Annotated in this window: 111 protein-coding genes and 1 riboswitch (2 of these 112 only partly in view); of the genes, 60 read left to right on the forward strand and 51 right to left on the reverse strand. The window is 44.7% G+C overall.

The genetic code is table 11. From position 1 onward, the window contains the following. The 8 genes from glmM to FSC11_RS14050 all read right to left on the reverse strand — a co-directional run. Positions 1 to 856, reverse strand: partial view of a phosphoglucosamine mutase gene (gene glmM / locus FSC11_RS14015; RefSeq protein WP_163167533.1) — the 5' portion only. The gene continues 476 nt to the left of window position 1, outside the view; the window shows 856 of its 1,332 coding nt (coding positions 1-856); it begins with the start codon at positions 854 to 856; its stop codon lies off the left edge, out of view. 123 nt (positions 857 to 979) lie between these two features. Continuing rightward, entirely contained in the window at positions 980 to 2,446 is a 1,467-nt protein-coding gene (guaB, locus tag FSC11_RS14020; RefSeq protein WP_004813737.1) for an IMP dehydrogenase, read from the reverse strand. 350 nt (positions 2,447 to 2,796) lie between these two features. Further along, entirely contained in the window at positions 2,797 to 3,162 is a 366-nt protein-coding gene (locus FSC11_RS14025; RefSeq protein WP_163167535.1) for a YkgJ family cysteine cluster protein, read from the reverse strand. A 94-nt stretch (positions 3,163 to 3,256) separates the two neighbouring features. Further along, positions 3,257 to 4,054: an oxygen-binding di-iron domain-containing protein gene (locus FSC11_RS14030; protein WP_004813740.1), complete on the reverse strand. Its 798-nt coding sequence runs from the start codon at positions 4,052 to 4,054 to the stop codon at positions 3,257 to 3,259. A 183-nt stretch (positions 4,055 to 4,237) separates the two neighbouring features. After that, positions 4,238 to 4,813 carry a TMEM165/GDT1 family protein gene (locus FSC11_RS14035; protein WP_163167537.1) on the reverse strand — a complete coding sequence of 192 codons (576 nt, stop codon included), beginning with the start codon at positions 4,811 to 4,813 and terminating at the stop codon, positions 4,238 to 4,240. Between the two features lie 71 nt (positions 4,814 to 4,884). Next, positions 4,885 to 5,028, reverse strand: a riboswitch (yybP-ykoY riboswitch). 88 nt (positions 5,029 to 5,116) lie between these two features. Then, the gene (locus FSC11_RS14040) at positions 5,117 to 7,147 is read right to left on the reverse strand and encodes a 2-oxo acid dehydrogenase subunit E2 (RefSeq protein ID WP_163167539.1); all 2,031 of its coding nucleotides are present in this window, start codon (positions 7,145 to 7,147) and stop codon (positions 5,117 to 5,119) included. A 2-nt stretch (positions 7,148 to 7,149) separates the two neighbouring features. After that, the gene (gene aceE, locus FSC11_RS14045; RefSeq protein WP_004813745.1) at positions 7,150 to 9,852 is read right to left on the reverse strand and encodes a pyruvate dehydrogenase (acetyl-transferring), homodimeric type; all 2,703 of its coding nucleotides are present in this window, start codon (positions 9,850 to 9,852) and stop codon (positions 7,150 to 7,152) included. A 331-nt stretch (positions 9,853 to 10,183) separates the two neighbouring features. Continuing rightward, positions 10,184 to 10,882 carry a M23 family metallopeptidase gene (locus tag FSC11_RS14050; RefSeq protein WP_004813747.1) on the reverse strand — a complete coding sequence of 233 codons (699 nt, stop codon included), beginning with the start codon at positions 10,880 to 10,882 and terminating at the stop codon, positions 10,184 to 10,186. A 108-nt stretch (positions 10,883 to 10,990) separates the two neighbouring features. Between FSC11_RS14050 and FSC11_RS14055 the strand changes: the two genes are divergently transcribed. Continuing rightward, the gene (locus tag FSC11_RS14055) at positions 10,991 to 11,431 is read left to right on the forward strand and encodes a DciA family protein (RefSeq protein WP_004890764.1); all 441 of its coding nucleotides are present in this window, start codon (positions 10,991 to 10,993) and stop codon (positions 11,429 to 11,431) included. 98 nt (positions 11,432 to 11,529) lie between these two features. Here the strand turns inward: FSC11_RS14055 and lpxC are convergent, their stop codons facing one another. The 7 genes from lpxC to murG all read right to left on the reverse strand — a co-directional run bounded on the left by lpxC (position 11,530) and on the right by murG (position 19,638). Further along, positions 11,530 to 12,432 carry a UDP-3-O-acyl-N-acetylglucosamine deacetylase gene (lpxC, locus tag FSC11_RS14060; RefSeq protein ID WP_004813751.1) on the reverse strand — a complete coding sequence of 301 codons (903 nt, stop codon included), beginning with the start codon at positions 12,430 to 12,432 and terminating at the stop codon, positions 11,530 to 11,532. Between the two features lie 126 nt (positions 12,433 to 12,558). Then, positions 12,559 to 13,746, reverse strand: coding sequence for a cell division protein FtsZ (ftsZ, locus tag FSC11_RS14065; RefSeq protein ID WP_004813752.1), 1,188 nt, complete (start codon positions 13,744 to 13,746; stop codon positions 12,559 to 12,561). A 160-nt stretch (positions 13,747 to 13,906) separates the two neighbouring features. Next, the gene (gene ftsA, locus FSC11_RS14070) at positions 13,907 to 15,169 is read right to left on the reverse strand and encodes a cell division protein FtsA (RefSeq protein WP_004813755.1); all 1,263 of its coding nucleotides are present in this window, start codon (positions 15,167 to 15,169) and stop codon (positions 13,907 to 13,909) included. 66 nt (positions 15,170 to 15,235) lie between these two features. Next, on the reverse strand, positions 15,236 to 16,090 hold the full coding sequence (locus tag FSC11_RS14075) for a cell division protein FtsQ/DivIB (protein ID WP_004813757.1): 855 nt from the start codon (positions 16,088 to 16,090) through the stop codon (positions 15,236 to 15,238). A 3-nt stretch (positions 16,091 to 16,093) separates the two neighbouring features. After that, complete coding sequence (locus FSC11_RS14080; RefSeq protein ID WP_004813759.1) at positions 16,094 to 17,023, reverse strand: D-alanine--D-alanine ligase; 930 nt, start codon at positions 17,021 to 17,023, stop codon at positions 16,094 to 16,096. Positions 17,024 to 17,079: 56 nt separating this feature from the next. Continuing rightward, positions 17,080 to 18,528, reverse strand: a complete 1,449-nt coding sequence (gene murC, locus FSC11_RS14085) for a UDP-N-acetylmuramate--L-alanine ligase (protein WP_163167541.1) — start codon at positions 18,526 to 18,528, stop codon at positions 17,080 to 17,082. 12 nt (positions 18,529 to 18,540) lie between these two features. Continuing rightward, entirely contained in the window at positions 18,541 to 19,638 is a 1,098-nt protein-coding gene (gene murG / locus FSC11_RS14090; protein WP_163167543.1) for an undecaprenyldiphospho-muramoylpentapeptide beta-N-acetylglucosaminyltransferase, read from the reverse strand. A 412-nt stretch (positions 19,639 to 20,050) separates the two neighbouring features. Here murG and FSC11_RS14095 point away from each other — a divergent pair, with 412 nt between their 5' ends. After that, a complete protein-coding gene (locus tag FSC11_RS14095) occupies positions 20,051 to 21,250 on the forward strand; it encodes an MFS transporter (RefSeq protein WP_163167545.1) in 1,200 nt (399 codons plus the stop codon). Positions 21,251 to 21,294: 44 nt separating this feature from the next. Here the strand turns inward: FSC11_RS14095 and gshB are convergent, their stop codons facing one another. Next, on the reverse strand, positions 21,295 to 22,242 hold the full coding sequence (gene gshB, locus FSC11_RS14100) for a glutathione synthase (RefSeq protein WP_163167547.1): 948 nt from the start codon (positions 22,240 to 22,242) through the stop codon (positions 21,295 to 21,297). A 118-nt stretch (positions 22,243 to 22,360) separates the two neighbouring features. Here gshB and FSC11_RS14105 point away from each other — a divergent pair, with 118 nt between their 5' ends. The 4 genes from FSC11_RS14105 to FSC11_RS14120 all read left to right on the forward strand — a co-directional run bounded on the left by FSC11_RS14105 (position 22,361) and on the right by FSC11_RS14120 (position 25,808). Continuing rightward, positions 22,361 to 22,570 (forward strand): DUF3565 domain-containing protein, encoded by a 210-nt coding sequence (locus FSC11_RS14105; RefSeq protein ID WP_004813770.1) that lies wholly within the window; start codon positions 22,361 to 22,363, stop codon positions 22,568 to 22,570. 171 nt (positions 22,571 to 22,741) lie between these two features. Continuing rightward, positions 22,742 to 23,158: a hypothetical protein gene (locus tag FSC11_RS14110; protein WP_163167549.1), complete on the forward strand. Its 417-nt coding sequence runs from the start codon at positions 22,742 to 22,744 to the stop codon at positions 23,156 to 23,158. Positions 23,159 to 23,200: 42 nt separating this feature from the next. Beyond that, complete coding sequence (locus tag FSC11_RS14115; RefSeq protein ID WP_163167551.1) at positions 23,201 to 24,943, forward strand: copper resistance system multicopper oxidase; 1,743 nt, start codon at positions 23,201 to 23,203, stop codon at positions 24,941 to 24,943. Further along, positions 24,930 to 25,808 (forward strand): copper resistance protein B, encoded by an 879-nt coding sequence (locus FSC11_RS14120; protein ID WP_163167553.1) that lies wholly within the window; start codon positions 24,930 to 24,932, stop codon positions 25,806 to 25,808. The genes FSC11_RS14115 and FSC11_RS14120 overlap by 14 nt, the downstream gene beginning before the upstream one ends. A 226-nt stretch (positions 25,809 to 26,034) precedes the next feature. Here FSC11_RS14120 and FSC11_RS14125 read toward each other — a convergent pair whose 3' ends face one another. From FSC11_RS14125 to pyrE, 3 genes are all read right to left on the reverse strand, one after another. Further along, on the reverse strand, positions 26,035 to 26,808 hold the full coding sequence (locus FSC11_RS14125) for a glucose 1-dehydrogenase (RefSeq protein ID WP_163167804.1): 774 nt from the start codon (positions 26,806 to 26,808) through the stop codon (positions 26,035 to 26,037). A gap of 97 nt (positions 26,809 to 26,905) precedes the next feature. Further along, entirely contained in the window at positions 26,906 to 28,120 is a 1,215-nt protein-coding gene (locus FSC11_RS14130; protein WP_171521720.1) for an alpha/beta hydrolase family protein, read from the reverse strand. A 370-nt stretch (positions 28,121 to 28,490) separates the two neighbouring features. Beyond that, positions 28,491 to 29,141 (reverse strand): orotate phosphoribosyltransferase, encoded by a 651-nt coding sequence (gene pyrE, locus FSC11_RS14135; protein ID WP_004813787.1) that lies wholly within the window; start codon positions 29,139 to 29,141, stop codon positions 28,491 to 28,493. Positions 29,142 to 29,181: 40 nt separating this feature from the next. Between pyrE and FSC11_RS14140 the strand changes: the two genes are divergently transcribed. Together FSC11_RS14140 and FSC11_RS14145 are read left to right on the forward strand one after the other, a co-directional pair. Beyond that, entirely contained in the window at positions 29,182 to 30,000 is an 819-nt protein-coding gene (locus FSC11_RS14140; RefSeq protein WP_163167558.1) for an exodeoxyribonuclease III, read from the forward strand. Between the two features lie 485 nt (positions 30,001 to 30,485). After that, a complete protein-coding gene (locus FSC11_RS14145; protein WP_163167560.1) occupies positions 30,486 to 30,836 on the forward strand; it encodes a Spx/MgsR family RNA polymerase-binding regulatory protein in 351 nt (116 codons plus the stop codon). A 92-nt stretch (positions 30,837 to 30,928) separates the two neighbouring features. Here the strand turns inward: FSC11_RS14145 and FSC11_RS14150 are convergent, their stop codons facing one another. Continuing rightward, complete coding sequence (locus tag FSC11_RS14150; protein ID WP_004813793.1) at positions 30,929 to 31,366, reverse strand: DUF2147 domain-containing protein; 438 nt, start codon at positions 31,364 to 31,366, stop codon at positions 30,929 to 30,931. Between the two features lie 158 nt (positions 31,367 to 31,524). Between FSC11_RS14150 and FSC11_RS14155 the strand changes: the two genes are divergently transcribed. Then, positions 31,525 to 32,436, forward strand: a complete 912-nt coding sequence (locus FSC11_RS14155; protein ID WP_163167562.1) for an alpha/beta hydrolase — start codon at positions 31,525 to 31,527, stop codon at positions 32,434 to 32,436. A 282-nt stretch (positions 32,437 to 32,718) separates the two neighbouring features. Then, a complete protein-coding gene (locus FSC11_RS14160; RefSeq protein WP_163167564.1) occupies positions 32,719 to 33,921 on the forward strand; it encodes a GGDEF domain-containing protein in 1,203 nt (400 codons plus the stop codon). A gap of 42 nt (positions 33,922 to 33,963) precedes the next feature. Here the strand turns inward: FSC11_RS14160 and dsbD are convergent, their stop codons facing one another. The 4 genes from dsbD to FSC11_RS14180 form a co-directional block, all read right to left on the reverse strand. Next, complete coding sequence (gene dsbD / locus FSC11_RS14165) at positions 33,964 to 35,787, reverse strand: protein-disulfide reductase DsbD (protein WP_163167567.1); 1,824 nt, start codon at positions 35,785 to 35,787, stop codon at positions 33,964 to 33,966. Between the two features lie 18 nt (positions 35,788 to 35,805). After that, complete coding sequence (locus FSC11_RS14170; RefSeq protein WP_163167569.1) at positions 35,806 to 36,561, reverse strand: transporter; 756 nt, start codon at positions 36,559 to 36,561, stop codon at positions 35,806 to 35,808. A 26-nt stretch (positions 36,562 to 36,587) separates the two neighbouring features. Beyond that, entirely contained in the window at positions 36,588 to 37,130 is a 543-nt protein-coding gene (locus tag FSC11_RS14175; protein ID WP_004890821.1) for an ankyrin repeat domain-containing protein, read from the reverse strand. A 128-nt stretch (positions 37,131 to 37,258) separates the two neighbouring features. Continuing rightward, positions 37,259 to 37,624: an HPF/RaiA family ribosome-associated protein gene (locus tag FSC11_RS14180; protein ID WP_004813805.1), complete on the reverse strand. Its 366-nt coding sequence runs from the start codon at positions 37,622 to 37,624 to the stop codon at positions 37,259 to 37,261. A gap of 239 nt (positions 37,625 to 37,863) precedes the next feature. On the opposite strand from FSC11_RS14180, the gene puuE reads away from it, so the two are divergent. The 6 genes from puuE (at position 37,864) to FSC11_RS14210 (ending at position 42,659) form a co-directional block, all read left to right on the forward strand. Next, positions 37,864 to 38,838 (forward strand): allantoinase PuuE, encoded by a 975-nt coding sequence (gene puuE / locus FSC11_RS14185; protein ID WP_163167571.1) that lies wholly within the window; start codon positions 37,864 to 37,866, stop codon positions 38,836 to 38,838. A 145-nt stretch (positions 38,839 to 38,983) separates the two neighbouring features. Further along, entirely contained in the window at positions 38,984 to 39,487 is a 504-nt protein-coding gene (gene uraD / locus FSC11_RS14190) for a 2-oxo-4-hydroxy-4-carboxy-5-ureidoimidazoline decarboxylase (RefSeq protein WP_163167573.1), read from the forward strand. Continuing rightward, positions 39,484 to 39,810: a hydroxyisourate hydrolase gene (gene uraH / locus FSC11_RS14195; protein WP_005220531.1), complete on the forward strand. Its 327-nt coding sequence runs from the start codon at positions 39,484 to 39,486 to the stop codon at positions 39,808 to 39,810. The genes uraD and uraH overlap by 4 nt, the downstream gene beginning before the upstream one ends. Positions 39,811 to 39,849: 39 nt before the next feature. Further along, positions 39,850 to 41,208, forward strand: a complete 1,359-nt coding sequence (locus tag FSC11_RS14200) for a nucleobase:cation symporter-2 family protein (RefSeq protein ID WP_163167575.1) — start codon at positions 39,850 to 39,852, stop codon at positions 41,206 to 41,208. Positions 41,209 to 41,328: 120 nt separating this feature from the next. Next, positions 41,329 to 42,063 carry an outer membrane protein OmpK gene (locus FSC11_RS14205; protein ID WP_163167577.1) on the forward strand — a complete coding sequence of 245 codons (735 nt, stop codon included), beginning with the start codon at positions 41,329 to 41,331 and terminating at the stop codon, positions 42,061 to 42,063. 77 nt (positions 42,064 to 42,140) lie between these two features. Further along, a complete protein-coding gene (locus FSC11_RS14210) occupies positions 42,141 to 42,659 on the forward strand; it encodes a GNAT family N-acetyltransferase (RefSeq protein WP_163167579.1) in 519 nt (172 codons plus the stop codon). A gap of 127 nt (positions 42,660 to 42,786) precedes the next feature. On the opposite strand, the gene hpxO is transcribed toward FSC11_RS14210, so the two are convergent. Continuing rightward, positions 42,787 to 43,944: an FAD-dependent urate hydroxylase HpxO gene (gene hpxO / locus FSC11_RS14215; protein WP_163167581.1), complete on the reverse strand. Its 1,158-nt coding sequence runs from the start codon at positions 43,942 to 43,944 to the stop codon at positions 42,787 to 42,789. A 216-nt stretch (positions 43,945 to 44,160) separates the two neighbouring features. On the opposite strand from hpxO, the gene alc reads away from it, so the two are divergent. From alc to FSC11_RS14235, 4 genes are all read left to right on the forward strand, one after another. Then, positions 44,161 to 45,168, forward strand: coding sequence for an allantoicase (alc, locus tag FSC11_RS14220; RefSeq protein ID WP_163167583.1), 1,008 nt, complete (start codon positions 44,161 to 44,163; stop codon positions 45,166 to 45,168). Between the two features lie 254 nt (positions 45,169 to 45,422). After that, positions 45,423 to 45,932: an ureidoglycolate lyase gene (locus tag FSC11_RS14225; RefSeq protein WP_004813822.1), complete on the forward strand. Its 510-nt coding sequence runs from the start codon at positions 45,423 to 45,425 to the stop codon at positions 45,930 to 45,932. Between the two features lie 72 nt (positions 45,933 to 46,004). After that, positions 46,005 to 46,727, forward strand: a complete 723-nt coding sequence (locus tag FSC11_RS14230) for a hypothetical protein (protein WP_163167585.1) — start codon at positions 46,005 to 46,007, stop codon at positions 46,725 to 46,727. A gap of 135 nt (positions 46,728 to 46,862) precedes the next feature. After that, on the forward strand, positions 46,863 to 47,420 hold the full coding sequence (locus tag FSC11_RS14235; RefSeq protein ID WP_163167587.1) for a hypothetical protein: 558 nt from the start codon (positions 46,863 to 46,865) through the stop codon (positions 47,418 to 47,420). Between the two features lie 77 nt (positions 47,421 to 47,497). Here the strand turns inward: FSC11_RS14235 and FSC11_RS14240 are convergent, their stop codons facing one another. Both FSC11_RS14240 and FSC11_RS14245 read right to left on the reverse strand, forming a co-directional pair. Next, entirely contained in the window at positions 47,498 to 48,418 is a 921-nt protein-coding gene (locus FSC11_RS14240) for a response regulator (protein ID WP_163167589.1), read from the reverse strand. A gap of 13 nt (positions 48,419 to 48,431) precedes the next feature. Continuing rightward, positions 48,432 to 51,887 carry a hybrid sensor histidine kinase/response regulator gene (locus FSC11_RS14245; RefSeq protein WP_163167591.1) on the reverse strand — a complete coding sequence of 1,152 codons (3,456 nt, stop codon included), beginning with the start codon at positions 51,885 to 51,887 and terminating at the stop codon, positions 48,432 to 48,434. Positions 51,888 to 52,091: 204 nt separating this feature from the next. Here FSC11_RS14245 and urtA point away from each other — a divergent pair, with 204 nt between their 5' ends. The 9 genes from urtA to FSC11_RS14290 all read left to right on the forward strand — a co-directional run bounded on the left by urtA (position 52,092) and on the right by FSC11_RS14290 (position 61,032). Continuing rightward, on the forward strand, positions 52,092 to 53,330 hold the full coding sequence (gene urtA / locus FSC11_RS14250; protein ID WP_004813834.1) for an urea ABC transporter substrate-binding protein: 1,239 nt from the start codon (positions 52,092 to 52,094) through the stop codon (positions 53,328 to 53,330). A gap of 82 nt (positions 53,331 to 53,412) precedes the next feature. Further along, a complete protein-coding gene (gene urtB, locus FSC11_RS14255; RefSeq protein ID WP_000365952.1) occupies positions 53,413 to 54,333 on the forward strand; it encodes an urea ABC transporter permease subunit UrtB in 921 nt (306 codons plus the stop codon). 18 nt (positions 54,334 to 54,351) lie between these two features. Next, positions 54,352 to 55,515 (forward strand): urea ABC transporter permease subunit UrtC, encoded by a 1,164-nt coding sequence (gene urtC / locus FSC11_RS14260; RefSeq protein WP_163167593.1) that lies wholly within the window; start codon positions 54,352 to 54,354, stop codon positions 55,513 to 55,515. Further along, positions 55,512 to 56,270 carry an urea ABC transporter ATP-binding protein UrtD gene (urtD, locus tag FSC11_RS14265; protein WP_163167595.1) on the forward strand — a complete coding sequence of 253 codons (759 nt, stop codon included), beginning with the start codon at positions 55,512 to 55,514 and terminating at the stop codon, positions 56,268 to 56,270. Before urtC ends, urtD begins: the two co-directional genes overlap by 4 nt. Positions 56,271 to 56,280: 10 nt before the next feature. Next, entirely contained in the window at positions 56,281 to 56,979 is a 699-nt protein-coding gene (urtE, locus tag FSC11_RS14270) for an urea ABC transporter ATP-binding subunit UrtE (RefSeq protein ID WP_004890856.1), read from the forward strand. A gap of 242 nt (positions 56,980 to 57,221) precedes the next feature. After that, the gene (locus FSC11_RS14275; protein ID WP_163167597.1) at positions 57,222 to 58,265 is read left to right on the forward strand and encodes an aliphatic amidase; all 1,044 of its coding nucleotides are present in this window, start codon (positions 57,222 to 57,224) and stop codon (positions 58,263 to 58,265) included. A gap of 26 nt (positions 58,266 to 58,291) precedes the next feature. Next, positions 58,292 to 59,416, forward strand: a complete 1,125-nt coding sequence (locus FSC11_RS14280) for an AAA family ATPase (RefSeq protein ID WP_163167600.1) — start codon at positions 58,292 to 58,294, stop codon at positions 59,414 to 59,416. 31 nt (positions 59,417 to 59,447) lie between these two features. Then, a complete protein-coding gene (gene fmdA / locus FSC11_RS14285) occupies positions 59,448 to 60,626 on the forward strand; it encodes a formamidase (RefSeq protein ID WP_001163819.1) in 1,179 nt (392 codons plus the stop codon). A gap of 109 nt (positions 60,627 to 60,735) precedes the next feature. Continuing rightward, entirely contained in the window at positions 60,736 to 61,032 is a 297-nt protein-coding gene (locus tag FSC11_RS14290; RefSeq protein WP_163167602.1) for an FmdB family zinc ribbon protein, read from the forward strand. Positions 61,033 to 61,091: 59 nt separating this feature from the next. Here FSC11_RS14290 and parE read toward each other — a convergent pair whose 3' ends face one another. Next, complete coding sequence (gene parE, locus FSC11_RS14295) at positions 61,092 to 62,972, reverse strand: DNA topoisomerase IV subunit B (protein ID WP_004813846.1); 1,881 nt, start codon at positions 62,970 to 62,972, stop codon at positions 61,092 to 61,094. A gap of 1 nt (position 62,973) precedes the next feature. Further along, positions 62,974 to 63,567: a YqiA/YcfP family alpha/beta fold hydrolase gene (locus FSC11_RS14300; RefSeq protein WP_163167604.1), complete on the reverse strand. Its 594-nt coding sequence runs from the start codon at positions 63,565 to 63,567 to the stop codon at positions 62,974 to 62,976. Between the two features lie 247 nt (positions 63,568 to 63,814). On the opposite strand from FSC11_RS14300, the gene FSC11_RS14305 reads away from it, so the two are divergent. Then, the gene (locus tag FSC11_RS14305) at positions 63,815 to 65,146 is read left to right on the forward strand and encodes a PGAP1-like alpha/beta domain-containing protein (RefSeq protein WP_163167606.1); all 1,332 of its coding nucleotides are present in this window, start codon (positions 63,815 to 63,817) and stop codon (positions 65,144 to 65,146) included. 43 nt (positions 65,147 to 65,189) lie between these two features. Here the strand turns inward: FSC11_RS14305 and FSC11_RS14310 are convergent, their stop codons facing one another. Both FSC11_RS14310 and gshA read right to left on the reverse strand, forming a co-directional pair. After that, positions 65,190 to 65,717, reverse strand: a complete 528-nt coding sequence (locus tag FSC11_RS14310) for a disulfide bond formation protein B (protein WP_071320130.1) — start codon at positions 65,715 to 65,717, stop codon at positions 65,190 to 65,192. Between the two features lie 18 nt (positions 65,718 to 65,735). Continuing rightward, complete coding sequence (gene gshA / locus FSC11_RS14315) at positions 65,736 to 67,313, reverse strand: glutamate--cysteine ligase (protein ID WP_004890871.1); 1,578 nt, start codon at positions 67,311 to 67,313, stop codon at positions 65,736 to 65,738. Positions 67,314 to 67,523: 210 nt separating this feature from the next. Here gshA and FSC11_RS14320 point away from each other — a divergent pair, with 210 nt between their 5' ends. Genes FSC11_RS14320 through FSC11_RS14330 form a run of 3 tightly spaced genes read left to right on the forward strand, consistent with a single transcriptional unit; the run spans position 67,524 to position 69,977 of the window. Further along, positions 67,524 to 68,063, forward strand: a complete 540-nt coding sequence (locus tag FSC11_RS14320; protein WP_004890874.1) for a DUF924 family protein — start codon at positions 67,524 to 67,526, stop codon at positions 68,061 to 68,063. Between the two features lie 49 nt (positions 68,064 to 68,112). Beyond that, entirely contained in the window at positions 68,113 to 68,667 is a 555-nt protein-coding gene (locus tag FSC11_RS14325) for a CC0125/CC1285 family lipoprotein (RefSeq protein WP_108619325.1), read from the forward strand. A gap of 8 nt (positions 68,668 to 68,675) precedes the next feature. Beyond that, positions 68,676 to 69,977 carry a DUF445 domain-containing protein gene (locus FSC11_RS14330; protein ID WP_163167608.1) on the forward strand — a complete coding sequence of 434 codons (1,302 nt, stop codon included), beginning with the start codon at positions 68,676 to 68,678 and terminating at the stop codon, positions 69,975 to 69,977. A 296-nt stretch (positions 69,978 to 70,273) separates the two neighbouring features. Here the strand turns inward: FSC11_RS14330 and FSC11_RS14335 are convergent, their stop codons facing one another. Further along, positions 70,274 to 70,561, reverse strand: coding sequence for a DUF2798 domain-containing protein (locus FSC11_RS14335; protein ID WP_004890882.1), 288 nt, complete (start codon positions 70,559 to 70,561; stop codon positions 70,274 to 70,276). 255 nt (positions 70,562 to 70,816) lie between these two features. On the opposite strand from FSC11_RS14335, the gene argS reads away from it, so the two are divergent. Beyond that, positions 70,817 to 72,607: an arginine--tRNA ligase gene (gene argS, locus FSC11_RS14340; protein ID WP_163167610.1), complete on the forward strand. Its 1,791-nt coding sequence runs from the start codon at positions 70,817 to 70,819 to the stop codon at positions 72,605 to 72,607. A 334-nt stretch (positions 72,608 to 72,941) separates the two neighbouring features. Continuing rightward, the gene (locus tag FSC11_RS14345) at positions 72,942 to 73,556 is read left to right on the forward strand and encodes an SPOR domain-containing protein (protein ID WP_163167612.1); all 615 of its coding nucleotides are present in this window, start codon (positions 72,942 to 72,944) and stop codon (positions 73,554 to 73,556) included. A 92-nt stretch (positions 73,557 to 73,648) separates the two neighbouring features. On the opposite strand, the gene asd is transcribed toward FSC11_RS14345, so the two are convergent. The 5 genes from asd to FSC11_RS14370 form a co-directional block, all read right to left on the reverse strand. Continuing rightward, positions 73,649 to 74,500: an archaetidylserine decarboxylase gene (asd, locus tag FSC11_RS14350; RefSeq protein ID WP_004813864.1), complete on the reverse strand. Its 852-nt coding sequence runs from the start codon at positions 74,498 to 74,500 to the stop codon at positions 73,649 to 73,651. Beyond that, a complete protein-coding gene (locus tag FSC11_RS14355; protein ID WP_163167614.1) occupies positions 74,497 to 75,345 on the reverse strand; it encodes a sulfurtransferase in 849 nt (282 codons plus the stop codon). Before FSC11_RS14355 ends, asd begins: the two co-directional genes overlap by 4 nt. Before the next feature lie 164 nt (positions 75,346 to 75,509). Then, positions 75,510 to 76,721, reverse strand: coding sequence for a nicotinate phosphoribosyltransferase (pncB, locus tag FSC11_RS14360; protein WP_163167616.1), 1,212 nt, complete (start codon positions 76,719 to 76,721; stop codon positions 75,510 to 75,512). 118 nt (positions 76,722 to 76,839) lie between these two features. After that, positions 76,840 to 77,370 (reverse strand): ankyrin repeat domain-containing protein, encoded by a 531-nt coding sequence (locus tag FSC11_RS14365; protein ID WP_111810238.1) that lies wholly within the window; start codon positions 77,368 to 77,370, stop codon positions 76,840 to 76,842. 185 nt (positions 77,371 to 77,555) lie between these two features. Then, positions 77,556 to 79,070 carry a catalase gene (locus tag FSC11_RS14370; RefSeq protein ID WP_163167618.1) on the reverse strand — a complete coding sequence of 505 codons (1,515 nt, stop codon included), beginning with the start codon at positions 79,068 to 79,070 and terminating at the stop codon, positions 77,556 to 77,558. A gap of 222 nt (positions 79,071 to 79,292) precedes the next feature. Between FSC11_RS14370 and dtd the strand changes: the two genes are divergently transcribed. Next, positions 79,293 to 79,733 (forward strand): D-aminoacyl-tRNA deacylase, encoded by a 441-nt coding sequence (gene dtd / locus FSC11_RS14375; RefSeq protein ID WP_163167620.1) that lies wholly within the window; start codon positions 79,293 to 79,295, stop codon positions 79,731 to 79,733. Between the two features lie 320 nt (positions 79,734 to 80,053). Here dtd and FSC11_RS14380 read toward each other — a convergent pair whose 3' ends face one another. The 3 genes from FSC11_RS14380 to serB all read right to left on the reverse strand — a co-directional run bounded on the left by FSC11_RS14380 (position 80,054) and on the right by serB (position 82,650). Beyond that, positions 80,054 to 80,533, reverse strand: a complete 480-nt coding sequence (locus FSC11_RS14380) for a hypothetical protein (RefSeq protein ID WP_004813874.1) — start codon at positions 80,531 to 80,533, stop codon at positions 80,054 to 80,056. Between the two features lie 143 nt (positions 80,534 to 80,676). Continuing rightward, positions 80,677 to 81,012: a ciprofloxacin tolerance protein AciT gene (aciT, locus tag FSC11_RS14385; protein ID WP_004890907.1), complete on the reverse strand. Its 336-nt coding sequence runs from the start codon at positions 81,010 to 81,012 to the stop codon at positions 80,677 to 80,679. 411 nt (positions 81,013 to 81,423) lie between these two features. After that, positions 81,424 to 82,650: a phosphoserine phosphatase SerB gene (gene serB / locus FSC11_RS14390; RefSeq protein ID WP_163167622.1), complete on the reverse strand. Its 1,227-nt coding sequence runs from the start codon at positions 82,648 to 82,650 to the stop codon at positions 81,424 to 81,426. A gap of 77 nt (positions 82,651 to 82,727) precedes the next feature. On the opposite strand from serB, the gene FSC11_RS14395 reads away from it, so the two are divergent. Continuing rightward, the gene (locus tag FSC11_RS14395) at positions 82,728 to 83,981 is read left to right on the forward strand and encodes a hypothetical protein (RefSeq protein WP_004890913.1); all 1,254 of its coding nucleotides are present in this window, start codon (positions 82,728 to 82,730) and stop codon (positions 83,979 to 83,981) included. 67 nt (positions 83,982 to 84,048) lie between these two features. Here FSC11_RS14395 and FSC11_RS14400 read toward each other — a convergent pair whose 3' ends face one another. From FSC11_RS14400 to mhpT, 3 genes are all read right to left on the reverse strand, one after another. Beyond that, positions 84,049 to 85,002, reverse strand: a complete 954-nt coding sequence (locus FSC11_RS14400) for a bile acid:sodium symporter family protein (protein ID WP_163167624.1) — start codon at positions 85,000 to 85,002, stop codon at positions 84,049 to 84,051. Between the two features lie 114 nt (positions 85,003 to 85,116). Further along, entirely contained in the window at positions 85,117 to 85,746 is a 630-nt protein-coding gene (gene pncA / locus FSC11_RS14405; RefSeq protein ID WP_004813881.1) for a bifunctional nicotinamidase/pyrazinamidase, read from the reverse strand. Positions 85,747 to 86,354: 608 nt separating this feature from the next. Next, entirely contained in the window at positions 86,355 to 87,569 is a 1,215-nt protein-coding gene (gene mhpT / locus FSC11_RS14410) for a 3-(3-hydroxy-phenyl)propionate transporter MhpT (RefSeq protein ID WP_163167626.1), read from the reverse strand. Between the two features lie 718 nt (positions 87,570 to 88,287). Here mhpT and dapA point away from each other — a divergent pair. The 5 genes from dapA to FSC11_RS14435 all read left to right on the forward strand — a co-directional run bounded on the left by dapA (position 88,288) and on the right by FSC11_RS14435 (position 92,213). Then, positions 88,288 to 89,187, forward strand: coding sequence for a 4-hydroxy-tetrahydrodipicolinate synthase (dapA, locus tag FSC11_RS14415; RefSeq protein WP_163167627.1), 900 nt, complete (start codon positions 88,288 to 88,290; stop codon positions 89,185 to 89,187). Positions 89,188 to 89,199: 12 nt separating this feature from the next. Continuing rightward, complete coding sequence (locus FSC11_RS14420; RefSeq protein ID WP_004813887.1) at positions 89,200 to 89,805, forward strand: hypothetical protein; 606 nt, start codon at positions 89,200 to 89,202, stop codon at positions 89,803 to 89,805. Between the two features lie 38 nt (positions 89,806 to 89,843). Continuing rightward, entirely contained in the window at positions 89,844 to 90,563 is a 720-nt protein-coding gene (purC, locus tag FSC11_RS14425; RefSeq protein ID WP_004813888.1) for a phosphoribosylaminoimidazolesuccinocarboxamide synthase, read from the forward strand. 193 nt (positions 90,564 to 90,756) lie between these two features. Next, a complete protein-coding gene (locus FSC11_RS14430; protein WP_163167629.1) occupies positions 90,757 to 91,389 on the forward strand; it encodes a YrbL family protein in 633 nt (210 codons plus the stop codon). 158 nt (positions 91,390 to 91,547) lie between these two features. Further along, positions 91,548 to 92,213, forward strand: coding sequence for a YrbL family protein (locus tag FSC11_RS14435; protein ID WP_163167631.1), 666 nt, complete (start codon positions 91,548 to 91,550; stop codon positions 92,211 to 92,213). A gap of 372 nt (positions 92,214 to 92,585) precedes the next feature. On the opposite strand, the gene FSC11_RS14440 is transcribed toward FSC11_RS14435, so the two are convergent. Beyond that, positions 92,586 to 93,860: a replication-associated recombination protein A gene (locus FSC11_RS14440; protein ID WP_163167633.1), complete on the reverse strand. Its 1,275-nt coding sequence runs from the start codon at positions 93,858 to 93,860 to the stop codon at positions 92,586 to 92,588. Between the two features lie 264 nt (positions 93,861 to 94,124). On the opposite strand from FSC11_RS14440, the gene FSC11_RS14445 reads away from it, so the two are divergent. Further along, positions 94,125 to 96,260 (forward strand): putative bifunctional diguanylate cyclase/phosphodiesterase, encoded by a 2,136-nt coding sequence (locus tag FSC11_RS14445; RefSeq protein WP_163167635.1) that lies wholly within the window; start codon positions 94,125 to 94,127, stop codon positions 96,258 to 96,260. A gap of 10 nt (positions 96,261 to 96,270) precedes the next feature. Here the strand turns inward: FSC11_RS14445 and FSC11_RS14450 are convergent, their stop codons facing one another. After that, positions 96,271 to 96,723 carry a YcgN family cysteine cluster protein gene (locus tag FSC11_RS14450; RefSeq protein WP_004813897.1) on the reverse strand — a complete coding sequence of 151 codons (453 nt, stop codon included), beginning with the start codon at positions 96,721 to 96,723 and terminating at the stop codon, positions 96,271 to 96,273. A 193-nt stretch (positions 96,724 to 96,916) separates the two neighbouring features. On the opposite strand from FSC11_RS14450, the gene FSC11_RS14455 reads away from it, so the two are divergent. Next, on the forward strand, positions 96,917 to 97,075 hold the full coding sequence (locus tag FSC11_RS14455) for a DUF1328 domain-containing protein (RefSeq protein WP_004647174.1): 159 nt from the start codon (positions 96,917 to 96,919) through the stop codon (positions 97,073 to 97,075). Positions 97,076 to 97,168: 93 nt separating this feature from the next. On the opposite strand, the gene murJ is transcribed toward FSC11_RS14455, so the two are convergent. Next, positions 97,169 to 98,719, reverse strand: a complete 1,551-nt coding sequence (gene murJ / locus FSC11_RS14460; RefSeq protein WP_171521721.1) for a murein biosynthesis integral membrane protein MurJ — start codon at positions 98,717 to 98,719, stop codon at positions 97,169 to 97,171. A gap of 65 nt (positions 98,720 to 98,784) precedes the next feature. Then, complete coding sequence (ampD, locus tag FSC11_RS14465) at positions 98,785 to 99,369, reverse strand: 1,6-anhydro-N-acetylmuramyl-L-alanine amidase AmpD (RefSeq protein ID WP_163167639.1); 585 nt, start codon at positions 99,367 to 99,369, stop codon at positions 98,785 to 98,787. A 180-nt stretch (positions 99,370 to 99,549) separates the two neighbouring features. Between ampD and nadC the strand changes: the two genes are divergently transcribed. Next, positions 99,550 to 100,395: a carboxylating nicotinate-nucleotide diphosphorylase gene (gene nadC, locus FSC11_RS14470; protein ID WP_163167641.1), complete on the forward strand. Its 846-nt coding sequence runs from the start codon at positions 99,550 to 99,552 to the stop codon at positions 100,393 to 100,395. A 135-nt stretch (positions 100,396 to 100,530) separates the two neighbouring features. On the opposite strand, the gene FSC11_RS16430 is transcribed toward nadC, so the two are convergent. Next, positions 100,531 to 100,653 carry a hypothetical protein gene (locus tag FSC11_RS16430; protein ID WP_004813902.1) on the reverse strand — a complete coding sequence of 41 codons (123 nt, stop codon included), beginning with the start codon at positions 100,651 to 100,653 and terminating at the stop codon, positions 100,531 to 100,533. 156 nt (positions 100,654 to 100,809) lie between these two features. Next, the gene (rph, locus tag FSC11_RS14475) at positions 100,810 to 101,526 is read right to left on the reverse strand and encodes a ribonuclease PH (RefSeq protein WP_163167643.1); all 717 of its coding nucleotides are present in this window, start codon (positions 101,524 to 101,526) and stop codon (positions 100,810 to 100,812) included. A gap of 198 nt (positions 101,527 to 101,724) precedes the next feature. Between rph and FSC11_RS14480 the strand changes: the two genes are divergently transcribed. Beyond that, the gene (locus FSC11_RS14480; protein ID WP_163167645.1) at positions 101,725 to 102,354 is read left to right on the forward strand and encodes a TetR family transcriptional regulator; all 630 of its coding nucleotides are present in this window, start codon (positions 101,725 to 101,727) and stop codon (positions 102,352 to 102,354) included. Between the two features lie 83 nt (positions 102,355 to 102,437). Here FSC11_RS14480 and FSC11_RS14485 read toward each other — a convergent pair whose 3' ends face one another. Beyond that, the gene (locus FSC11_RS14485) at positions 102,438 to 103,052 is read right to left on the reverse strand and encodes a thiol:disulfide interchange protein DsbA/DsbL (protein WP_004813905.1); all 615 of its coding nucleotides are present in this window, start codon (positions 103,050 to 103,052) and stop codon (positions 102,438 to 102,440) included. 181 nt (positions 103,053 to 103,233) lie between these two features. Between FSC11_RS14485 and ubiG the strand changes: the two genes are divergently transcribed. From ubiG to FSC11_RS14550, 14 genes are all read left to right on the forward strand, one after another. Then, positions 103,234 to 103,962 carry a bifunctional 2-polyprenyl-6-hydroxyphenol methylase/3-demethylubiquinol 3-O-methyltransferase UbiG gene (ubiG, locus tag FSC11_RS14490; RefSeq protein ID WP_163167648.1) on the forward strand — a complete coding sequence of 243 codons (729 nt, stop codon included), beginning with the start codon at positions 103,234 to 103,236 and terminating at the stop codon, positions 103,960 to 103,962. Next, a complete protein-coding gene (locus FSC11_RS14495; RefSeq protein ID WP_004813910.1) occupies positions 103,959 to 104,642 on the forward strand; it encodes an HAD family hydrolase in 684 nt (227 codons plus the stop codon). Before ubiG ends, FSC11_RS14495 begins: the two co-directional genes overlap by 4 nt. Positions 104,643 to 104,705: 63 nt before the next feature. Continuing rightward, positions 104,706 to 105,452 (forward strand): YciK family oxidoreductase, encoded by a 747-nt coding sequence (locus FSC11_RS14500; RefSeq protein WP_163167650.1) that lies wholly within the window; start codon positions 104,706 to 104,708, stop codon positions 105,450 to 105,452. A 168-nt stretch (positions 105,453 to 105,620) separates the two neighbouring features. Further along, a complete protein-coding gene (locus FSC11_RS14505; protein WP_004813913.1) occupies positions 105,621 to 106,040 on the forward strand; it encodes a hypothetical protein in 420 nt (139 codons plus the stop codon). Between the two features lie 184 nt (positions 106,041 to 106,224). Then, a complete protein-coding gene (locus tag FSC11_RS16155) occupies positions 106,225 to 106,380 on the forward strand; it encodes a hypothetical protein (RefSeq protein WP_004813915.1) in 156 nt (51 codons plus the stop codon). A 283-nt stretch (positions 106,381 to 106,663) separates the two neighbouring features. Then, positions 106,664 to 107,047, forward strand: coding sequence for an RcnB family protein (locus tag FSC11_RS14510; protein ID WP_163167652.1), 384 nt, complete (start codon positions 106,664 to 106,666; stop codon positions 107,045 to 107,047). A gap of 219 nt (positions 107,048 to 107,266) precedes the next feature. After that, the gene (locus tag FSC11_RS14515) at positions 107,267 to 107,653 is read left to right on the forward strand and encodes an RcnB family protein (RefSeq protein WP_163167654.1); all 387 of its coding nucleotides are present in this window, start codon (positions 107,267 to 107,269) and stop codon (positions 107,651 to 107,653) included. A 134-nt stretch (positions 107,654 to 107,787) separates the two neighbouring features. After that, the gene (argA, locus tag FSC11_RS14520) at positions 107,788 to 109,137 is read left to right on the forward strand and encodes an amino-acid N-acetyltransferase (RefSeq protein ID WP_163167655.1); all 1,350 of its coding nucleotides are present in this window, start codon (positions 107,788 to 107,790) and stop codon (positions 109,135 to 109,137) included. A gap of 336 nt (positions 109,138 to 109,473) precedes the next feature. Then, entirely contained in the window at positions 109,474 to 110,433 is a 960-nt protein-coding gene (locus tag FSC11_RS14525) for a sulfonate ABC transporter substrate-binding protein (protein WP_076752833.1), read from the forward strand. A gap of 29 nt (positions 110,434 to 110,462) precedes the next feature. Further along, complete coding sequence (locus FSC11_RS14530; RefSeq protein WP_111810714.1) at positions 110,463 to 111,455, forward strand: sulfonate ABC transporter substrate-binding protein; 993 nt, start codon at positions 110,463 to 110,465, stop codon at positions 111,453 to 111,455. Positions 111,456 to 111,471: 16 nt separating this feature from the next. Further along, the gene (ssuD, locus tag FSC11_RS14535) at positions 111,472 to 112,647 is read left to right on the forward strand and encodes an FMNH2-dependent alkanesulfonate monooxygenase (RefSeq protein WP_163167657.1); all 1,176 of its coding nucleotides are present in this window, start codon (positions 111,472 to 111,474) and stop codon (positions 112,645 to 112,647) included. Next, positions 112,647 to 113,462, forward strand: coding sequence for an aliphatic sulfonate ABC transporter permease SsuC (ssuC, locus tag FSC11_RS14540; RefSeq protein ID WP_111810716.1), 816 nt, complete (start codon positions 112,647 to 112,649; stop codon positions 113,460 to 113,462). The genes ssuD and ssuC overlap by 1 nt, the downstream gene beginning before the upstream one ends. 24 nt (positions 113,463 to 113,486) lie before the next feature. Further along, positions 113,487 to 114,293 (forward strand): ABC transporter ATP-binding protein, encoded by an 807-nt coding sequence (locus FSC11_RS14545; RefSeq protein WP_111810717.1) that lies wholly within the window; start codon positions 113,487 to 113,489, stop codon positions 114,291 to 114,293. 333 nt (positions 114,294 to 114,626) lie between these two features. Continuing rightward, positions 114,627 to 115,262, forward strand: coding sequence for a TetR family transcriptional regulator C-terminal domain-containing protein (locus FSC11_RS14550; RefSeq protein WP_171058634.1), 636 nt, complete (start codon positions 114,627 to 114,629; stop codon positions 115,260 to 115,262). A gap of 60 nt (positions 115,263 to 115,322) precedes the next feature. On the opposite strand, the gene FSC11_RS14555 is transcribed toward FSC11_RS14550, so the two are convergent. Continuing rightward, a protein-coding gene (locus FSC11_RS14555) for a 5'-methylthioadenosine/S-adenosylhomocysteine nucleosidase family protein (RefSeq protein WP_004890952.1) crosses the window boundary here: on the reverse strand, positions 115,323 to 115,343 show its 3' end. 543 nt of this gene lie beyond the right edge of the window; the window shows 21 of its 564 coding nt (coding positions 544-564); the start codon falls outside the window, past its right edge; its stop codon occupies positions 115,323 to 115,325.

Below are 115,343 nucleotides of genomic sequence, written 5' to 3' on the forward strand. Positions count from 1 at the left end.
CCATATTACTCATGAGTGTGCCCACAATTCCTGCTGGCTTATTTTTGGCCTGAGTCGCAAGGATATACAGAATATGGTCACCAGTAATCTGCTCACCGTTTTTGTCGACCATAATGACACGGTCAGCATCTCCATCAAAGGCAATCCCAAGATCAGCCTGATATTCAACGACTGCTTTTTGCAGATTCTCAGGATGTGTTGAGCCACAGTCTTTATTGATATTAAGACCATCAGGATCATCAAACATTGCAATAACTTTTGCACCCAATTCACGGAACACTGCAGGACCTACGTTATAGGCTGCCCCATTGGCACAATCCACTACAATCGTTAAATCATTCAGATCTAAATGATAAGGGAATGTCGATTTACAGAATTCGATATAACGACCATTGGCATCTTTGACACGGAAACTTTTACCCAGGTTCGCCGTATCTTCAATACTTATTTCTTTTTCGAGCTCCTGATTAATTTCATCCTGCAAAGCATCTGGCAGTTTTTTGCCCTCACCCGAGAAGAATTTAATCCCATTATCAAAATACGGATTATGAGAAGCTGAAATAACAATACCCAGACTGGCATGCAGTGCACGGGTCAAATGGGCAATTGCAGGAGTCGGTAATGGACCCAGTAAATGTACATAAACACCTGCTGCGTTCAGGCCTGCCTGCAAGGCAGATTCTAAAATATAGCCTGATAAACGCGTATCTTTTCCCATCACCACCAGCGGTTTATTTTTCTTACTATATCGCTTGAGTACCTTTCCTGCAGCAAAGCCTAATTTAAGCGCAAACTCAGGCGTAATTGGCAATTCGCCAAACTTGCCACGGATACCATCGGTGCCAAAATAACTCATCGTTGTCTCACTTCTTATTGGGTGATTTCCATCATCCATTTTTACAATGTGTGACACTTTACACCAAAATAAAAAAGCCGTCATTGCTATGACGGCTTTTTTCGAACGAGTGCAGAAAGGAAATTAGCCAACGCGATAATTCGGCGCTTCCTTGGTAATCGTCACGTCATGTACGTGAGATTCAGACATACCTGCAGAAGTGATTTTCACAAACTTCGCATTTTGGCGAAGATCTTCAATCACTGCAGAACCAGTATAACCCATAGATGAACGCAGACCACCCATCATCTGATGCACGATGTTACCCATTGGGCCTTTATAAGGTACACGCCCTTCAATGCCTTCTGGAACCAGTTTCTCGGCACCCGCTTTAGAATCCTGGAAATAACGATCTGCAGAACCTGTTGCTCCAGCCATCGCACCTAATGAGCCCATACCACGGTAAGCTTTATAGTAGCGGCCCTGGAAGAACTCAACTTCACCTGGTGCTTCTTCGGTACCAGCCAACAGTGAACCCACCATGATGGTGCTTGCACCAGCGCCAATCGCTTTTGCCATATCGCCAGAGAAACGGATACCACCATCAGCAATCAATGGAATCTGTTCTTTCAATGCATTCGCAACTGAATCGATTGCAGAGATTTGCGGCATACCAATACCGGCAACAATACGCGTCGTACAGATTGAACCAGGACCGATACCCACTTTAACAGCATCTGCACCAGCATCCAGAAGTGCAAGTGCAGCATCACCCGTTGCAATGTTACCGCCAATCACCTGAACTTGTGGGAAGTTCTGTTTTACCCAACGTACACGTTCAATCACACCAGCAGAGTGACCATGTGCAGTATCGACGACAATCACGTCTACACCAGCTTCAACCAATGCTTCAACACGGCTTGGTGTTTCTGCACCCGTACCAACTGCAGCACCCACGCGTAGGCGACCTAAGTCATCTTTACAGCTGTTTGGATAGCTTTCAGCTTTGCGGAAATCTGTAACCGTGATCAAACCTTTCAGTTCTTGCTGTTCATTTACCACCAGAACTTTTTCGATACGGTGTTTTTGCAGTAAGGCCTGGATGTTTTCTTTCGACTCACCTTCACGAACTGTGACCAGACGATCCTGACCTGTCATGATGTTACTGACTGGCTGTTCAAGATTGGTTTCAAAGCGTGTATCACGACCTGTCACGATACCAACCACTTTGCCATCTTTAACAACAGGTACACCGCTAATATTGTTTGCCTGAGTTAAGGCAATCAACTCACGAACGGTAGTTTCTGGGGTAACAATGATTGGATCTTTCACCATACCCGCTTCGAATTTCTTCACACGACGTACTTCAGCAGCCTGTGCAGCAATATCCATGTTCTTGTGCAGAATACCGATACCACCATTTTGCGCCATTGCAATCGCCATACGGGATTCAGTCACCGTATCCATAGCTGCAGACACAAGAGGAATATTCAGGTTAATGCCGCGAGTCAGGCGTGTCTTTAGAGAGACATCTTTTGGGAGAACAGTAGAGTAGGCAGGGAGTAATAGGACATCATCGAAGGTTAACGCGTCTTGAACGATGGTCAACATAACAGTCTCACTGGTAATTTCCGTGCGCCATTATAAACAAATTTAGCTCTAAATTTCATTGCAATTGCAAAATTTATTTTGTCTAAATCTGGACTTAGATTTAATTTAACTGGCTAAATTTATAAATTCGACTATTCAATCAACAGTTTAAATATTCCAGCTTGGCAAGAAGAATTATTAAGCTTACAAAATCATTTATGCACTTCTTCTTTTCCACAGATAGTGAAATAAAAAACCAATCATTCAGCGATAATAATTTACCTGTAAATTTGAAGCTCAAGCATGCCAATATTTATCTCCAATAAAAAACAGAGCCGAAGCTCTGTTTTTTAAAATCTTAAATTCAAGATTTAACTGACGCGTTCAAAGTTATCGTCATTCTCGGCTTCATCCCGATCGATCTGGATGAATGGAATCATATTATGGGCAATGCGGGCTTTATTACACTGCGCACCTGCAACCTGTACTTCCTTACATGAAGTACTGCGTAGCTCATACATACCACAACTGACCTGCTCACCAATCGTACCTTGTAATGCAATACAGCGCGGATTTTTCTGATTGGTCCCTGCCATACACGAATACACCGATGTAACAGGTTCCGTATAGTGCTCCGGCATCGGAATGCCCTCTGCCCAGTAAAACGACACCCTGAAATGGGCGCAACATGCGCCACAACTTAAACATGCATCCTGTGTTGGAACTTGAGACAACATTTTTTATAAATTCTCGTCATCAAAAAGATTTTTTGGAATTTAAAAATATAAAAAATGTTGTTTTTTCACTCAAGTATTTTTTTAATTTTTCCTGTTATTCCGGACAGGTAAATACCGTTTCATCCATTAAGTCAGTGCCACATTCCAGGGTTTCAATCCAGTCCAGGAACTGATTGATCTGCTCTTTGCCCACAAACGGTGTACCGTGCTGTGGCACGATCATTTCTACATCCATGGTACGTACCATTTGCACCCAGAGACGGATCACCTTGTTATTACACATATAGCGCTGGTGAAAGCCTTTCATTTTCGGGATATGCGCCGCAAAGTTTTCCAGTGGACGCGAAGCGTCTTCGACCATAGACGCGCCCATATCGCCTGAAAACAGGATTTTTGCAATCGGGTCATAGAATTGGAAATTACCGACTGAATGCAGAAAATGAGCGGGAATTGCCACAATATTGGAATTTCCCAGTTTGATAATCTGGCCATGATCCGGCAGCTCCACCAGACGATCTAACCAGTTACCTTTCATGCGGTCACTCATAAAGGCCGAGTTCAGGTGCGGCAAGAAACGTGCCCAGAGCTTGGATGCAACCACTTTGGCATCGGTATAGACTAACCAGCGCGGCATCGAAGTGATAATGTCCGGATCTTGATGCGAGGCCATGACATAGTCCAGATTGGCCAAACGGGTATATTTGTTCAGTTCCATGGTGAGTGGCACATAAGTCAGGTCACCACCCGGATCCAGTACTGCCGCACGGTTATTATCAATAATTAAAAACTGGTTGGCCTGAACGCCTTCACCTTTTACCAGGCTGGTAAAACTAATGCACTTGTGGATGCCATCATCAAATAAAACCTGTGATGTAGTACGTTCAAAAGCCATAACTTTCCCCAATTTTATACATTTAAAAATGATTTTTGTGTTGTTGTTAACATATAAGTATTCGGAGAAACTTACAATAAATAAAAATGTCTATATAGCCTTATTTATCAGCATTTTGAGAGCTATTTCACAATAAAAAATCCCGAGTTTTTAGCTCAGGATTTAATATATTATTCTTATGAATTAGAAATAATAATGTTTGAGCAAGGTACCAATCCCAATCAACATGAAGATCAACGCGCCAATTTTATGAATCAAGGAGATTGGCAGGCGGTTTGCCAGCTTATCCCCAATAAAAACTGCTGGTGCATTGGCAATCATCATACCTATTGTGGTTCCCAGCATCACCCAAAGCACACTGTCAAAACGTGCTGCCAGGGCTACAGTTGCAACTTGGGTTTTGTCACCAATTTCTGCCAGGAAGAACAGGATAAAGGTCGCACCAAATACCCCCAATTTTTGCCATTTATTGATGCTAGAAGATTCATCACCAAGTTCATCCGGAATCAGCATCCAGATCGCCATTGCAATAAAACCAATTGAAACAACCCATAACAACACATCTGGACTCATTACCGTGGTAATCCACTGACCTAATACCGCAGACAAACCGTGGTTGATCAAGGTCGCTAGCAAGATCGCAACAAGAATAGGAACAGGCTTTCTGAATCGCGCGGCAAGCAGCAAGGCAAGCAATTGGGTCTTATCGCCCATTTCGGCCAGCGCTACAATGGCAGTTGAAAGAAGGAATTCGTACATGTGTCTTTCTCTGGCTGGCATGTGCTACCGATGACTTACCCTTCCCGCCAGCCAAAATCTGCAGAATGGTAAATCAAAGGTCTTGCCAACAAAAGAAAGCTTCGAGAAGCTCATTTGGTTCTTTGCTATGATGACCATGTCCGGTTCAGGACAAATATGTTGACCATCACCCTTTCGCTTTGCGCAAAAGGCGGCTACTCCCCAATGAAGTAAGCTCATTATAATCAAGAGCATCCATATTTACAAATCGTAATATAAAAAAACCCTGCCGGAGCAGGGTCTTTCTATTAAAGCATTAATGCATTAGATCAATAGGCTACGAATATCTTTTAACAATTTGCTTAACTTATTGGTAAAGCGTGCCGCATCTGCACCATTAATCACACGATGATCGTATGACAATGACAATGGAAGCATTAAACGTGGATCAAAGCCCTCACCATTCCAAACCGGTTGCATGGTCGCAGGTGAAATACCCAGAATTGCAACTTGTGGCCAGTTCACAAGTGGGGTAAACGCTGTACCACCAATTGCTCCAAGACTTGAAATCGTGAAATTCGCACCTTGCAGATCTTTCGGCGAAAGTTTCTTATCACGTGCTTTTTGACCCAGTTCACCCAATTCTTTCGAAATTTGCTTAATGGATTTTTGATCTGGATTACGCAGTACAGGAACCGTCAAACCATCTGGTGTTGCGACTGCAATCCCCATATGGATTTCGTTACGCAACAGGACTGACTTACCGTCATCTGACAAATGACCTGCAAATTCACGCTCTTCTTTCAGCAGGTGTGCTACTGCCTTGATAATGAATGACATAATAGTCAGGCTTAGGCCTTCTTTCTTAAAGTTGCCTTTAAGTTCATTACGCCATGCTTCAAGTTCAGTAATATCGGCCAAGTCGAACTGTGTCACTTGCGGGATGTAATTATTGAGAGACAACTGCGGAATAGAAACCTGCTGCAAACGCGTCAAGGCTTTCTCTTCCACGCCACCAAATGCATCGAAGCTTGGTAGTTTTGGCAAGCCTGCGGGTGCAGCCGCGGCTGGCGCAACTGCAGCAGGTGCCGGTGCAGTCAGACGTGTTTTCACATATGCAAACAGATCTTCTTTCATCAGGCGTGCATGAGGACCAGATGCTTTGACTTCAGCAAGTACCACACCCAGCTCACGTGCAAGTTTACGAACTGCGGGACCGGCATAGACTTTGGCATTGGCAGCGTTCTGCTCTTTGGTGAGCTTATCGGCATTTTGTGTTTCAGGTGCAGCAGCAGTCTCAGCTTTTGGCACTGCAGCTGGTACAGGTGCAGTTTTAGCTGCTGACACTTCTGCTTTTGGAGCCGGAGCTGTCGCAGGTGCTGACTGCCCTGCAGCTTCAATCGTAATCAGGGCAATGCCTTCAGAAACGTTCTGGCCGAGCTCGACATGAATTGACTTGATTACACCTGCAGTGGTGCTTGGCACTTCGACAGTCGCCTTATCCGATTCCACCACGATGATGCTTTGGTCTTTCTCAACCTTGTCACCGACCTGTACCAGAATTTCTGCTACAGCAGCTTTATCGACACCCAAGTCAGGTACTTTCACTTCTACATCACCCGCAGGCGCTGCGGGTGCCTGTGCAACTGTTTCAGCTTTGGCTTCAGGTGCTGCTGGTGCAGGAGCCTGTTCAGCCGACTCAGGAGCTGCTTGCTGAGCCGATACTGAAGCCGCAGTTTTCACGGTCAGGATAACCACACCTTCTTTAACGGTGTCACCTTCCTTAATTTGAATAGCTTCTACTGTGCCATCGACGGTGCTTGGAACTTCAACAGTCGCTTTATCAGACTCTACGACCACGATACTTTGATCAACCGTGATTTCATCACCGACCTGTACCAGAATTTCACCCACCAGTGCTTTTTCTACACCGATATCTGGCACTTTCACTTCAACAGTCGCAGATGCAGCGCTATTAGCAGCAGGTGCCTGGCTTTGTTTAGCCGCAATGCCCGGCTGATGTGAAGCCACTTCCTGGAGGATTTCATCATCAGGTAATGAAGTCGGGGTATTTTCCGAAGTTTTGTCTGATACATCAGCTTGCTGGGTTTCTACAGCATTGGCATCGTCTTCAGCCTCTAATTCAATGAGTACTGCACCTTCAGATACTTCATCACCCTGATTAACCAGAATGCTTTTTACCACGCCTGCTGAAGTGCTAGGCACTTCAACAGAGGCTTTGTCAGATTCCAGCAGCACAATGCTTTCATCGATGGCAATGGTATCACCCACTTTCACCAGAATTTCAGCAACTGTTGCCTTATCTACACCAATATCAGGAGTCGTAATTTGCATGATTAGTTCTCCTCCTTGTAGTCAGCAACAGCGTGTAGTTCAGGCGTTGCTTGTGGCGCCCATGCAACTGGACGATCAGTATCCAGCTCGAAGCTAGAAATCGCATCTTTCACTAGACGAGCATCTACTTCACCTTCGTCAGCCAGTTTCTTCAATGTAGCAACCACAATATGAGCAGCATCTACACCGAAGTAGCTACGAAGTTTGGCACGTGTATCGGAACGGCCATAACCATCAGTACCCAATGCAACGAATGGGCGGTTGTCTGGAAGGTAGGCACGGATTTGTTCGCTATACGCACGCATATGGTCTGTTGCAGAAACTACAATACCGTTTGTGCCACGTAGTTGCTGAGCAACCCAAGACTCTTTCACTTCTTCAGCTAATGGATGTAAACGGTTGTACTCTTCACACGCCATACCATCACGTGCCAGCTCGTTGAAACTGGTTACGCTGTATACGTTTGAATGGATTTGATATTCTTCACGCAGGATCTTCGCAGCTTTGATCACTTCACGCAGAATCACACCTGAACCAAGCAACTGGACAGTAGCTTTCTCGTCTTCTTCCAGCAGATACATACCACGTTTGATGCCTTCTTCAACACCTTGTGGCATTGCAGGATGCTCGTAGTTTTCGTTCATTACGGTTAAGTAGTAGAACACACGCTCTTGATTCACGTACATACGCTTCAAGCCATCGTGAACAATCACGGCAAGCTCATAACCAAAGCAAGGGTCATAAGAAATACAGTTTGGAATCGTATTCGCAAGAATATGCGAGTGACCATCCTGGTGCTGTAAACCTTCACCATTCAATGTAGTACGACCCGCTGTGGCACCGAGCAAGAAGCCTTGTGCTTGCGCATCACCTGCTGCCCATGCAATGTCACCAATACGCTGGAAACCAAACATAGAGTAGTACATGTACATTGGAATCATTGGCAGGTTATTGGTTGAATAACTGGTTGCCAATGCAGCCCAGGCACTCATCGCACCCGCTTCATTAATCCCTTCTTGAAGCATGTGACCGTCTTTTGCTTCACGGTAATGCATCAATTGTTCCTGGTCTTCAGGCGTGTATTTTTGACCATGTGCAGCATAAATGCCCAGCTGACGGAACATACCTTCCAGACCAAATGTACGTGCTTCATCTGGAACGATTGGAACCACGCGGTCTTTGATGGCTTTTTCTTTCAATAATGAAGAAATTAAACGAACCATCACCATGGTGGTTGATTGTTGCTTACCGTTAGAACCTGCAAGTACTGCGTCAAATACCGACAGTTCTGGAATCGCAAGCTGTTCGCTTTCCTTACGACGTGCAGGCAGGTAACCACCGAGCGCCTCACGACGTGCCTTCATGTATTTCAATTCAGGCGAGTTTTCGCTTGGACGGTAGAATGGAACTTCTTCTAACTGCTCATCAGTAAATGGCAAGTTGAAACGGTTACGTACGTATTTCAACGACTCAAGCTGCATTTTCTTGATTTGGTGAGTCTTATTCACCGCTTCAATTTCTTCAGACAGGCCATAGCCTTTCACTGTTTTCGCCAAGATGACGGTTGGCTGACCTGTGGATTTCATTGCCTCTGCATAGGCTGCATATACTTTGAACGGGTCGTGACCACCGCGGTTCAAGTTGTCGATGTCTTCATCGCTTAAACCTTTAACCAGCTCTTCAGCTTCTGGGTATTTACCAAAGAAGTGCGCACGTGTATAAGCACCACCTTTTACTTGATAACGTTGGTAATCGCCGTCTACCGCTTCTTCCATAATCGCTTTTAGAGCGCCAGTTTCATCTTTGGCAAGCAATGGATCCCAATGACGGCCCCAAACGACTTTAATGACGCGCCAGCCTGCACCACGGAATAGCGACTCAAGTTCCTGGATGATCTTGCCGTTACCACGTACCGGGCCATCAAGACGCTGCAGGTTACAGTTGACCACCCAAATCAAGTTATCTAACTTTTCACGGCCAGCCAGAGAGATTGCACCGGTACTTTCTGGTTCATCCATCTCACCATCGCCCAGGTAAGCCCAGACTTTACGATCTTCTTCCTTGATCAAGCCACGGTTCATCAAATACTTTTGAATGTGTGCCTGGTAGATCGACATAATCGGACCCAGACCCATCGATACAGTCGGGAATTGCCAGTAATCCGGCATCAAATATGGATGTGGATAAGAAGGTAAGCCAACGCCATCTACTTCACGACGAAAGTTATTTAAATGGTCTTCCGTTAAACGGCCTTCCAGAAATGAACGTGCATAGATACCCGGAGCACAGTGACCTTGATAATAGATCATGTCACCGCCGAAGTTGTCGCTATTGGCACGGAAGAAGTGGTTAAAGCCTACATCATATAATGTTGCGGATGATGCAAAACTGGCCAAGTGGCCACCTAGATCATCGCCAGTTTTGTTCGCGCGAAGAACCATCGCCAGTGCATTCCAGCGGATCAACGCACGAATACGGCGCTCCATGTCTTGGTCACCCGGCATAGGTGGTTGTTCTTCAACAGAAATCGTGTTTAAGTAAGGAGTATTTAAACGCTGAATGGGAACATGCTTAGCAATCGCGCGCTGATAAAGTTTCTCTAATAAGAAAGCTGCACGCTCAGTGCCCATGTGTTGCAAAACAGAGTCAAAAGCGTCTTGCCATTCTTGAGTTTCTTGCGCGTCTGTATCGCCATAAAACGCCATAATCTACTGTTCCTAAAGATCTACATTAATCGTTTATATGTATCATATTTAGGGCAGTGACAGGTATCGCCCACGCTGAATGCGCGAATGCCAGGGTATTTAGCAGCTAAATACCTATTGATCATTTATTACACAAAGATACAAATCTGAGTCAGTAAAGAATCAAAATTATACATTGCTCATATTTTTTAGTGATAAATTAAGACCTGAAAGCAATAAATCTCCAGTTTCTCTCATTTTAGAAAGAGACCAGAGATTTATTACTTTTAAATATGGATGTGCTTTTTCTGTAGGTGTTATGTACAGGGTAGCTTAAATGACCTGACAGGCCTTATGGCAGCATGGCAAGATAAGTTGAAGGATTCTTACGCTGACCGTCTTTTACTACTTCATAGTGTAAATGCGGGCCTGTACAGCGACCTGTACATCCTACGTTGGCAATGTGCTCACCTGCTTCTACGCGATCACCCACACGTGCAATCAGACGTGAAGCATGTGCATAACGAGTCAGGTAACCATTACCGTGATTAATTTCCACGTATTGGCCGTAACCTGTACCCCAACCTGACTTGGTCACAATACCAGGCCCCGTCGCATAGATCGGTGTACCGCTTGGTGCAGACATATCCAGACCAGAATGGTTTTCAGCGCGACCATTCATGGTACGACCACCAAAGTCAGAGCTGACACGTTTCAGGTTTGGCAGAGGATGTGCAACTAACCAGGAATATGGAGAAGATGAAAAACTTGAAGAAGATTTAGATGTAGACTTAGAAGCGCCGTATTTTTTCTCAATCGTTGCATTGTTGAGCTCAACTGGCTTCTCACGGAGCTGAACGCTTAATTTGGTTTCAGCAGGAATATAAACATCATCTGATTGTGTATATGCGCCCTGTGCTAAAGTCCGTGTAAGCTGCTCAAGACGATCGACGGAGCCACTTTCCTGATTTAGATCCACTAAATCTGCGAATGCTACAGAAGCAGCTGAACTCGCTAGGGAAAATGCCAACAAAATACGTCGCAAATGCATAAAAAACCTCTCTAAAACTGTTTTAATCGAGTTCCTTGGGTGATCTCTTCCTTGATATCTACCGAAAAGAGCGCATAAGATTAAGGCATAATCATGTAGGAATGATGTATGTCTGAACCTGTCAACGTTTTTCAACAAACAAGAAAACACATAAAAACAGGAAACTTCTCGTTTCTCTCATCACAAGTTGCTGCATGGCAGAAACTTACAAAACTCATTCAACCTTTGTTGCCCCAACCGGAACATTGGCAGGTTGTCTGCTATCAAAATGGTGTGTTAACGCTTACTGGTGAAAACCAGGCCATGATTTCTCAATTGGCCTACTTACAGAAGCAATACGTTTCACAACTCTCTCAAATTAGCGAATTAAAGGACTTAACCAAACTGCAAGTGTGTTTACGAAATCCATCCAAAACACCTTTGATTACAGAAAAATCCGAAAGAGCCTTAAGCCCAGAAACACAGGATATGCTCCGTAGTGCTGCTGACTTTATAAGCGACCCTAAGCTTAGCCAAGCTTTACTACGTTTGGCAAGCAATAAAAAATAACATACAAATCAAATTATGTTGATTTACAATGTAAATTGCGAGAACCAGTTCTCATTCTACATTGTTATAATATAACATACACACTAAAAGACAATGACTTATGTCACATTCACATAAGGAATTGGACAAGTTTCAATGTCATCAAATGTTACAATTTCATAGCTATCCGGATCACTGCTGACATTACGCAAAAGCTGGTTATTTAAGGCATGTCCAGACTTGTAACCGTCGAATTTAGCGATAATCTGGTGACCCATCAGATATAAGTCACCGACAGCATCCAAAATCTTGTGACGCACAAATTCATCTGAAAAACGTAACCCTTCTTCATTGACTACCCCAGTTTCATCCACGCCAATCGCGTTTTCCAGACTTGCACCAAGTGCCAGATTATTGGCTTTGAGATAGTCCAAATCTTTCATAAAGCCAAAGGTACGTGCTTCACTGACTTCATATACAAAGGTTTCAGTAGAGAAGTCGATGGTGGCAGACTGATATTCTTTCTTGAAAGCAGGATGATCAAAGTCGATGGTGAAGTTAAGCTGAAAGCCTTCATGCGGGCTAAAAGCCGCACGCTTATCATCAATAAGCGCTTCTACAGGTTTGATGATTTTAATAAATTTCTTTGGTGCCTGCAGTTCCTGAAGTCCACCCTGCATCAGCAGATAGATAAATGGCCCGGCACTACCGTCCATGATGGGCACTTCAGAAGCTGACACTTCAATAATCAGGTTATCGATGCCCAGGCCGGCAATGGCACTCATGACATGCTCAATGGTACCCACTTTGGCATTTTCCTGAACCAGATTCGAGCACATGAAGGCTTCCTGGATCAGCATGGCATTGGCAGGAATGTCAACTGGTGGATTCAGATCGATGCGTCGAAATACAATTCCCCCATCGGCATGGTGTGGCACGAAGTTAATCATGACTTTCTGCCCACTATGAAGACCGATACCGCTCGCTTTCACGACACGTTTCAGGGTACGCTGTTTCAACATGCTTTTATCATCTGTTCATCAACAAAACCGCTATACGTTAGCATATTTAGCCATTGATAAAAAACAAAAAGGTGGCCCTAAAGCCACCTTTTCTGTTGAATCATCGTAAACACATATTGTTACATATTACTTACGTTGTTGATTTTTAAGATAATCCTGAATACTCATTGGCGTTGGACGTGGGCTTGAAACAGAGGCTGCCGGCGTCGCTGCCGCACCTGCACCAGTTTGTTGACGCTGAATCGCTGGCACATCATCTTCATCTACTGCAGCCGGGGCTGTTGCAGGACGTGACTGCTGTACATTGGTACGTTTCGCAGGCTCAGCAGCATCTGCCGAGTTACGGGTTAGACCTGTTGCGATTACAGTTACGCTAATTTCATCACGCGCATCTGGATCGAATACGGTACCATAGAAGACTTGACCTTCGTCCAGATCCACGATCTGGTTCACAACATCGGTAATTTCTTCAATTTCACCGAAGGTTACATCATCACCACCAGTCACGTTAATCAGGATGCCTTTGGCATTCATGATAGTAACGTTATCCAGTAATGGGCTACGAATTGCCTGTTCAGCTGCCTGACGTGCACGGTTTTCACCACGACCAAGACCAACACCCATCATGGCATAACCACGTGTGCTCATCGCTGTTTTCAGATCGGCGAAGTCAAGGTTGATATGACCTGGACGTACCACAAGATCAAAGATACTGCGTACTGCATTTAACAGAACGTCATCTGCCTTCTTGTAAGCATCTTTCATCGAGATGTCACGGAATACTTTCAGCAGGCGCTGGTTTGGAATGATGATCAGGGAATCCACGTGCTGTTCCAGGGCTTGAATACCTTTCTCAGCGGACTGTAAACGGCGTTTACCTTCAAAGTTGAATGGCGTAGTAACGACACCAACTGTCAGGATACCCATTTCTTTAGCAATTTCTGCAACCACTGGTGCCGCACCGGTACCTGTACCGCCGCCCATACCAGCAGTCACGAATACCATATCTGTGCCTTCAAGATGCTGGCGGATCAGTTCACGGCTTTCTTCTGCTGCCGCTTGACCGACTTGTGGGTTTGCACCTGCACCTAGACCACGGGTACTTTGTTCGCCTAACTGAATTTTAAATTCAGCTTCCATGCGATCCAGTGCCTGTTTGTCAGTATTGGCACAGACAAATTTTACACCCTGGATGTCTGATTGCAGCATATGCTGTACAGCATTACCACCCGCACCCCCTACACCAAACACAGTGAAACGGGCTTGACCAATGCTATCGTCTTGATCGTCTTCAAAAAATTCAAATGAGGCCATGACCTATAAAATTCCTAATTTAGTACTGGCAGTCACTAAGCCCGTATACTGCCCTGATCTTAATAAAAAATTGTTTTTAAGAATGCTGCTCCACAACTCAGTTGTCAAGTGCAGGCATTTTTTACTACAACTTCTCAACAATATTCACAATAAATGTCGACTAAAAAATTGACTTCAATGTTTCATTAAAGCCTGACCAAGCACGTTTAACGCGCTGAGTCACCGACAGTCTTTCATTTTCTTCCGATTCTACGATGGTTTCCTGCGCGTCACTCTGGCTGAACATCAGCAGACCTGCAGCTGTAGCGTACTGCGAACGACGCAGCGCTGCCTGATGTGCTTCATCTGCATGTACTGGCGCTGGCGGATTACCCAAATGCGCCGATATACCTAAAGTGCGGCGTACATAGCTGACCATACCTTCAATATGGCTGGCATCACCTGTTAATACCACACCATGGTACAGCCCCTGCATTGCACCACTGTTTTCCAGTTCATCACGCACCAAGCCCAGAATTTCACTATAACGCGCAATAATAATCTCGGTCAGTTCAATCCGGCTAATAGTCTGCGGACCATCAATACCCTGGAACTGAATCATATGGTCCGGTTTTACCACTTTCAGATCGACACAACCATATAACAGCTTGATACGTTCAGCTTCTTCAGTGGTAGTCTGTAACACCGCTGCGATATCACGTGTTACATGCTCTCCACCACGCTGAATGGTATGGGTAAGTGCCAGACGACCATCCAGATAAACTGCAAGATTTGTGGTTCCGGCACCGATGTCGACCAGACATACCCCATACTCTTTTTCATCTTTCAGCAAGCTGGCTTCAGCAGTGGCCAGACATGATACCACCATGCGCTCTACACCAATATTGGCACCTTTCAGGGCACGGTCAATATTCTGCATGGTGCTAATTGGCAACATCATTAAATGATAATGCCCAGTCATGCTGTGCGCCGACATACGGATCGGATTCAATACCCATTCCGGTGCATCATCCAGCTCAAAACCTAGTGGAACTGCGCTAACCAGGTAATGATCTGAGATCTGATGACTGGCTTTGGCCAGTTCAAGCGCACGCACCACTTCACTGGTGGTAATTGTATGTTCTGTATTGTCAACTGAAGTACGGCCTGAAGCATAAAAGCTTTTCAGCTCCGCACTTGGAATTGAAATCCAGGCTGAATGTACACGGCATTCCGCCATGTCTTCCGCTTCTTGAACGGCATTTTTTATTGCGGTAATGACTTTATCGAGACTTACAATTTTCCCTTTATTCATGCCTCGGTTACGAGCAGTCGCCATCCCAATGACCTGGATATTGTCTGGCGCATGTACCTTACCAATCAAAACTGAAACTTTGTGCGTCCCAATGTCAATCGCAACAACTGAGGGAACAGCTTCATTCATTATTCGTTACTACCATTACCTGTGTTTAATTTATGGCTCTAAGCCTCTATTTTTCAAAGCCGAACATTATGGCTTTACTGTAACGCCGTTCTCAACGCCGGTGTCATTATTCGTTACAATAAAATGACCATTTTGTATCTTTGGTGGAACTGCATTCTTCCACTGAATCGCAAGCCCATTTCTATAGCGCAGATCAATTGAAGAAATTCTAGACCAAACTGGCTTCAAATCGCTATAGGAAAGATGGCTAAGACGTTGCAGCTTGCTCATGGTTTGATCCTGATCCACAATCACGCGTAATCCCGAATCAAACTGCATAAACCATGTCATGCGCTCTGTTAGATATAATTCTTTTAAACGAATGCCATGCGGTGCGAACAGCTGATTAATTTCGTTATAGCGACGCATCATGGTTTTGGCCTGGCTGGCAGGACCATGCAGTAACGGTAATTCAGGATAACTGCGAGGAAGTACTTCAGTAAAAATTTTCCCGCTATCACTGAGCAGACGTCCAGTGCCCCAACGTGCAATTGCATGGTGCGGCATTACTCGTACCCGAATTGCATTCGGCCAGGCACGTGATACCACAACACGATCTACCCAAGATAATTCTAGAGTTTTATCACGGACTGATCTTAAATCCGAGGTAAAATAATTTTCGGTAATAATTGGCGATACATGTTGCAGGATCTGACGTTCTTCTGCCGCCGAACGAGAACCAATCACCTCAAGCTCTGCTACCTGGGCATCGGTCATAACACGATAGAATCCCAGTATTCCTGCAGCAAGTACCACAAACGCCACACACAGCAGTAACCAACCACCTAGATTGGCCATTTTTTCTTTTCGTGTGGGCGGCTTGTCGTGAATTGATGTAATCGCAGCACGTTTGCGGCGCATGGATGCAGGAAGTTGAGCCATATCTTAGTGAGCCACACCGTTCAGAGTTTGTTCCAGAATCGCCACACATAGCGCTTCAAAACTATAGCCTACTGCTGCTGCCGCTTTTGGCACCAAAGAATGACTGGTCATGCCTGGCACCGTGTTTACTTCCAGTAGCCAGAACTTACCGTCCTGATCCTGCATGGCATCAATACGGCCCCAACCGCTAGCACCTACTGCCTGGAAAGCCCGTAAAGCCAATGCTTGCAGTTCTTTTTCTTCTGTTTCGCTTAGACCGCATGGAATGCCGTACTGTACATCATTACGGTTATATTTGGCTTCATAGTCGTAGAAAGCCACATCTTCTGGTGGTTGCAAACGAATTACCGGAAGTGCCTGACCATTTAACAAGACAATAGTGAATTCACGGCCGGTAATCCATTTCTCCGCCATCACAATGGCATCATGTTCAGTCGCTTTCGCAATGGCAGTGGCAAAGTCTTCAATTTTCTCAACCTTGCTCATACCAATGCTTGAGCCTTCATGCACTGGCTTGATAATCAGTGGCAAGCCCAGTGCTGCAACGATTTCTTCAGCATTCGAATCTTTGGTCACAATACGGTAAGGTGCTGTTGGCAGTTCTGAACCTTGCCAAACCTGCTTGGTTTTAACCTTGTCCATACCAATCGCTGAACCCTGTACGCCTGTACCGGTATAAGGAATATTCAGCCACTCCAGTGCACCTTGAATCTGCCCATCTTCACCACCACGACCATGCAGTACGATGAAAGCACGATCATAAGCTGTCAGTTCCGTGATGCTGCGCTCCTGAGGATCGAAGCCTTCTGCGTTCACCCCAGAACGCAGCAATGCCTCAAGCACTGCCGTACCACTGTCTAGCGAAACCTCACGCTCTGCAGATTTACCACCAAGCAATACGGCAACTTTTCCGAATTTTGAAGCATTTGACACGTTTATATCCTTAAACTTTTAAATCTGGTCAATTCTATCTGAGCCACACACGGCGACTATTTTACATATAGATGATTCTGAGCAAGTTCAATTGAAATTGCACCTACATTACCGGCACCCTGAGTCAGCAGCAGGTCATTTGCTTGTAGCACATTTTTCATGACATTGCTGAGGTTTCCTTCAACCGGATCAACCAGAATCGGCTCTACCTCACCACGCAGACGAATACTGCGCGCCAGAGCACGGCTATCTGCACCAACGATTGGCTTTTCCCCTGCTGGATAAACTTCCAGTAATAACAACTGATCTACCGTGGACAATACATCGACAAAGTCTTCAAAACAGTCACGGGTACGGCTAAAACGGTGCGGCTGGAACATCATTACCAGACGACGGTCTGGATGACTGGCACGTGCCGCCTTGATGGTTGCTTCAACTTCTTTAGGATGGTGACCATAGTCATCCACCAGCTTCACATCACCGCCTTCAAGCTCGAACTGACCTTGCACCTGGAAGCGACGACCAACACCGCTAAAGCTTTCCAGGGCACGGCAAATCGCAGCGTCAGAAACACCTTCATCAGTCGCAATACCAATTGCTGCCAGTGAATTCAGAATATTATGTGCACCCGGCATATTGATCGTAACACGCAGCGGCTCACGATCTTTACGCAATACCGTAAAGTGCGACTGCATGCCATCCTGTTCAATATCAACCGCACGAATGTCATTGTCTTCATTGAAACCATAGGTAAGGAGTGGGCGACCGATCCGCGGCATAATTTCGCGTATATTGGCATCATCACCACATACCACGGCTAGGCCGTAGAACGGAAGTTTTTGCAGGAACTGAACGAAAGTATCTTTCAGCACATCAAAGCTGCCGCCATAAGTATCCATATGATCAGCATCGATATTGGTGACAATGGTCGCCATTGGTTGCAGGTGCAGGAAAGAGGCATCTGATTCATCTGCTTCTGCCACGATATAACGACTGGCACCCAATGCAGCATTCACACCCGTACGATTCAGCAAGCCACCGATCACATAGGTGGGATCAAGATTTTCTTCGGCCAACATACAAGTCACCAGACTGGTGGTTGTCGTTTTACCATGAGTACCTGCTACCGCAATACCATGACGGTAGCGCATCAATTCACCTAGCATTTCAGCACGGCGAACCACTGGAATACGCTTTTCAATCGCAGTCTTAATTTCCGGATTTTCAGGATCAATTGCGGTTGAAACCACAATGACATTGGCACCCTGAATATTTTCAGCGGCATGACCGATGTAAACCTTAATTCCGTTTTCTTCCAGCTGAGCCGTGGTTTTGGACGCTTTAATATCTGAACCAGAGACTTTATAACCCTGGTTTTTCAATACTTCAGCAATGCCACACATGCCAGCACCGCCGATCCCCACAAAATGAATGTGTTTGATACGGCGCATTTCTGGCACTTTGATTAATTTTTTCGCTTGGTCAGCTGGAGTTGATGGAGACATAATTTACTCGGTTTACAATTCTTGAATTAAACGAACCACGTGTTGGGTTGCATCTGGTTGAGCCTGCTGGCGTGCTTTTACAGCCATTTCCATAAGAAGCTGGCGATTCAGCATCGGTTCCAGCAGCGCTTTTAAACTGTCTGGGGTCATTGTGGCTTGCGGGCAGATTTTCGCTGCGCCAAGATTCGCCAGGAATCGGGCATTGGCGGTCTGGTGATCATCTACCGCACTTGGTAATGGCACAAAGATTGCGGCCACGCCTGCTGTGGCAATTTCAGTTACGGTCAACGCACCGGCACGGCAGATAATTAAGTCCGCATCGCTATAGGCCTGTGCCATATCTTCAATAAATGGCTGTACTTCAATATTTAAAGTTGCAGGTGCATCAGCATAACGGGCACGCGTCGCATCTGCATGATTTTGACCACACTGATGATAAACATTCAATGGGACATTCAGCTGTTTTAAGGCTTCGGGCACACGTTCATTGAGTGCCTGAGCGCCCAGTGACCCCCCGACAATTAAAATACGCAGTGGCTGGCCAGCTTTTTCCCGTTCCTGATAACGCCAGGACGGATTGAAAATTTCAGTAATTTCTTTACGTACCGGATTGCCTGTAGTGACAATTTTATCTTGAGCCGGAAAAGTATTCGGAAATGCCTGACAGACTTTTTTGGCAATACGGGACAGCTGGGTATTGGTAAAACCGGCTACAGCATTTTGCTCATGAATAATCACGGGAATGCCCAGCATTCGCGCTGCTAGACCACCTGGACCGGCGACATAGCCACCAAAACCGGCGACAGCATCCACCTTCAGCTGCCTCATATACTTCATGGCGCTAAGAGTGGCTTTTAGAATTTTAAACGGTGCCGCCAATTTACGTACTACGCCATTGCCGCGCACGCCTTGAATATCAATCTGATAAATTGGAATATTATGGTTTTTTAAAAGTCGGTTTTCCATGCCTGCCGGAGTTGCCAACCAGGACACTTTGATCCCCTGCTGTTCTAAGTCTTTTGCAACGGCTAACGCTGGAAATACATGTCCACCGGTACCTGCGGCCATCATCATGACATGTTTAGGCTGTTTTTGCTGAGCATCGGTCACGGTCTAATTCTTCAATTCTAAAATATAAACAGGATGTGTAATTTAAGTCGTCAATTGTAATCACAATCGCTAAGCCATGAAAGTTTATTTACTTTATTTCAACGAGCGTTTCATTGTTTTTTTTCACACGATTTTAAAGTTTAAACTGTATTTATAATCAGGTCTGCATTTTTATTCAATTTTCAGAAAAAAAACGGATTTTATTAATTGATTTCAATGATTTCTTTTTTATAGATATAAAACAGATTTTATCGCAGGATGAAGCGAAAACATTATTGCACTGATCACTATTTTTCAGACCTAAACTTAGGTCTAAACAGCATGAAATTTATTCTTTTTCTATGTTATTTATATTCTTAATAAATACCATCAATTCTTTAATGAATTGATTTAACAGATAAAGCGATGACAGATGTCAAAAATTTCAGTGCATGACAGCTGGGTGATCCTGGCAGGTTATCTGGCCGCCATTCATGTCGGCAAACTCTCTGCGGTAATTCCAATTTTGCAGCAGGACTTAGGACTCAGTTTTACCCAAGCAGGTTTTTCCCTGTCTCTGGTTCAAGGCGCGGGCATACTGTTTGCACTCAGTATTGGTGCATTCTCTGAAAAATTTGGTCTAAAACGTTGCCTGATTCTGGCACTAACGATTCTAGGGTTCAGCAGTATTGCAGGACTCTGGATTCAACATGTCGCTGCATTATATTTTTTTCGTTTTACCGAAGGCATCGGCTTCCTGACCATCTCCCTGTGTGCACCAGCCATTCTGAAAAGGATCAGCCGACCAGAACATCTGAATTTCAAGATGGGATTGTGGAGTTCCTATATGGGTGTAGGGGTGAGTCTAGCCGTTCTGTGTATTCCGATATTGCTGGAATGGCTGCAATGGCAGACTATCTGGGTTTTACTCGGTGGATTGTGTCTGTTGATTGCCTTAATGGTACATCGTTATCTGCATCTTGAACCGCAAGTACCCACCTCTGAAACCGCATCATCATCGGCTACCAGTTCTTCTTTCTGGGAAATTGTTCGGGTCACCATTACTCATCCACCAATTTTATGTCTGGCGGTAATTTTTGCCTGTTATACCAGTCAGTGGCTGACTGTAATCGGCTTTTTACCGAGTATGTATGTCGCGAATCAGATTGATTTAAAAACTGCAGGTATGTTGGCTTCACTGGTCGTGGTTTCCAATCTGGGTGGTACCTTTGGTGCCGGTATGCTGTTGCAACGTGGCTGGCAGCCGAAAACCCTGCTCTGGACTGGTTTTATCAGCATGATGCTGACCAGCTTTCTGGCCTTTGCCGCGCGTTCCTGGTTGATGCTGGAATTACAGGTACTGAGTGCTGTATTGTTTTCACTGATTGGCGGAATTATTCCGACGACTGTTTTTGCCATTACCCTGAAATATGCACCTCAGGCCAATACCGCGGCAGCCAGTGTCGGCCTTGTTCTTCAAGTTTCGGCATTTGCACAGTTTTTTGTCCCGCCACTGAGTGCATCACTGGTTTCTACGACCGGACAATGGGCCAATATTGCACTGGTTACTGCCTGCCTTTCGATACTCGGTCTGATGATGAGCAGCTATCTGTTCCGACGGCATGGTAAATAAAAAGAGCCTCAATAGAGGCTCTTTTTTATTTATAACTGCAAATCTTAGGCCTGCTTGACCCCTGCTTCCAGCACATCAAACAGGTCATCCGCAATCGAAGTCCCAAACTGGGTATCAATTTCACGGATACAGGTTGGGCTGGTCACGTTAATTTCAGTAACATAGTTACCAATCACATCCAGACCCACGAAGACCAGACCTTTTTCACGTAAAAATGGGCCAACTTTTGCAGCAATGGCTTTATCATTTTCAGTTAAAGGACGCGCTTCCCCCAGACCACCTGCTGCCAGATTGCCACGCACTTCACCATTTTGGGGAATACGTGCCAGACAGTAAGGTACCGGTTCACCATTCACCATCAAAATACGTTTATCGCCTTCAACAATTTCTGGAATATAACGTTGTGCCATGATGGGCTGAGTCCCATTATTGGTCAGGATTTCGATAGTCGAACCGATATTTACTCCGTCCTGATACAGACGAAAAATCCCCATTCCCCCCATGCCATCTAAGGGTTTAACAATGACATCACCATGATCTTTAATGAATTCACGTATCAGGCTTTGTTGTGAAGTCACTAAAGTTGGTACTTGCAGTTCCGGGAACTGGGTGGCAAACAGCTTTTCATTACAGTCTCGCAGGCTTTGCGGCTTGTTAATGATCCAGGCACCTTCACGTTCAGCCTGTTCCAGGATATAAGTTGCATAGACAAAATTCATGTCAAAAGGTGGGTCTTTACGCATTAACACCACATCATATGCCGCGATGGATTCTTTATGTTTTTCACCTAATTCATAGTAATGATTATAGTCTTCAAACACCTGTAGCGATGAGATCAAACCAAATGCTTTACCCTGATCAATATACAAATCTTGCTGTAATGCATAACCCAGTTCATGACCACGGCGTGCGGCTGCCCAAAGCATCGCCATGGTTGAATCTTTTTTCAGGTTTACATTTTCGATGGGATCCATCACAACAAGTACGCGCATATTTCTGTGCTCTTTTTTCAAAATGAATTTGGCAATGAGTATAGCCGAGATTATTCTTTTGTTTATTCAGATTTTGCATGAGTATGTATGCATTCTTGTGTTAAGGATGAATCTAAAGATGTTGCAAGCTATCGTCGGTTTTCATTTAGATGAGGAAAATCATTGGGTCGCTGAACTGGCCTGTGGACATGGTCAACATGTACGGCATGATCCGCCCTGGCAAAACCGTCCCTGGGTCATGACTGAATCAGGTCGAAGGGAAAAACTGGGCATAGAACTGGACTGCAAAAAATGTGAGGAAACACAGCAGTCCGATAAAGATGATTGATTAGAATAACCCTGACTGCTTATCACAAGCTTTCTAATTTTTAAATAAATCTTTCAGCTTCTTTGGAATATTTAAGCTATCTGCATTGTTAAGTGCTCCTGTATTATTGCCAAATCCCTGCAGAACTTTTATGCTTAAAAATAATACGCATTCTGCGATTCAAGGTGCTTCGTGCTGCAACGCTTTTTTCAACAGGCTTGGTTTATTCTGCTGATGGTTTTTGCCATCGGCTGGGGCGCTATGTCCGTAGCATCCGCGAACTCCAGGCATCTGATTCAAATGCAACAACAGCCTTGTGCCAAACAAATGGTACATGGTGATCAGCACGCCTCACAGATGGCTACCATAGAACATGCAACGCATGCTCCCGCTTCTCAACACTGTGATAATCAAGCTTCGACTCAACAACATGAATGTCTCGATTGTAACTTTAGTGCCTGCCAAAGCATGATGAGCTGGTTAAATACCGAACCACAGCCGTTGACTATATTGCACCCCTACGAAGCCAATACCGAACTTTCTTTCCCTTATATTGCCCGTCACCTTAGCGGTTACTGGCAAGATATTCTCCGCCCTCCCAAAACCTGATCCGAATTTTTAAATATTTTTAATAAATTTCAGGATCAAGTTATGTCTATCAAATTTCGTCACAGCCTGCTTGTAGGCTTATGTATGATCTCGTCCTCTGCTTTTGCCGCAGTGAAAGAATACCATCTGATTATTGATGACGGTAAACTCAATCTGACCGGGAAACCTGTGCAGCGTATTACCGTCAATGGTCAGTTCCCGGCTCCGACACTTGAATTTACAGAGGGCGATGAAGCAATTATTCATGTACAGAATAATCTGGATCATCAGGATTCTTCCCTGCACTGGCACGGCCTGTTATTACCCGGCCTGATGGATGGTGTGCCTGGCTTTAACGGATTTCAGGGCATTAAGCCTGGACAGAAGTTTAGCTACCGTTTCAAGGTACGCCAGAATGGTACCTACTGGTATCACGCCCACTCCAAAGGTCAGGAACAGGATGGGCTGTACGGTGCGCTGCTGATTCACCCTAAAAATCGAAATACGATTCCTGCCCATGAAAAAACTGAGCGTGACTATGTGGTGATGCTTTCAGAATTTCATGAACAGAGCAGCCAGTCTATTCAGAATAACCTGAAAAAATCAGCAGATTATTACCAGAACCAGCGTGAAACAGTGGGTGATATTTGGCAGCAGATCAAACGTGATGGTCTTAAGGCAACCTGGTCAGACCGCAAGATGTGGAACCAGATGCGCATGCTCAAAACCGACCTGTCCGATGTCAGCGGCTATACTTTTCTGGTAAATGGCAAAACGCCTGAACAGAACTGGACCGGACCGTTCCAGTCGAATGAAAAAGTGCGTCTACGCTTTATCAATGCCGCAGCCATGTCCTTTTTTGATGTACGTATTCCAAATCTGAAAATGACTGTAGTCAGTGCTGATGGCCAGCCAGTCAAACCGGTCAGTATTGATGAATTCCGCATCGGTGCCGCAGAAACCTATGACGTGATTGTAGAACCCACTGCAGCACACTATCAGATACAGGCGGAATCAATTGACCGTTCCGGCTTTGCCTTGGGCAGCCTGCATGACCAGACACAGGCCATGCCACATCACATCAGCCAACCTGCAGTCCGTCCCCGTGCTTTATTAACCATGCAGGATATGGGACATGGTGAACAACACGAAATGCCACAGCATATGCCTGCTGGTCATAGCATGCATTCGGAAAAATCTTCAGATGATGAGCCTGCTCAACACGATCTGCATGCACAGCATTCCATGCCAAAACAAAAACAGCCTGCCAGACCTGTTGAAGGCTGGGCCAATGCGTCCACACCTGTGGGGCATAAAGCCCTGCAGTATCGTGATCTGAAATCCTTATTTCCTCAGCCGGATGTTCGTGAACCGGAATCGGAACTGGTGATCCGTCTCGGTGGCAATATGGAGCGTTACATCTGGACCATCAATGGCAAGAAATATAGCGAAGCCGAGCCTTTGCAGGTGAAGTATGGTCAGCGTATCCGGCTGAAATTCATCAATGACAGCATGATGGCACATCCAATGCATCTGCATGGCATGTTTATGCAACTGGAAAATGGTCAGCCTGCAGGTGATCTGCCAAATAAGCACACCATTGTGGTGCCACCCGGCAAAACAGTCACTGCGCTACTGACTGCCGATGAACTGGGTGAATGGGCAATTCACTGTCACCTGCTCTATCACATGAGCGCTGGTATGATGAACAAACTGATTGTGGCACATGTCAATGATAATCGCATCAATGGGACTGCTAAACCGCAATCAGCTCAATCACAAGGAGATGCTCATGCACACCATTAAAATAATAAAGCGCTCCCTGTCATTGGCAGTTAGTTTGCTGATGAGTTCTACCGTATTTGCCGAAACGATGCAGCATGATCACACCATGATGCAAGAATCTGCCTCTGTTCATATACATCAGCAACATCGTATAGATACCCAGCCCTCCCCATCTGTTGTTTCCACCGACAGGGTAAAGAAGACTGACCATGAGCATAAACACGAGCATGGTGGACAGATTTATACTGTGCTTGAACTGGATCAGCGCTGGCAAACTACAGGACATGGTCATGGCAAATTTCAGTCAGACAATGAACTGAAAATTGGTACGGATGAAAACAGGCTGGTGCTTAAACTGGAAGCTGAAAAGACTGAGTCCAGACCAGATGAATACGCTACCAAACTGCTATATAGCCGTATGGTTTCGGACTTCTGGGATATGCAGGCCGGTCTGGGTTATCAGGAACATTCGCTTGAAGTGAACCAGCAATACACCAAACAGGAACACTGGAATGCCGTGCTTGGTTTACATGGGCTGGCACCATATTTCTTTGAAACTTCGGCTTATCTGGAAGTGGGTCAGGATGACTATGTAGCATTGAATTTTGAGGCTGAACGCGATCTGCTTTTGACTCAAAAACTGATTCTACAACCTTATCTGCAAGTGGAAGCGATCTTAAATGATGGTTCCCCTTATGCAGAAAAGACCGGACTGCGTGAAGCTGCATTGGGTTTGAATACCCGTTATGAAATAACGAAGCAGGTCATGCCTTATATTGATATTGCCTACCGTTACGAGCAGGAAAGCCAGTGGGAAAATGATCAGCTCATGTCAAATTCTGAAAAAGATTGGATTTATGGGCTTGGGATGAAGTTTAGATTTTAGCTTCTACCCTTTCTGAAGATTATAAAAAAGGAATTGATCCTGACGATTTAGGGGTCAATTCCTTATATATCATTTTGGTATGAGCTAGATTTCATATAATGTCCATTATGCTAAATGGAAGCGGCTAGCTGGGATCTGTGTAGCTTTAAGTCTGTTGTCATGTATCCAAATACAGATTGCACCTCATATTCAATTTATAAGAATTTTAGACTTTAGACAGCACTCTTTAATCAAGTGTTTGTACACCCCCACCATTTACAAATAGGGTTTGTCCAGAAATCCATGATGAAATAGGTGAGGCAAAGAATAACACTGCTCTCGCAATATCTTCAGGTTCACCTAACCGTTGTAATGGTGTGTGAGAAAGCATTGTTTTTTCAATCTCAGGCTTCAGTACTTTTTCTAGTGCTGCGGTACGAATCGCTCCAGGACCTACAGCATTAATACGTATATTTGGACCAAAATCATGTGCCAAATTAGCGACCATATGGTTTAAAGCAGCTTTTGATGATGCATATCCACTCATAGCAGGGCTTTTGTTAATTGAACTCATAGAGCTGATATTTATGATTGAGCCGTCACCCGCTTTATTCATATGCGGTGCGACGAGTTGACACAATCGCCAAGCAGCAAACACATTAAGCTGAAAATCACGTTCTATAGTATCTACGGTAATTTGATCAGGAGATTCACGGCCACCGCCACCTCCTCCAGCATTGTTCACTAAGATGTGAATGTGACCAAAAGTTTCGATTGTTTTATTCACTGCATTGACCAATTGATCATCTTGCAGAATATCGCATGCAACATATTCTATGTTGCGTCCAGTTAGCTTCTTGATCTCTTCAGCTGTATGTTTAGCTGCTTCTAAATTTAAATCGGCAATCATAACGTCCGAGCCTGCTTGTGCAAGAATGAGAGCGCTGGCTTTCCCAATACCTGCTGCACCGCCTGTTACAAGTGCTATTTTATTCGTCAGTGATAATAAACTTGGTGGCATCATTTTGATTTATTTCCATTTGTATATTAAAACTCGAAATATTTAATTTTTATACTGCGTAGCTTTATTTTGAGTTCAAAATCCTAAATCTACCGTATCATTTTGAATTGCAGGTATTTACAGTTTTCCCTTGTTCAACTGAATTGATAAAGCTTCCAATCAGGAATTCACTTTGTCTAAAAGAGTCACGATGATCTCCATTCTTGACGGGGTGAAAGGAAATAGGTTTTTGCTTCTTACATACTTGCTGATAGTAAGCATAAGTACCACGATAATCTACAAGCTGGTCTTTATCACCTTGTACAATTAGAAGCGGCACAGTAGGTGTCATATTCTCAATAGACTGTTTTTTTAAATAATTTGTCAAAGGTGTCAAATTTATATTCGGTTTAAAAACTGTTTTAGGTGCTGCCTTTAGATCAGATTGTAATTCTGACAAACAGCGACTACGTGCATAGTTTAGAATTTCTCCCATTTCTGGGCTAACTAAATTTGCTGGAGCAAGGCTAGGATCTGCAGCTTCCGCACCGAGAAGAACGATTGGAAAAAATGCCGCAACACTTGTTTCAATTTGAGAATGGGTTTCTACGTATTCAGCGATTCCTTGGTATTGATAGCCACCTGGTGCGAGTGCAATGGCACCTCTTAAATTGAGTTCAGGTGCATTTTTTAGGCCATCAGCAGCAACCTTAAGGGAAGCTGCGCCTCCTTGACTATGACCCATAACATACCAATTTTTACTAAATTTATAAGGCTTTAAAAGGTGGGTCGCCCGTACGGCATCAACGACAGTGTGCAACTGGCTTTGTGCATTCATATAGGGATGACCACCTGGAGTTCCTAGACCCTGATAATCTGGTGCAACAACTGCATATCCTCGCGCAAGCCAGGCATTTAAAGCTTTAGCAGCTATTTGCTGATATACATGAACTGGTCCATCGACATAGTCTGCAGAGGGTGCACAAGTATCTGCTACACCGGTTGTACCATGTGCCCAGGCCAAAACTGGCCAGCCATCTTTAGGAGGATTGCCTTTAGGCAATAAGATAAACCCGGAAGTAACAATAGGTTCGGACTGTATTCCTCTACTACGATAAGTGATTAAGAACCGCTGTGAAGCATTCGTAAACAGATCGATATTCTCTTCTTGTATGGATAAGATTGTTCCTGGCGTTTTGCTAGAGATATTAGACGTTTGGATTTTACTATTATTGGGAAAGACAGGAGAGGCTATTACATATGTTGAATTTAAGCATAGACAGCTTAGGATCAATTTTAGAATGGGATGTTTAATTTTCATTACTGCCACCATCTTTTTTATAATCTAATTCTTAATGTAGCAGATTTATCTTATTTTCTAAATAAAGCATTAAAAAATTGGTATGAATTTAAGTTTTATAATGATGGTTGAATTTTTCTTTTATTATGTTATTTTCATAAAAATTATATAATTTTCTAGAATTAATATAACGCATACAGTACAAAACCAATTTAATTATTAAATATAAATCAAATACTTATTTAAATATGAAATTTTATGTTTTTCAAATAGATTTTTTAATGATTTTTTATGTTTCATATTTAATATTTCAATAAGTTTCACAACTTTATATACCTTTACTAAATAAACTATAAAAAAAGGAAGCCTCAGCTTCCCTTTCTTTTATACAAACACTGAAATTTTAGATCCCATATTTCAAACGATAGTCTTCCATTTTTGCTAACGCGTCTTTGTCGCCTTTAGTATCGAGGTAATCCATCAAGTCTTTCATGGTAATCAGTGCATGCACCGGAATTTCCAGTTCTTTTTGTACTTCCTGAATCGCAGAAAGCTCACCTTGACCTTTTTCCTGACGGTCTAATGCGACCAGCACACCCGCGATTTGCGCACCGGCATTTTTCAAGATGGTGACCACTTCACGAATTGCAGTACCTGCTGTAATCACATCATCAATGATCCAGACTTTTTTACCTTCTACAGCAGCACCAACAAGTACACCGCCTTCGCCATGATCTTTGGCTTCTTTGCGGTTAAAGCCCCAAGGCACACTCACGCCATGATTTTGCGATAATGCAACTGCGGTTGCCGCCACAAATGGAATACCTTTATATGCAGGACCAAAGATCACTTCAACATTGTCACATTCAGTCAGTTTTGCTGCATAGCCAGATGCCAGGCCAGTCAACGCTTCGCCATCATTCAGCAAACCTGCGTTGAAAAAATAAGGACTCACACGACCTGATTTTAAAGTAAACTCACCAAATTTAAGCACACCGCGTGATAATGCGAGTTCGATAAAAGCTTGCGGGTTAAACTGAGCTGGCGTTGACATGAGGTGCTCCTAAATCCATTAATTAAGGTAAGACTTGCGCATGATACCAAAGAGTAGCTATCCAGGTGATCAAAAAATTCTTCGTGTCGTTTCAATTAATGTCAACGGCTTACGTTCATCCGTGACCAAAGGTCTGCTGGAGTGGATGGAAAAATCTGACGCAGATGTGATTTGCATGCAAGAAAGCCGGATTACCCATGCGCAGTGGACCGATAAATTTAAACCTGAAGGTTGGTATACACACCTGTTCCCGGCTGAACGTCCAGGTTATGCCGGTACCGCAATTTATAGCCGCCTGCCTTTTGTTTCCCTGACCGATGGTCTGGGCTTTGAACTGGCAGATTCTCAAGGCCGCTTTATTGCTGCCGAATTTGACTTAGGTTTAGAGAAAACAGCACATATCTGTTCGCTGTATCTGCCATCCGGTTCATCGGGTGATGAAGCACAGGCGCGTAAAGATCACTTCTTGGATGAATATAAAAAGATCCTGAAACAATGGCGCGATGAAGATAAATCTATCATTGTATGTGGTGACTACAATATCGTGCATAAACGCATCGACATTAAAAACTGGTCAGGTAACCAGAAAGCCTCGGGTTGCTTGCCACATGAACGCGCCTGGCTAGATCACATCTATGATGATCTGGGCTACGTCGACACTTTCCGTGAAGTACGCAAAGAAGCTGAGCTATACTCATGGTGGTCGAATCGCGGCCAGGCCCGTGCCAAAAACGTAGGCTGGCGGATTGATTATCAAGCCTGTTCACCCGACTGGAAAGAGCGTACCGTAAATGCCTGGGTGTATAAAGATGAATGGTTTAGTGACCATGCTCCAGTAATTATTGACTACAAACTTTAATCCCACAGATAAACTCAGTGAACAATTGTTCACTGAGTTGGTGTTAATCACTTACATAACAAGACGTATTAACAGCTATTTTTAAAGCTAAATACACAGCATTATATTTACACGGCACAAGGACATGTCAGGATGACAGCAAAAGGACAGGAAGCCGTAGGAAGAAATAAAACAGACTACAAGATTTAGCTTGTTTTGCATGGATGTGACATCGGACGTTGAGATGAGACCCGCATAATCAGGATGATTAGATGCGGGTTTTCTCATTTTAGCGTCTCTATAACATTAGCCGCTTCTCATTTCTTTTTATTCTGCGCCCTTATCTTCATCACTATTTTGCACAAATCGGATGTCAATTTCATGACATTCCTGTATCTGCTATGTATCTATTTTTATCTCATTTTTTACCTGGGTTTTGCTTCCTACTCATGGTTGTAATCATTAAATTTCGCTAAGCTACAGTAAAATTTAGATGGGTGATGATCATGTTGAAGATCTATGGAATTAAAAATTGCAATTCAATGAAGAAAGCATTTGATCTGCTGAGTGAACTGGGTTTGAGCTATGAGTTTCATGACTATAAAAAACAGGGAATCGATGCTGAAACTCTAAAAACCTGGCTGGATACATTGGGTCAGGAAGTTGTGCTGAATAAAAAAGGTACCACTTGGCGCAAACTCAGTGAAGAAGAGCAGCAAACCGCCTTGGCAAATGAAGAGAATCTGCTTGCTGCCTTAATGACTCATACCAGTCTGATTAAACGTCCAATTCTGGCAACCGGTTCAGGTTTTATCGCGGGTTTTGATGAGACTGCCTATCGTGCGCTGAATAATTAAAGCGAACTGATAATAAAGTTCAATATAGCAACCGATTTATAGCCACAAAAAAGCCTGACAATCGTCAGGCTTTAACAGTCTCAGACTCAGAATCAGTTTGCACGAATCCAGGTCTGGTTACGGCCCAGCGCTGCTACACCAATAAAGCCACGTAGTTGCAGCTTCTTACCACCATCAGCCAGGTTACCTTTTAGCTTATAGGTCTTACCTGATTGCGGATCAAGAATCGAACCACTTTCATAGTTGGTACCGCCAACATTTTTCAGACCTTTAACAATGGTCAGGCCTTTCAGAGATTTGTTGTGATATGGACCTTCACATTTTGTGCAGGCATTTTCTTCACCTTTGGTCAAAACCTTCTGAATGCTGGCACTTAAAGTCCCATTGCTTTGTTCAGTAAATTTTACAATCGCCTTTGGCTGATTGGTTTTGTCATCAATTGTTTTCCAGACTGTTCCGTTTAAAGGATCTGCGGCATTCGCCAATGCACTTAAACCCAGTAGTCCTAACATAAGCGCGATTTTTTTCATTTTTGTTTCTTTCCCTAAGTCTGTGAGTAGACCGTTGTAGTATTAATTAAGTCACAACAATTTTTCAATTTCTGGATGTGACTATCTAGTGTAACCTTGTAAATATTGTTGGTAAATAACATACCAGACCAATGAAAACATAAAAAGATGGAAAGAAAATGAAGATTAGTCCCCTTACGAAACAGTTAATTACAGAAACGATTTTAAAGATTTCCATCCGTAAACCCAGCCAGTTTAATCTCCCGCCTGCTGCGCTCAGAAAAGCCCTTGAGCAGTTCTGCAAACTTTTTCCTGTAGACAAAAATATTGAAATACGATCCTTAAAACTGGCAGGGCTGAATGCAGAGGAAATCAAGCCACAGCAAGAAGCTACCCAGCTGATTTTCCATATTCATGGGGGTGCCTTTTATTTGGGTTCAATGAAGACCCATCGTGCTTTTATGACCCAGATTGCTGCCCGTACCCAGATGCAGGTGCTGCATGTAGATTATCCACTTGCTCCTGAAGCACCTTATCCAGCCGCCCTGGATGCCGTTTTCAATGTGTATATGCAACTGTTAGATCAAGGCGTGCAAGCCAAAGACATCATTCTCTCTGGAGATTCTTGTGGAGCAAATCTGGCACTGGCGCTAGCCCTGAAAATTCAAAAACTGGAACTTCCGCAGCCCAGTGGTCTGATCCTGCTTTCTCCATTTGTTGATCTGACCCTGACCAGTGAATCCTTGCGCTACAATCAGGTACATGATGCCCTGTTATCCATTGAAACATTAGAAAGTGGCATTCAATACTATGTACCTTCGTCGATTGAGCATGGCAATCCTGAAGTATCACCTTATTTTGCCGACTTAACTGGTCTGCCACCCATGCATATTCAGGTCGGTTCCAAGGAAATTCTGCTGGATGATGCGCAGCGTCTCCGTGATAAGGCCCTCGCAGCAGGGGTTGAAGTAGAGTTCAAACTATATACAGGTATGTGGCACAATTTTCAGATGTTTAGCGCTTGGTTTGATGAGGCCCGACAATCTCTGGCTGATTTAGCAAACTTTGCACACCGTCTGGATCGGGACTAAAAGCCCAGTTTTTATATTTTCAATTTTCAGGATGGTGCAGGAAAATTTTCTATTTGGTAAATATTTAAAAAGCCAAATGCATCACTGTGACCTGCCCATCCTGTAATCTTTTCGCATGTTACAACAATGTAAATTTCAAACTTTACTAAAATGACCCAGCTGTACAAAATATAACCATTCTCTTTCGCAGTATATTCATGTTATCTTAAGCCAAAGAAATAAAACATTTTATTTATTACGATATTTATAATTTAGAATGGTCATTATAGGATACAGCCTTGTATGAAGCGTATCTCGCCTGCTCTGCAAGCTATTTTCAAGTATAAAATTACCAAGTATCTGGTTGAAGAAGAAGTGGTGATGAATTGGGGGGTACTGAAAAAATGTATCCTCATGCTTGTACTTGGCTGTGGTATCCATCTCAGCTGGATGCTTTGGGATATCTTTGTTTTACTCAGTCCTGAATATTGGCAATATGTGGATATAAGCGTGGCAAAAATGCAGATTATCCTCAATAGCCTGTTTTTACTGATTTTGCTTTGCCTGATTTATCCCTGTTATAAATTTCGAAATAACACCCGCATCGAACGTTATCTGCCCTATATCTCAGTTGGCATCTTTGTGGTTTCCCTTTGCCGTGATGCCTATATTGTTGGTGTCGTCAGCCCAGTAGCCATGATTGCCTATGTGAGCCTGATTACGGTAGGGCTGGTCCTGTTTTCTCGAACGCTGGTATATAGCATGCTGATTCCAGCCTCAATTTTTCTCAGTATTTGCGGTTATTTGAGCTATACCGGTCAGCTTACTTATTCACCACTTTTTACCATTCCAGGCAAACTGTTCTATAACGGTTTCTGGCTGGTATCCATGTTGTATTTTATTCTGCCTATTCTGGCTATCTGTATGATGCTGTTTGAAATCCTGCTCAGCCAGTGGCGACACCGTGAAAAACTGATCCAGCACCTAAGCCAGATTGACCCATTAACCAATCTGTTTAACCGACGTAGTATCAATCAATGTCTGGATAAACTGAATAGCGTGAAACTGGAAAGTTATGCCTTAGTTTTGTTAGATCTGGATCATTTCAAGAGAATTAATGATTACTATGGGCATCATAAAGGTGATGAAACCCTGATCCGGGTTAGTGAGGTGCTCACCTTGCTGCTACGTGAAAGTGATGTGGTTGGCCGTTTTGGTGGTGAAGAATTTATTCTGATCCTGAAAAATTCCAATCTGGAAAAGGCGCGTCAGGTTGCAGAACGTTGCCGTGCTGCAATTCAGCAGCTGGAAATTTATAGTGATGATGGTCAGCGCATTCATGTCACTGCAAGTTTTGGTATTGCATTATCTAGTCCAGAACTTCGCCCACAACAGTTATTGAGTCAGGCAGATAAAGCCCTGTATCAGGCCAAAGCGAGTGGTCGTAATCTGGTTAAAGCCTATAACGCTACACTTGATGGCGGGATGCAACTGCATCATTTGTGATTTAATTGACTTTTCCATAATTGCACACTGCATAAAATTATTTTATTGCGCTTGAGCAAAACGTTCTATTTGTTCTAATAATTCAGCTTCAGTAAAAGCCCCAGTCAAACGCAAGCCGCGAATTTCCTGTTGTTGATCATTCAAGAAGAGATATGTAGGTGGACCTAGAATTTCCCACTGATTTAACAGTGCTTGATGCGTTACATCATAATGACTGAGATCCAGTTTAATCAAAAAATACGGTGCCAAAGCCTGCTGTACCTGAGCTGATTTTAGCACCCGGTGTTCGATAGGCTGACAGGCCACACACCAGTCGGCATAGACATCGATAATAACTCGCTGCCCTTTTGGTACTGTAGCCAGTAACTGCTCAAAATCGGTAGCAGTCGCTGCGACATGCCAAATCGCCTGTTGCTCAGAAGTTTCAACAAACAAGCGCTGACTGTGCTGATACTGACTATAAATAATATACGGCACTGCCGTTGCCAGGCAGATAATATACAACCATCGCAGTCCGGTATTTTTCCAGAACAGCCGTGCCAATATGTAGGCCACAAAGCTTAAGCCCAACCCAAGAGAGAGCCACTGTAGTGTTGCTTCTGAAATCAAGGGGCGGATAAAATACAATGCCAGCGCCAGCATGATAAAAGCAAACAGAACCTTGACCTGATTCATCCAATGTCCCGCTCTAGGCAATATACGCGAACCGAGAACACTGGCGAGTAGCAAAGGAGCTCCCATACCAAAGCCTAAGGTAAATAGAAGCAAAGCACCCTGCCACTGACTTTGGGTTTGAGAAATAAACAGTAATGCCCCTGCCAGCGGTGCTGTCATACATGGACCCACCAACAGTGCTGAAACCATGCCCATAATACTGGCACTGACCAGAGTCCCACCCTGCTGCATGGCTTGAACCTGATCCAGTCGATGTACCAAACGCTGTGGCAACTTGATTTCAAACAGACCAAACAGGTTGAGGGCAAAAGCCACAAATAATAAGCTAAAGGTAATTAAAGTAGCGGGCTGCTGTAGCCAGCGCTGGAAATTCAGTCCGGCAGAAGAAGCAATCAAGCCTAGTAATGCATAGACCAGAGCCATACTGGTGACAAAGCACAAGGCAACCATCCAGGCCTGCATTCCGCGTCGATCCCGCACAATCAGTGAGGTCAAGATCGGTAACATTGGCAAGGAACAAGGCGTGAAAGCCAGCAGCATACCTAAGCCAAAAAACAGCAACAGGCCATAGCCTAATGAACTTTCTGCCAGTTGTTCAGACCATTTCTGGTCTTTGGCAGCAAAGCTGGAGCCATCCTTACTATCTAATGTACTCACCTCGACAGATTCAGAACTATTATTCAGAATAGTATTTTGCTGGTCTGATGAATTGCTCAGATCAAGTAACTGTTTAGAACTAGCTGCTGTAAGCTGATATTGCACCAAACCGGACAGATCAGTTTTAAATTCAACTGTTTGTGGCGGATAGCAGAGCCGATCTTTGGCACAACCTTGCCAGGTCACCTGATAGGTTTGCGAGGCTTGTGTCGGAATATTGAACTGTAATTGTTGATAGTAAACCTGAGTCTGACCGTAATTATCATCATGCAAGTCTTCAGCGGGTGGCAAATCCAGTTGCATTGTTTGGCCACCCTGCTGAACTTCTACCATATGCTGATAAATATAATAATTTTCAGGAATTTCCCAGCTCAGTTCCGCCCGCTGCGAACTGCTGGAAATCGCCGTAAATGGAAAAGCCTGATCAGGCGGCAATAAAGGTGCTTGCGCCTGTACTGCACAACTCAGCAGCAGGCTCCCGAACAGGATTCGGGAGCCAGATCTACTCCAGGCTTTCAGTTTTTCGGCATCCATGACGACTGGTCAAAACTCCTAGAACAGGAACGCTACGCCCAGACCTGAGGTATAACTCTTGTCAGCACCATTCAGATCCACGCCCACGCTGGCATCCAGCTGAACACGATCATTCAGGGCATACATTACGCCTGTACCTAGCCCATATTCATAATCCTGGCTTTCAGCCTTGCGATAGACAAATTCCGAGAACCCTGACCATTTGTCAGTAATTTTATATTCCAGTGTGGGTACGGCTTGGACGGCCCACTGGTCATCTTGCCATTCATAGCGCATGGTGATTGAAGTATTGACCAGATCATTATATTGATAAGCCACAGCTGAACTTAAACTATAAATATCTTCTTCATTACTAAAGCCTTGATTACCCGTCGCAATCAGTGCTTCAGCCAGTAAAGCCATCGAAAGTCGCTCATCATCCAGATCAATGGCTTTTTTCAAACCAATACTGATATCACCGAGGCCATCATCTTCTGATTTAATGCCATCTATTTTACTTTTAGACCAGGATGGACCCTGCCAGCCCAGTTGTAATTCCAGGCTGTCACTTAAACCGGTACGCAACAACATATCGGCATTGAGTGTGGTGCTATAGTCATTGCCTGATTCAACATAGCTGGCAGAAGGCAGGCCCTGTTCCCAGGCTAACTGCCCTACTGGTATTGTCGTCGTACTAAACCCCGTGCCTGGACGGTCGAAAGCAAAATCTGCAGCAAATACCTGCGCGCTCGCACTTGCCAGTGCCACAAAACCCAATGTCTTTAATGTTGTCATAGATTGCTACTCTTTCTTTTTAAGTCTTAACCGAGTTCTTTGGACATCTTCGCGCCACGGCTACGCAGCAGTTCCAGTGTCTGCTTTTCTTCTTCTAATGCTTCTGCCCAGTTAACTTCATCAAAGTCACAGTCAAAGAACAGATCACAGATTGAAGATAGAATCGTCAGGCCGTCTTCATCCCGGGTATTTGGATCGACATTTTCATCCAGTAAACGTTGTACGGCCGGTACACAGGCAGCACTGGCGGCGTCCCAAAGTGGACCATAAATTTCTTCGGCATCCCACAAGTGCAGATTCACTTTGGCTGCAATCAGGGCATCCAGAATATCAAGATGCACTTGAAGCTTCTGTTGTTTTTCTTCGTTAGATAGAACATTGCCTGCTTCATAAGCCTCGCAAACTTCTTCCCACCATTTGAACAGACCATCTGACCAGACAGAAATGACCGGACCTTTTTCCATATCAATAAAATTTGGGTTGAGTCCATCTGCCAGGAGCTTTTTCACCTGATTCAGATCCAGTTCTTCGAGTGCTTGCACAAAAAGCTGTTGTTGCGCAGTTAACATGATGGAGCTCACTTCAATTCGTTTTCGACTATTATGCCGAATAAAGCAGGATTTGTTTTATTCTCATTCGTTTATTTTATCTAAAATTGAAAAAAGCCCCGTAGGGGCCTTTTTCATCTGTAAACTTTTTATTCTTCTATATCTGTAACCGTTTCTTCGGCAAGTTTTAGCGGATTACCACGCACATTGTCTTTTTTCTCAATTACATGTTCCAGGCTGCGTTTTAAACGGTCGATGGCCCCACGAATTGCGGTATCAATATTGTGACCATGATGGTTGACCACAATTGGCTTCAAGCCAGCAGGACGTGCTTCGATCATGCAGCGAATATCATCATCGCCACCTTTTGCGGCATTTTCATCACTAAGATGCACTGAGAAATGGGTAATACGCTCACTGTGGCGCTGGAATTCTTGATTTAATTCGGTACGAACGTAAGTAATTAGACGATCACTATTGCGAATATTTTTATCGGTACGGAGTTCAATGTTCATAAAATACCATCCTCAAATCATTGTAACTTTTTAGTGCAGATTTTTTATCTTGGCACGTTTGTAGCTTGCTGTTTTGTATTGCATTTCACTTCTTCAAATCGTTTTGGATTAACCCTCCACATTGAATGATGAACACATTTTTGAGTCTGCAGAACCGTGTCCTTATACTTTGAATATCGGTCCTCTCTTAAAAATATGCAAGTGATATTTTGATTTTTTTAGCAAAAGGACAACCAATAGTGACAACTGCTTACTTACGCGGAAAACAATTGATTGAAACGATACAAAAGCAAGAATATTCACGCGATTTAATCGGCTATCACGGCACTCCCCCACATGCACAATGGCCCAATGCTGCCCGGATCGCGGTACAGTTTGTATTGAACTATGAAGAAGGCGGTGAAAATCATGTCGAACATGGTGATAGCGGTTCCGAGCAGTTTCTGTCCGAAATCGTGGGTGCTGCCAGTTTTCCAGCAGTACACCGCTCCATGGATTCAATGTATGAATATGGTTCACGTGCTGGCTTCTGGCGTATTCATGAGGAGTTTCAAAAACGTGGCTGGCCTATGACAATTTTTGGAGTCGGTATGGCACTGGCTCGTAATCCTTATATCGTCGAGGCCATTAAGGCGGCTGATTATGATGTGGTCTCACATGGTCAGCGCTGGTTGCATTATCAGGATATGGATATTGAAATTGAACGTCAGCATATGGATCAGGCCTTAAGCGTGCTGACTGAACTCTTTGGTGAAACGCCAATTGGCTGGTATACCGGACGCGACAGTCCTAATACACGTCAATTATTAGCTGAATTTTCTCAGATTAAATATGACTCTGATTATTATGGTGATGACCTCCCATTTTGGAGCACCTTAACTGAACCAAATGGTCAAAAACGCCCTCATTTGATCATCCCCTATACATTAGAGTGCAATGATATGAAGTTTAGCTCTCCGGGTGGTTTCAATTCAGGTGAGCAATTTTACCAATATTTAAAAGATGCCTTTGATGTGCTCTACAGTGAAGGGGAAACTGCACCAAAAATGATGTCAATTGGCATGCACTGTCGCCTGCTCGGACGTCCGGGACGCTTCAAAGCCTTGCAGCGCTTTATGGATTATGTACAGAGCCATGACAAAGTATGGGTCTGTCGTCGTAACGATATTGCACAACATTGGTACACCCACCATTTTCCTGCGCACCAGGACTAATCATTCACTGAAATCACCCAAAGAGAGCATGCTGCTCTCTTTTTTATTTTGACCTTCAGGTGGACTCACTTGTCATACGATTGTCGGCACTTTGGCATTGTTATTGCAATTTCCAGTGAGAAACACAGATCACAAAGCTTAAATTATGCAATTAACTGAATTTAACCAGGCATCTGACAGCGATATTGAACTGCTGCTCAAGCAGTGTGTGCATATTGACCGTTGGGCTGAAGAATTAAAGCAGCAACGACCTTTTACTTCACGCGATGAGCTGCTCGAAGCTGCCAAAAGACAGGCACAGACCTGGACTTGGGAAGAAATTTCCAAGGCGCTCGCAACCCATCCTCGGATTGGTGAAAAGCAGGCACAGACCGCTTTAACCGCCAAAGAAGAAGGTTTTTCCGAGCGAGAACAAGCCGCGATTTCACAAGATGAAGAAACTCAAGCCGCTTTGCTAAAAGGCAATCTGGCCTATGAGAAAAAATTTGATTTCATCTTCCTGATTCGCGCAGCAGGTCGTAGTAGCGAAGAGATTCTGACAGCATTGAATTACCGCCTGGTGAATGATCTGGATACTGAAAAGCGTATTGTTCATCAGCAACTTTTAGAAATTGCTTTGTTACGTCTGGCACAGGAGATTGATTCATGATCAGCACCCATATTCTTGATACTCATCTGGGTAAACCTGCAGCCGATGTTGAAGTCAAATTAATGGATGCCACAGGTCAGGTATTGGCGACTGCTAGCACCAATAATGATGGCCGGGTACTGGTGCCGGATTTTGGCTTAGACATTATTAGCACCGGTGACTACAGCATCGAGTTTGCAACCAAAGCCTATTTTGATGTCCAAGGCTTGGCTACATTTTTCCCAAAGGCTGTAATCCATTTCAGCATTTTAGATGCTGCTCAGCATTATCACATTCCATTACTCATCAGCCCTTTTGCTTATTCGACCTATCGCGGTAGTTAAGTTAGCCCGCTCATTATTCAGAATAGAGAAGGATTTTATATGTCAGAACAAGAAAAAACTGTCTCACCCGAACACGAATTTTTAGGGGTTGGAAAAAGTGCGGCTTATGGCTTGCAGCATGTATTGACCATGTATGGCGGTATTATTGCCCCTCCCCTGATTGTGGGTACTGCCGCAGGCCTGAGCGGTATGGAAATCGGTCTGTTGATTGCCGCAGCACTATTTGTGGGTGGTCTGGCAACAATTTTACAGACAGCAGGCGTGAAATATGTCGGTGCTCGCTTGCCTTTGGTACAAGGGGTATCTTTTGCTGGCGTAGCCACTATGGTGGCGATCGTGACCACCGGAGGAGGATTGCAGGCAGTCTATGGCGCGGTAATTGTCTCTGGTCTGATCGGTTTCTTCCTGGCGCCCTATTTCTCTAGAATTATTCGGTTTTTCCCACCGGTAGTTACTGGCTGTGTGATCACCATCATTGGTCTGTCTTTACTGCCAGTTGCAGTACGCTGGATGATGGGTGGCAACAAAAATACTGAAAACTGGGGTAGTGCAGAAAATGTTAGCTTAGCGCTAATGACCTTAGCTATTGTGATTTTGCTGAATTTATCCCGCAATGCCACAGTACGTCGTTTGTCCATTCTGCTATCTATTGTATTAGGAAGCATAATTGCAGGTTTAATCGGCTTCGGTGACTTTTCTAAAGTGGCAGATGGTGCATGGTTACAATTCCCGAGTTTTTTTGCTTTTGGCATGCCTACTTTTGAACTGACAGCTATTCTTTCCATGTTGATTGTGACTTTGGTGATCATGACTGAAACCACGGCTGATATTATTGCAGTTGGTGAAATTGTTGGCACCAAAGTCGATGCTGACCGTATTTCTGATGGTTTGCGTGCGGACATGCTATCGAGTGCCGCAGCCCCTATCTTCGGTTCGTTTATGCAAAGTGCTTTTGCACAGAATGTTGGACTGGTAGCGATTACTGGAGTTAAGAGCCGTTTTGTCGTGACCGCAGGCGGCATTATTCTGGTGGTACTGGGCTTGCTACCAATTATGGGCCGTTTAATTGCGTCTATTCCCGTACCGGTGCTGGGGGGCGCAGGCTTGGTGTTATTTGGAACAGTTGCAGCCAGTGGTATTCGTACCTTAGCGAAGATTGACTATAACGAGCAAAAGAACCTGATCATTGTAGCAACGTCAATTGCTGCCGGTATGGTGCCTATTATTGATCATAGTTTTTATGCAGATTTTCCAAAATGGGTTCAAACTTTATTCCACTCTGGTATTAGTTCAACCTGTTTAATGGCCATTTTACTGAATATCTTATTCAACCATTTAAACTGGTTTCAGCCTAAGAGTTTGGCCAATGCTGAACCGGTAGTAGATAGCCACCACTAAACCTGGGTTAAAAAAGTTGGTCGGAATATTGCATATAAATTTCAGTTACCGATCAATTTTCACTTTATTTTTACTTATTAATCTGTATGCTTTATCTGCTTTCTTGGGGGAGATCTTTAAATGAAACTTACACAAATCGCTGCACTCTGTGCTTTGGCTTCTACTGCGGCTGTTACTCAGGCAGCACCTATCTGGCAAGACTTCAGTCTTTCTGGTCTATATGGCGAAAGCTATAAATCACCATTTCCTAGTGGCGATGAAAAGCTTGACCAAACCACGATTACTGCTGAATATGCCGCAGGTCTTAAGTATGGTGATTTTTTTGCTTTTGCAGACCGTAGTAATACTGACTTTGGTAATGAAACCTATTTCGAAGTTGCACCACGTTTAAGCCTGGGCGCTGTAACAGGTCAAAAACTTGAATTGGGTCCAATTAAAGACGTTCTTATCGCGACAACTTGGGAAGGTAGTGCTGGTGGTGCTGATTTTAACAACTACTTATATGGTATTGGCTTCGCATTAGATATTCCTTATACCAGTTATGCAAATATCAACTTCTATAAAGCTGATAACGATGATACTGACGATGATTATCAGATGACCATCACTTATGCAGTGCCATTTAAAATCGGTTCTGAAGAATTCCTGGCAGATGCTTTCCTGGATTGGTCAACTGCTGAAGATGATCATAAAAGCGAACTTAACTGGACTTCACAATACAAATGGAATGTAGGCAAACACATTTCTCCAGAAACTAAGTTATATGTAGGTATCGAGCATTCTGTCTGGAATAACAAGTACGGTAGTGACGTTGACCAACACGACGTCAGCGCTCTTGTGAAGTATCACTTCTAAGAGATGTTATCTTAAAAGCAGAACTTCGGTTCTGCTTTTTTTATTTCTTTAATTTAACTTAATCAGTAGGTGGTTCAATGAGTGCAGTTCAGATCCGTACAGCCAATATAAACGACCTTGAAAGTATCCTTAATATTTATAATCAGGAGATTATCAACGGTACTGCCACCTGGAACCATACTGCGATGGCATGGTCAGATATACAGGCCTGGTTCAAAACCCTTCAAGATCAGAGCTATCCGGTACTCGTTGCAGAACATCAGCCTACAGCTAAAGTCATTGGCTATGCCAATTATGATGAGTTCCGTAGTATTCAGGGTTTCTCTAAAACAATTGAACATGCGGTCTTTCTACATCCTGACTACACTGGTCAAGGGATAGGAAAACAGTTGTTATTGCGCTTGATGGAAATTGCCAGCAGGCAGGGCATGCATATCATGGTGGCAGCAATTGATTCGGAAAATATAGCCTCCATTCATTTACATCGAAAACTTGGCTTTATTCAAACGGGTTATATGCCACAGGTGGGAGAAAAATTTGGTCAGTGGCGTGATCTGGTCTTGCTTCAGCTGAACCTGGATCAAAATTCACTTTAGATTTTTCTATATTAAAAACTGACTGCAACAAGAAAATACAGAGATAAAAAAAAGGGCTTACGCCCTTCTGCTGATCAATCATTGTTATTATTTTATATGCTTATTATCATGAATTTTCATACAAGTTTCAGTCCAAAGGGTTACCGATAATATTGCTAATAATGCCTTTCATAATATGTGGGCCATTTTCACGACGTAATTCTTCATACCATTCCATTGTTACCTCTTTATCTTTCATATGAGTGACATCACAGCGCTTACGCGCACGCAGCACCAGTTCATTCGCACGTTCATTGCGTTTATTTTGATAGCGACGTAACGAGTCCTGTAATCCCAGTGTGTTAATCTGAAGTGCACGAGCCAGATAGATGGCATCTTCCATCGCTTGACACCCGCCTTGACCAATATCTGGCGTTGTACTGTGGGCCGCATCACCAACAATGACCACATTGCCTTTATAAAAATCGGCAAATGGTTCGATGTCATGAATTTCGACACGATTGGTACGCTGCTCATCAATTGCCTCAATCAGCTTTTGAACCTGAGGGCACCAGTCTTTAAAGTATTCTTTGAGTAATGTTTTATATTGGCTACGCTCATTCTCCAGCCCTACTGGCAAGGGCACATCAAAAAAGAAGTAGAAACGGTTATTTGCAACCGGCATCAGTGAAGCACGTTTACCCTCACCGACAAAAGTGGTCCATTGATCAGCAGGGGCTAAATCTTCCGATACCTCAACCAGACCATTCCAGTTCACATAACCGGCATATCGACGCGGTACATTTTCACCAAGCACATAAGCGCGGGTCATGGAATGGGTTCCATCGGCACCAACCAGCAAGTCTGTTTGAATTTCTGAACCATCTGCAAAGCTAACGGTGACCTGTTGTCCATCATCATTGAGCGCCACCATTTTTTTACCGAGATGAATATCAGCATGACCAAATTCATCCATCAGCATATTCTGTAATTCGGCACGAGAGACCGGATATGGACGCTGTCCCACTTCTTCAATCAGCGGATAAAGGCTGAACTGGGTCATAACATCGCCAGTCACGCCATCAACATAAGCCAGATTATCCATCTGCCCGCCCAGTTGGGCGACCTGGTCAGTTAAACCTAAATAATTCAGGCATTTCACCCCATTGGACCAGAGAGAAATCGCAGCACCCACAGGCAAAATCTGTTCGGCCTGCTCATAAATGCTGACCTGATGTCCGAACTTCTTTAATGCAATGCCTGTGGTTAAGCCCGCCATCCCGGCGCCAATAATGGTGATATTCATTGTTCCCCCTAAGTTCATAAATGTTGATCCATCTCAGGGAGACAAAGCGAAAAGTGTGCCATTTTCCGAATCGTTTCAAATACCCAGATTCAAGTTGGCACATGCTGTGCATTATTTTTTAAAGAACTGCCTTGTTTTGGGGAGAAAAAACAGGGCATTGGCTATGTTTAGCCCGTAAAAAATGACAGTTGAATAAAGTTAGAATGGAAGATTGATATGGCGACCCTGTTTGCACCTGCTTTTGAAATACCTGCACAGTTACAGCAACTTACTAATCTGGCAGATGAACGTATTGGTGCAAAAGTATTGCAATGTTCAGATGATTTTTTTGCTGAAGCACAGCGCATGCTCCAATTTACAGCACCTATTTTTGTCGAAGATAAGTTCGATGATCATGGCAAATGGATGGATGGTTGGGAAACCCGCCGCAAGCGTCATGCCGGCTATGACTGGGCAATTGTAAAGCTCGGTGTTGCAGGAAAAATTAGTGCACTGGATATTGATACCACTTTTTTTAGTGGCAACTATCCTGCCTCCGCTGCAGTTGAAGCCTGCTATGCACCAGATCAGGACCTGGAGCAGGTTGAATGGCACCAAATTTTACCAAACAGTATATTAGGTCCAAGCCAGCATCATATTTTTCAAGTTGCTTCAGAAAACACTTATACCCATTTGCGTTTAAATATCTACCCGGATGGTGGTGTAGCCCGTCTACGCGTTTATGGGGAGGTCCAGATTCAGTTAAAAGACAGCAATGAAATTCTGGATCTGCTGGCATTGGAAAATGGCGGCCGTGTGATCGCCTACAGTGATGCGCACTTTGGTCATCCACGTAACCTGATTAACCCAGGCCGTGGCATCAATATGGGCGATGGCTGGGAAACTAAACGTCGCCGTGCTCCAGGTTTTGACTGGTGTATTCTGGCTTTAGGCCAAGCTGGAAAAATTGAAAAAATTGATATTGATACTGCACACTTCAAAGGTAACTATCCAGCAGAAGTCTCCATTCAAGCCGTCTATATAGAAGATGCGACTGATCCGCAATTGATTCCACAAAGTATGTTCTGGCCTTTCCTGCTTGAAGCCCAGCCCATGCAGATGGATCATGTGCATAGCTTTATCAATGAAATTCTGGCACATGAAAAGATTTCACATATCCGTGTGAATATGATTCCTGATGGCGGTATTAGCCGTATCCGTTTATGGGGAAAGGTAGCTGATTAATGCGATTGACCCTCCCTCTCCACAGGATGGTCAATCGAACAGCTGTTTTAACAGATGGCAGTGGACCTGATCTCAGAATCGGGTTCACTGCCAAACTTTATCCATACTTTCTGACAGATCGAATCCGCTCATTTACTTTCTACTCACATTTTCCTCAAAGTATCCTTCTTGCTTACTTAATATACAGGGATAAAATAGCGAGATTAATCAAGAAAGTTTTGTCATAAAAACATGCGTAAATGGAATGTAAAAGAATGAAAAATACCATCCAAATTCAGCTATTAACCAGTGAAAACTTTGCTCGTTTTGGTGAAGTCATCAGCTGTCAGGGTAATGACTATTTCCATATCAACGATGCACATACCGAGCGTTATCATGCACTGGTGATGACTGAAATTATGGGAGATGCCAAAGCGGGGATCAGTATTTTTAGAAATATTAAAAGTACACAAATTCCTTTTGAAATCTCCATGCTGGAACGACATCCGAATGGTTCTCAAGCCTTTATCCCCATGCAGGGACAAAAGTTCCTGATTGTCGTTGCGCCAAGTTTGGATACAGATACTCCGGATCTGTCTCAGCTTTGTGCATTTATTACAGATGGGACACAGGGGATCAATTACCGGGCAGGTACCTGGCATCATCCCCTGCTGACACTAGAGGCACCCAGTGATTTTGCCGTGGTCGACCGGATTGGTACCGGACATAACTGCGATGTCTATCAGTTTCCTGAAACTTTCAAAATTGAAGGAAATCTCTTCTAATCACAAGACCAATATTTACTTGAAGTATGCTATGGGTTTTATTCAGAATAAGAATTAAAACTGAGCAAAGCTATGTATAAATCTTTAGCTACTATCGCCCTGACTGCTTTGAGTCCTCTTTGTTTTTCAGATACCCCCTTTCAACAGGAATTATGGGCTGGCTGTGCCAAAGTCAAAAGCTATGCAGCCACTGGCAAGCAATTCTATGATCAGAAACAGTATGCCAAGGCCGTTGAACAGTTTGAACAACAGGCAGCATGGTCAAGCTTTTGCAGTATGAATGTAGAAGATGGGGGCATTGCTTTTACCGAGCACGCAATGAGTACTGCGTTTAATAATGTTGGCCTGAGTTATGCCAAACTAGGCAAACCGCAATGGGCACGTGCCTGGTTTTCTGTCTATCCTGACGCTAAAAACAGCCAGTTCAACTTGAAACAGCTTCCTGCCCCAAAGCAAAGTTCTCACCTGTCTGGAAAATATGTACGTTACGCGGGTTTTGGGCAATGGAATACTATTGAAGTGAAACGTACTGCAAAGTCCTATGCACTAGAATTTAATGGCTTATATATGGGAATTCGCAGTCTGATTTATGGACCGAATATCGGTAAATTCCAGACCACCATGCCATTTAATCAAACTCAAACCAGCTATCGTGCAAATGACTGTAAAATTGATTTGGATTTTAAATTTGATTCAAAAGTTGGGCAGCAGCTTCATGTAAAAGAAACTAACATCATGAGTTGTGGTTTTGGTCATAATGTGTCGGCGAGTGGAGTTTATTTAAAGGTGGAATAGCGCTTTTGAGCTTAGACATTCAGAGTGATTTTATACTTTAATTAAACTATTGAACCTTCAGAATAAGCTATATCTTGCCGAATTATTTTTTGTTATATACTCAAATAACTAAGAATAATTTTAAGAGCTAAAAAATTGGATTCCAACTTACTCGCATTAGGTAGTTTTATTACTAGCTTAGGCACATTGATTGTTGCTGTATTTGCACTTCATTCTTGGAAAAAACAGTTTAATAAAAGCCTACAACGAGATTTTGTTTTAGATGCGCTAGATACTATACATGCAGTCTCTGCATTGAATTTTAAAATCGTTGATAAATTCAATGCAGAGACAGAAAAAGATAATAATTTTCTACTTATGTCAGAATATTATTTGAATCCGATACCTGCTAACTATCCAAATTTACTAGAGTCATTAGGACATAGTATGATTAATTTAGACAAGGTTTTAAATCGTTTAAGCAAAATCCAAAATGATGAATATTTTGATACGCTTTCAGAAAAATATATTGAAATTATATCTGAAATTTACATGTTTTTTGAGTCTGATGAACTAATCGGATTTGATCATCCCGATATAATCAAAATCAGTGAAAAAGGTTGGACTACATCATGGTTAGATAAAGCCTTTGATAAAAAGCGAGTACTAGTATTTCAGATCGAAGAGTATTTATTAAAATTATTAAAAATCTAAAGAAAATTCCCTCTCCTTCTAGGAGAGGGTTAGGGTGAGGTCGTAAATCCTCCAAAGATTCCTCTACTAAGGGAAAACTAAGCCACTGCCTGATTCTGACAAGCTGACATGACATGCAATACCGCAGCCGTCCGTGTTTCTACATAGAGCTTTTCAAAGACATGCTCAAGATGCTTGTTCACCGTCCGCGGGCTGAGTTGCAGGATCTCGGCAATATCCCGGTTGGTCTTCCCCATCGTGACCCAATGCATCACTTCTGCTTCACGCGGCGTCAGGTTTGGACAGGCCTGCGCGATTTCCTCTGCGCTCGGCATTTGGGTCTGCTCTTTCAACTGCACCAAGACATGTTTAGAGATATGCCCTGCATACAGTTTGGTGAGCAGGTTAAGCTGTAACTGCTGATGGCCATGACCGTACTGACCATGCAGTAAGTGTGCTTGATCTGGCTGCTTGAGCAAGTCCTGTAGCCACTGATTCAAACTGGACTGAAAATACTGTACATCCACCTGATGATTTTTCAGTAATTCACTGACGATTGGGGTCTGCCAGATAATTTCACCTTCCAGATTCAACGATAGAATCGCACTGCCGGTTGCATCCAGCATTTGTCGCTGCTGATGCATCAGACGCGCCTGCAATAAATGAGTTTTTACCCGCGCCCGAACTTCATCAATATTTAAAGGCTTGGTGACATAGTCTACCCCACCGACCTGAAAGCCTTTGAGGATATGTTCGGTTTCTGTCAGCCCGGTCATAAAGATCACTGGAATATGTTCAGTCACTGGACTGGCTTTAAGCTGAGTGCAGGTTTCAAAACCATCCATCTCCGGCATACTGCCATCAAGCAGGATCATGTCAGGCTGAATGCGATGCGCAATTTCAATTGCATCAAATCCATTGGTCGCTACAAGTACCTGATAGCCAGCCTGATCCAGGCTCTCATGCAACAGACTTAGATTTTCAGGTATATCATCCACAATCAAAATACTTTCCAACATGTCCACCTTACCCCTACTTCAGCACATCTGCATGCTCATGAAGTCGCTGAATTGCTCTTTTAAAATCAAATTGTTTTAAATCCTGCTCAATCTGATGCCATATATCGTTATATTGTTCAAAGTGCTGGCCACATTCATGCAGGACATCTTTTGCCCCCCGGATAAAACCAATACTTAAATGCTGTTCCAGCTGAAGGACCGCCTCTGCCACGTTCAACAATGGAATGGATGGGTGCACTTCATTTTTGCTTTCAACCACCACCGTGGGGATCTGGGCTTCCTGATCAGCAGCTTGTTCTTGTTCTGGATTTTGCTCATGCTGATGCAGCCAGCTTAAGCCCAATTTATCACCAATTTTGTTTAATAATAAATTGAGATCGACCGGCTTTACTAAAAAGTCTTCGTTGAGAACATCGGTTTCCGGATTAATCCTCCGCTCATTGGCATCTGCAGAAATAATAATAATCGGTACATTGGTGATTTTATTCTGGCGCAGCAATTTCGCCGTTTCCCAGCCGCCCAGTAAAGGCATACTTAAATCCATCAAAATCAGATCAGGATTAAATTCTGGAACCTGACGCAAACAGGCTAAACCTGATTCTGCCTCTTCTAAAATAAAACCTAAGGGCTTAAGGAAATTCAGAACCAGACCACGGTCAGTCGCTTCATTGTCAACCACCAGTATTTTACGGCGTTCTCCGGTATAACCGGTTACAGTATTAGAGGCAACATCCGCGATCGGATGGATCAGGGATTTAGAAGGTAAATACAATTTGATTTTAAACACTGAACCCTGTTTTAACTGGCTGCTCAGGGTCAGCTCGCCACCGAGAATATCGACTAGGAGCTTCACGATTGGCAGCCCCAAACCCGTGCCAGCAAAGCTGCCCTGTACCACATTACGACCACGCTCAAAAGGCTGGAAGATCCGCTCAACATCCGACTCAGCAATCCCACAACCGGTATCCTGAATTTCAAAATAAGCGGTCTGAAAACGGTAATCGACCTTAAATTTGACTTCCCCCTCCAGAGTAAATTTCAAAGCATTACCCAACAGATTAATCAGTATCTGTTCCAGACGTTTTTTATCAATACGGACATACTGTGGAATCTTGCTACTGATCTCCACATCAAAGTTCAGCTGCTTTTGGGCAAACTGTGGCTCGAATATATGCACGATCTGTTTAAGAAATTTTGGCAGGTCGATATTGGAATTTTCCAAAGAAATCTTGCCAGTTTCAATCCGTGCCAAATCCAGCAGACCATCAATTAGAGAAGTCAGATGCTGACCGCTCCGGCTAATCACCCCTAGGGCAGACTCGCCCTGTTCAGACAGTTTTTCCTGTTTCTGCAGCAGCTGGCTATAACCGAGAATACTGTTCAACGGTGTTCGTAGCTCATGGCTGATGCCAATCACATAACGGCTTTTGGCTTCATTGGCCTTTTCAGCCTGAATGCGGGCATCCTGCAACTGGCGATCGGTAACTTTATGCGCTTCAATCTCATCCATCAGCAGTTGAGTCTGGGTATTACTTTCCAGCTGTGCCTGACGTCGACTTTCATCATTCAGCACTAACCACCAGGCGGCTACACACAGTAGCAGGAACAGTACGGCATAGATTTTGACGAACAGCATTGTCAGCGCACCCTGCTGCTGTGACAAAGCACCCAGGCTGGCAGATTCCTGTAAATAAATCAGGCTCAGACTGACTGCCAGCACCACGCCCAAGACAAAAATCAGCAGGATATACAGACTTAAACGGGTATTAATATGTTGTACCCAGTATTTCGGCAGGAACCAGGCCGCAAAAACTCTGAGCTGTGAAGACCAGCGTGCATGCGGCTTACACAGGTCATGACAACGTGCTTCAAGCGTGCAGCACAGAGAACAGATCTGACTGCTATAGGCTGGACAACTGGCCATGTCTGCAGTTTCATAATCATGCTCACAGACTACACAGGTTTGGGTTTCGAGCAGCTCCAACTCAGGCTTTTCTTGACGTGCCAAGTAATATTTACCTTTGGTAAACCAAGCAATTAGCGGTACACATAACATCGCCGTACCGAGTGCAATAAAACCGGCCAAGGATCGGGCAATCTCTCCAAAAACGCCCCAGTAACACAGCATGGATAAGACCGATGCAATGATCAGGCTACCGACTCCAACCGGATTAATGTCATATAAATAAGCTCGTCGAAATTCAATTCCTTTGGGACTCAGTCCCAGTGGTTTACAGATCACCAGATCCGCAACAATGGCACCGATCCAAGCAAGGGCCACATTACTATATAAGCCAAGGACACGCTCCACCGCATGGATTACCCCAAGTTCCATCAACAGCAAAGCGATAAAGATATTGAATACCAGCCAGACTACGCGCCCTGGATGGCTATGCGTCAGACGCGCAAAAAAGTTCGACCAAGCCAATGACCCTGCATAGGCATTGGTAACATTAATCTTGATCTGAGCGATGCAGACAAATAAAACCGTCAGAAATAAAGCAATACCGGGATGATTGACCACCTGTTGATAGGCAATCCAGTACAGATAATTGGGGTTACTCAGTTCAGAATCGGCAACCAGATACTGCATTGCCAGCGCCATAAGTAGCATACCCATGAATATCTTGATAAATCCGCCCAGAATCCAAGCTGGTCCACCTAAAAAGACTGCCCAATTCCATTTACGCTGAATATGTTTTTTATCAGGTAAAAATCGCAGATAATCCGCCTGTTCTCCGATCTGGGTGATCAAGGCAAAGAGCACCGTGCAGGATGCACCAAAAAAAGACAGATTAAAGGCAGCGCTCTGACTTTTTGCGCCCTCAATCAATGCAAGATTGCTGATCAAATCAGGTTGTTTCACCAAGACAAAGCACCATGGTAATAAAAGCAGAAATAACCAGAGTGGTTGGGTGATGGCCTGCACCTTATTGATGAAGCCAATACCTTTGACCACCAATGGCAAAATCACCAGTGCTGAAATCAGGTAGCCAATACTCAGGGGTATCCCTAAGCCTAGCTCCAATGCCAGCGCCATGATGGCGGCTTCAAAGGCGAGAAAGATAAAGGTGAAACTGGCATAAATGACCGAGGTAATGGAGGAGCCAATATAGCCAAATCCGGCACCACGGGTCAGTAAATCAATATCGACATTATAACGGGCAGCATAATAACCAATCGGCCAGCTGGTCAGGAAAATGATAATCGCCACAACCACCAGGGCCCAGAAAGCATTACTGAAACCGTATTGCCAGAGCATGGTGGCTCCAAGTGCCTCCATTGCCAGGAAACTGACGGCTGCAAGCGCCGTGTTGGTCACTGTCCATAGTGACCATTTCCGGACGGATTTAGGCGCATAGCGCAGGGCATAATCTTCAATACTTTCATCGACCACCCAGGTATTGTATTTACGCCGGGTATGAATGACGCGCTGCGGTGCCTGACTGGTATTGGCTGTTGGGTCCATACAGATCAAATAAAGCTAAATATCTGCTCTTAAAAGCAATAACTATGCCCAGCCTATCAGTATCTAAAAATAATCCGACTGAAGGTTATATACGTAAAGTGACGTATATGCTCATTTTTTAACTCCCCTTAGGCTTAGTTCCATACCAAGCGCAAACCAATGATTAAGCGCATCAGCACATCTAATTCTATAGGGGAACCCGACATGAGCTTGAAATCAAAAGTAAAGACATCTGGATTACTGGCAGGTTTACTTGCTGTTCCATTCCTGCTGGCACCCGCACTGACCAATGCCAGCGTTCCTGCAACAGCAAAGGTCAATACCACCAAACTTAAAGTCGATGACAAGTTTGTGTATGTGGGTCAGTTGCACTCAGCAACCGGCACCATGGCAATTTCTGAAACCGGTTCGATTCAGGCAGAACGTCTGGCCATTGAACAGATCAATAAACAGGGCGGTGTTCTCGGTCGACAGATCAAAATTATTCAGGAAGATGGTGCTTCTGACTGGCCAACCTTTGCAGAAAAAGCACGTAAACTGTCTGAAAAAGACCGTGTTGCTGCAATTTTCGGTTGCTGGACTTCAGCCTCTCGTAAAGCTGTATTGCCGATTATTGAACGCAACAACTCTCTACTTTATTACCCAACCTTCTATGAAGGCTTAGAACAATCTAAAAACGTGATCTACACCGGTCAGGAAGCAACTCAACAGGTACTTGAAGCACTGAACTGGCTGGCAAAAGAGAAAAAAGCCAAAACCTTCTATCTGATTGGTTCTGACTACATCTGGCCGCGTACCACCATGAAAATTGCCCGTACCCACATCGAGAAAGTACTGAAAGGTAAAGTGGTTGGCGAAGAATACTATCCATTGGGCCATACACAATTCGGTTCCCTCATCAACAAAACCAAACTGCGTAAACCAGATGCCATCTTTGCAGCAGTCGTGGGCGGTTCAAACGTATCCTTCTACAAACAAATGAAAGCTGCGGGCGTAACAGGCGACAAACAGACACTGCTTACCCTTTCAGTGACTGAAGATGAATTGCTGGGGATTGGCGGCGAAAACATGAAGGGCTTCTACTCTTCAATGAAATATTTCCAAAGCCTGAATAACCCCAATAATGCTGCATTCGTAAAAGCCTTTAAAGCGAAATATGGCCCTAAAGCGGTGGTAGGTGACGTAACACAAGCAGCCTACCTTGGTCCATGGTTATGGAAAGCCGCAGTTGAAAAAGCCGGTAGCTTCGATGTCGCGAAAGTGACTGCCGCATCTAAAGGCCTAGAAATGAAAACTGCACCTGAAGGCTATGTAAAAATTGACCCGAACCACCATTTATGGAGCAAATCACGTATTGGTCAAGTGCAACCAAATGGTCAGTTCAAAGTTGTTTACGAGTCTAAAGGTCTAATCAAACCAAACCCATTCCCTAAAGGTTACTGAGTTAACAGCCACATGATCAGGGGAAGCCATTCTCCTGATCTTTTTATTCCACACAATTTTTTAAAGCTTGGAGGATGATGCGATGGATCTATCATTTGCAGAATTCGGTGCAATATTTGCCATGCAAGGCTTTAATGGTCTCTCTGTGTTCTGTGTGCTGTTATTGATGGCGCTCGGCCTTGCAATTATCTTTGGGCAAATGGGCGTAATTAACATGGCACATGGTGAGTTTCTGACCATTGGTGCATATACGACATTTTTCATTTCCACACTGACTGAAAGTTTTTTCCCTCAACTCCTACCTTACTATTTCCTGATTGCAATCATTGCAGCCTTCCTCACAGCAGGCATTATCGGTTACATGGTGGAACGGCTCATGATCAGCCGGCTCTATCAACGGCCACTCGATACACTTCTTGCAACATGGGGCTTGAGCCTCATCATGCAGCAGTTGTTTCGTTCTATTTTCGGCCCTAAGGAAGTCAGCCCGACTCTACCTGACTGGTTAATGGGTTCTTATCAACCGACGGAAGCCATCGATATTCCAATCAACGGTTTATTCCTGGTGGGCGTCACCCTCTGTGTTACTGCATTTGTCTACTTTCTGATTTACCGTTCACGCTGGGGTTTACAGCTTCGTGCAACCAACCAGAACCGCTTTATGAGTGGTGCTGTCGGGATCAATACCAAACGTGTTGACAGCTTAACCTTTGCCTTGGGTTGTGGGCTTGCAGGTATTGCCGGTGCAGCTTTCACAACCATCGGTTCTACTGGTCCTACAGCCGGTTCGCTGTATATCGTCGATACATTCTTAGTCGTGGTCTTCGGCGGCGCTGCAAGCTTGCTTGGCACCGTTGCCTCTGCATTCAGTATCGCGCAAGCACAATCTATTCTGGAATTCTTCCTTTCTGGTTCTGTCGCTAAAGTCCTCACACTGGCTACAGTCATTATTATCCTGATGCTGCGTCCTCAGGGTCTCTTCTCAATCAAAGTACGTAAATAGGGATTCAGGAGAGATATTATGAAGAATCTAATGAATGCCTTTTTAGGCGGTAAAGAAGGTGCGATTGGTCTGGTGATTCTTGCGGTACTGATCCTGCTGGTCATGCCAATGTTCCTGGATATTTTCCGTCTGAATCTGATGGGTAAATATCTGACTTTTGCTTTTGTCGCAATCGGCCTGGTTCTGTGCTGGGGACACGGTGGTATCTTAAGTTTAGGTCAAGGGATTTTCTTTGGCATTGGCGGCTACTGCATGGCCATGTTCCTGAAACTTGAAGCTTCAGACATGCAATCTACAGCAGCGCAAACCACGCCAGGAATTCCAGACTTTATGGACTGGAACCAGATCACCAGCTTGCCAGGCTTCTGGGAACCTTTCCATAGCTTCGGGTTTACTTTGTTTGCCATCATCATCATTCCAATCTTGCTTGCCTTCATCATCGGTTTCGCGATGTTTACCCGTCGTGTCGGTGATGTGTACTTCTCGATCATCATGCAAGCCATTGTAGCGATCCTGACCATTCTGATTATTGGTCAACAAGGTTTCACTGGCGGCATTAACGGGATTACAGACCTGAAAACCCTGCATGGCTGGGATATCCGTACCGATGAAGCCAAATATGTCCTGTACTACATCAATGCCCTGCTGCTCATTGCAGTGATCATTATCAGCCGTTTTGTCCTCAGTTCTAAACTCGGTCGTCTGCTTTCTGCGATGCGTGACAAAGAAGAACGTGTACGTTTCTCTGGCTATGACGTGGCCATGTATAAAGTCTTCATTTTCTGTTTCGCAGCTGTGGTGTCATCTATTGGTGGTGCGATGTTTACCCTGCAAGTCGGCTTCATGTCACCAACGATTATCGGCATCGTACCTTCGATTGAAATGGTCATTCTGGCTGCAGTCGGTGGTCGTCTGTCACTGATTGGGGCAGTGTATGGTGCCGTTCTGGTGAATCTGGGTAAAACTTACTTCTCTGAAGCCTTTCCTGAAGTATGGTTGTATTTCCTCGGTGCACTGTTCATCGGTGTTGTCATGTTCTTACCGAATGGCTTAGCGGGTCTGTATGAAAAATATGTCCGTCCATTGTTCCTGAAAAAGAAACCGATCGACAGCACTTCGCCACCGCCAAGTAGTGATCCGGATAAAACGATCGATCCAATTGTAGAAGGAGGCGTGAAATGAATAAAGTCGGCGTAGAAATGAATAAACCGGTGCTGGTCATTGAAGATCTCACCGTGTCCTTCGACGGTTTCAAGGCAGTCAGTGATCTCAACTTCTATCTGGATAAAAACGAAGTCCATGTGGTGATCGGTCCCAATGGAGCCGGCAAAACCACAGTGCTGGATCTGATCTGCGGCAAGACCAAAGCAACGTCAGGCACGATCAAATTTAATGATATTGAACTGACCAAACTGAAAGAGTTCGACATTGTCCGTAAAGGGGTTGGGCGTAAATTCCAGAACCCGAATATTTATGAAAACCTGTCGGTCTATGACAACCTGGAAATGTCCTTCCCGCGTGGCCGTAATGTCTTTGGTGCGCTGTTCTTCAGACGCACCATAGATGTCGATGAGCGTATTCGTGAAGTTGCTGGCAAGATTTTCCTGACTGACCTGCTGGATACCTCCGCCGGTCTGCTCTCTCATGGCCAGAAGCAGTGGCTGGAAATTGGCATGTTATTGATGCAAGACCCTGAGCTGCTCATGCTGGATGAACCTGTCGCAGGGATGAGTGTGTCAGAGCGTGAGCAGACGGCGCAACTGTTGCGGGAGATTAGCAAAGGACGTTCTGTGCTGGTGATTGAACATGACATGGAATTTGTCAAAACCATTGCGGACAAAGTCACGGTACTGCACCAGGGCAAAATTCTGGCAGCAGGCAAAATGGACGATGTGCAAAATGATCCAAAAGTGATTGAAGTTTATCTAGGACACTAAGGAGGCCACTATGAGCGGATTATTAGAAATTAATGCTTTGTGTTCAGGATATAAACAAAGTCAGGTGATTCACGACCTGGAACTGAAGATCCAGCCGAAGGAAATTGTGGCAATCATGGGCCGTAACGGCATGGGTAAAACCACCCTGTTCAAAACCCTGATTGGTGATATTAAAAATAGCAAAGGTGAAATCAAGCTGGATGGCAAGAATCTGGAAAAACTGGATCCTTACCAGCGCGTAGAAAATGGTGTGGCTTATGTGCCGCAAGGTCGGATGATTTTCTCCACCATGTCCGTACTGGAAAATATCCAGACCGGTTTACCGGCTTCTGCGCACGGCAAAGTACCGGATGACCTGTATGAGCTGTTTCCTGTACTTTGGGATATGCGCAAACGTAAAGGCGGAAACTTATCGGGTGGGCAACAACAGCAATTAGCAATTGCCCGTGCTCTGGCGACCAACCCTAAAGTGCTTCTGCTGGATGAGCCGACGGAAGGGATTCAGCCCTCTATTATCAAGGACATTGCCAGAACACTAAAAGAGATTCGGGATCAGCGTGATCTGACCATTGTGGTCTCTGAACAGGTGCTGAGTTTCACCATGGCGATGGCCGATCGCTTCCTGGTGATCGATAAGGGCCGCTTTGCTTATGAAAATGTCCGTGAAAATGTCGATGAGACGACCATCAGTAAATATCTCTCTGTTTAATCTTCTTGGTTTAATCTGGTTGTAATTTTTCTCCACCTCCCCCGATTCGTCGGGGGATTTTTAATTTCTATTTCACTTAATTAATCGGCAGCTGATTTTAATATTTTATTTGATTATTCACATTTAAAAATTCTTTTCAGTCTACGCCTCCATATACGCAATTCAACGTATTTTGCTGTAACGCATTTCACGCGACACTCGAATCATAAAGTTGAATCGATAAAAGAGTTGGAGAAATTTGAATGCGTCACGGTGATATCTCAAGCAGCCCAGATACAGTAGGTGTAGCAGTTGTAAACTACAAAATTCCTCGTTTGCATACCAAAGCGGAAGTTCTTGAGAACGCAAAAAAAATTGCTGACATGTTGAAAGGAATCAAACAGGGTATTCCGGGTATGGACCTGATTGTTTTTCCTGAATACAGCACCATGGGCATTATGTACGACCATGACGAGATGATGGCAACCGCTGCCACCATTCCAGGCGATGAAACCGCGATTTTCTCGCAAGCCTGTATTGAAGCCAACGTCTGGGGCGTGTTCTCAATTACCGGTGAACAACATGAGGAACATCCAAACAAGGTGCCTTATAACACCTTGATCCTGATTAATAACAAGGGCGAAATCGTTCAGAAATACCGCAAGATTATCCCATGGTGCCCGATTGAAGGCTGGTGCCCAGGTGATACCACCTATGTGACTGAAGGACCGAAGGGCATCAAGATGTCACTGATCATCTGTGATGACGGTAACTATCCAGAAATCTGGCGTGACTGTGCCATGAAAGGCGCTGAACTGGTCGTGCGTTGCCAAGGCTATATGTACCCGGCTGCAGATCAGCAGATCAATATGGCGAAATGCATGGCATGGGCAAATAACGTTTATGTTGCTGTTGCCAACTGTACCGGTTTTGATGGGGTCTACACCTACTTCGGTCACTCAGCAGTAGTCGGCTTCGACGGCCGTACTTTGGGTGAATGTGGTACGGAAGAAAACGGCATCCAATACGCGCAATTGTCACTGCATGAAATTCGTGATGCACGTAAATACGACCAGTCACAAAACCATTTATTTAAATTGCTGCACCGCGGCTATACCGGTGTCTATAACAATGGTGACGGCGATAAAGGCGTTGCGGACTGTCCATTCGACTTCTACAAGACCTGGGTTCTGGATGCTCAAAAAGCGCAAGAGAACGTGGAAAAAATTACCCGCTCTACCATCGGTGTTGCGGAATGCCCAATCGGCAATCTGCCACATGAAGGCCTAGAAAAAGAAGCATCTTAAGTTTGGTCTGAGAGGAGGTATTCGATATGACATTTGCCAGCGACCGCATCAGTGCCAATCAGGAAACCCTGGCCAAACAGCGTTATGAGATGCAGAGCAAAGAACGTATTGCGCGTACCTCTCGCTTTAGCTTTGATCCTGAAAAAGTCATGCAGCATGTACGTGGTCATATCATTGGGCAGCGTGCCGCACTGGATGAAATTGAAAACATGCTCTTAACCGTCAAGGCAGATTTTAATGCTCCTACCCGGCCACTGGCAGTCACCTTGATGCTAGGACCGACGGGTGTGGGGAAAACCGAAACGGTTCGGCTGATTGCTGAGGCGATCCATGGCAAGCCAGATGCATTCTGCCGGATCGACATGAACACACTGGCACAGGAACATTATGCTGCAGCACTGACAGGTGCCCCTCCAGGCTATGTCGGCTCTAAAGAAGGCAATACCCTGTTTGATGAAGCCCATATTCAGGGCAGTTTTTCCAAGCCAGGTATTGTGCTGTTTGATGAAATTGAAAAAGCCAGTACCGAAGTCATTCGGGGTCTGCTCAACGTTCTGGAAACCGGAACCTTAAAGCTGACCGCGGGTACCAAAGTATTGGATTTCAAAAACTGCATGATCTTTATGACCAGTAACGTCGGCGCCAAAGATGCTCAGGCACGCTTAAGACAGCTGGCCAAGCTTCCAAAGCCTATTCAGAAACTGGCCCGACTGGCCAAACTGGATGACAGCCAGATTACCGAACGCGCCTTGTACAAGAAATTTGATCCTGAATTTTTGAATCGTATTGAACGTATTCTGCAGTATGAAGCGGTTGAAGCTGATTTCGCGCCAACACTGGTCAGTCTGGAAATCGAGAAACTGAATCAGCGACTCCGTAAGCAGAGCCGTACGGTTGAACTTACACCCGCTGCCACCCAGTTTCTGTCTACCGGACACGATGTTCGCTTCGGTGCACGAGGCTTGAGTCGCCGCTTTCGGGTTTTGGTTGAGCCACAACTCGCCAGATTTTTTATTCAGCATCCAGAAGCCGGTCAAATCATCATTGATTATGACGGCAAAACGATCCAGGTTCAGTCAGTTCCTGTTAAAAGCGTGATCGAAGATCCGCTGTTCATCATGGATGACACGGGCAATAACATCAAAAACTAGCTTTATTCGACCTCAACACAGGGGATAAAACATGCAACATATTAAAATTAAACCGGGGGTTCCGCTGGCAGAACAGGCGGAAATTGGACATAACCGCTGGCATCCGGATTTGCCATTTCTGACTTCGGTAAAACCGGGTGAAGAAATCCTGATTGAAAGTCTGGATTTCCTCGATGCTCAGATTAAAGATACCGATGACATTTCTGATGTCAAAAATGTCGATCTGACCCGTGCCCATCCATTAACCGGACCTTTCTATGTAGAAGGTGCTGAACCAGGTGACTTGCTGGTAATTGACCTGCTCGACATTCAGCCAATTTCAGATGTCGGTTTCTCTGGCGTATTTGCCAAGGAAAATGGCGGTGGCTTCCTGGCTGACTATTTCCCTGAAGCTGACAAAGCCATCTGGGACTTAAAAGGTTTATTTGCAACTTCACGTCATATTCCGGGCGTGCGTATTGCCGGCCTCAAACACCCAGGCCTGATGGGAACCTTACCCTCACATGACCTGCTAAAAGAGTGGAATCGCCGTGAAGCTTTACTGGTTCCTAAAGGTCAGGCTAATCCGCCTGATCCACGTACTGCTGTTCTGCGTGGCGTAACAGGTGCTGAATTCGACCGTATGGCAGCTGAAGCGGCACGTACTGTTCCACCACGTGAACATGGCGGGAATACGGACATTAAAGACCTGGCAGCAGGTAGCCGTATTTACTTCCCTGTCTATCAGAAAGGTGCTGGCTTCTCGATGGGCGACCTGCACTTCTCTCAAGGAGATGGTGAAATCGGTTTCTGTGGCGCGATCGAAATGGACGGTGTTACCCGTGTCGGCTTCGACCTGATCAAAGGTGGTATGGAGAAATATAATATTGATTCTCCAATCTTTGTGCCAAGTAATGTCCGTCCGGCTTATGACCAGTGGCTGACCTTTGAAGGCATCAGCGTTGAAGATGGCGTAAACCATTATCTGGATGCCACTGTGGCATATCGTCAGGCGTGTTTAAAAGCAATCAAATACCTTGAAAACTTCGGCTTTACCGGTTCACAAGCATACATGTTACTGACTGCGGCACCAGTTGAAGGCCGTATTGGCGGTATCGTGGATATTCCAAATTGTGCATGTACCGTATCTCTGCCAACTTCAATTTTTGAACAGAATATCCTGCCTCAGGGTGCGCTGAACGATGATAAGTTCTGGGGGCATAAACGCTAGATTTTACGATTTATTTTTGTTTTAGCTTCACAACGGGTAGTCATCCAACCTAAAGCCTTCGGCTACCCGTCTTTTTAATTTGAGGCCTTCATGCTACAGGAGTACAGAAATGCCGTTATATGATTTCCGCTGTGAGCATTGCGAGGGAATTTTTGAACAACGTGTTCCAATTGCCCGTATCTCAACCGATACGATTGAATGTAATTATTGCAAACAGCAGACTTTAGCTAAACCGATGATCACCGGTCATCAAAAAATCAATATGAAAAGTAAATGGCGCCCCTCTTCTGGCGCAGAACAACTTGCAGGGCCTCTGGTAGAAGGACCCGGTACCAATAAAAATAGCGCACGTAGCTCGGTTTTACATAATTGCCGCGGCGTTAACTGTTCTTTATGCGATGTCTAATCTTTATTCATAAAAAATCCCGCTCTGGCGGGATTTTTTGATTGCTTAAATTTGATAGTTTAAACCACCAGATCTGCCAGATTACCTTTCTGTTCTAACCAGTCTTTGCGGTCACTGGCACGTTTTTTTGCCAGCAATTTATCCAGTAAACCTGCAGTATGATGAGCATCATCTAAATCTAGTTGCACCAGACGGCGCGTATTTGGATCAAGTGTGGTTTCACGCAACTGGCTGGCATTCATCTCACCCAGTCCCTTGAATCGGGTAATTTGCGGATTCTTGGTTTTGCATTTTTTCAGGATGCTATTCAGCTCGTCTTCATCCAGAGCATAGTGCACATCTTTGTTGTCATCGATTCGGAATAAAGGCGGCATGGCGACATACAGATGCCCTTCTTCGACGAGCGTTGGGAAATGCTTCACAAACAATGCACAAAGCAAAGTCGCGATATGCAGACCATCCGAGTCGGCATCGGCTAGAATACAAATCTTGCCATAGCGCAGTTCAGACAGGTCATCCGAACCCGGATCCACCCCAATCGCAATCGCGATATTATGCACTTCCTGAGACGCCAGCACCTCATCAGAAGAGACCTCCCAGGTATTCAGAATCTTACCTCGAATCGGCATGATGGCCTGGAAGTTCTTATCACGCGCTTGCTTGGCTGAACCGCCTGCAGAATCCCCTTCTACAATAAACAGTTCTGACTGGTCCAGATCATGGCCTACACAGTCGGACAATTTACCCGGCAAAGTTGGACCCGCGACAATTTTCTTACGCTCAACTTTCTTGGCCGCTTTCAGACGGCGTCCTGCTTTGGAAATAGCCATTTCTGCCAGTTGCATGGCGATATCTGAATTCTGGTTCAGCCATAGCGCAAAAGCATCTTTGGCAATATTCTGCACCACCCCGACCGCTTCACGACTCGACAGGCGTTCTTTGGTTTGACCTGAGAATTGCGGTTCCTGGAATTTCAGTGACAGGATATAGTTCACGCCGTCCCAGACATCTTCTGCAGACAGCTTCATATTCCGCGGCAACAGATTACGTAATTCACAGAATTCACGCATCGCATCAGTCACACCCGAACGCAGGCCGTTGACATGCGTACCGCCCTGCGCAGTTGGAATCAGGTTGACGTAGGATTCCTGGATGCTTTCGCCACCTTCAACATTCCAGCAAATGGCAAATTCAGCACTGGCACGTTCGGCATCACCCGTTGCAACAAAAGCGGGTGCTGGGATGATCTCACGATCTTCCAGCTCATCCATCAGATAGTCGACCAGACCATTTTCAAACTGCCAGGTGATCTTCTCGTCATTAATCTGATCGATATAATTGATCTCTAAACCCGCGGCCAGAACAGCTTTGGCTTTAAGATTATGTTTTAAGGCTTTCAGGGCAAATTTTGGTGAATCGAAGTATTTGGCTTCTGGCCAGAACTGCACCGTAGTCCCAGACGCGCGTTTGGGTGCCTTACCTGCCAGTACTTCAAGTGGTGCAACCGGTTCACCATTTTCAAAGGCCATTTTGTACAGGTTACCCTGACGCTGGACGGCCACTTCGACACGGGTCGACAGCGCATTGACCACTGAAATCCCGACACCATGCAGACCACCAGAGAACTGGTAATTATCGGTACTAAACTTGCCACCGGCATGCAGTTTAGTCAGGATGATTTCAATCCCGCTCTGACCATATTCCGGGTGAATATCCACCGGCATACCACGGCCATTGTCTTCGACTGATAACGAGCCATCTTTATAGACTGTCACGGTAATTTTGTTGGCATGTCCAGCCAGTGCCTCATCCACAGCATTGTCAATCACTTCCTGCGCCAGATGGTTTGGACGAGTGGTATCGGTATACATGCCCGGACGACGACGGACCGGGTCCAGACCAGACAGAACTTCAAGAGATTGAGCCGTATATTGAGACACGTTATTCGGTTTCCTTTTTTATGCAGTCCAATAAAAACTGTAACACCAGCGGAATCTTCTCCGCAAAATCATCCATCCCGTGATTGCCATTGGCCTCAGTCATCAGCATCGCCGGAGGATGAGCAGCACTATAATAGCGATGTGCTTCACGATAATCCAAAACTTCATCGCCTTGTTGTAACAGTACCAGTATTTTGTCTGCATCTTGTGCAGTTGGCAGTGCCAGTCCTTCCAGCTGGTCAAGATGTGAATCGTCCAGACGCCAGTTCGGATGCACCTGTAACGGCAGCTCATCATCGAACAGTTCGCGGAACAGCTGCCATGGTCGCATGGCCGGATTGATCAGTACAGCCGGCACACTGTACTTGGCGACCAGATGTGTCGCATAAAATCCCCCCAGGCTACTGCCCACCAAGCTTACATTATCCAGTGACTCAATCAGTGCTGACATGTGCTGAATCGTATCCACAGGTGACATGTTCAGATCTGGCAAATGCACCTGAATTTGTGGATTTTTTTCGCAATACTGCCGAAGTAACTGGCCCTTGATCGAGGCAGCGCTGCTTCGAAAGCCGTGTAAGTAAATGACATTCATCAATTATTAATAAAAAACGCCTATATTTTAATCAAAATCTATTTTATATATCAGAGATGGATCATCGTTATCTAATCTGTTTTTGGTGAATTGTCCGACAAAAAACACACCAGTTCTTCACGTTCCTCGGTATTTTAAGAATATTCCCAGAAAAATTAGAAACATCAAAGTTCAGAAGAATTTATACCGCGAACATCTTTAAAAAGAAAGGTCTCAGATATTCGCATTGATGAAAGGAACGGATCCGATGACAAGCTTAACGCCATTGCATGAAACCTATTGCAAGTGGGATCGTACTCCTCCTACCCAGGCAGATGTACTGGAAGGACTTGCTCAGCTTGTTACCATGCGGTTTAATGATGTTGCCCAAGAACTGATCAAGACCATCCAGCGTGAAATCTTATATAGTTTCTTTGGTTTAAGTGAACGTCATTCAGAAAAAATCCAGAACCTGCCTGCCATTGTCCGGCTCTATCAACGTTCCTATGACCTGTTGTTCCACTATGGCAATACCATGGTTGCCCCTGGACTGCGCCGTATTATTACCAAATTTCCACGCCTGCATGACAAGCCGCTGACACCAAGCCTGCATTTTCTGGTAAGTGTATTAAATGGCATTATTGGCGACTATCTGATCAAGCATCAAAATCCGATGGCGTTGCCGATGGTGATTTATGATCATTATACCTTACTACAGCAGGGCGAATTGACGGGTCGAATTACTATCTTCGTGCATGGTTTATGCATGAATCATCTGACCTGGTCCAATCATAAGCATGAAGGCATTGGTGAAAAGCTGCTGACGCAGCGTGATAACAATACCATGTTGTACCTCAACTATAATTCCGGACGCCGTATCTCCGCCAATGGCCGTAGTCTGGCCAATACCCTGCATGACTTGATCACCCGCAATCCCGGCATTACCAGTATTGATCTGATCGGACACAGTATGGGCGGATTAGTTGCTCGTAGTGCCCTGTTCTATGGTAAACAGCATGTCTATGAATGGGTCAATATGGTCGACAATCTGGTCTGCCTCGGCTCACCACATCATGGTGCAGCATTAGAGCGCTTTGGTTTTAGCCTGCAGGATAAATTAGGACGCTTCCCGTTTGGAAAGATTATTGGTCATGTGGTGAATATCCGCAGTAATGGCATTCTGGATCTGCGCCACGGCAGTGTTCGGGATGATGACTGGGAACATAATGAAGTCAGAATTGGCCTAATGGATGATAACCGTAAACCGGCACCGATTCCGTCGCATATCCAGACCTATCTGGTGGCCGGTACAATTGAATATGAAAACCGGCATAACCGCACCCGCAATGTGATTGGGGATTATCTGGTCAGTGTCAAAAGTGCGCTCGGTGAACATCCAAACCCGCGTTTTCAGTTGAAAGTTCCAGACTCCCATAAAGCGATTTTCTATGGATTGAACCATTTTGAAATCCGGTTTCACCCACAAGTGGCTGAACAGATCGTGCGCTGGTTCTATCCGAGTGTGGAGGACAAAGTCTTTGACCAGATCCATGAATATATGATGGATCTGGAAAGTGTTGAAGGCATTGCTCTGACCTGATTCAGTTATAAAAAAAACCCTCAAATGAGGGCTTTTATTTGCATCAGTATTTATCTCTTAGGCGTTTGACTGGCGCCGTCTGATATTTACGGAATAACTGCCATAAACTGACCAGTAACAAGATACAGAAAAATACCAGTGACCAGACTGGTAAAGACTGCCCCAGAAAAGTCCAGTCCACTTTGGCACATTCACCTGAACCGCTGAGTACCTGCTGGAACACCGACTTCATTGGCAAGGTTTCTAGCCAGTAATCCAGACCCGGACCACAACTTGGTACTTTATCCGGCGGCAGGTTTTGCAGCCAGACATGACGTCCTGCTACACCTGCGGACCACAAAATACTCAGTGATCCTAAAAAGGCATACAGGCGTTTCATGCCATTTGCTTTCGGATTATGCAAGAAAGCAATGAAAGAAATAATCCCCAGACCAATCAGGCCAATACGCTGAAAAATACACAACGGGCAAGGCTCAAGGCCCTGCACATGTTCTAGATATAATGCAAATGCCATCCCCATCACGGATGCGGCAAATAACGCACCACTCACGAAGCGGTAACCCCATTTCATGGTCGATCCTCTTGTTTTTTATCGAAATTGAGCGAGATATTCAGCAAAGCTGATGCTGCTATCTTGCTCGAGTTCCTGCTGTTGCTGCAAGGACTTTTGTACTAACTCATCAAAATATGCAGTGGTTTTTTTACTGAGCTGATGCGCTTGATAAACCGCAGCATGCTGCTGTGCCAGCACCTGGCCGAAATGCCACATGCCACCCTGCTTACGGATATCACCCACCACAAGCGCAGAAAGTGTCGCATCGACTTCATCAACACGGATTTGCATGGTTTTCATGGCCGTCGTGTAAAGATTATTGCCATATGCTGCATCCAATAATTCTGCCAGCGGCTGCATGCGCGCCAGATGAACTGCACACCAGTCTTCGATTAGATATTTTTGACCATTTTCCAGAATAGCCGCATTCGGAGCACGACCACGATTGACCACTTCAGCCTGATTCTTTTCGATGATGTCCTGCTCATCGCTCAGCAGTGCCGGGCTGTCCTGCAATAAACAGTACAGTGCAACTACTTCCAGGAAGCCTGCGGTATGTTCATCAATCCCGATCGGGCTGTATGGATTGACATCCACTGCACGCAGTTCCACATAGCCAATACCACGATTTGCCAGTGCCTGTGATGGAGTTTCACCGGCTTCTGGCACCTGCTTTGGACGTACCAGACTGTAATATTCATTTTCGATCTGTAGCACATGATCATTGATCTGGATTGGTTGTCCTGCTGCATCTTCAAGGCCCAGACGGGTAAATTGTTTATATGGTGTTTTAACTGCTTTTTGCAGACCTTCCAGATAGTCCTGCAAGTTATTGTAATGAATACCGAGCTGCTTTTGGGCTGAGTTCTGATAACCGAAACGGCCCATGCGCAATGCAGTTGAATATGGGGTATATAAGGTGCCGCGAGTAAGTGGCAACAGCTGATGGTCACGACCGGTCATAAAGCATTGGCACACTGCCGGGCTAGCACCGACCAGGAACATCACCAATGGTGTCAGTCGGATAAAATTACGGATCAGCCCCATATAACGGTGGCTACGGTAATCCTGCAGGCTTAAGTTACGCAGTGATTCATCACTTTCGTTGGCCTGTAGCGCTTCGAAGAAATGATCCGGGAAAGACAGATTATAATGTACGCCCGAAATGGTCTGCATACGGCGACCATAGCGCACACCTAGACCACGACGGTAAAGTGTCTTGAATAAACCAATATTGGAAGAACCGTACTGCGCCAGTGGAATGCTGTCATCGCTGCTGTCGAGCATGCATGGCATCGACATCGGCCACAGCTTTTCTTCATCTTCCAGTTTGCGATGTACGATGGCATGGATATCCATCAGGTAATCCAAAGCGCCACGAATACTGTCTTTTGGCGGAGTAATAAACTCCATCAAGGCTTCAGAATAGTCAGTGGTGATATGCGGATGAGTCAGGGCTGAACCTAGTGCTACAGGATGCGGCCTTTGCGACAGAAAGCCATTACCTTGCATACGCAGGCTTTCTCGCTCAATTCCGCGCAGCATCCCCTTGATGAGCGACGAATCCACCCAAGTTGGTAATACAGCTTGGCTGGTCGATTCAGGTTGACTCATTACAATCTCGCTTAATGGGCTAAACTATTAAAATAAAATCATCATTTTATAAGAGTATAACGTGATTTTAGATCCGCACATTACACCCTGCCTGCTTTTCAGGCAAACCATTGATTTTAATTCCGCAAATTTTTAACACAAACTTTCTCTATAAGACATGTGAAATTTGTGATTTTATTAACAAATAAATGCTAATGAATTGTAAACCTTATGAATTATCAAGATATTTTGGACTTCTGGTTTAGTGCCGAGAACCAGCCGAACTGGTTTGCCAAAAGCGACCATTTCGACCAAAGTTTGACTGAGCAATTTTCAGAAATTCTGGAACAGGCAAGTCAGGCCGAATTATGGTCCTGGCGTAAAACTGCCGAAGGCCGTCTGGCAGAAATCATTGTTCTGGACCAGTTTTCTCGCAATATTTTTCGGGGTACTGCACGTGCTTTTGCCCAGGATAGCCTGGCTCTAGCTCTGGCACAGGAAGCCATTAGCCTGGATCTGGACAAGCAGCTCAGTCCGGAACAGCGGGCTTTTTTATATATGCCGTTCATGCACAGTGAATCCAGACTGATTCATGAATATGCCTTCAAACTATTTCAACGCCTCGGTAATCCGTCTAATCTCGAATATGAAATCAAGCATAAAATCATTATCGAACGCTTTGGACGCTACCCACATCGCAACCAGATTCTGGGCCGTGAATCTACCGAGGAAGAATTAAGTTTCCTGACCCAGCCGGATAGCAGTTTTTAGGTATTTTCAGGTACTGCTGTCGCTGGATCACCCCATCAGGAGAACGAAGATGAAGAAGACCATCATCGCCTTAGCATTTGCAAGCACTGCCCTGCTTTCAGGCTGTGCAACGACGCCTTCCAAACCACTGACCTTTGATCAGCTCGGCCAGTACAGTACTACACCTCTCAATGCCCAGACTTACCGGATCAGTTTCAAGGCGCGTCCAAACATGAGCTTTGGGACAGCTGAAGAAATTACCTTAGTTAAGGCGGCCCAGACGACTATACAGAATGGTTTCCAGTTCTTTCGGGTGCTGGATGATCCAAGCAACCGTACCCAACGACCTCCGCGTGAAGCAATCGTCTATCCCACACCCATGCCATATCCCTATGGCTATTATCGCCGTCATCCATTTTATTGGCCTGATCCCTTCTATGACATGCCGTATCGTGTCACTGTAGAGCCAGCACAGATTGCCTATACGATTGAATGCTTTAAACAGGGACAGGCGCCCAAAGATGCCTTCGATGCTCGCTTGATTCTACAATCGCTCGGCGCTAAATATGGTCTGAGCCCAACAGGTGAGATACTGCAGCCACAGCCTGTGACTATGACTAAATAGGAGTCTTTATGCAGACAGAGACCAGTTCACCGAGCCTGCAACGCAGTAAACGTTTTGCCACCATTGCCTTAATTGTGGCTGTCGTCACCTGGCTGGCACTGATGGTCGCTGCCAAATTACTGCCAGAATATGTATGGTTGATCCATATCCTGATGCTGTCTGCAGAAGCAGGTGTGGTAGGTGGAATGGCAGACTGGTACGCAATTACCGTTCTGTTCCGCAATCCTTTTGGCAAGTTGCCCATTCCCAGGTTTCTGCGTGACCACACCGAGATCATTCCACGCAATAAGGCCCGTATTGCCGAGTCGATGGGTCGCTTTGTGCAGGAAAACTTCCTGTCTCCACAAATTGTGGAGCGTAGTCTGGCCAGTACCGACCTGAGCCTGGCAGCAGGCCGCTGGCTGGCAAATCCGGAGAATAACCGTCAGGTGACTCAGGTCATCCAGCAGACTGCTCCACGGATCTTTGAATTTGTCGGTCAGGAACAGATTTCCGGCTTTATTCAGAGCAATAGTGTGCAATGGGTGAAAAGCACCCAGATCAATCATCTGGCCAGTGAGATGTTGCGCGCTGTACTGGAAAATGATTTTCATCAGGATGTTCTGCAACGTGGCCTCGATCTGGCACATGCCTGGATGACGTCACATCCGGAGCAGACCCGTGAACTGACCCGTACCCTGTTTAAGGAAATGGGGGTGTGGAAATTGGCAAAGGGTGCCAGCTGGATCGGGATTGACGTGCAACAGCGTAGCATCGACTCGGTAATTCAGCGCGTCGAAGCCATGCTGGCAGATCCGGATCATCCTTGGCGCTTAAAGATTGAAGAGTCTGCCCATCAGCTGATGCTGCAACTGGCTGACAATGATAGTGATGCCAGTCAACGTCTAAATTCTGCTAAAGATGCCCTGCTGGACAGCCCACAGGTACTGAACTTCATTAGTGGTGCCGTGGTGATTCTCTGTGATGCGATCAAGGCAGATCTGGAAAAACCGGATTCCGGTATTGCAGAGAATCTACGTATTGCCATTCAGCAAGTGGGTGAAAATATCATTTCCAACAGTTCAGTCCGTGAATTACTGAATAACCGTATGAGTAATATGGCAGTTGACTTAAGTGATCAATACAGCGAGAAAGTCATCCGTTTTATCAGTGAACGGATTCATGAATGGGATTCACGTGAAATGATTGACAAGATTGAAAATGAGGTCGGTGGCGATCTGCATATGATCCGGGTCAACGGCGTGGTGGTCGGGGCCTTTATCGGCCTGGTATTGGGGATTATCCGGGCCATTGTCGAATATGTGCTTTGATTTAGGGTATGCTCAAATCTCAGGGATTGAGCTATCGTCCAAGTTTCTATTTGTCAGATAATAATCCTACGAAACCTTAAGCGTGTTTTAAGCAGTACAAGGTCAGGTGTAGTTCCTGCTAGAACAATCTTGGTAATCCTTTTGTCCTGCTTAATCTTAAAAAGCTGGAGATCTTCCTGCTTGCTCTAGTGCAAGCCAGAGTCCTGAAAATTGATCATTCGGGCCAGCTGTATACTTTTCAAAATCGGCAGGTAAATCAACTCAATCAACGCGTGAGTTGTATGCAATCAATAAATCTACTTCGGTAGTTGTGAGCCACTCATATCCACCAACAGGCCAGTGAGCTTACGTACGAATGGCAACAATAGCAGCACGATCGGAAAAGCGAACGCCCAGGAAATCATCCAGTTATGCAGCCATAATGAAATAAAACCTTCAATCCAGCCCAAAGTACGCAGCATATTAATGAAAGAAATGATACCGCTCATCAGGCAGGACAGGATGAAAGGGATAATTATCAGTGCCCATTTAGCGGGAAGTTTAGGAGTATTGCCAAAGATAACCGGACGTTGTTGCGAATCCACTGCAAGCTCTTTTTGTTATTTCAATCTGGTTAATATAGGCTATTTTCAGTGATTGAGGATTCATTTTTATAGCAAATTTTGCAACTTGCTTATTACGATATTCTTTATGTGATATACGAACGAATAAATGACAATTTTGTATAAATCTTCCAGCTACCGATCGTATATTTTTTATTCCCCATAAATGGTTTTACCTAAAGAGTCGGAAATTTGCTATATTTGCTGTTTTTCTGCGATATCTATTTTCGACTGATTATGAATACGGCAATCCAAGCAGCTCTCGATCATGCAGTGCAAACCTTACAGGCACAAAACGTACTCCCATCTGACTGGAACAATACAAGTAATTTGACGCGTACCAAAGACCGTAGCCACGGTGACTTTGCATCAAATATTGCCATGATCGCGTCTAAAGCTGCGGGTATGAAGCCGCGTGATTTAGCAGAAAAAATCCTTGCAGCCTTGCCAGAAGTTGCAGATATCAGCAAAGCCGAGATTGCAGGCCCGGGTTTCATTAACTTCTTCCTGAATGCTGACCAGCGTTTCGCAGTTCTGGACCAGATCCAGGCGCAACAAGCGACTTATGGTCGTACCCAGGCCAATGCGGAAAAACGCATCCAGGTGGAATTCGTTTCTGCGAATCCAACTTCTAGCCTGCATGTGGGTCATGGCCGTGGTGCTGCATATGGTATGACCGTAGCGAACCTGTTAGAGGCAACAGGTGCGAAAGTTGACCGCGAATATTATGTGAATGATGCTGGCCGCCAAATGGATATTCTGGCGACTTCAACTTATTTACGTTATCTGGAATTGACTGGCCAAGAACTGGTATTCCCGAAAAATGCCTATCAAGGCGACTATGTTAAAGAGATCGCACAAAGCATTATCGACCAGGATGGCGATGCCTATGTACGCCCGGTAGCAGATGTCTACAAAGACGTACCTGAAGATGTGCAGTTTGCGGCTGAACCGGATGCTGAAGGCAATAAAGTCGTACTTTCAGGCGATAAAGAAAAACATATCGATGGCTTGATATTCAATTCTCAAAGCTTAATTGGCGAAGGTTACCGCGTGTTCCATCAAGCAGCGCTTAAAGCGATTCTTGATGATATTAAAGATGACCTTGGTGAATTTGGTGTAACTTTCAACCAGTGGTTCAGTGAAGCGTCTTTGACAGAAAAAATTGAAGAAGCATTACAAACGCTGGATCAACGTGGTTTCTTATACGAAAAAGATGGCAATATCTGGTTCAAATCAACTGAATTTGGTGATGAAAAAGACCGTGTGGTCAAACGCCGTAATGGTCAAACGACTTATTTCGCATCTGACATTGCATACCATTTAAATAAACTCCAACGTGGCTATACCGATATCATTGATATCTGGGGTTCAGACCATCACGGTTATATCGCACGTGTAAAAGCCGCAATTGATGCACTGGGTTATGATTCGAAGAAACTGACTGTGCTGTTAGTGCAGTTCGTCAGCTTATGGCGTGGTGGTGAGATGGTGCAAATGTCATCTCGTTCAGGTCAGTTCGTGACTTTACGCGACCTGCGTAAAGAAGTAGGTAATGATGCAGCACGTTTCTACTATGTGATGCGTAAGTCTGAACAGCATATTGACTTTGACCTTGATCTTGCAGTGTCACAAAGCAAGGATAACGCTGTGTACTATATCCAGTATGCCCATGCACGTATCTGCCGTATGTTAGAAAAGGCTATTGCGACTGGCGTGAACTTTGATGCTGTGGCTGCACGTGGTCTGGCCGCTAAGCTCGAGCTGGATGCTGAAACTGAAATCCTGGCAAAACTGGCAGCCTACCCTGAGATTGTGGTTCGTGCTGCAAACAGCTATGAACCGCACCAGGTGGGTAACTATCTGAAAGAATTAGCTGCATTGTTCCATGGTTGGTACAATGAGAACAAAGTACTCGGTGATGATGCTGAACTGACTCAAGCTCGTCTGCTTTTGTCTGTAAATGTACGTCAAGTGCTCCGTAATGGTCTGGAACTTCTTGGCGTATCAGCTCCTGAGAGCATGTAAGCAAAGCACTGCTTTGCATGCTCGCAAGACTAGAGCTGGGCTCGAAGTGGAAATGTAAAGCACTGCTTTTACATTGATGCAAGAAGGTAAATAGTCAAAGCACTGCTTTGCATGCTCGCAAGACGAGAGCTCTGCTTGAAGTAAGCACGCAAGCAGACAGCCAAAACTATGAACTAGATGTCCGATTTGACATCTAGTTCATAAAAATATCCTGTGGAGTGGGTGATTTGTATAATGACATTTGTATTACGATCACATACGATGCAGAGAGTAAGGCATAACACCGGTTATGCCTTTTTCTGTCTGGTAAAATAAATACAAGAGGAAATCTCCAGTGTTTGGAAAAACGCAACGCGGTGTATCTGAACGTCCGAATAAGCCAAAGAAGCCATTGATTCCTGCATGGCTAGGCACACTCGTGATCATTTTAATCGTGTTAAGTTTTTTGGTGGCGCTCATGCTGTGGAAGCCATGGGAACCTGTAAAACCAAACAATGATCAGATCACTTCTCAGCATTATGAAGAGGAAGACACCAACAAGGATTATCGCTTCTATGACCTGTTGCCGAAACAGCAGGTTACTCCAATTCCTGAACAGGCTGTGCCTGAAACCAATAAACAGGATGCTGTGGTCATTGTAGAAGCTCCTCAAACTGAGGAAGCTGCATCTGAAACTGTGAATGAGCCGGGACTGGTAACTGAAGAACCTGCTGCACCAGTAGCGACCTATATTCTACAAGTACGCAGTTTTGATGACCCGGATCAGGCTGATGCACGCCGTGCCGAGATTATCCTGAATGGCCTATCTGCGGATGTGGTCAGAAGCGTTGAAAATGGCAAGGTCTGGTACCGTGTGGTTTCCGGTCCTTATGATTCTGTAGAAGCGGCAGTGATTGCACAACAGACTTTGCAGCATAGTGGTATCGATTCGATTGTTGTGAAGCAATAAATAAATTCTAGATCTAAAAAAAGCGCCTGATGGCGCTTTTTTTTGTACCTTTTAATTCCTCCCTTTTCAAAGGAAGGTCGGGAGGAATTTTCTTAAACGGTATGCCCTAAAGCTTCACCCATCAATACTGTTGAATTGGCTTTAAACTTCTCATCCCATTGCATCTTGTTTTCTTCAAACAGAATGACAGCCGTTGAGCCTAGGTAGAAACGGCCAAGTTCTGCACCTTTTTCTAGGAACAGATTATGCTGGTTCAATTCAATCCGGCCTGAAGGTTTTACTTTACCCGTAGCAACCGTTTCAATACCGGCGACGATCATGGCCCCAACAAGCACCACTGCCATACGACCAAGCTCAGTATCAAACAGGCACACCATGCGCTCATTACGTGCAAACAGGCCTGGAATATTTTCTGCTGTCGTCTGATTGACCGAGAACAGTTCACCCGGTACATACAGGGTTTCTGTCAGTGTGCCAGCAAATGGCATATGCACACGGTGATAGTCACGTGGGGACAGATATACTGTGGCAAATTCACCATTTTTAAAGGGCTGCGCCAGTTGTGGATCGGCAATCAGATTTTCAACTGTAAACTTTTGACCTTTGGCCTGGAACACATCACCATTTTCAATCTTGCCAAGCTGGGAAATGGCACCATCGGCAGGAGAAACAATACTGCCTTGGTCAGCGTCGACCGCACGCACTCCGGTTCTTAGACCGCGGGTAAAGAAATCATTAAATGACTTGAACTTCAAGGCATTGGTCTGCTCCGCAATCGACATATCGATGCCGTATTTGGCTTTAAAAGCAGAAATCACCGCAGTTTTTACAACCGGATTTTCACTGGCTGCAATTTTACCTACCACACGAGACAGACGATGCTGTGGCACCACTTTCTGAGCCTGGATAAATAATTGTTGTTTTAAACGCGATGTGATGCTCAAGATGGCAACTCCCCTGTAGCGATTGGACTATCGAGGCGGTTGCCCCATTCACTCCACGCACCGTCATAAGCCTGAATTTTCCAGCCGAGCAGACGTCCTAAGATATAGGCCAGCCCGGAGCGGTGATGTGACTGACAGTACACCACCACAGGCTGCTTAAGATTAAAACCCAGTTGTTCCAGGCGCTGTTGTGTGCGCTGCAAAGGGTGTAATTTTAAATGATTTTCACGGTTAAGGGCAGTACTCCACTCAAAATGACGTGCTCCCGGAATGTGACCGCCGCGTCGTGCTGTCAGACGCAGGCCGGTATATTCATCTTCAGTACGACAATCCCAGAGCTGGATCTGCCCTTGCTCGACCTGCTGACGTAGGGCTTCATAGTCAATCCGTACTGCATTTTCCTGGTTAAGGTTGATCTGCACCAGCTGTTCGACTGGCTCCAGCTTCACCGGATCAGAAGAAGTCGGCAGCCCAGCCGCTAACCAGGCATGAATACCGCCATTGAGTAAGCTGGTGTTCTCAAATCCTAAACAATGTAAGTTCCATAACAGACGCCCTGCCCAAGCCCCACCTTCATCATCATAAGCCACGACATGATGCTCAGGAGAAATATTCAGATAACGAACCAGTGCTTCCAGGCCTTCTTGATCCGGTAATAAACCCAAAGCTTGCTCTTCCTGACGAACCAGCATTTTTGGCTGTAAATGGAGTGCATGCGGAATATGCAACTGTTCATAAACAGAGGCACGACTCAGGTCAACAATACGGAGTTTTTCATTGCCCAGATGCGGCACCAAGTCTTCTGTTTCTATCAGCAGACCCAAATTAAAAGCTGAAGCTGTCATCGTTATCATAGGTGTTATGGTTCAAATCAGTCTGATCTTAGCACAGCTCATTTTTACAATTATGCGGTTTTTATTGGGTTATTTATCACAATTTATGCTAACGACCCTAACACACAGGACATTGCATAAAAAAACCGCCTCAGGTTGGAGACGGCTGATTGAGATTACTGTTCAGCGACTTCGCTGATGTCAAATACCTGACGCAGATACGCAAGGAAGGTATCATTGTCGGTCATGGTTTTTCCTGGACTGTCGGAAATTTTTGCGACTGACTGACGGTTACATTCCACCAGTTTCAGCACGATATTCAGCGGTGTCTGCCCCATGTCATTGGTCAAATTCGTTCCGATCCCGAAGCTGACCTGGAAGCGATCTTTGAAGTACTGATGCAGTTTCCAGGCTTTTTCCAGATTCAGGCCATCACTGAAAGTCAGCATCTTGGTTTTGCTGTCTATTTTCAGTTTTTTATAGTGGGCATAGGCTTTATCGCCCCATTCGTAAGGATCGCCACTGTCATGACGCAGGCCATCAAACAGCTTGGCAAAATACAGGTCGAAATCACGTAAGAAGGCATCCATCCCGACCACATCAGTCAGGGCAATTCCCAGATCACCACGATATTCCTGCACCCAGGTTTCAAGTGCTGCTTTCTGAAAATCACGTAGGCGTACATCCAGTGCCTGGAAAGCTTGCAGGAATTCATGTGCCATCGTACCAATTGGCGTAATACCCAATTCTTTGGCTAATAGTACATTACTGGTTCCACGGAAGACTTGTGGCGCTGCCTTATTAAATTCTTCCACCACATGCTTTTGCCACTCGAAGCTGTAACGGCGGCGGGTACCAAAATCAGATACCAGAAATGGCGGATCATTTGAATCCTGCGAAGCATCGTACTGTTTCAGCAGTTCCATTTTGGCCTGCAGCCGACGTTCACCTTCTATCAGCACTTCTGGAGTACGGATCCGGCTGAAATACAGTTCGTTGACAATCGCCAGGACAAAGATTTCAAACATCATAGCCTGAACCATTGGGCCTTCAACGGTAATGTCTAAACGACCTTCACTGTCGATGGTCGCCTTGATAAAGCGGCGTTTGAGCTGGAACAGCTCCAGATAATCCACAAAATCACTTTTGATAAAACGCAAGCTGCGTAAATACTGTAGTTCATCTTCTTTAAATTTCAGCTGGCACAGCAGATCAAGCTGATGGTTCAGATCATCCAGGATATCCGTGAGTGGATAAACCGTATCTTCAAGATTACGGCAACGGAAATGATAAAGACTGTGCGTTTGCGGAAACTTGTGTAATACCACTTGTAACATGGTGAATTTGTACAAGTCAGTATCAAGCAGGGATTGGATGATTGACGCCATAACTTAGGAAATATCGCTGTGCTTATCTTTGCATTAAAGCATAAAAAGCCCTGCAATATTGCAGCAATTACATACAGCCAGGAGAAATATAGACCAAAGTACTGCTATAAATAACAGCCTATTTGTCTGCTTTTGTTTTAGGTTTTTCTGCTTCCTGGATGATTTTTTGTAGCTGTTTTTCCTGGCCAATCACTTTAGCAAATTCAGCCGTGGTTTTTTGTCCGGCCTTTTTGGCTTGGGCATCACAATCCATCTGACGCAGCTGCTTGGCAATGGCAAATTCCATTTTGAACAAGGCACCCATTAAAGCCGTATTGCCGCGGTTGTCTCGGGCACAGCGGTCTGCACCATGTTTCAACAAGGTTGTAACAATACTCTGATGACCATAATAGGTCGCCATCATCAGCGGGGTATAACCGTCTTTATTGCGCACATCGACCGGAAAGCCATGCTTTAAAAATTCGTTGATAACTTCGCTATTACCAATTTTGGCCGCAGCAAAGAACAGGTCGACCAATTCCTGTTGTGAGGTCATCTGAACGCTTGCCGCAGTTTTTGCAGGGGAGATACTCTTTACTTCAGCAGCAGTTGCGAATGCGGAACTGAAGGCAAGAATACTGGCTAAAAATGCTTCTGGCATAAATTTCATGATGAACTCCAACAGAAATCGAAAAGAAAATTTCAGTCACTCAGGATTCAATTCACCTGAGATGAGATAGAAACGGAGTGCCTGTAAAACTCCCCCTAGGGTGCAGGAAAGGTTTGGAGTTTTACAGGACTTTTCGGAGGTGATGCACTATGCCCTAGTCACCAGTTCCTCAAGACCAATCGAGATTAGTCTTTTAATTTTGCAGCTTTGGCTTTAACCGTCGCCAAGTTACCGTTCACCGCTTTGGTCATACGGGTACCGTAGTCTGCATCTGCTTTATAGAAATAAGACAACATGATGTGCTTGGTTTCTGAATCTTTCACTGCACCTAAGTCAGCAGCCAGGTTCATGATCAGGTCATCTTTCTCTTTAGCTGTGTATGAGCGGTAAAGTTCACCAGCCTGCTTGAAGTTCTGCTCTTTCACGCCAATTTGCTGTACATGACCAGATAATGGTGTTTGTACCGCACGTGCTTTTTCAGTGGCAGCTTTTGGCTCTTTACGGCTTGGCTCATAGTTCACGTCCGAGTCACGCTCAGAGACATTCATGTAGCCATCCTGGTTGTTGTTATTCACATTTACCACTGGACGGTTGACCGGAATCTGCTGATGGTTTGCACCCAGACGGTACATTTGTGTATCTGAGTAAGAGAAGATACGGCCTTGTAACAGACGGTCTTCTGATGGCTCGATCCCCGGAACCAGGTTACCTGGCGCAAACGCCGACTGTTCAGTCTCGTTGAAGAAGTTCTTCGGCATACGGTTCAGGGTCAAGGTACCGACTTTGGTTTCTGGAACCAGCTCAGTTGGCCAGATTTTAGTTGGATCTAGCGGATCGAAATCAAACTTGCCCAGGTCTTTAGGATCAATCACCTGAATGTACAAGTCCCATTTCGGGAAATTACCCGCATAGATGTTGTTATAAAGATCATTGGTCAAGTGGTTGAAATCTTTACCTTGCTGCTCAGCCGCTTCTTTCACGTTCAAGCCCTTCACGCCTTGTTTCGAACGGAAGTTGAATTTCACGTACTTGTATTCGCCTTTGTCGTTATACAGTTTGTAAGCGTGAACACCAAAACCGTCCTGTTCGCGATAGCTGGTTGGAACACCTTGCTTGCCGTACACATAAGTCAGCATGTTGGTTGCCCATGGCTGGCTCGACAGGAAGTCAAACACACGGTTGGCATCTTGTACGTTAGTCACCGGGCTTGGCTTCATGGCATGAATGAAGTCCGGGAACTTGATTGCATCACGGATAAAGAAGACCGGTGTCTGGTTACCGACCAAGTCCCAGTTACCTTCTTGTGTGTAGAACTTCACTGCGAAACCGTGCGGGTCACGTAAAGTCTCTGGTGAACCTTTACCATGAATTACGGTAGAGAAGCGTAAGAAAACTGGAGTTTTAGTACCGGCTTTAAACAATGAAGCAAGGGTCAGATCAGACAGGTCTTTGGTTGCAACAAATTCACCATAAGCACCCGTACCACGCGCATGTACCACACGCTCAGGAATACGCTCACGACCAAAACGTTGTAATTTTTGAACTAATTGTACATCTTGAAGTAAAACGGAACCATTTGGACCAGCAGTGATCGAGTTCTGGTTATCCCCCACTGGCGCGCCGTTATCTTTAGTTAATGGGGCAGCTTGTGCGGCTGTGACAGTTGCAAGCATTGCAACCAGTAATGAACGCTTAAACATTTCTAAATCTCTCAATTTATTACCTTTCCTGCATGGGCTAAGATACTCGAGAGTAAAAAATAGATAAAACAGATAATTTTTATAAATTCAATCGTGTTTTTGGATTGTTTAAAATATTATCAAATATAGTCAATAGATTAGAATGAATTTTAAGCAGAGTTAATCTGCAGACTTGCTGCGGTTCTTGTACAATGCACATAATTTTCAGTTTTTGAGTCAAATATGCGCGCATTATTACAGCGAGTGCTAGAAGCCAAAGTCGTTGTTGAGGGTGAAACAACCGGAGAAATTCAGCACGGTATCTTGGTCTTTTTAGGGATTGGCAAGGAAGATACCTTAGAAAAAGGTCAAAAGCTGATTGATAAAATCCTAAAATACCGTTTCTTTGATGATGAACAGGGAAAAATGGGCTGGAACGTTGCCCAGGCGGGCGGTGGTTTATTGCTGGTTTCACAGTTTACCCTGATGGCCCAAACCCAAAAAGGTTTACGTCCTGACTTCGGTCCGGCCATGCCACCGGCTGAAGCAAAAGACTTGTATGAACAGCTGGTTGAATATGCACAAAGCCAGTTCGATCATGTACAAACTGGTATTTTTGCCGCCGATATGAAAGTTCATCTGGTCAATGATGGACCTGTGACGTTTAATCTGGAAGTTGAATAATAAGCTCTCAGATACTTTTTTCTCGAAATTTTTTCTTTATAAATTATTCTTTTAGATCAGTCTTTATTACTTTGGTTTTGCCTGAATGAGAAGTGGAGCTTCGCAAGGGAGGCATCTTGCGAAGCAATGCTCCTCACCGCAAAACTCGTCAGGTCTGATCAATGAATATATGTCTCGCAGAAACAATCTTTCTTAAATCTAGTCTTACCTGAAACAGTTGCTGATTACGTTTCACGTGTCCAATATTTTCTAAGCTCGAAAAAAATGCTAACCAATTATTTAATTGACTAGCATTCCAGATCTTTTAAAAAATTTAAATCTTATTTACCAGTTTTCTCTTTAATGAACTGACGTACCAGCTTCACCTTTTCTTTGACTGGTTTTGGCAATTTTGGTGGAAGCATCTTCGCCACCTGATTAAACCAGACCAGCAAGCCAAAGTCACCTTCCATTTTGATAGTGCCGTTTTGCATGCCGGTCATAAATGCGGTTGGGTCACCTTTCATCAAAGTTTTAACACCCTGCTCGCTGTCTGCAAACTGCAATACAAAATCTGCCGGCTCAGCATTACCTGATACAGTATCAATATCGCCGTTATTGACAATAATCTGGCGCGCCAGACCTTCATCTGTACCGATCTGAATACGGAACTGACGCTCATGGACCAATTCAATAAATTTTGGACTGGTACGTGCCAACTGCTTCATACGCAAAGCCAAGCCTGCAACCAGTAAATCAAGCGGGTCGGTACTGAGATCGACCAAAGGAAGTTTCAGGACAGGAATTGACGACAGTTTCATGAGTTATGCCTATTGTAATTGTACGAAAATTGATAGCTATCCTAGCATAAATTACAAGGAGGTTAAGCATGCAGTTTGTAGATGATCGTTAACAAAAAATGCACCCGAAGGTGCATTTGTTTTTATTGTTTTTAATAGCGCAATTATCGGCTGGATAACTGCTGCTGGTCATCTTCATAAACAGGTGTATGTTCGATGCAGCGGCGCTTGGCCAGTGCGCGCTCGGCACGGCGATCTTCACGTAGCAACAATAGAGTTACTATGACCATCACGCTCGATAACGCCGCTAAATAACCATAGGTCATTGGCAGTTCAAATAGTGTCTGTGTTCCCAGGCGAATGACTTCAATCAGCCCCCAGGTAAACATTCCAGCCACCATAAAACTTAACCAGCGACGATACGGCGAGAAGAACACAACAAGTACAGCAGCGGCTACCAGACTAAAGCCCACAATTGTTGCTAAATTCGCTGTTACCATAAAATCCCCTCCGTCCAACCCCAGATCATGCAAGTAATGCAGCGGTTCTCATGGTTGAATGTCGTAAAACCCACTTCGTGGAATATATTGATTTGTCTATCTATGCCAGCATTATGATGAGTTTTTTGACTAAAAAAAGTCCTTTATTTCTGTTCAACGACATATTCTGTCGCGATATTATTTTGTCATTACATTTTTTATTTTTAGAGTTTTTCCGAAACATTTGCCCCATCGATGCTGGCGTGTCATTACAAAATAAACGCCGTTTTTCTGGACTGAAAAAATTATTTTTCCGTTTAAGATGATCGGTATATTTCTATATAGTTCCCTCTACTACTCTTCAGCGCGTGATCAATCAGCATAAAAAAACGCGGCCATTTGACCGCGTTTCTATCTTAAAAATCGCTAATCTCAGGCACGGCTGAGGTCTTTGTCATGTACACCAAGCAGGTACAGTACGCCATCCAGACCGACACTAGAAATCGCCTGATTGGCATTCTGACGGACCAGTGGCTTGGCACGGAATGCCACGCCTAAACCGGCAATCGATAGCATTGGCAGGTCATTGGCCCCATCACCCACGGCAATTGCCTGTTCCAGAGAAATACCCATCTCTTCAGCAATCGTCATTAACAGATGCGCCTTACGCGCACCATCAACAATATGACCTTTGACTTCACCTGTCACCATCCCATCCTCAACATCGAGGACATTGGCATGGACCTCATCAATGCCCAGCTTGGCTTGCAGATGCTCAGCAAAGTACTGGAAACCGCCAGAAAGAATTGCAGTGCGATAACCCAGTGCTTTCAAGGTAGAGATCAGACGTTCTGCACCTTCAGTAATGGTCAGACGTTCTGCGATCTTCGGCAGCACAGATGCATCCATGCCTTTTAGTAGTGCTACACGTGCACGGAAGCTTTGCTGGAAGTCTAACTCGCCCTGCATGGCACGTTCGGTGATTTCAGCCACCTGTGCACCGACACCTGCTTCAATTGCCAGCTCGTCAATCACTTCCTGCTCGATCAGGGTCGAGTCCATATCAAAGCAGACTAGACGACGGTTACGGCGATAAACATTGTCTTCCTGAACTGCAACATCGACATTCAGTGCCGTAGACAGGCTTAGGCAAGCTGTACGCATTGCTGCGGCATCCAGCATCTGGCCTTTCAGGCTGAACTGTACACAGGCACGTTTTGGTCCAGCCTCTGCATCATCACCGTCCAGTACCGGACGACCGGAGAGTCGGGTTACAGTTTCAATATTAAAGCCTTGACTGGACACGATCTGGGTCACGGCTTGCAGGTGGGAAGCCTTTAATTCCGGGGCCAATGCGGTCACGATATAACGGGTCTGACCGCCTTCTTTGACCCATTGATTGTATTCTGTGACAGAGATCGGTTTAAAGCGCACTGTTAACCCGATATCATGTGCTAGAATCAGGATTTCCTTCATGGCTAATGCGGTAGCGGTCTGGTCGTCCGAAGATACAACAATACCTAAGGTCAACTGGTTATGAATAACCGCTTGTCCAACATCCAGGATCTGTAAGGAATGAGCGGACAAAACCCGCATTAATCGTGTAAATTGATTAGGCTGGTCGGGTCCTAAGAATGATATAAGAATGATTTCTCGCATGAATTGACTCGGGTCTGAGCTACAACTATTGTTAGAATCATAATCGAATTTGAATAGAATTGCCTTGGAAGTTTACGTTGAATGCGCCTAGACAAGGGCTATTTGCTAGCCTACTGATTATAAGTTTTGCCCTTCATACCTTCTTACTGGTATTGGCAACCACTCACCAGCTGAATGAAAACCGTGCCAGCCAAGGTCAGCTCATGACCAGTCAACTGGTGACAGACAGCCTGGCTGAGCTGGATCCAGCCAATCGTGTTTCACTGGCTTTACTGGCAAATCGTTATTCCACTAACCCAAGTGTTGCCTCAATTCGCATCCTGGATGCAAATGCTCAGGTTTTAGCCACTGGTGGTCTGACGAAAACCCGAGATGGCGAGGTTTTTGTCCGCGAAGCATTACTTAACGAGAAAAAAGTCGGTTCAGTTGAGATTACTTTGATTGAGCCAAGTATCGGTGAAATTCTGCGTACCCAGTGGACGGCGATTTTATTCTCTTTCATTCTGCATAGTTTATTATGGTTAGCTTATCGCGCCATTGCCCGTCCAAGCCGCAGTGAATACCTGGCGCGCATCAATAATGAATCACGTCTGAAATTTGAAATTCAGACGCTGACTCAGGCACTGGAACAGGAAAAACACAATGCAGCTTTGGCAATTGCTCAGGCACAGCAAGCGGTTCACAATAAGCCAAAGGAAAAAGACAGCACGCCGGCTGTAGTCGAAAAAGATACCCTGTCGCTGAATATCCAGTTCTATGATCCCAAACAGCTGCTGGATTCGGTCAACAAGACTGTGTCTGTGCCTTATTTCAACTTGTGTCAGATCTTCCTAAATAAGGCCACTGAACTGTGCGTACAACATTATAAACTGAACAGTTCGGATGTCTGGACGGTACACAAGTTTGATGAAAAAGGTGCAACACTGAGTATTGCCGCAGACAAGCCCAATGCCCTCGCCTGCCTCACCCTGATCAGCTATGTCTTCCAGTTACTTTCTGAAGTGCTGTACAAACGCTATCGTGAAGATAAACGTTTTGTCTTGCAGACACGCAGCGCGATCGCTTCAAAAGTGGATGAAATGCAGCTGAATTCAACTCAAGCGGCTGAACGTCTGGCACAGCAACTGATAGCGCGTGAAAGTGCGGTACATGTCCCGAATTTCTTACTTAAATCTATTTCTGATCACTATGAACTGGTCAGCATGCCAAATCCAACCAATGTCCTGACCCGTCATGCTTTCGTGATGAATGGGATGGATGCCGAGATGGCAGAACTGGCGCAAAGCTTCCGAACCGATATCCTGAAATCGAAACAGTCCAAAGCCTCCTAATAAATTTTGAAGAGTAAAAAGCCCGATCTTAGCATCGGGCTTTTTTTATTCCTTGTTTCTGCTGGCATCAGTTCTGCTGATCCGTCTCAGCGGGTTTTCTAGCTGCCCAATAAGTAGCCAAGGCTGGTCCAGAAATATTGTGCCATAAGCTAAAAATGGCACTCGGTACGGCTGTGATGGGAGATGCAGCAAAATGGGTTGCAGCCAAAGCCACACCTAGCCCTGAGTTCTGCATGCCCACTTCAATCGACACCGCACGGCAGTCAATTTCAGCCAGTTTGAAGATTCTGCTAGCCCAATAACCAAACAAATAACCCAGGCCATTGTGTAAGGCAACAATGCCTAAAATCATTAGTCCGGATTCCAGAATCTGGGTTTTACTGCCAGCAATAATTGCGGCGACAATTGCGACAATCGCAATCACCGAGATCAGTGGCATTACCTGGATATAAGCCTCAACTTTAGCCTTTAAAATGGCACGGATAATCAGGCCCAAAATAATCGGAAATAATACCACTTGCAGAATTGATACCAGCATTGACCAGGCATTGATCTCAATCCACTGACTGGCCAGCAGATAGAAAATAGCCGGGGTTAAAACAGGTGCCAGCAAAGTTGAAACCGAAGTACAGGCCACAGACAGGGCGGTATTGCCTTTGGCCATGTAGGTAATCACATTGGATGCAGTTCCACCCGGGCAGCAACCCACCAGGATTACCCCTATCGCAATTTCAGCCGGGAGCTGGAACAGCTGACATAGGAGAAAAGCCAGCCCTGGCATCACCATAAACTGGGCCACCACCCCAATTGCCACTGCTTTTGGACTCTGTAACACACTTTTAAAATCGCCTACTGTCATGGTCATGCCCATACCCAACATGATTAGGCCCAACATCCAGGGAATATAGGCACGTAGCCAGACAAAAAGCTCCGGTAGTATCAGGGCAATAGCAGAAAACAGAATCACCCACAAAGCAAAGGTCTTTTGGACAAACTGGCTAAATTGAAGGAGTGCTGACATGGGGAAATCCGGGGGCATTTAAAAGGAAATCGAGGCATCGTTTGATGCCTCAAAATATATAAATATATCAACTCGTCTGAAAGCAGATCAGCTCAAAAATAATAAAGCCAGCGTTTAGGCCACATCGATTATATCTTTCAGATAAATCCTTTTTACTCCTTGAGCCAGCATATCCTGCCAGGCATGTTGCAGTGAACCATTTAGGTCAATGCCTTTAGTAGCATCCGCAATTACATAGGACTTAAAACCCAGTTTGCAGGCATCCATCGCTGTCCACGCCACACAGAAATCGGTGGCAATTCCAACAATAAATACCGTATCGATACCACGTTCTCGCAGATAACCTGCCAGACCGGTACTGGTTTTCCGGTCTGCTTCCATAAAAGCAGAGTAACTGTCGATATTTTGATGAAAGCCTTTGCGAATAATCAGCTGCGCTTGTGGCAGATCCAATTCTGGATGCAGTTCAGCATCCGCAGTGCCCTGCACACAGTGGCTTGGCCAGAGCACCTGAGGGCCATACTCTAGCTGGATCGTGTCATAGGTAGCTTTGTCAGGATGATGAGCTGCAAAGGAAATGTGATTTTCTGGATGCCAGTCCTGGGTCAGTACAATATTACTAAAGTATTGTCCTAGTTGATTGATATTCGGAATAATCTGATCCGCACCTGCGACTGCCAGATTACCTCCCGGGGTAAATCCCTTCTGAACATCCACAACAATCAACGCGGCATTCTGCTGCATACGCTCTCATTCCTTGAAATCTTGATGATGCCCAAGCATAGCCTAAAAACCATGCTGTTTTTTAGTCCCGGTGACAAAAATAGAATGACTGCGCATTCTGACAAAAATCATATTCGGGCAATTCTTGGGCCAAATGGCGCACAAAACGTAAGTAGATTTTGGCTTTACCTGGCATTGTGGTACGAAAGTAAAAATAAGCCAGTGTATGACGTCGTATATAGCCAATCAAAATATTCCGGCATTGCATCATTAGCTTAAAGACATTGATCTATAGATTGACATCATCATACGCGCTTGATCTTCAAAGCTGAGCTATGCCCGTCCAGAAAGAGTGTGTTTGAGTTTCAAGGAGATGAGGTAACTCAAGCTCAATTTCGTCCTGAATGATTCATAGCGTATAGTTTTGATGTGGTTGTAGGAAATGCGCAATACGTAGTTTTTGAGCCAAGCACTCTTTCTTATTTGTAATTATTTTTTAGTGTAATCATGACAAATGTGGCTGAATTTGAATAGCGACATAGGTTTTAAGACGTTCATTTATGTCGTTTGAATCATCCTTTGAGGCATAAAAAAACCCGCATCCTGCGGGTTTTTTTATTCAGTTTCGCTTATGCCACACTGTTCATTTTACGAACCAAGAACAACATGAATACTGCTGAGATAATAATACATGGGATCGCTGCTGAGATTACACCCACCGCACCGAAGCCTGCAGTTAACAGACTACCTGCAATTGCTGGTCCAAGCATTGCACCAATACGGCCTACTGCTGATGCAACACCAACACCCGTACCACGAACTTCTGTTGGGTAAACGATACCACCGAAGGCATACAATACACCTTGACAGCCAATAACGAATGCACCCACTAGCGCTGATGCCATGTACATTTGTGTTAATGAACCTGCGGCGTTTAGCGCCAATAGACCTGCCAAGATACCGCCGTACATTAATAGAATGACGTATGCTTTCTTCCAGCGGTCAGTTAACACACCTAAAATCACTGTACCTACAGTCGCACTTAGCATGAAGTAGAACTGAGCAGTAGCACCTTCTTTACGTGTGAAGCCAAGTTCTTGGAATAGAGATGGCAACCAGCTCAGCATGATGTATACCACCATCAATGTGAAGAAGTAGCTTACCCAGATGAACATGGTACGTAGCAGGTTTTGTGAGTTAAACAGGTCTTTAAACGCACCTTTAGGCGCAGCATCAGCAGGTGCATTTTCTGCTAGATCTTTCGCTTTTAAGTACTCTTTAGACTCAGGCAATAAGAACATCATCACTGGAATCACGATGATTGGTAATAATCCCCCGAGGTAAAAAATGTTTTTCCAGTTTACACCAAATTCAGTCGCTGCAATCAGTGACAGAATTGCTGCACCGACTGGCATACCACAGTACATCAAGCCGACTGCACGACCACGATTTGCAGGTGTTACAGCTTCAGATGCAAGCGTAATTAAGATTGGCATTGCCGCCCCGAGACCCGCACCTGCCAAGAAACGTACAGCCAATAATGAGTTAAAGCTATTGACCCATACTGTACAAAGTGTGAATACAGCGAACACCGCTGTAGACCAGATCAAAACAGTCTTACGGCCAATACGGTCCGCAATACGACCACCGACCAGTGCACCAGGCAATAGGCCCAGAATCCCTGCACTGAAAAATACACCCAATTGTGAGCTATCGAGACCAAAATGCTCACGAATACCCGCTGCTGCAATACCTGCAGCCTGAATATCTAAGCCTTCAATCACTGCAATCAGAAAACAGATCGCGACCGTGACGATAGCATGCTTATTATCTGATTTTTCCATTGGATTATCCTTGTTCAATCAGCGTTCAAATAGAGCCGTCATCATCTATGAGACCGAAGTCGGATTTAACTACCAATAAGTTGAATGTTTTAGTGGGATATACAGATACAGGGATCGGTGCTGTTGTTTGAGATAGAATCCTTAGAAAGTCGCAAAAACAATTATTGTCATTGCCAGAAAATTCCTGTTTAAGGATTTAAGGCTTACAGATCAGCTAAAAAAATCCAACATTCAATAAATATCTAAAGATTCATTAATATCTAAAAAGAATTAGTACAGGGATTTCAATGCATTTTTAACCATGTCTATCCTTGTATTATTGATATGTTTTAGCTATTGGATAATCATTTATAAATCTTAAATAATCGCTTAACTATTTGAATTTTCAATGTAATAACTTACTTAAACAGTCATTTATATGACAATTTTATTTAAGTGTCCAATTATCCAGACCATGTGAAAATACTCTTCTCTTTTTATCGTTTTACAAGAAGCTTCATTCTTTTTATTGCTTGCTTGTTGTTACAGAGCTTTGTATAAAGAATTGAGTGGCTTTCAGCAAAGCATATTGTTCTTATGCTGCTGATCAGTCATAATTTGCATACGCAATATTCAATTCGGCGCAAATGCATTGAATTTGCTACAAATCAAAATACAAACCCATCCCAAATATGTTTTCTCATTCTCTTCGGATGGACAAATAGGATAGTTTTTTAAAATGACTCAGCAAGCACAGACCATTCAGGGTTCCATTGTCGCAATCGTCACCCCTATGTTTGAAGATGGCAGCGTAGATTGGAAGGGTCTCGAGAAGCTGGTTGAGTGGCACATTGCAGAGGGCACCAACAGTATTGTCGCGGTTGGTACAACAGGTGAAGCATCTACACTCAGCATGAGTGAACACACGCAAGTGATCAAAGAAATCATTCGTGTCGCGAACAAACGCATTCCAATCATTGCCGGTACAGGCGCAAACTCAACACGTGAAGCCATTGAGCTGACCCAGGAAGCCAAAGACCTGGGCGCAGATGCTGCACTTCTAGTCACTCCGTATTACAACAAGCCAACTCAAGAAGGCCTGTATCAGCACTATAAAGCGATTGCCGAAGCAGTAGACCTGCCGCAAATCCTGTACAACGTACCAGGCCGTACCGGTGTGGACATGTCAAACGAAACAGTGATTCGTCTGGCAGATATCCCGCAAATTGTCGGGATTAAAGATGCGACAGGTGATGTTGAACGCGGTGCTGCACTGATCGCTGGCTTACAAGGCAAAGACATGACCGTGTATTCTGGCGATGATGCAACGGCGTATCAGCTGATGGCACATGGTGCGAAAGGGAACATTTCTGTGACCGCCAACATTGCACCAAAAGTCATGAGCGAAGTGTGTGCCGCTGCTATTAGCGGTGATGATGCTGGTGCTGAAGCGCTTAACGCTCAGGTTGCAAATTTACACAATATTTTATTTTGCGAATCGAATCCAATTCCTGTGAAATGGGCACTCCATGACATAGGCCTCATCGGTACAGGTATTCGCCTGCCGTTAACACCACTTGCAGAACAATATCGCGCTCCGCTTCATGAAGTACTTGCTGCAGCGGGCGTCATTAAATAAGAGCACAATACTATGCAATTACGTTTAGGACTTATCCTTGCCCTTTCAGCATTCAGTTTAGCGGGTTGTAGTTCAATGGCCTTTAAAAATGGCACTTTGGACTACAAGGACACCACTACGCTAGAGCCTCTGCAATACCCTGAAGGTGCTATGGTTCGTCCTGCAACGCCATTGTATCCTGCTCCGACAGTAGATCCGCTTGCGATTGAACATGCACCAAAACTGGAAAATGAACGTGGCAACCGTTTTGCCCTGCCCCGCCCTTCTGCTGAGCCAGTTCGTTCAACTCAAGCTGATGAAACTGTTACAGATATAATGGGAAAGCCGCAACTGGTGATGGATGGAAATCAAAATCCGTTGCTCAAAATTGATGGAAATGCTGCTACAATATGGCAATACACTCTTGCCACGCTCAGCAGCCTTAACCATTCCATCGTTGGTCAAAGCAAAGATCGTTACCAGGTAACGATTAAGGTCGATCAGCAGACCTATGTTTTAAGACTCTCTCCTGCAGGTTCGAGTAACACCCTGGCTGTGTTTAATCCTGATAACAGTTTTGCCGATCGCGAAAAAGCAACAGAACTGTTAAACCAGATTTACCAAAATTGGCCAGCCTAGACATTTTCTAGGCATTTTTTTTTGTAGAAGGTTCCCTCATGTTAAAACAAACCTTGCTCTATACTGGTAAAGCGAAATCTGTCTATACCACAGACAGTGAAGACCACCTGATTTTAGTTTTTCGTGACGATGCGTCAGCATTCAATGGCGAAAAGATCGAACAACTGGATCGTAAAGGTAAGGTGAATAACCGTTTTAACGCCTTCATCATGGAAAAGCTGGCTGCTGCTGGTATTGAAACTCATTTTGAGAAGCTATTAACGCCAAACGAAGTATTGGTAAAAAAACTCAAAATGATTCCAGTAGAGTGTGTTGTACGTAACTATGCTGCGGGTTCTTTATGCCGTCGTCTTGGTGTTGAAGAAGGTAAAGAGTTAACACCTCCTACATTCGAATTGTTCTTTAAAGATGACGCCCTTGGCGATCCAATGGTGAACGAATCTCAAGCGATTGCTTTGGGTTGGGCAACTGCTGAACAACTGGCAAAAATGAAAGAACTGACTTACCAAGTGAACGAAGTGCTTAAAGCATTATTCCAAGCGGGTAATATGCTTCTGGTTGATTTCAAACTTGAATTCGGTGTGTTCCACGACCGTATCGTACTGGGTGATGAATTCTCTCCAGACGGTTGCCGTCTATGGGACAAAGATACCAAGAAAAAACTGGACAAAGACCGTTTCCGCCAAGGCCTGGGCGGTGTGGTTGAAGCATATGAAGAAGTTGCTGCACGTTTAGGTATTGATTTAGACAATATCTGATCTGTTATCGACAGATTCAAAAAACCGGGCTGAATGGCTCGGTTTTTTATTTTTATGCTTTTGCAAATCATCAGTTTAAATATCATTTCCATGTCAGCACATGAAATTTTTCTTATTTTTAGGTAGCATTAACCCATCTGTCCATTTCGCCATCGGCGTAGGATGAGATCCCTCGACTTATCAGGAACATTACATGATGTATAAAATTGATGAACTTACCCGTCTGGGCCAAGGATGCTCAAAAATTGTTTTTCAGCACCCCGAGCAAGACGATAAGATTATCAAGATCATGAATCCAGATCGTGTAGATATTGATGGGAGCTGGAAAGGTCATGGCAAGATCAAGCGCCAGTTGTCTCAAGGAGCGTATAAACAGTTCCGCCGTGAGTTATTGCAATACCTGCAATTATGCAAGAATAACTATCAATATAACCAGTTTGAGTTCCCCGTTGAAACTCCGTATGGCTTTGTTCAGACCGATAAAGGTTTGGGGCTAGTCGTTGAAAAAATTATCAGCCCAAATGGCAGAGGAATTACCCTGCATGAGCTTTGTCGTGAAAAACAATTTACCGAGAGGCATGCACAGGCTTTGGATCTCTTCTTTGACCAGTGTTGTGACCTGCATATTGTCTATGGTGAAGTGAATATTGCCGGCATCATGTATACCGAACAGCGGCATAATAAACCTGAATTTGTTCTGGTCGATGGTATGGGTGAAAAACTGCTTATTCCATTACGTGCCATGAGCAAGTGTATTAATGCTAAAAATGTGCGTAAAGTTGAGGCTAAAATTAAAGCGCAGATGCAGAAGCTGCTCGAAGCTTAATTTACAATTTTTTTGAGCTGAACCACTCAGTTATTTGATTTATTTCTCAAGCGATTACCATCGTGTACTCCTTTCACCAAGGGTATAGGTGGGCTTTTTCGTGCATTTTATGTTACATTACGGTTAAAAATTCTCCCATTTATTTTATTCAGGTCTCCATGATGTATCAACTTAATGATCTTACCCTTCTAGGTAAAGGCGGTTATAAACTGGTTTATCAGCATCCGACTGATGAAAGTAAAGCCATTAAAGTGATGAATCCAAACCGCATCAATGATAACGGTGAATGGGCACATCTCGGCCGTTTTAAACGTGGGCATGCTCAAGGTGTATATAAGCAGTTCCGCCGTGAAGTATTGCAATACCTACAGCTGTGTAAAAATCACTATAAGCACAACATTTTTAGTTTCCCGATTGAAACACCCTATGGCTTTGTGGAAACAGATCAGGGCTTAGGACTGGTTGTCGAGAAAATTATCAGTCCGAATGGCAACGGTATTACCCTGCACGAACTCTGCCGTACTGGCGAGTTTAATGACACACATGCCAAAGCACTGGATGAATTTTTTGATGCCTGCTGCGATCTGCATATTGTTTATGGGGAAGTGAATATTGCGGGCATCATGTACAGTGAAAAGCGCAGTGGTAAACCGGAGTTTGTCCTGGTTGATGGTATGGGAGATAAACTGTTTATCCCGCTACGTGCCATGAGTAAATCTCTGAATGCCAAGAATGTACGCAAAATTGAAGGTCGAATTCGCCATAAAATGGATGAATTGCTGCAATCTGCTCAGCAGAATCAAATCGAAAACCGGGCTGCCTAGCTCGGTTTTTTATTGCCTTCTACAATCATCGAAAAAATGAATTCTATTAATAAAAATAATCAGTTTCACATCTCTGATCAAAGCTCTTAAAATCATTTCTATAGCAGGCGAGGTCATGGCATTAGAAGTTATTTTCGCCAGACTTGCCGATCAGAATTTTTTCTACCCTCTAGGATGTATATCCCCCAAGGACATCCTATTTTCAGCCCGGTTCTCCCTGAACTGGGCTTTTTTTTGCACACCTTTTTAAGTTTCTAAAAAAGTAATGGACTTGCGACTGAGTTCAGCCTGAGTTGATCGTACAGCTTTTGGCAGGAGAACCAATAAAAATAGACACCTAAAAGGATAAACCGTAGATATCCGTAGAAATTTTTATTGCTGCTGTTGCTGTTGTTGCCAGCGGCGTTGCTGTAAGCGTTCTCCTTCAACCTCACGTTTATTTCGTGCTGACTCATATAGCCTGGTTCCTTTAAGTTCCGGTGGCATATAATCCTGTAGTACAAAATGTTCTGGATAATTATGTGGATACAGATAGTCCACACCATAGCCCTGCTCTTTCATCAACTTGGTCGGTGCATTACGTAAATGTAATGGTACGGGCAGATGAGAAGTTTTATCTGCCAGCTCCATGGCTTTATTGATGGCCAGATAGGTGCTATTGCTCTTGGCACTGGTGGCCAAATAAACTGCACATTGTCCTAAAATAATCCGGCATTCCGGCATTCCAACGGCCTGAACAGAACGGAAGCATTCTCCCGCCAGTAACAATGCATTGGGATTGGAGTTGCCAATATCTTCAGAGGCGGCAATCAGCATACGGCGTGCAATAAAGACTGGATCTTCACCACCCTTTAACATCCGTGCCATCCAGTATAGTGCTGCGTCCGGATCACTGCCACGAATCGATTTGATAAAGGCTGAGACCAGATCATAGTGCTGCTCACCAGACTTATCATAGCGGGCAATATTTTGCTGCGCTACCTTTACCACCACCGCGTTGGTGATGATATTTTCCATATCCGGTTCAAAGGTGCTGGCAACCAGATCTAGCAAATTAAGTGCTTTACGTGCATCTCCTGCTGCAAACTGGATCAGGGCATCGAATTCTTCAATCTGGATATGACGCTCTTGTAAAAAATTATCAGAGTGAATCGCCTGAGTAAGTAAAGTCTCAATTGCCTCGGCACTTAAAGCATTTAGACTATAAACCTGACAGCGTGACAACAAGGCACTGTTGACTTCAAAAGATGGATTTTCGGTGGTGGCACCAATCAGGGTAATCTTGCCCTTTTCAACCGCATTTAACAAAGCATCCTGCTGAGACTTATTAAAACGGTGAATCTCGTCAATAAACACCACGGGGGTCAGCAGATCACCACCGTCCGCAATGACTTCACGAAGTTCTTTCACCCCGGTATTTAGTGCAGACAGACTGACAAAGGGCCGGTCCACTGCCTGTGCCAGTAAAAGTGCAATTGTGGTTTTGCCTACACCGGGTGGACCCCAGAAAATGATAGACGGTAAATGCCCCTGATCAATCATCTGACGTAAAGGTGCATTTTCACCGAGCAGGTGATCCTGTCCAATAATTTCCCTGAGGTCACGTGGCCTCAAACGTTCAGGAAGAGGGATATGGCTGTCTGACATTTTATAATGGGCTCACTTTTAATCTGTTTGCATTCTAGCATTAGCTGTTTTTAATTCCGAATATGAAGTTTGTCTAGCTTCTGTCTCTGTACCGACGTATGACAATATTTTTTATCATTTCAAGTGAATTAGACCTTGCATCTTCATACAAATTTGATCATATTCTTTTTAGATCAGCTAGCGCTGAATGAATGTTCTTTTATTCTAATAATAGATAAGTGGGTCCGGGGTTAGATCAAATAAAACCTCTGTATCGGTGAATACATGGAATTTGATAAGCAGAATTTGGACACTTTTGCCCGGTTTGAATCACCGGATTCATTACCGTCAGATACTTTCAGGTCGACCACTGGCCCAGAGCTGACATGTATCCAGGATTTTGCTGATGCCCTCCCTCAACCAATGTGGTTGCAGACTCGGGATGAGATTGAATATTTTAATACGGCCATGCAGGACTATCTCGGGATTGACCTGAATGAGTACGGTCGGGAATACTGGCAACAGTTTATTCATCCTGATGATTTATCTAATTTTATTAGCGAATGGCATACTGTACTGAATAAACATCAGAATGCAGAACTGCAATGCCGGATCCAGAAACTGGATCACGGTTATCGTATGTGTTTGCTGAACATGAAGTTTCATTATGAAACGGGTAGCCTGCTGCACTGGGCTATCACCCTGACCGATGTGCATGATTATTTTGAAATCCAGCAGCAACTCTCTCAGATCATTGCTACCCAGCAAAATATGCTGGATGCAAGCTTAGACTGCATAAAAATCATGACGCCTGATGGTAAATTGAGTCATGTAAACCGTTCTGGCCGACAGGCTTTGGGACTGTCTGAAACCGAACAGCATTTTGGTATGTCCTGGCTGAATCTGCTGCCTGCCGAGGTCCGTCCATCTGGCAGGCGTGCGCTAAAGCGTGCTGCCCAAGGTATGAATGCCCGTTTTTCCGGCACTAGCCAGCTACAGGGTCAAGCACCAGAGTATTGGGATAATTTACTCACTCCAATCGTGGATGAACACAATGTGACTCGACAGATTCTGTGTGTTTCACGTAATGTCAGCCAGCAAAAACAGGTGGAAACCCGGCTGAAAGCAGTCACAGAAATTGATGAGCTGACTGGACTATATAATCGCGGTACCTTCTACAAACAGTTTAAACGCGTTCTGTTCAGAGCACGGCAACAACAGAGCCAAGCCGGGCTGCTCCTGATTGACCTGGACTATTTCAAGCATATCAATGACACCTTGGGGCATATTGCCGGTGACCATCTTTTACATGTCCTGGGGGAACGTTTCAAGAACAATCTTGGACCTGAAGCCATCGTCTCCCGTTTAGGGGGTGATGAATTTGCTGTCTTGGTCCAAAATCTTGAGCATGAATCACAGCTGTTAGAGGTGGCTAAAAAGGTCTGTCAGCAGATGGAAATACCGATCAGTTATGCCGGTAGAAGTATTAATGGTGGCATCAGTGTTGGTGGTGCCATTTATCCCCGTGATGCCATCAACAGTTCCAACTTATTAAAATGTGCCGATATCGCACTCAATGATCTGAAAAACAGTGGTCGCGGTGGCATCCGCATGTTCAGTCAGGAAATGTTTGAATCACTGGACAAGATGACCCGTCAACTAATTTTGGCGCGTAAAATTATCAATTCAAACCAGATTATTCCTTACTATCAACCCAAGGTACGCCTGTCCGATGGTGCAGTGATTGGTTTTGAAGCACTGCTGCGCTGGAAAGATCAGCACCATCAGATTCAGCTGCCATCCCATATTTTCTGTGCCTTTCAAGACTATGAACTGGCTTCACGAATCAGCGAAACCATGCAGCTGAAAGTCTTTGAAGATATGACCCAATGGCAGGAACAAGGCTTAGAAATTCTACCAATCTCGATCAACGCAGCGCCTGTCGAATTCCTGCGTGACGATTATGCTGAAAAGTTATTAGAACGCCTGTCTCGCTTTGATATTTCGGCAGACAAGGTTGAACTGGAGATTACCGAACAAAGTCTGTCAGAACGTGGGGCTAATTATGTTATTCGCGCACTGAACTTGTTAAAACAGGCGGGCATTCATATTTCTTTAGATGATTTCGGTACCGGTCATTCTTCCCTGACCCGTTTGCAGGAATATCCGGTGGACTGTATCAAGATTGACCGTAACTTTGTGGAACGCCTGAATACCGATCCCTCGGCACTGGCAATTGTCAAAGCCATTACCCAGATCGGGTCCAGTATTGAGCTTGATGTACTGGTAGAAGGTATTGAAAATACCGAGCAACTTTCTACCCTGATTAATTGTGACTGCCAGATCGGACAAGGTTTTTATTTCTATCGGCCAATGGCGGGTAGTGCAGCACAGCAATTACTGCATAGCACTGTGTGTTAGAATGAAACGTCTAGCGCACCCAGCGCACAATATGATCTTCCATTTCATCTTCATCGACTTCGAGCTCACTCAGACAGCGGCCTGCGGCTGACTTGCGCGCTTTAATGACACTTTCACGTGAACCGCTGATCAAGTAATGCCAAGACGGCAAGTGTTTTCCTTCAGCCACCCGGCGATAGGCACAACTGGCTGGCAACCAGTGAATAGTCGCCAATTTTTCAGGCGTGAGCTGAATACAGTCAGGCACGAATTGTAAACGGTTGGGATAATCTGAGCAGCGCGCGGTCTGACAGTCAAGCAGTTTACAGGCAACGCGTGTATAGGTGACTTCCTGAGTATCTTCATCTTCAAATTTAATGAGACAGCAGAGCCCGCAGCCATCACACAATGCTTCCCACTCCTGAGGCTTCAGCTCGTTCAGGGTATAGTGTTTCCAGAATTCAGGACGCAAAGTATCAGTCATAACAGCAGGCAGAGATGAGACAGGAGCAATCTATTATAGCAGCCCTGCACAAAATAAACGTACTGTAAGCATCTGATAACTATACTCACACGATTACTAACTATTAGACAGATTATCAACAAAAGGTTAACAGTTTGAAGAGCTTATTGTCCCTATACTAATTTTGAGAATAAAAACACATGGAGATTCAAAGATGTTTCGTTGGGCTATTATATTCGCTGTTATTGCATTGATTGCCAGTTTACTGGGTTTTGGTGGAGTAGCCGGTCTGTCTAAGGATTTCGCGATTATTCTGTTGGTAATTGCGGTTATTCTTGCAATTGTTGGTTTCTTGTCCCGCGGTAAGGTCTAGAGTAACGGATCTTGTCCTGATTCAAGACCATCTACCGATGGAATAAGAAGTAAAAAATAAGAGCCTCATGGCTCTTATTTTTTTGCATGAATTTTATGGTTTCAGATGTCGTGGTCGGAAACCGGTCAATACCAATGCGAGCAAATAAACTGTGACTCCGACAATGCACAGCCCGATGACTTCAGCCACACGGATCCATTGCGATACCTCACCATTATACCAGGTCAATGCATATGCCAGCGCTGCGATCATGGCAAAGTTGGCAAAACCAAACTGCAACATGAGCTTTTTCCAGTGGCCACCAAAGCGGAAAATATCACGCTTGTGCAGATAGAAATATAGCATTCCGGCATTGACCAAAGCTGAACCTGAAGAAGCTAAAGCCAATGCCATGTGTTCTGCATGCCAGTCGATCAGCTTGAAGAATCCAATAAAAATGACGTTCAGAATCGCGTTAGCAGCTACTGCAATTAAACCGACACGTACCGGTGTTTTGGTATCTTGCTGGGCATAAAAACCTGGTGCAAAAACTTTAATCAACATGAATGAAATCACGCCAGCACTCATACACTGGAGCGCCATTGCTGTCATCTGGGTATCTTCCAGATCAAACTGGCCACGTTGGAACAGCGCCTGAATAATCGGCGTAGAAAGCATGAACAGCGCAATACTGGCCGGTAGGCCGACCATTACAATCACTTTCGCCGCCCAGTCGATCATGCTGCGGAATTTCACCTGATCCTGTTCGGCATGACGTGCCGACAAAGATGGCAGAATCACGGTACCAATTGCCACGCCAATCAAGCCTAATGGCAACTCCGTCATACGCTCAGCACTGTAAAGCCAGGATACCGAACCATCCTGCATAAAGGATGCCCAGATGGTATTTAGCAGCAGGTTGATCTGCGTCACCGAAACACCAAACAGCGCTGGCAGCATCAGTTTCATGATGCGGTCTACGCCTTCATGCTTGAAGTCGATTTTGGGTGGAATCAGCAGTTTCTTGCGCCACAGTTCCGGAATCTGAATCGCCAGTTGCAAAGCACCCGCAATCAATACTGCCCAGCCCAAGGCCATGATCGGTTCGGCCATATATGGGGTAAGCCATAAGGCGCCGGCAATCATTGCCACATTCAAAAGCACCGGTGCAAAAGCGGGTGTAGTGAATGAACCATAGCTGTTCAGGATACTGCTGGCAAAAGCCGTCAATGACATGAATAGCAGATAAGGAATGGTCAGGCGGAACATGTCCGATGCCAGTGCGAACTTCTCAGGATCTGTATGGAAGCCCGGTGCATAAACATAAATAATGGCAGGTGCAGCCACCATGGCCACGAAGGTCAGCAGGCTCATGACGGTAGACAGACAGCCAAATACCCTACTAATCAGGATCTGTACCTCGGCATGCGTCCGTGTGGTTTTATATTCTGTCAATACCGGAATAAAAGCCTGTGAAAAAGCTCCTTCCGCAAACAGACGCCGGAAGAAATTGGGAATACGGAATGCGACCACGAAGGTATCGAAGTCCTTGCCTGCACCAAAGACATTGAGCAGTACAATATCCCGGACCAGACCCAGTACCCGTGACAACATGGTCATCGCACTGACAATGACGGTCGAACGCCACAGCGCCATACTGTTCACCTAATGTTTAAATTTTGCCTATTGTAATGAAACTTCTGGCAGAAGTTCATTGCTTTATCACATTCCTATTCAGGTATTGATGTATTTTTATAATGATGTAATTGTTCACGGAATGCGACCCAGTTGAAATGTAGGCCTGGATCAGTTTTACGTCCCGAAGCAATATCAGAATGTCCGGCAAAGTGTTGCTGGATTTTTGGATAATAGGCTTGCAGACAGGCCGTCACCTGCACTAGTGCATCGTACTGTGCCTGTTCAAAGGGAAGGTCATCGCTGCCTTCAAGCTCAATCCCGATCGAATAATCATTGCATTCTTTCTTAGCGAGATAGGTCGAACGGCCCGCATGCCAGGCCCGGTCATTAAAATTGACGAACTGCAGCACTTCCCCGCTACGCAGAATTAAGAGATGGGTAGAGACTTGCATGCCCTGAATGGTCTGAAAATAAGGATGTACTGACCAATCCAGCTGATTCTGGAAAAACTGCTCAATATAACCACCGCCAAATTGTGAGGGCGGCAGGCTGATGTTATGCACCACGATCAGTTGAATCTCGGTATTTTCCGGACGCTGGTTAAAGTTGGGTGAGGGAATCTGGCGTGCACCGATGAGTTGTCCATCCTTCACATGAAACGCAGGTGCTTGTTGCATAAAAACTTTCCTATCCCCAACTAAAATGACTGCTGCGCAATGCAGCTGGCTTAATGCTAAAACTTTCGTATCCAAATCTCAATTCAGCTGTGATGACTGTACGAAAAATCGCTCATTTTTATGTAACAGTGCTAATATAAGGCGCAATTTTCACGGCTTACAAAAGATACGGAAATACTCATGAGCATATCTCAAGCTTTGCTAGAACAGTCGATTCAGATCAATATTCAACAGGCGCTGGCTGAAGACATTGGTAATGGTGACATCACTGCCCTGCTGACACCTGAAGATGAACAGGCTACTGCTACCATTATCAGTCGTGAGAATATGGTGCTGGCTGGACAACCTTGGGTGAATGCTTTGATTCAAGCCTACGATCCAAAAGTTGAAGTGATCTGGTTGAAAAATGACGGTGACCGTGTCGGGGCAAATGAAGCCTTCCTGAAACTGGCAGGTTCTGCGCGTAGCCTGCTCACGGTAGAACGTCCGGCACTGAATTTTGTCCAAACCCTGTCTGCAGTCGCGACCAAAACAGCAAGCTATGTCAAACAATTAGAAGGTCTAAATACCAAACTGTTAGACACCCGTAAAACTATTCCAGGCCTGCGTATTGCACAGAAATATGCCGTAGCGATTGGGGGTGGTCAGAATCATCGTCTGGGGCTGTTCGATGCCTTTTTAATTAAAGAAAATCATATCATGGCAGCTGGTGGGATTGAACAGGCCATTGCCAAGGCACATCAGATTGCACCAGGTAAACCGGTAGAAGTCGAAGTAGAAACCTGGGATGAGTTAAATCAGGCACTTGAAGCCAAAGCAGATATTGTAATGCTGGATAATTTTAGCCAGCAGCAAATGATTGATGCGGTGAAGCATGTAGCAGGTCGTTGCAAACTGGAAGCTTCGGGCAATATTACGATTGAGAATTTACGTGAAGTGGCTAGTACAGGTGTAGATTATATTTCGATGGGCGTTCTGACCAAGGATGTGAAAGCAATTGATTTATCCATGCGTTTTAATGCCTAGATCTTGCTGAATACGCGATAGAAGAAGGGTGCGAAGCACCCTTTTTTTTATTTTTCGATTTTTTTGTGCAAAAACTGCACAAAAAAATAATAAAGATGAATGAAGTGACACTTGGGTATGATGACTATATGATGACTAATTGGTATTTTGTCCTGCTGGTGCAGAAGCACCATCCCGATCTGCATCACGGGAATTATTATCACAGGCAGTCAGACCAAGAACGGTACAGACTGAAAGTGCCATGAATAATATTTTCATACGTCGACCCTCTATAGTTAAGTAGATTGAAAATCATCTCTCGAAACACAGCGATACAGTAGATAGGTCCTGTTCAATTTTTGTGAGGCAATGTTGAAGCCTAAGAATACCCATAAAAAAACGCATCCGAAGATGCGTTTTTCACTAGAAGATAAATTACCAGCCTAAAACTTCTTGCTGTTTCTTGATCAGCTCTTGGATGCCCTTCTCAGCCATTTCCAGCATGTCATTGCATTGACTACGGGTAAATGGCTTGTCTTCTGCAGTACCCTGAATTTCAATGAATTCACCAGCTTGAGTCATCACGACATTCAGGTCAGTCTGGCAGTTAGAATCTTCTTCATAGCAAAGATCTAGTAATACTTCATCTTTGAAAATACCCACAGAAATTGCAGCAACCAGACCTTTAAGTGGATCTTGCTTGATTTTTTTCTTTTCAAGCAACACATTCATCGCATCAATCAATGCTACCGCAGCACCGGTAATAGAGGCTGTACGTGTCCCGCCATCTGCCTGGATCACATCACAATCGATAGTAATCGTATTTTCACCGAGTTTTTTCAGGTCCACCATAGCGCGCAGGCTACGGCCGATCAGACGCTGGATTTCCTGAGTACGGCCACTCTGTTTGCCACGTGCCGCTTCACGGTCGCTACGGGTATGTGTTGAACGTGGCAGCATGCCATATTCTGCGGTTACCCAGCCTTGGCCCTGACCTTTCAGGAAACGGGGAACCGAGTTGTCAATGCTGGCAGTACAAAGCACTTTAGTATGACCAAATTCAACCAATACTGAACCTTCCGCATAACGTGTGTAATTGCGGGTAATTTTGATGTCACGTAATTGATCTAATGCTCGCTGGTCGATACGCATAAATAAGTCCTGCTTTGACTGAAAAATAATTGTGGCTCAGTATAGCAGAAGCCTCTGCCAAGATTGCCCGGCCCTTGGCATGATTTACAAAATCAATTCAGTCTTGTTCGATCAAAATACAAAATCAGGCCATCTGAATGGCGCTGCGTGATTGCCGATTTTTTGTTAAACTTAAAGGGAAATATCGAGAAGATTTTTATGTCTTTACGTGCAGAACGCAAACAGCAAAGTCATCAGGCAATACTAGATGCCGCACTGGTACTGAGTAGCCGTGGTCGTGCATTTAGCAATATCAGCCTGCGTGAACTGTCCCGTGAAGTTGGACTGGTGCCGACGGCGTTCTACCGGCATTTTAAGGACATGCAGCAATTGGGTCTGGAACTGCTCGACCAAGTCGCCATTAATTTAAAAGGTGTCTTAAATCGGCTGGTAGAAGCTTACTTGTATCAAGTACATTCAGATACTGAAACCTCAATTGGTCTTTTCCTTCAGGCTGTTGAAGAACATCCTGAGCCATGGCTATTTTTTAGTACAGAACGTTGGGGCGGATCAGACTTTTTGCGGACCAGTATTGAGCGAGAACTGCAATTTTTAGTTGCTGATCTGGTCGATGAGCTGGGAAATCTTTATTCCGCTCAGGGAATCAAATCGCCTCAACACTTGAAGCTGCTGGTCCAGATGCTCGTGGATTTATCCTTGAATTGGGCGATGGGTTGGCTGAGTATTCAGGGTCTGGTAGATGCCAATCTTCAACAAAGTCGCGCAACAGAATTTAAAGCTCAGACGGTTATTCAGATGCAACTGCTATTTCAAGGCATTCATGCATAAACAGCCTTCAGGCAGCTAGAATAGATATTTTCAACAATAAAAAACCTGCAGCAATGTGCAGGTTTTTTAAGATCAGGCAGAAATTATTTTGCCTTACGCTCTTTTTCTACCAAGAAATTTACCACCTGAATTACTTTGGCATCATCACCCTGAACGACATACTTACCATTCACGGTCACGGCTGGCACACCCGTTAACTGATAAGATGCGGCCAGATTTTTCGCCTGGGCGATTTTTGAAGAAATCGGGAATGATTTATACGTACTGTTAAATTTCGCTTCTGAAATACCATAACGGGTATAAAACTTGGCAAGTTGTGCTTGTTCTAAAATTGGTTTTTGCTTCGCATGGATATCATGGAACAATTGCAAGTGCGCTTTTTGACGAACACCCAAGGCTTCAGACACATAATAGGCACGTGCTGCCTGTTCCCATAGTGGGTTCATCGCAGCTGGAGTGCGGACAAAACGGATATCTTTAGGCAGTTGTTTCAACCAGGTCTGCATATGCGGTTCAAGTGTGTAGCAGTGACCACAGCCATACCAGAAGAATTCACGTACTTCAATTTTCCCAGGCTTTTCAACTTTGACTGGTTTAGCCAGCACTTGATAGTCTTGGCCTGCTACAAAGTTGGCCATCGCACTGCCAGAAAATGCTAAAACAGATGCAGCAACAGTGCCTAAAATAAATTTTTTCATTGGAATTATGATCCTCAAAATCTTTATGATTAGCTTATGCAGATACTATAAATCAAATATGCGGCTTTCGTTTTTATTCTGTGAACTTTTTTAAGGCTTTTATCGCTTTTTTTGCAGGAAGCGCTACACTAATCAACATTGAACTTTTTTAAAATATAACGACTTGATTGAGGTGACACCGATGTCGCAATTGAATGTTGATCCACAAGAAATTGCCAAATTTGAAGCTTTCGCAGCCATATGGTGGGATCAGCATTCCGAGTTCCGCCCTTTACACATGATTAATCCACTACGTCTGAACTGGATTGACGAACATGCTGGCGGCTTGAGCGGCAAAAAAGTTCTGGATGTAGGCTGTGGCGGTGGCATTCTGGCCGAAAGCATGGCACGCCGTGGTGCTGATGTGCTTGGTATCGATATGGGTGAAGCACCACTGAATGTGGCACGTCTACATGCGGAACAGGAAGGTGTCAGTAATATTCAATACCGTCAGGTTCCTGTTGAGCAACTCGCCGAGGAACAAGCAGGACAATACGATGTGGTGACCTGCATGGAAATGCTGGAGCATGTTCCAGATCCGGCATCGATCATTCAGGCTTGCCATAAGCTGGTAAAACCAGGGGGTCATGTGTTCTTCTCGACCATTAACCGTAATCCGAAGTCCTATCTGTTTGCCATTATTGGTGCAGAATATGTGCTGCGTATGCTGGCACGTGGTACGCATGATTACAGCAAATTTATCAAGCCATCTGAACTAGCGGATGACATCCGCAACGCTGGTCTGAAACTAAAAGATATGACGGGTCTGCACTATAACCCGCTGACCAAACGGTACTGGTTAGCGCCCAATGTAGATGTTAACTATATGGTCTATACGGCAAAAGAACAGGCGAATGGAGCTGCTGAATGAAAGCAGTTCTCTTTGACCTCGATGGTACCTTAATTGACACTGCTGCCGACTTTGTCCGCATTATTCAGGATATGTGCCGCGAAGAAGGCCGTGAAGTAGTAGCACCAGAGTTGATCCGCACTCAGGTTTCAGAAGGTGCTCGTGCCATGGTCAAGCTGGTCTATCCGGAACTCGAGCTGGAAGATCCTCTCCTGCTGGCGCATCGTCAGCGTTTCTTAGACCTGTATGGTGCCGATATTGCAGTAGATACTGACCTGTTTGACGGCATGTATCCACTGCTGGAAGCATTGGAAGCACGCAGTATTCCTTGGGGTATTGTCACCAATAAACCACGCTGGTTAAGTGAATCGCTGCTTGCGGCATTGAATCTCTCAGAGCGCTGTTCGGTACTGGTCTGCCCGGAAGATGTGGGCCGTACCAAACCGGATCCGGAGCCGATGTATCTGGCAGCAAAACAGATTGACCTGGCGGCTAAAGACTGTATCTATGTCGGCGATCATCCACGTGATATCGATGCTGGACGTGCAGCCAATATGTATACTATTCTGGCAGCCTATGGTTATCTGCCTTTAGAACATAAAGATAATTTAAACGCTTGGCAGGCCGATTGTATCGTGCATAGTGTAGAAGAATTACATCAACGAATTCAGGATCTGGTTTTAAAGCCAGTACTCGGCTAAAACTCAGGTTCCGGTCAGAACATTAAACTTCACAACAATAAGCAAGAAATAAGGAGGTCGTTCATGAAGTATTCAGAATATCAACCTCGCTCAGACCTGTTAAAGGATCGTATTATCCTGATCACAGGTGCCGGCGATGGCATTGGACGTGCAGCAGCGATCAGCTATGCCCTGCATGGTGCGACGGTAGTGCTGCATGGTCGTACCCTGAACAAGCTTGAAGTCATCTATGATGAAATTGAAGGTTTGGGTGCGCCACGCCCGGCAATTCTGCCTTTACAGCTTTCCAGTGCTTCTGAGCGTGATTATGAGCTCCTGTTCGAAACAATGAGTAAACAGTTTGGTCGTCTGGACGGAATTCTGCATAATGCAGGCATTCTCGGTGAACGTACTGAACTGGCAAACTATAGCCCCGGCGTCTGGGATGATGTAATGGCTGTCAACCTGCGTGCACCCTTCGTGCTGACTCAGGCCCTGCTTCCTCTGCTCGAAAAATCTGAGCATGCTTCCGTGGTCTTTACCAGTTCAGGTGTAGGCCGCCAAGTGCGTGAACGCTGGGGAGCTTATTCAGTTTCCAAGGTTGCCATTGAAGCGGTAAGCCAGCTGTTTGCCAAAGAAAATGTACATCCACATGTGCGTTTTAACTGCATTAATCCGGGTGCAACCCGGACTGCGATGCGTTCTAAAGCCTATCCAGATGAAGATCCACTAACCTTGCCAACCCCGGAATCGATTATGCCGGCTTATCTTTACCTGATGGGTGATGACAGTCTGCATATGAATGGTCAAAGTATTGATGCGCAGGATTAACTGCTGATTGAAGTGAAAATGATTGAAATGAGGGAGCCTTGGTTCCCTTTTTTATTGCTATTTTAGAATGAAATAATGCATAAATCTTATCTGACTCCACCCTGGTCGCATTGAGTTTCGCTAAAATTCACCCATACTATCGCTAACAGATTTTGATTCGAGTGCAACATGACTGACCTAAACAACATCACCGTGACCACTTTGGAAGATGGCATGGTGTCACTTCTGATTGATCAGCAGCCGGTTTCTGAAAAATACGGCGTGAAGTTTGAAGCCAGTATTGTGGACGACATCAAAGCACTCGAAAATGGCAGCAAGCTAAAACTATTCGAGCAGTTTATCTTTTCCCATACCGATCTGAACTTTGAACATGCCTATTACTATGTGACAGGTATTGAAAAACTGGATGATGGCTACCGTCTGGCTAAACATTTTGTGTATCGCATTAAAATTGAAAATCAGCCGGATATCGAACATGTAATTAGCAATCAAGGCAAGCCCATGACCACGGATGATGTACGTGCCTTTATTAATGCACATATCCAGAAGTCCCTGACTGACTATACCGATCTGAACTACGCTTACTAAGCCAGGTTTAAACCGATATAAGAGCACGCCAAGCGTGTTCTTTTTTTATTCGGGAAACCTATTAAAAACAGCTATAAATCGGTTTTTTACATACTAATAATAATTTTATTCGGTTTTTCAAATTAAAGCCTGAGCGCTATGATACCTGTATTCAAGATGATGACCAGATAAAGGAGAATCCAGCATGGCTGACCAAAAACGTAAAATCGAGACTATTCGCCATATTGAAAGCCTGCAATTATCAGCTAGCTTGATTCAAGCTTTAGATGATGCCACTGAAGCGGAATGTGTGGCTGAAGCAATCCAGTCGTTACAGGGTTTGACTGAACAATGGAACTAGTTCAGACCTGCAAATATTGAGGTACTATTCGACTGGAATACAGGAGATAAATTGCCCTAATTAACCGAGTTTCTCTTGACCTCACCATACATTAGCCTCAGGATAGTATTTCACAGCTTCTCAAGCGCTTAGCCTGTATGAAGTGTTCAAAAACTACTGAAATCATGGCATAGTCATAATCTCTCTGCATTCTTTAAAGAATACATGCCTGATCTTCACAGTTTCTCTGCAATTTTTGCGTAAATTAGACTGTAGAAAATGAACAATTGATTGAGGGTTCACCATGAAAAAGCTTTTGGTTGCTTTGACAATGTCTATCAGTACATTAATGCTGACGAATGTTGCCAATGCTGCGCCGCATTTTGATGATGAACGTCATATGGATCAACGTCAAGATCAGTCTAAAAAATTCCGTGATCGCGCAGATGATGACCATGAAGACCGTCGCCGTATGCGTGAAGAGCGTGGTGTAAAGCGTTTACAGCAAATGAAATGGCAACCCGGCTATGTGATGCCACAGCATTATCGCGGTAATGGTTATAAAGTTGAATATAAAGACCACAAGTTGCCAAAACCTGACCGCAGACAGCAATGGTATAAAGTCAATAATGAATACATTTTGGTGGATTCGGACAACAACAGTATCATTCGAATTCTTGGACATTAAATCCTCACATTTTCATAGACCTAACTTGTTTGGGTCTTTTTTATTTTAGTCAGGTGGTATTGGATGCTGTTCTTGACTAAAAAAAACTGTAATTCCCTCTTATTCTTCTTTTTTTCTTCATAAATTTAACAATTCGCCTAAATTACCCTCACGGTTTCTCTCTACTGATTCGCTAATTTAGTCTCATCGAAACGATAATGATGAATTCAGGTGAATGCCATGAAAAAAGTGTTAACAACAATCGCTTTATCCTTGAGTGCTTTAGTTGCAACTTCTGCAATGGCTGCACCGCAACATGATCCGCGTTATGCGCCACATAAACCGGCACCGCATTGGGATCATAGAGATGCGAAAAAATGGGACGATCGCCGTGATGACCGTCGCTGGAATGATAAACGCTATAACAACCGCGTGGTAAATCCAAGCCGTGACTGGCGTGTTGGTCAAAAGCTGCCTAACCAGTATGACAACCGCCGTTTTGAAGTAAGTCGTTATGAAGCACGCCGTCTGCCAAATGCAGGCAGAAACCAGCAGTGGTACAAAATCAATGGTGATTATGTGCTAGTCAATGAGCGTAATGACAAGATTATCCGTATCCTCAACTAAATCTTAATTCTGTATCTTTTCTCCATTGCACCTGAAGCCCACGCTTCAGGTGTTTTTTTTATTGCTGTACTTCATTCTCGGCTTTTTTTAGAATCAAATTCAATTAAGTATTATTTTCTAATATAGGCCAGCGCATGAATCCAGCAGAACCGTCTCAAAGCACAACTTTGCAATATGTGCATTGGTTTCGCCATTCTGCGCCCTATATTAATGCGCACCGTAACAAGACCTTCGTGATCATGTTTGATGGCGAGGCGGTGCTGCATGACAATTTCCAGCATATTATTCACGATATTGCCCTGCTGCATTCTCTCGGAATTCATCTGATTCTGGTGCATGGTGCGCGTCCACAGATCAACCAGAATCTGGCAGCAAGTCAGATCAGCACGCCTTTTCATCGTCAGCGCCGAATCACAACCCGTGAATCGTTGAGCTGTGTCATGAATGCCGTGGGTTCAATCCGCCTGCAGATTGAAGCCCTGCTCTCGATGGGACTGGCCAACTCACCCATGTATGGCGCCCGTATTGATGTCGTATCCGGTAATTTTGTTACTGCCAAGCCTTACGGGATTCGTGACGGTATTGATTTCCAGTTAACTGGTGAAGTCCGTACCGTAGACACCAATGCGATTCAGCGTCATCTTGACAGCCATAACATTGTGGTGCTTGGACCAACCGGTTATTCCACTACTGGCGAAGTGTTCAACCTGCTGGCTGAAGAAGTTGCGACCAAAACTGCGATTCGTATCAAGGCAGACAAGCTGATTTTCCTGGGTAAACAGCATGGCCTGCTGAATACAGATGGACAATTGCAACGTGAAGTACAACCAAGTCAGCTGGATGCTTATATTATGCAGGATGCTCAAGACCTGCCATCCGAACTGAGCTTGCAACTTCGCGCTGCACAGGAAGCCTCGATGAATGGCGTCAACCGTGTGCATCTGATTTCCTATGCTCATGATGGCGCGCTGCTGGAAGAACTGTTCACCCGAGATGGTTCCGGCACCCTGATTACCGATGCCCATTATGAAGATGTACGTATGGCTACCATTCAGGATATTGGCGGCCTGATTAACCTGCTACGGCCTTTGGAAGAAGAAGGCATTCTGGTGTATCGCTCACGCGAACGTCTGGAAAACGAAATTGAACAGTTCGCGGTCATTGAACGTGACGGCATGATTCTGGCCTGTGCCGCGTTATATCCGATTCCAACCACAGGCAATGAGCTGCGTTCTGCTGAAATTGCCTGTGTCGCTGTCGATCCAAGTTATCGCAAGTCCAACCGCGGCAGCCAGATTCTGAATTATCTGGAAGATAAAGCCCGGAGCATGGGTATTCAGCAACTGTTTATTCTGACCACACGCACTGCACACTGGTTCCTGGAACAAGGCTTTGAACAATCCTCTGTCGATGATCTGCCCGATGCCCGTCAGGCGCTATATAACTATCAGCGTAATTCCCTGGTTTGTAAAAAGTCACTTTAATGTGACTTTTTATTTGTTTATATATCTTATTTTTTGCTAAAGATATGTGGATTTCTTAAGTATTTAACTTAAAAAGCTTTGCATGGATTTTCATATCCATATCTTTATATTTTATTAAAAAAATTATGTATATATTTCAATAACTTAAATTATATAAAAATTAAATTCCATAAAGATTCCAAATCACTTTTCTACATAAGTTTTGCGCTTTTTTATTTATCTTTTTTTCTCATTAGAAATTCCCGAATTGTTATTTTTTTGGAAAATAAAAAACGATTAGCGTATGCCTAACTTGTCTATTCCATCTAACTGGCTTTTTGTCAGGAGCTTATATTCATGCGCCAATCTACGGTTAAATTCATTGCAAAAACAGTAGCCCTGAGTACTGCTATTGCTGGCGTGATGTTGCTCTCTGGCTGCTCTAAAAAAGAAGAAAGTGTAACGCTGAATATCGGTTTCCAAAAATATGGCGTCCTTCCAATTTTGAAAGAACGCGGCACGTTGGAAACTGTATTAAAACAACAAGGCGTAAATGTGAAATGGGTGGAATTCCCGGCAGGTCCACAATTACTTGAAGGTCTGAATGTAGGCAGTGTGTCTTTTGGTGAAGCCGGTGAAGCACCGCCAATCTTTGCTCAGGCAGCCAACTCAAATCTGGTGTATGTCGCAAACCAACCTGAAGCACCTAAGGCTGAAGCTCTGATTGTACAAAAAGACTCAAATATTCAGTCCGTCCAGGACCTGAAAGGCAAACGTGTTGCACTCAACAAAGGCTCAAATGTTCATTATTTACTATTAAAAGTCCTTGAAGCCAATAATCTGAAACTCAGCGATATTGAAGTGGTGTACCTGCCACCTTCTGATGCACGTGCCGCTTTTGAGCGTGGAGCGGTTGATGCCTGGGTGATCTGGGATCCGTTCTTTGCGGCAGCAGAACATCAGATTGGTGCACGTGTGATTGCAACTGGTGAGAATATCGTGAGCAATCATCAGTTCTATCTGGCTGATCGTAAGTTCGCTGAAGCGAATCCACAGATCATTGATGCGGTAGTGAATGAGCTGAACCTGACTACTGAATGGGTATCTAGCCATCAAGATGAGGCAGCGAAACTTCTAGAAAAACCAACAGGCTTGGCATTTGACGTATTGAAAACCTCAATTTCACGTATGGGCTTTGGGGTAAAACCGCTCACACCAGAGGTGGCGCAAAAACAGCAGCAGGTCGCTGATGCCTTCTATGGCCAGCAACTGATTCCAGCAAAACTGAATATTCAATCAGCAATTTTAACCAAATAAATCATAGGAAAATATCAGGGGATCTAATAATGACTCAACATCAGCGACACAACAAAGCAATCACATGGTTCAAGACCTCCAGTCATGCTATGAATGCCGCATTAGTTGCTTGTGCGATGTTGGGTTCAAGTGCCGCTTGGGCAGTTGATCCGTCAGTGAAACAGCTTCGTGTAGGCTACCAAAAAGCTTCGGTAAACCTGGTCATTGCACAACAGCAAAAGCTGCTTGAACAGGAATTTCCAAATGCAAAAATCAGCTGGAACGAATTTCCAGGCGGACCACAAATCTTAGAAGCATTAGCTGTAGGTTCTATTGATATCGGTGCGACTGGAGACACTCCTCCTGTCTATGCTCAAGCTGGTAATAAGCCATTGCATTATTTTGCTTATGAAACTGCAAAACCGCTCTCTTCTGCCATTCTGGTACAACACAATTCCAAAATTACCAAACTGAGCCAGTTAAAAGGTAAGCGTGTCGGCGTTCATCGCGGTTCCAGCTCGCATTATTTACTGGTCCAGGCAGTACGTAAGGCAGGTTTGCAATGGACCGATATCCAGCCAATCTGGTTAAGCCCTGCGGATGCACGCGCAGCTTTCCAGAAAGGTGCGATTGATGCCTGGGCGATTTGGGACCCGTACTATGCTGCAGCGCAAGTAGAAGATAAAGCCAGAGTCTTATCTTCAGGGAAAGGCTTAAGTCCCAATTATACCTTCTATCTGGCTTCAGAAAGTTTAATTAAAAAACACCCGCAAGCATTAAAAGGAATTATCAAACAGGTCAATGTTGCAGATAAATGGGTACAGCGTCATAAAACTGAAACTGCAAAAATCTTTGCGCAAAGTACTGGCTTAAAACCAATTGTCAGCCAGACCTTTATCCAGCGTCGTCCTAATCCATCTGGTGCTGCACCGCTCACCAAGAAAGTGATTGCCGACCAGCAAGAACTCGCGAACCGTTTTAGCGAACTCAAGATCATTCCAAAATCTATCAATATTCAGCAAGCCGTTTGGGCAGGCAAATAATTCAAGGATCAAAGACATGAAAATTTTCTGGTTTATTCCGACACATGGTGACAGCCGCTACTTAGGTACCAGCAAAGGTGCACGCCAGGTCGATCATGCCTATATGAAACAGATTGCAGTTGCGGTCGATAACCTGGGCTATGAAGGTGTACTGATTCCAACAGGCCGTTCATGTGAAGATCCATGGTTAACCGCAGCCAGCCTGATTGACGCGACCAAGAAATTGAAATTCCTGGTTGCGCTACGTCCGGGTGTAACGACTCCTGCACTGGCTGCACGTATGGCAGCAACCTTTGACCGTTTATCTGGTGGCCGTGTCTTGCTAAATTTGGTCACTGGTGGTGATGAGCAGGAACTAAAAGGCGACGGCGTGTATGAAGATCACGAAACCCGCTACAAGACTGCAACTGAATACACGACGATCTGGCGTGAAATCCTGAAACGCTCTCACACGGGTGAAAGCTTCACTTTCCACGGTGAACGCTTAAGTGTAGACGATGCAAAATTGCTCTATCCACCCGTTCAAGAGCCCCATCCTCCACTGTGGTTCGGCGGTTCTTCAGATGCTGCGATTGAACTTGCAACAGATCAGGTTGACACTTACCTGACTTGGGGTGAACCACCTGCAGCAGTCAAAGAAAAGATTGAAAATGTCCGTGCCAAAGCTGAAGCGAAAGGCCGTAAGCTTAGTTATGGTATCCGTTTACATGTGATTGTTCATGAAACCAATGAAGAAGCATGGAAGGCCGCAGAAGAGCTGATCCAGTATGTAGATGATGCAACCATTGCAGCAGCGCAGGCAAAATTCAAGCAAATGGATTCAGTCGGTCAGCGTCGTATGGCTGAACTGCACAACGGCGACCGTAGCAAACTTGAAGTCTCTCCAAACCTTTGGGCAGGTGTCGGTCTGGTACGTGGTGGCGCAGGTACAGCACTGGTAGGTGACCCTGAAACTGTCGCAGCACGTATTCAGGAATATGCTGATTTGGGTATCGATACCTTTATCTTCTCAGGCTACCCACATCTGGAAGAGTCGATCCGTTTTGCTGAACTGGTATTCCCACTTTTACCACTTGAAACCCAGAAAAAATTGACTCAGCCAAACCTGACAGGTCCATTCGGTGAAATTGTGGCGAATAACTACACACCAGATGAGAACAAGAAAGCTGCGAGTGTTCAGGAGCCAGCTTAATGTTAAAAGTCGTTTCTGTTGAAACCATCGCAGAAAAGAAGGTTTCACGTGGAACACAATTCAGGCAGCGTTTGCTGCCCTGGTTAGTTCCCATTGGATTAATTTTGATCTGGCAGATCGCGTCTAGTACCGGCCTGCTGGAAAGCCGAATTTTACCTGCACCGAGTGCAGTCATCGCCGCATTCTGGGCTCTGCTGATGAGTGGCGAACTCTGGACCCATGTAAAAGTCAGTGCTGGCCGTGCCCTGAGTGGTTTACTGGTGGGTGGTGGTTTGGGGCTGCTTCTAGGTTTACTCAATGGTTCATCCAAGGCTGCCTCTACCCTGCTCGATACCACTTTACAGATGATCCGGAACATCCCTGCCCTGGCCTTAATTCCACTGGTGATTTTGTGGTTCGGTATCGATGAATCAGCCAAGCTGTTTCTGGTCGCTATCGGCGTGTTCTTCCCGATCTATATCAATACCTATCATGGTATTCGCTCAGTCGATCCGCAGCTGATCGAAATGGGTAAAAGCTATGGGCTCACCCGTTGGCAACTGTATAAAGAAATTATTTTACCGGGCGCAATGCCTTCGATTCTGGTGGGTTTACGTTTCTCGTTAGGTTTAGTGTGGGTACTGCTGATTGTGGCTGAAACCATTTCTGCACAGTCCGGGATTGGTTATATGACCATGAATGCACGTGAATTCCTGCAAACCGATGTGGTACTGGTCGGTATTTTACTGTATGCCCTACTTGGCAAACTGGCGGATGTTCTGGCGGTTGCCTTGGAACGTTTCCTGCTGCGCTGGCATGCTGGCTATCAAAAATAAATGAATAATATTGAGGAGCATATGATGACTGATCTCAGCTTAGGGCGTCTCGCCAATGACCAAACTGCACCACAAGACTATGCTGCGGCAGATATTGATCCCCATGCAGTCATCGGTGCCGAAATTATTATTGAACAGCTGCATAAGTTCTATGGCTCGGTCAAGGTTCTGGAAGATCTGGATCTGCATATTCAGCCGGGCGAATTCCTGGCAATTGTCGGTCGTAGTGGTTGTGGTAAAAGTACCCTGCTGCGTCTGATTGCCGATCTGGAAAAACAGAGCTACGGCGAAATCAAGTTCAAGTCAGCACGTCATATTCGTGAAGGTATTACTGCGGACGATATCCGGGTGATGTTCCAGGATCCGCGTTTGTTGCCATGGCGGAGCATTGAACAGAATGTGCAATTAGGCTTGCCGAAAGATCAGCATGCCAATGCATCAAGCATGCTGGAGAAAGTCGGCTTAAAGGAAAAAGCAGGGCTATGGCCATCGCAACTGTCGGGTGGTCAGCGTCAACGTACAGCCTTGGCACGTGCTTTATCCCATAAACCACGTATCCTGCTCTTGGATGAACCATTAGGTGCCCTAGATGCCTTGACCCGCCTTGACATGCAGAACCTGATCGAGAAGTTATGGACTGAACAGGGCTTTACTGCGATCCTGGTGACTCATGATGTCAGTGAAGCCGTACAGTTAGCAGATCGCATCATCCTGCTGGACAAAGGTCATATTGCCAAAGAGTTCCGTGTCAACTTGCCACGTCCACGTCAGAAAGGAACCCAGTTTGCTGAACTGGAACAGCGAGTTCTGAATGCCGTACTGGCAACCTAAAAAGAAATAAAACCCGGCTCTAGAATCCGGGTTTTCACTTTGAAGGATAGATAATTCTTAGAATTTCATCAAAATTAAAATTACAGTCCATCTTAAAAATAAAATGTCATGAATCTGACATTAATTAAACTGATTTCTCAATAACAAAAGGCTTCAAAATAATTTAAACATTTTCAAAAGCTTGATTTTTATACTGGGATTCGCTAGTTTTGTAAGGGTTACATAGTTGATCTACAGAATAAATCATCATTATTCAAAAAATTAGACTTCTACTTTGTGCACAAATCTGATGATTTGCCGTACAATTCAATATTCCCTTTTTTAATTGTTTTTATATTGCTGATGGAACAAAAAAAGAGTACTCAAAAGCGCAACCAGCTGCTCAGTGCCGCTCTAGACGTTTTTTCCCTATATGGTTTTAGTGGGGCAAGTCTGGACGAAATTGCACAAATTGCAGAAATGCATAAATCTAATATTTTCTATTACTATGAAAATAAAGAAGCTCTCTATGTAGAAGTGTTAACCACCGTACTGCAAAAGTGGCTTGCACCGCTGCAAATGCTTGAAGCCGAGCTAGAACCGGAAGAAGCGATCACCAATTATCTGATGCAGAAAATTGAAGTATCACGCACTCAACCGAAAGCATCTCGCCTGTTCGCCTTGGAAGTGATCCAGGGGGCACCACATATTCTGGAAATCCTGAAAGGTCCACTGAAAAAACTGGTGAAACGTAAAGCCAAGGTGATCAGTAACTGGCAGGAACAGGGCAAGATTTCTAAAGATATTGATCCTGAACTGCTGATCCTGAATATCTGGGCAGTGACACAGAACTATGCCGACTTTGCTATACAGATGGAAATGGTGACCGGCAAAACGCTGCGTAACCGTAGCATGCAGCAGCGTGTGATTCAGCACACTGTACATATGATGCTTTACGGTGTACTACCACGTCCTGAACAAAACGCATAAGTTTTGCTTGGCATACGACCATAGTCATTATGGTCGCCGATCCGGTCTTTGACCTTATTCTTATTTTAACATCTGATATAA

The sequence above is a fragment of the Acinetobacter schindleri genome (genome assembly GCF_010918895.1).
Classification (GTDB): domain Bacteria; phylum Pseudomonadota; class Gammaproteobacteria; order Pseudomonadales; family Moraxellaceae; genus Acinetobacter; species Acinetobacter schindleri.

What these genes read in the sequence shown, in the direction of transcription:
- FSC11_RS14420 (WP_004813887.1), top strand. Translation starts at nt 89,200, where the DNA reads ATGCAATTACGTTTAGGACTTATCCTTGCCCTTTCAGCATTCAGTTTA.
- FSC11_RS14400 (WP_163167624.1), bottom strand. Translation starts at nt 85,002, where the DNA reads ATGTCAGCACTCCTTCAATTTAGCCAGTTTGTCCAAAAGACCTTTGCT.
- FSC11_RS16155 (WP_004813915.1), top strand. Translation starts at nt 106,225, where the DNA reads ATGGCTGACCAAAAACGTAAAATCGAGACTATTCGCCATATTGAAAGC.
- FSC11_RS14330 (WP_163167608.1), top strand. Translation starts at nt 68,676, where the DNA reads ATGCAGACAGAGACCAGTTCACCGAGCCTGCAACGCAGTAAACGTTTT.
- ftsZ (WP_004813752.1), bottom strand. Translation starts at nt 13,746, where the DNA reads ATGGCCTCATTTGAATTTTTTGAAGACGATCAAGACGATAGCATTGGT.
- FSC11_RS14170 (WP_163167569.1), bottom strand. Translation starts at nt 36,561, where the DNA reads ATGACAACATTAAAGACATTGGGTTTTGTGGCACTGGCAAGTGCGAGC.
- FSC11_RS14500 (WP_163167650.1), top strand. Translation starts at nt 104,706, where the DNA reads ATGAAGTATTCAGAATATCAACCTCGCTCAGACCTGTTAAAGGATCGT.
- mhpT (WP_163167626.1), bottom strand. Translation starts at nt 87,569, where the DNA reads ATGGAAAAATCAGATAATAAGCATGCTATCGTCACGGTCGCGATCTGT.
- FSC11_RS14095 (WP_163167545.1), top strand. Translation starts at nt 20,051, where the DNA reads ATGTCAAAAATTTCAGTGCATGACAGCTGGGTGATCCTGGCAGGTTAT.
- ubiG (WP_163167648.1), top strand. Translation starts at nt 103,234, where the DNA reads ATGTCGCAATTGAATGTTGATCCACAAGAAATTGCCAAATTTGAAGCT.
- FSC11_RS14120 (WP_163167553.1), top strand. Translation starts at nt 24,930, where the DNA reads ATGCACACCATTAAAATAATAAAGCGCTCCCTGTCATTGGCAGTTAGT.
- FSC11_RS14035 (WP_163167537.1), bottom strand. Translation starts at nt 4,813, where the DNA reads ATGTACGAATTCCTTCTTTCAACTGCCATTGTAGCGCTGGCCGAAATG.
- argS (WP_163167610.1), top strand. Translation starts at nt 70,817, where the DNA reads ATGAATACGGCAATCCAAGCAGCTCTCGATCATGCAGTGCAAACCTTA.
- FSC11_RS14030 (WP_004813740.1), bottom strand. Translation starts at nt 4,054, where the DNA reads ATGGCTTTTGAACGTACTACATCACAGGTTTTATTTGATGATGGCATC.
- FSC11_RS14320 (WP_004890874.1), top strand. Translation starts at nt 67,524, where the DNA reads ATGAATTATCAAGATATTTTGGACTTCTGGTTTAGTGCCGAGAACCAG.
- guaB (WP_004813737.1), bottom strand. Translation starts at nt 2,446, where the DNA reads ATGTTGACCATCGTTCAAGACGCGTTAACCTTCGATGATGTCCTATTA.
- FSC11_RS14200 (WP_163167575.1), top strand. Translation starts at nt 39,850, where the DNA reads ATGTCAGAACAAGAAAAAACTGTCTCACCCGAACACGAATTTTTAGGG.
- urtA (WP_004813834.1), top strand. Translation starts at nt 52,092, where the DNA reads ATGAGCTTGAAATCAAAAGTAAAGACATCTGGATTACTGGCAGGTTTA.
- FSC11_RS14430 (WP_163167629.1), top strand. Translation starts at nt 90,757, where the DNA reads ATGATGTATAAAATTGATGAACTTACCCGTCTGGGCCAAGGATGCTCA.
- FSC11_RS14155 (WP_163167562.1), top strand. Translation starts at nt 31,525, where the DNA reads ATGAAGATTAGTCCCCTTACGAAACAGTTAATTACAGAAACGATTTTA.
- urtB (WP_000365952.1), top strand. Translation starts at nt 53,413, where the DNA reads ATGGATCTATCATTTGCAGAATTCGGTGCAATATTTGCCATGCAAGGC.
- FSC11_RS14310 (WP_071320130.1), bottom strand. Translation starts at nt 65,717, where the DNA reads ATGAAATGGGGTTACCGCTTCGTGAGTGGTGCGTTATTTGCCGCATCC.
- dapA (WP_163167627.1), top strand. Translation starts at nt 88,288, where the DNA reads ATGACTCAGCAAGCACAGACCATTCAGGGTTCCATTGTCGCAATCGTC.
- FSC11_RS14130 (WP_171521720.1), bottom strand. Translation starts at nt 28,120, where the DNA reads ATGGTGGCAGTAATGAAAATTAAACATCCCATTCTAAAATTGATCCTA.
- FSC11_RS14055 (WP_004890764.1), top strand. Translation starts at nt 10,991, where the DNA reads ATGTCTGAACCTGTCAACGTTTTTCAACAAACAAGAAAACACATAAAA.
- fmdA (WP_001163819.1), top strand. Translation starts at nt 59,448, where the DNA reads ATGCAACATATTAAAATTAAACCGGGGGTTCCGCTGGCAGAACAGGCG.
- FSC11_RS14290 (WP_163167602.1), top strand. Translation starts at nt 60,736, where the DNA reads ATGCCGTTATATGATTTCCGCTGTGAGCATTGCGAGGGAATTTTTGAA.
- FSC11_RS14495 (WP_004813910.1), top strand. Translation starts at nt 103,959, where the DNA reads ATGAAAGCAGTTCTCTTTGACCTCGATGGTACCTTAATTGACACTGCT.
- FSC11_RS14450 (WP_004813897.1), bottom strand. Translation starts at nt 96,723, where the DNA reads ATGACTGATACTTTGCGTCCTGAATTCTGGAAACACTATACCCTGAAC.
- uraH (WP_005220531.1), top strand. Translation starts at nt 39,484, where the DNA reads ATGATCAGCACCCATATTCTTGATACTCATCTGGGTAAACCTGCAGCC.
- FSC11_RS14240 (WP_163167589.1), bottom strand. Translation starts at nt 48,418, where the DNA reads ATGTTGGAAAGTATTTTGATTGTGGATGATATACCTGAAAATCTAAGT.
- FSC11_RS14370 (WP_163167618.1), bottom strand. Translation starts at nt 79,070, where the DNA reads ATGTTTAAGCGTTCATTACTGGTTGCAATGCTTGCAACTGTCACAGCC.
- FSC11_RS14115 (WP_163167551.1), top strand. Translation starts at nt 23,201, where the DNA reads ATGTCTATCAAATTTCGTCACAGCCTGCTTGTAGGCTTATGTATGATC.
- nadC (WP_163167641.1), top strand. Translation starts at nt 99,550, where the DNA reads ATGAGCATATCTCAAGCTTTGCTAGAACAGTCGATTCAGATCAATATT.
- FSC11_RS14525 (WP_076752833.1), top strand. Translation starts at nt 109,474, where the DNA reads ATGCGCCAATCTACGGTTAAATTCATTGCAAAAACAGTAGCCCTGAGT.
- FSC11_RS14485 (WP_004813905.1), bottom strand. Translation starts at nt 103,052, where the DNA reads ATGAAAAAATTTATTTTAGGCACTGTTGCTGCATCTGTTTTAGCATTT.
- urtD (WP_163167595.1), top strand. Translation starts at nt 55,512, where the DNA reads ATGAATAAAGTCGGCGTAGAAATGAATAAACCGGTGCTGGTCATTGAA.
- ssuC (WP_111810716.1), top strand. Translation starts at nt 112,647, where the DNA reads ATGTTAAAAGTCGTTTCTGTTGAAACCATCGCAGAAAAGAAGGTTTCA.
- urtE (WP_004890856.1), top strand. Translation starts at nt 56,281, where the DNA reads ATGAGCGGATTATTAGAAATTAATGCTTTGTGTTCAGGATATAAACAA.
- FSC11_RS14445 (WP_163167635.1), top strand. Translation starts at nt 94,125, where the DNA reads ATGGAATTTGATAAGCAGAATTTGGACACTTTTGCCCGGTTTGAATCA.
- FSC11_RS14380 (WP_004813874.1), bottom strand. Translation starts at nt 80,533, where the DNA reads ATGAAACTGTCGTCAATTCCTGTCCTGAAACTTCCTTTGGTCGATCTC.
- FSC11_RS14145 (WP_163167560.1), top strand. Translation starts at nt 30,486, where the DNA reads ATGTTGAAGATCTATGGAATTAAAAATTGCAATTCAATGAAGAAAGCA.
- gshA (WP_004890871.1), bottom strand. Translation starts at nt 67,313, where the DNA reads ATGAGTCAACCTGAATCGACCAGCCAAGCTGTATTACCAACTTGGGTG.
- FSC11_RS14435 (WP_163167631.1), top strand. Translation starts at nt 91,548, where the DNA reads ATGATGTATCAACTTAATGATCTTACCCTTCTAGGTAAAGGCGGTTAT.
- FSC11_RS14125 (WP_163167804.1), bottom strand. Translation starts at nt 26,808, where the DNA reads ATGCCACCAAGTTTATTATCACTGACGAATAAAATAGCACTTGTAACA.
- FSC11_RS14160 (WP_163167564.1), top strand. Translation starts at nt 32,719, where the DNA reads ATGAAGCGTATCTCGCCTGCTCTGCAAGCTATTTTCAAGTATAAAATT.
- FSC11_RS14245 (WP_163167591.1), bottom strand. Translation starts at nt 51,887, where the DNA reads ATGGACCCAACAGCCAATACCAGTCAGGCACCGCAGCGCGTCATTCAT.
- FSC11_RS14280 (WP_163167600.1), top strand. Translation starts at nt 58,292, where the DNA reads ATGACATTTGCCAGCGACCGCATCAGTGCCAATCAGGAAACCCTGGCC.
- FSC11_RS14105 (WP_004813770.1), top strand. Translation starts at nt 22,361, where the DNA reads ATGTTGCAAGCTATCGTCGGTTTTCATTTAGATGAGGAAAATCATTGG.
- FSC11_RS14440 (WP_163167633.1), bottom strand. Translation starts at nt 93,860, where the DNA reads ATGTCAGACAGCCATATCCCTCTTCCTGAACGTTTGAGGCCACGTGAC.
- FSC11_RS14075 (WP_004813757.1), bottom strand. Translation starts at nt 16,090, where the DNA reads ATGGCTCAACTTCCTGCATCCATGCGCCGCAAACGTGCTGCGATTACA.
- uraD (WP_163167573.1), top strand. Translation starts at nt 38,984, where the DNA reads ATGCAATTAACTGAATTTAACCAGGCATCTGACAGCGATATTGAACTG.
- pncB (WP_163167616.1), bottom strand. Translation starts at nt 76,721, where the DNA reads ATGGCGTCAATCATCCAATCCCTGCTTGATACTGACTTGTACAAATTC.
- FSC11_RS14305 (WP_163167606.1), top strand. Translation starts at nt 63,815, where the DNA reads ATGACAAGCTTAACGCCATTGCATGAAACCTATTGCAAGTGGGATCGT.
- FSC11_RS14325 (WP_108619325.1), top strand. Translation starts at nt 68,113, where the DNA reads ATGAAGAAGACCATCATCGCCTTAGCATTTGCAAGCACTGCCCTGCTT.
- ampD (WP_163167639.1), bottom strand. Translation starts at nt 99,369, where the DNA reads ATGCAACAAGCACCTGCGTTTCATGTGAAGGATGGACAACTCATCGGT.
- ftsA (WP_004813755.1), bottom strand. Translation starts at nt 15,169, where the DNA reads ATGAATGAAGCTGTTCCCTCAGTTGTTGCGATTGACATTGGGACGCAC.
- lpxC (WP_004813751.1), bottom strand. Translation starts at nt 12,432, where the DNA reads ATGTTGAAACAGCGTACCCTGAAACGTGTCGTGAAAGCGAGCGGTATC.
- argA (WP_163167655.1), top strand. Translation starts at nt 107,788, where the DNA reads ATGAATCCAGCAGAACCGTCTCAAAGCACAACTTTGCAATATGTGCAT.
- FSC11_RS14515 (WP_163167654.1), top strand. Translation starts at nt 107,267, where the DNA reads ATGAAAAAAGTGTTAACAACAATCGCTTTATCCTTGAGTGCTTTAGTT.
- pyrE (WP_004813787.1), bottom strand. Translation starts at nt 29,141, where the DNA reads ATGTCAACGCCAGCTCAGTTTAACCCGCAAGCTTTTATCGAACTCGCA.
- FSC11_RS14275 (WP_163167597.1), top strand. Translation starts at nt 57,222, where the DNA reads ATGCGTCACGGTGATATCTCAAGCAGCCCAGATACAGTAGGTGTAGCA.
- FSC11_RS14150 (WP_004813793.1), bottom strand. Translation starts at nt 31,366, where the DNA reads ATGAAAAAAATCGCGCTTATGTTAGGACTACTGGGTTTAAGTGCATTG.
- gshB (WP_163167547.1), bottom strand. Translation starts at nt 22,242, where the DNA reads ATGCGCGTACTTGTTGTGATGGATCCCATCGAAAATGTAAACCTGAAA.
- dtd (WP_163167620.1), top strand. Translation starts at nt 79,293, where the DNA reads ATGCGCGCATTATTACAGCGAGTGCTAGAAGCCAAAGTCGTTGTTGAG.
- aceE (WP_004813745.1), bottom strand. Translation starts at nt 9,852, where the DNA reads ATGGCGTTTTATGGCGATACAGACGCGCAAGAAACTCAAGAATGGCAA.
- murC (WP_163167541.1), bottom strand. Translation starts at nt 18,528, where the DNA reads ATGTCTCCATCAACTCCAGCTGACCAAGCGAAAAAATTAATCAAAGTG.
- FSC11_RS14300 (WP_163167604.1), bottom strand. Translation starts at nt 63,567, where the DNA reads ATGAATGTCATTTACTTACACGGCTTTCGAAGCAGCGCTGCCTCGATC.
- FSC11_RS14025 (WP_163167535.1), bottom strand. Translation starts at nt 3,162, where the DNA reads ATGTTGTCTCAAGTTCCAACACAGGATGCATGTTTAAGTTGTGGCGCA.
- FSC11_RS14505 (WP_004813913.1), top strand. Translation starts at nt 105,621, where the DNA reads ATGACTGACCTAAACAACATCACCGTGACCACTTTGGAAGATGGCATG.
- FSC11_RS14355 (WP_163167614.1), bottom strand. Translation starts at nt 75,345, where the DNA reads ATGACAGCTTCAGCTTTTAATTTGGGTCTGCTGATAGAAACAGAAGAC.
- FSC11_RS14225 (WP_004813822.1), top strand. Translation starts at nt 45,423, where the DNA reads ATGAAAAATACCATCCAAATTCAGCTATTAACCAGTGAAAACTTTGCT.
- urtC (WP_163167593.1), top strand. Translation starts at nt 54,352, where the DNA reads ATGAAGAATCTAATGAATGCCTTTTTAGGCGGTAAAGAAGGTGCGATT.
- serB (WP_163167622.1), bottom strand. Translation starts at nt 82,650, where the DNA reads ATGCGAGAAATCATTCTTATATCATTCTTAGGACCCGACCAGCCTAAT.
- FSC11_RS14480 (WP_163167645.1), top strand. Translation starts at nt 101,725, where the DNA reads ATGTCTTTACGTGCAGAACGCAAACAGCAAAGTCATCAGGCAATACTA.
- hpxO (WP_163167581.1), bottom strand. Translation starts at nt 43,944, where the DNA reads ATGAATATCACCATTATTGGCGCCGGGATGGCGGGCTTAACCACAGGC.
- FSC11_RS14365 (WP_111810238.1), bottom strand. Translation starts at nt 77,370, where the DNA reads ATGAAATTTATGCCAGAAGCATTTTTAGCCAGTATTCTTGCCTTCAGT.
- FSC11_RS14510 (WP_163167652.1), top strand. Translation starts at nt 106,664, where the DNA reads ATGAAAAAGCTTTTGGTTGCTTTGACAATGTCTATCAGTACATTAATG.
- FSC11_RS14205 (WP_163167577.1), top strand. Translation starts at nt 41,329, where the DNA reads ATGAAACTTACACAAATCGCTGCACTCTGTGCTTTGGCTTCTACTGCG.
- FSC11_RS14140 (WP_163167558.1), top strand. Translation starts at nt 29,182, where the DNA reads ATGATACCAAAGAGTAGCTATCCAGGTGATCAAAAAATTCTTCGTGTC.
- rph (WP_163167643.1), bottom strand. Translation starts at nt 101,526, where the DNA reads ATGCGTATCGACCAGCGAGCATTAGATCAATTACGTGACATCAAAATT.
- FSC11_RS14050 (WP_004813747.1), bottom strand. Translation starts at nt 10,882, where the DNA reads ATGCATTTGCGACGTATTTTGTTGGCATTTTCCCTAGCGAGTTCAGCT.
- FSC11_RS14175 (WP_004890821.1), bottom strand. Translation starts at nt 37,130, where the DNA reads ATGTTAACTGCGCAACAACAGCTTTTTGTGCAAGCACTCGAAGAACTG.
- aciT (WP_004890907.1), bottom strand. Translation starts at nt 81,012, where the DNA reads ATGGTAACAGCGAATTTAGCAACAATTGTGGGCTTTAGTCTGGTAGCC.
- FSC11_RS14530 (WP_111810714.1), top strand. Translation starts at nt 110,463, where the DNA reads ATGACTCAACATCAGCGACACAACAAAGCAATCACATGGTTCAAGACC.
- FSC11_RS14545 (WP_111810717.1), top strand. Translation starts at nt 113,487, where the DNA reads ATGACTGATCTCAGCTTAGGGCGTCTCGCCAATGACCAAACTGCACCA.
- ssuD (WP_163167657.1), top strand. Translation starts at nt 111,472, where the DNA reads ATGAAAATTTTCTGGTTTATTCCGACACATGGTGACAGCCGCTACTTA.
- dsbD (WP_163167567.1), bottom strand. Translation starts at nt 35,787, where the DNA reads ATGGATGCCGAAAAACTGAAAGCCTGGAGTAGATCTGGCTCCCGAATC.
- FSC11_RS14040 (WP_163167539.1), bottom strand. Translation starts at nt 7,147, where the DNA reads ATGCAAATTACGACTCCTGATATTGGTGTAGATAAGGCAACAGTTGCT.
- alc (WP_163167583.1), top strand. Translation starts at nt 44,161, where the DNA reads ATGGCGACCCTGTTTGCACCTGCTTTTGAAATACCTGCACAGTTACAG.
- FSC11_RS14230 (WP_163167585.1), top strand. Translation starts at nt 46,005, where the DNA reads ATGTATAAATCTTTAGCTACTATCGCCCTGACTGCTTTGAGTCCTCTT.
- pncA (WP_004813881.1), bottom strand. Translation starts at nt 85,746, where the DNA reads ATGCAGCAGAATGCCGCGTTGATTGTTGTGGATGTTCAGAAGGGATTT.
- FSC11_RS14180 (WP_004813805.1), bottom strand. Translation starts at nt 37,624, where the DNA reads ATGAACATTGAACTCCGTACCGATAAAAATATTCGCAATAGTGATCGT.
- FSC11_RS16430 (WP_004813902.1), bottom strand. Translation starts at nt 100,653, where the DNA reads ATGAAAATATTATTCATGGCACTTTCAGTCTGTACCGTTCTTGGTCTG.
- purC (WP_004813888.1), top strand. Translation starts at nt 89,844, where the DNA reads ATGTTAAAACAAACCTTGCTCTATACTGGTAAAGCGAAATCTGTCTAT.
- FSC11_RS14210 (WP_163167579.1), top strand. Translation starts at nt 42,141, where the DNA reads ATGAGTGCAGTTCAGATCCGTACAGCCAATATAAACGACCTTGAAAGT.
- FSC11_RS14455 (WP_004647174.1), top strand. Translation starts at nt 96,917, where the DNA reads ATGTTTCGTTGGGCTATTATATTCGCTGTTATTGCATTGATTGCCAGT.